This window comes from Haladaptatus rarus, assembly GCF_054177585.1.
The window spans coordinates 1-110,603 of sequence record NZ_JBPEHG010000019.1; the positions used below are offsets into that span (position 1 = coordinate 1).

At 53.6% G+C, this 110,603-nt stretch carries 91 protein-coding genes and 5 pseudogenes; 39 read left to right on the forward strand and 57 right to left on the reverse strand.

All coding sequences use genetic code 11. From position 1 onward, the window contains the following. The coding region (locus ACR3FE_RS23860) for a pentapeptide repeat-containing protein (RefSeq protein ID WP_458210345.1) at positions 1-1,682 on the reverse strand (1,682 nt) is incomplete at its 3' end. A gap of 141 nt (positions 1,683-1,823) precedes the next feature. On the opposite strand from ACR3FE_RS23860, the gene ACR3FE_RS23865 reads away from it, so the two are divergent. Beyond that, complete coding sequence (locus tag ACR3FE_RS23865; RefSeq protein ID WP_458210346.1) at positions 1,824-2,996, forward strand: hypothetical protein; 1,173 nt, start codon at positions 1,824-1,826, stop codon at positions 2,994-2,996. A 62-nt stretch (positions 2,997-3,058) separates the two neighbouring features. On the opposite strand, the gene ACR3FE_RS23870 is transcribed toward ACR3FE_RS23865, so the two are convergent. The 27 genes and pseudogenes from ACR3FE_RS23870 to ACR3FE_RS24000 all read right to left on the reverse strand — a co-directional run bounded on the left by ACR3FE_RS23870 (position 3,059) and on the right by ACR3FE_RS24000 (position 37,464). Continuing rightward, entirely contained in the window at positions 3,059-5,359 is a 2,301-nt protein-coding gene (locus ACR3FE_RS23870) for a phage tail protein (RefSeq protein ID WP_458210347.1), read from the reverse strand. Beyond that, on the reverse strand, positions 5,356-7,446 hold the full coding sequence (locus tag ACR3FE_RS23875) for a putative baseplate assembly protein (RefSeq protein ID WP_458210348.1): 2,091 nt from the start codon (positions 7,444-7,446) through the stop codon (positions 5,356-5,358). The genes ACR3FE_RS23870 and ACR3FE_RS23875 overlap by 4 nt, the downstream gene beginning before the upstream one ends. Next, positions 7,430-11,263: a putative baseplate assembly protein gene (locus tag ACR3FE_RS23880; RefSeq protein ID WP_458210349.1), complete on the reverse strand. Its 3,834-nt coding sequence runs from the start codon at positions 11,261-11,263 to the stop codon at positions 7,430-7,432. The genes ACR3FE_RS23875 and ACR3FE_RS23880 overlap by 17 nt, the downstream gene beginning before the upstream one ends. A gap of 3 nt (positions 11,264-11,266) precedes the next feature. Continuing rightward, on the reverse strand, positions 11,267-11,665 hold the full coding sequence (locus ACR3FE_RS23885; RefSeq protein WP_458210350.1) for a GPW/gp25 family protein: 399 nt from the start codon (positions 11,663-11,665) through the stop codon (positions 11,267-11,269). A 7-nt stretch (positions 11,666-11,672) separates the two neighbouring features. Continuing rightward, positions 11,673-11,966, reverse strand: a complete 294-nt coding sequence (locus ACR3FE_RS23890; protein ID WP_458210351.1) for a PAAR domain-containing protein — start codon at positions 11,964-11,966, stop codon at positions 11,673-11,675. 16 nt (positions 11,967-11,982) lie between these two features. Next, a complete protein-coding gene (locus ACR3FE_RS23895; RefSeq protein WP_458210352.1) occupies positions 11,983-12,627 on the reverse strand; it encodes a phage baseplate assembly protein V in 645 nt (214 codons plus the stop codon). Beyond that, entirely contained in the window at positions 12,624-13,682 is a 1,059-nt protein-coding gene (locus ACR3FE_RS23900) for a phage late control D family protein (RefSeq protein ID WP_458210353.1), read from the reverse strand. Before ACR3FE_RS23900 ends, ACR3FE_RS23895 begins: the two co-directional genes overlap by 4 nt. Beyond that, positions 13,683-14,327 (reverse strand): CIS tube protein, encoded by a 645-nt coding sequence (locus tag ACR3FE_RS23905; RefSeq protein ID WP_458210354.1) that lies wholly within the window; start codon positions 14,325-14,327, stop codon positions 13,683-13,685. It lies immediately after the preceding gene. Positions 14,328-14,334: 7 nt separating this feature from the next. After that, positions 14,335-15,654: a hypothetical protein gene (locus tag ACR3FE_RS23910; protein ID WP_458210355.1), complete on the reverse strand. Its 1,320-nt coding sequence runs from the start codon at positions 15,652-15,654 to the stop codon at positions 14,335-14,337. Between the two features lie 2 nt (positions 15,655-15,656). Then, positions 15,657-16,895, reverse strand: a complete 1,239-nt coding sequence (locus ACR3FE_RS23915) for an eCIS core domain-containing protein (protein ID WP_458210356.1) — start codon at positions 16,893-16,895, stop codon at positions 15,657-15,659. Then, entirely contained in the window at positions 16,892-19,381 is a 2,490-nt protein-coding gene (locus ACR3FE_RS23920) for an ATP-binding protein (protein WP_458210357.1), read from the reverse strand. The genes ACR3FE_RS23915 and ACR3FE_RS23920 overlap by 4 nt, the downstream gene beginning before the upstream one ends. A gap of 692 nt (positions 19,382-20,073) precedes the next feature. After that, the gene (locus ACR3FE_RS23925; protein ID WP_458210358.1) at positions 20,074-20,460 is read right to left on the reverse strand and encodes a hypothetical protein; all 387 of its coding nucleotides are present in this window, start codon (positions 20,458-20,460) and stop codon (positions 20,074-20,076) included. 114 nt (positions 20,461-20,574) lie between these two features. After that, positions 20,575-21,054 (reverse strand): hypothetical protein, encoded by a 480-nt coding sequence (locus ACR3FE_RS23930; RefSeq protein ID WP_458210359.1) that lies wholly within the window; start codon positions 21,052-21,054, stop codon positions 20,575-20,577. Positions 21,055-21,069: 15 nt separating this feature from the next. Beyond that, complete coding sequence (locus ACR3FE_RS23935) at positions 21,070-21,255, reverse strand: hypothetical protein (RefSeq protein ID WP_458210360.1); 186 nt, start codon at positions 21,253-21,255, stop codon at positions 21,070-21,072. A gap of 307 nt (positions 21,256-21,562) precedes the next feature. After that, positions 21,563-25,771, reverse strand: a complete 4,209-nt coding sequence (locus tag ACR3FE_RS23940) for an eCIS core domain-containing protein (protein ID WP_458210361.1) — start codon at positions 25,769-25,771, stop codon at positions 21,563-21,565. 92 nt (positions 25,772-25,863) lie between these two features. After that, positions 25,864-27,126 (reverse strand): eCIS core domain-containing protein, encoded by a 1,263-nt coding sequence (locus tag ACR3FE_RS23945; RefSeq protein ID WP_458210362.1) that lies wholly within the window; start codon positions 27,124-27,126, stop codon positions 25,864-25,866. A gap of 122 nt (positions 27,127-27,248) precedes the next feature. After that, the gene (locus ACR3FE_RS23950) at positions 27,249-27,521 is read right to left on the reverse strand and encodes a hypothetical protein (RefSeq protein WP_458210363.1); all 273 of its coding nucleotides are present in this window, start codon (positions 27,519-27,521) and stop codon (positions 27,249-27,251) included. Positions 27,522-27,550: 29 nt separating this feature from the next. Further along, a complete protein-coding gene (locus ACR3FE_RS23955; protein ID WP_458210364.1) occupies positions 27,551-30,247 on the reverse strand; it encodes an eCIS core domain-containing protein in 2,697 nt (898 codons plus the stop codon). A gap of 4 nt (positions 30,248-30,251) precedes the next feature. After that, positions 30,252-30,833: a hypothetical protein gene (locus tag ACR3FE_RS23960; protein ID WP_458210365.1), complete on the reverse strand. Its 582-nt coding sequence runs from the start codon at positions 30,831-30,833 to the stop codon at positions 30,252-30,254. 24 nt (positions 30,834-30,857) lie between these two features. Further along, complete coding sequence (locus ACR3FE_RS23965) at positions 30,858-31,331, reverse strand: phage tail protein (protein WP_458210366.1); 474 nt, start codon at positions 31,329-31,331, stop codon at positions 30,858-30,860. An 11-nt stretch (positions 31,332-31,342) separates the two neighbouring features. Then, positions 31,343-31,504, reverse strand: a pseudogene (locus ACR3FE_RS23970) (DUF6760 family protein); the annotation flags it as partial. Beyond that, on the reverse strand, positions 31,501-31,932 hold the full coding sequence (locus tag ACR3FE_RS23975) for a hypothetical protein (protein WP_458210367.1): 432 nt from the start codon (positions 31,930-31,932) through the stop codon (positions 31,501-31,503). The pseudogene ACR3FE_RS23970 and the gene ACR3FE_RS23975, both read right to left, overlap by 4 nt. Continuing rightward, positions 31,929-32,369: a phage tail protein gene (locus tag ACR3FE_RS23980; RefSeq protein WP_458210368.1), complete on the reverse strand. Its 441-nt coding sequence runs from the start codon at positions 32,367-32,369 to the stop codon at positions 31,929-31,931. Before ACR3FE_RS23980 ends, ACR3FE_RS23975 begins: the two co-directional genes overlap by 4 nt. A 15-nt stretch (positions 32,370-32,384) precedes the next feature. Continuing rightward, positions 32,385-33,923 (reverse strand): phage tail sheath subtilisin-like domain-containing protein, encoded by a 1,539-nt coding sequence (locus ACR3FE_RS23985; RefSeq protein WP_458210369.1) that lies wholly within the window; start codon positions 33,921-33,923, stop codon positions 32,385-32,387. A 97-nt stretch (positions 33,924-34,020) separates the two neighbouring features. Continuing rightward, positions 34,021-34,809: a hypothetical protein gene (locus ACR3FE_RS23990; protein WP_458210370.1), complete on the reverse strand. Its 789-nt coding sequence runs from the start codon at positions 34,807-34,809 to the stop codon at positions 34,021-34,023. A 12-nt stretch (positions 34,810-34,821) separates the two neighbouring features. Next, positions 34,822-35,445 carry a Pvc16 family protein gene (locus ACR3FE_RS23995; protein ID WP_458210371.1) on the reverse strand — a complete coding sequence of 208 codons (624 nt, stop codon included), beginning with the start codon at positions 35,443-35,445 and terminating at the stop codon, positions 34,822-34,824. A gap of 1,254 nt (positions 35,446-36,699) precedes the next feature. After that, positions 36,700-37,464 (reverse strand): IclR family transcriptional regulator, encoded by a 765-nt coding sequence (locus tag ACR3FE_RS24000; RefSeq protein WP_458210372.1) that lies wholly within the window; start codon positions 37,462-37,464, stop codon positions 36,700-36,702. Between the two features lie 244 nt (positions 37,465-37,708). Between ACR3FE_RS24000 and ACR3FE_RS24005 the strand changes: the two genes are divergently transcribed. After that, entirely contained in the window at positions 37,709-39,205 is a 1,497-nt protein-coding gene (locus tag ACR3FE_RS24005; RefSeq protein ID WP_458210373.1) for a CoA-acylating methylmalonate-semialdehyde dehydrogenase, read from the forward strand. An 83-nt stretch (positions 39,206-39,288) separates the two neighbouring features. Here the strand turns inward: ACR3FE_RS24005 and ACR3FE_RS24010 are convergent, their stop codons facing one another. Next, positions 39,289-40,089, reverse strand: a complete 801-nt coding sequence (locus tag ACR3FE_RS24010) for an HpcH/HpaI aldolase family protein (RefSeq protein WP_458210433.1) — start codon at positions 40,087-40,089, stop codon at positions 39,289-39,291. 256 nt (positions 40,090-40,345) lie between these two features. On the opposite strand from ACR3FE_RS24010, the gene ACR3FE_RS24015 reads away from it, so the two are divergent. From ACR3FE_RS24015 to ACR3FE_RS24025, 3 genes are read left to right on the forward strand one after another with little or no spacing between them, the layout of a single operon-like run. Then, entirely contained in the window at positions 40,346-41,428 is a 1,083-nt protein-coding gene (locus tag ACR3FE_RS24015; protein WP_458210374.1) for a Gfo/Idh/MocA family protein, read from the forward strand. A 38-nt stretch (positions 41,429-41,466) separates the two neighbouring features. Then, positions 41,467-42,699 carry a mandelate racemase/muconate lactonizing enzyme family protein gene (locus ACR3FE_RS24020; RefSeq protein WP_458210375.1) on the forward strand — a complete coding sequence of 411 codons (1,233 nt, stop codon included), beginning with the start codon at positions 41,467-41,469 and terminating at the stop codon, positions 42,697-42,699. A 35-nt stretch (positions 42,700-42,734) separates the two neighbouring features. Beyond that, on the forward strand, positions 42,735-43,058 hold the full coding sequence (locus ACR3FE_RS24025) for an MDR/zinc-dependent alcohol dehydrogenase-like family protein (protein ID WP_458210376.1): 324 nt from the start codon (positions 42,735-42,737) through the stop codon (positions 43,056-43,058). A 77-nt stretch (positions 43,059-43,135) separates the two neighbouring features. Here the strand turns inward: ACR3FE_RS24025 and ACR3FE_RS24030 are convergent, their stop codons facing one another. Continuing rightward, a complete protein-coding gene (locus ACR3FE_RS24030) occupies positions 43,136-43,957 on the reverse strand; it encodes a sugar phosphate isomerase/epimerase family protein (RefSeq protein ID WP_458210377.1) in 822 nt (273 codons plus the stop codon). A gap of 127 nt (positions 43,958-44,084) precedes the next feature. On the opposite strand from ACR3FE_RS24030, the gene ACR3FE_RS24035 reads away from it, so the two are divergent. The 7 genes from ACR3FE_RS24035 (at position 44,085) to ACR3FE_RS24065 (ending at position 51,602) form a co-directional block, all read left to right on the forward strand. After that, positions 44,085-45,488 (forward strand): extracellular solute-binding protein, encoded by a 1,404-nt coding sequence (locus ACR3FE_RS24035; protein WP_458210378.1) that lies wholly within the window; start codon positions 44,085-44,087, stop codon positions 45,486-45,488. Positions 45,489-45,527: 39 nt separating this feature from the next. Further along, positions 45,528-46,472 carry a carbohydrate ABC transporter permease gene (locus ACR3FE_RS24040; protein WP_458210379.1) on the forward strand — a complete coding sequence of 315 codons (945 nt, stop codon included), beginning with the start codon at positions 45,528-45,530 and terminating at the stop codon, positions 46,470-46,472. Between the two features lie 3 nt (positions 46,473-46,475). Next, entirely contained in the window at positions 46,476-47,384 is a 909-nt protein-coding gene (locus ACR3FE_RS24045) for a carbohydrate ABC transporter permease (protein WP_458210380.1), read from the forward strand. 70 nt (positions 47,385-47,454) lie between these two features. Beyond that, on the forward strand, positions 47,455-47,661 hold the full coding sequence (locus ACR3FE_RS24050) for a DUF1450 domain-containing protein (RefSeq protein ID WP_458210381.1): 207 nt from the start codon (positions 47,455-47,457) through the stop codon (positions 47,659-47,661). Then, complete coding sequence (locus ACR3FE_RS24055) at positions 47,621-49,225, forward strand: sulfatase-like hydrolase/transferase (protein ID WP_458210382.1); 1,605 nt, start codon at positions 47,621-47,623, stop codon at positions 49,223-49,225. Before ACR3FE_RS24050 ends, ACR3FE_RS24055 begins: the two co-directional genes overlap by 41 nt. A 132-nt stretch (positions 49,226-49,357) precedes the next feature. Continuing rightward, entirely contained in the window at positions 49,358-50,515 is a 1,158-nt protein-coding gene (locus ACR3FE_RS24060) for an ABC transporter ATP-binding protein (protein WP_458210383.1), read from the forward strand. 109 nt (positions 50,516-50,624) lie between these two features. Further along, entirely contained in the window at positions 50,625-51,602 is a 978-nt protein-coding gene (locus ACR3FE_RS24065; protein WP_458210384.1) for a TIGR03557 family F420-dependent LLM class oxidoreductase, read from the forward strand. A 17-nt stretch (positions 51,603-51,619) separates the two neighbouring features. On the opposite strand, the gene ACR3FE_RS24070 is transcribed toward ACR3FE_RS24065, so the two are convergent. Both ACR3FE_RS24070 and ACR3FE_RS24075 read right to left on the reverse strand, forming a co-directional pair. After that, positions 51,620-52,630: a Gfo/Idh/MocA family protein gene (locus ACR3FE_RS24070; RefSeq protein WP_458210385.1), complete on the reverse strand. Its 1,011-nt coding sequence runs from the start codon at positions 52,628-52,630 to the stop codon at positions 51,620-51,622. Positions 52,631-52,754: 124 nt separating this feature from the next. After that, positions 52,755-53,480, reverse strand: a complete 726-nt coding sequence (locus tag ACR3FE_RS24075; RefSeq protein ID WP_458210386.1) for a ThuA domain-containing protein — start codon at positions 53,478-53,480, stop codon at positions 52,755-52,757. Between the two features lie 273 nt (positions 53,481-53,753). Between ACR3FE_RS24075 and ACR3FE_RS24080 the strand changes: the two genes are divergently transcribed. Continuing rightward, entirely contained in the window at positions 53,754-55,493 is a 1,740-nt protein-coding gene (locus ACR3FE_RS24080; protein ID WP_458210387.1) for a thiamine pyrophosphate-binding protein, read from the forward strand. Positions 55,494-56,139: 646 nt separating this feature from the next. Here ACR3FE_RS24080 and ACR3FE_RS24085 read toward each other — a convergent pair. From ACR3FE_RS24085 to ACR3FE_RS24100, 4 genes are all read right to left on the reverse strand, one after another. Further along, positions 56,140-57,285, reverse strand: a complete 1,146-nt coding sequence (locus ACR3FE_RS24085) for an ABC transporter ATP-binding protein (protein WP_458210388.1) — start codon at positions 57,283-57,285, stop codon at positions 56,140-56,142. A gap of 5 nt (positions 57,286-57,290) precedes the next feature. Continuing rightward, complete coding sequence (locus ACR3FE_RS24090; protein WP_458210389.1) at positions 57,291-58,163, reverse strand: carbohydrate ABC transporter permease; 873 nt, start codon at positions 58,161-58,163, stop codon at positions 57,291-57,293. Continuing rightward, on the reverse strand, positions 58,160-59,119 hold the full coding sequence (locus ACR3FE_RS24095) for a carbohydrate ABC transporter permease (RefSeq protein WP_458210390.1): 960 nt from the start codon (positions 59,117-59,119) through the stop codon (positions 58,160-58,162). Before ACR3FE_RS24095 ends, ACR3FE_RS24090 begins: the two co-directional genes overlap by 4 nt. 119 nt (positions 59,120-59,238) lie before the next feature. Then, on the reverse strand, positions 59,239-60,651 hold the full coding sequence (locus ACR3FE_RS24100) for an ABC transporter substrate-binding protein (RefSeq protein ID WP_458210391.1): 1,413 nt from the start codon (positions 60,649-60,651) through the stop codon (positions 59,239-59,241). Positions 60,652-60,814: 163 nt separating this feature from the next. Here ACR3FE_RS24100 and ACR3FE_RS24105 point away from each other — a divergent pair, with 163 nt between their 5' ends. From ACR3FE_RS24105 to ACR3FE_RS24115, 3 genes are all read left to right on the forward strand, one after another. Continuing rightward, positions 60,815-62,062 carry a Gfo/Idh/MocA family protein gene (locus tag ACR3FE_RS24105; protein WP_458210392.1) on the forward strand — a complete coding sequence of 416 codons (1,248 nt, stop codon included), beginning with the start codon at positions 60,815-60,817 and terminating at the stop codon, positions 62,060-62,062. Between the two features lie 33 nt (positions 62,063-62,095). After that, positions 62,096-63,145, forward strand: coding sequence for a Gfo/Idh/MocA family protein (locus ACR3FE_RS24110; RefSeq protein ID WP_458210393.1), 1,050 nt, complete (start codon positions 62,096-62,098; stop codon positions 63,143-63,145). A gap of 90 nt (positions 63,146-63,235) precedes the next feature. Next, positions 63,236-64,036, forward strand: coding sequence for an aldo/keto reductase (locus ACR3FE_RS24115; RefSeq protein WP_458210394.1), 801 nt, complete (start codon positions 63,236-63,238; stop codon positions 64,034-64,036). Between the two features lie 26 nt (positions 64,037-64,062). Here ACR3FE_RS24115 and ACR3FE_RS24120 read toward each other — a convergent pair whose 3' ends face one another. Then, a complete protein-coding gene (locus tag ACR3FE_RS24120) occupies positions 64,063-65,067 on the reverse strand; it encodes a C-terminal binding protein (RefSeq protein WP_458210395.1) in 1,005 nt (334 codons plus the stop codon). Positions 65,068-65,213: 146 nt separating this feature from the next. On the opposite strand from ACR3FE_RS24120, the gene ACR3FE_RS24125 reads away from it, so the two are divergent. Then, positions 65,214-66,359, forward strand: coding sequence for an MFS transporter (locus tag ACR3FE_RS24125; protein WP_458210396.1), 1,146 nt, complete (start codon positions 65,214-65,216; stop codon positions 66,357-66,359). Between the two features lie 4 nt (positions 66,360-66,363). Here ACR3FE_RS24125 and iolM read toward each other — a convergent pair whose 3' ends face one another. From iolM to ACR3FE_RS24140, 3 genes are all read right to left on the reverse strand, one after another. Beyond that, positions 66,364-67,518: a scyllo-inosose 3-dehydrogenase gene (gene iolM, locus ACR3FE_RS24130; protein ID WP_458210397.1), complete on the reverse strand. Its 1,155-nt coding sequence runs from the start codon at positions 67,516-67,518 to the stop codon at positions 66,364-66,366. Positions 67,519-67,560: 42 nt separating this feature from the next. Beyond that, positions 67,561-68,346, reverse strand: a complete 786-nt coding sequence (locus ACR3FE_RS24135; protein WP_458210398.1) for an SDR family NAD(P)-dependent oxidoreductase — start codon at positions 68,344-68,346, stop codon at positions 67,561-67,563. A 210-nt stretch (positions 68,347-68,556) separates the two neighbouring features. After that, positions 68,557-69,582 (reverse strand): aldo/keto reductase, encoded by a 1,026-nt coding sequence (locus tag ACR3FE_RS24140; RefSeq protein WP_458210399.1) that lies wholly within the window; start codon positions 69,580-69,582, stop codon positions 68,557-68,559. A gap of 826 nt (positions 69,583-70,408) precedes the next feature. Here ACR3FE_RS24140 and ACR3FE_RS24145 point away from each other — a divergent pair. Then, entirely contained in the window at positions 70,409-71,941 is a 1,533-nt protein-coding gene (locus ACR3FE_RS24145) for a lyase family protein (protein WP_458210400.1), read from the forward strand. A gap of 473 nt (positions 71,942-72,414) precedes the next feature. Here ACR3FE_RS24145 and ACR3FE_RS24150 read toward each other — a convergent pair whose 3' ends face one another. Then, positions 72,415-73,245 (reverse strand): VOC family protein, encoded by an 831-nt coding sequence (locus ACR3FE_RS24150; protein WP_458210401.1) that lies wholly within the window; start codon positions 73,243-73,245, stop codon positions 72,415-72,417. A 150-nt stretch (positions 73,246-73,395) separates the two neighbouring features. Between ACR3FE_RS24150 and ACR3FE_RS24155 the strand changes: the two genes are divergently transcribed. The 5 genes from ACR3FE_RS24155 (at position 73,396) to ACR3FE_RS24175 (ending at position 78,278) form a co-directional block, all read left to right on the forward strand. Next, a complete protein-coding gene (locus tag ACR3FE_RS24155; protein ID WP_458210402.1) occupies positions 73,396-74,211 on the forward strand; it encodes a PIG-L deacetylase family protein in 816 nt (271 codons plus the stop codon). 50 nt (positions 74,212-74,261) lie between these two features. Continuing rightward, complete coding sequence (locus ACR3FE_RS24160) at positions 74,262-74,867, forward strand: carboxymuconolactone decarboxylase family protein (protein WP_458210403.1); 606 nt, start codon at positions 74,262-74,264, stop codon at positions 74,865-74,867. Positions 74,868-75,041: 174 nt separating this feature from the next. Next, positions 75,042-76,037 carry a Gfo/Idh/MocA family protein gene (locus ACR3FE_RS24165; RefSeq protein ID WP_458210404.1) on the forward strand — a complete coding sequence of 332 codons (996 nt, stop codon included), beginning with the start codon at positions 75,042-75,044 and terminating at the stop codon, positions 76,035-76,037. Continuing rightward, a complete protein-coding gene (locus ACR3FE_RS24170; RefSeq protein ID WP_458210405.1) occupies positions 76,034-77,017 on the forward strand; it encodes a Gfo/Idh/MocA family protein in 984 nt (327 codons plus the stop codon). The genes ACR3FE_RS24165 and ACR3FE_RS24170 overlap by 4 nt, the downstream gene beginning before the upstream one ends. Positions 77,018-77,135: 118 nt before the next feature. Further along, entirely contained in the window at positions 77,136-78,278 is a 1,143-nt protein-coding gene (locus ACR3FE_RS24175) for an MFS transporter (protein ID WP_458210406.1), read from the forward strand. Between the two features lie 3 nt (positions 78,279-78,281). On the opposite strand, the gene ACR3FE_RS24180 is transcribed toward ACR3FE_RS24175, so the two are convergent. The 5 genes from ACR3FE_RS24180 to ACR3FE_RS24200 all read right to left on the reverse strand — a co-directional run bounded on the left by ACR3FE_RS24180 (position 78,282) and on the right by ACR3FE_RS24200 (position 83,568). Then, entirely contained in the window at positions 78,282-79,265 is a 984-nt protein-coding gene (locus ACR3FE_RS24180; protein WP_458210407.1) for a Gfo/Idh/MocA family protein, read from the reverse strand. A gap of 116 nt (positions 79,266-79,381) precedes the next feature. Further along, positions 79,382-80,173, reverse strand: coding sequence for a sugar phosphate isomerase/epimerase family protein (locus ACR3FE_RS24185; RefSeq protein WP_458210408.1), 792 nt, complete (start codon positions 80,171-80,173; stop codon positions 79,382-79,384). A gap of 272 nt (positions 80,174-80,445) precedes the next feature. Next, the gene (locus tag ACR3FE_RS24190; RefSeq protein ID WP_458210409.1) at positions 80,446-81,333 is read right to left on the reverse strand and encodes a carbohydrate ABC transporter permease; all 888 of its coding nucleotides are present in this window, start codon (positions 81,331-81,333) and stop codon (positions 80,446-80,448) included. Further along, complete coding sequence (locus ACR3FE_RS24195) at positions 81,317-82,237, reverse strand: carbohydrate ABC transporter permease (RefSeq protein WP_458210410.1); 921 nt, start codon at positions 82,235-82,237, stop codon at positions 81,317-81,319. The genes ACR3FE_RS24190 and ACR3FE_RS24195 overlap by 17 nt, the downstream gene beginning before the upstream one ends. A 26-nt stretch (positions 82,238-82,263) precedes the next feature. Beyond that, positions 82,264-83,568, reverse strand: coding sequence for an extracellular solute-binding protein (locus ACR3FE_RS24200; RefSeq protein ID WP_458210411.1), 1,305 nt, complete (start codon positions 83,566-83,568; stop codon positions 82,264-82,266). A gap of 385 nt (positions 83,569-83,953) precedes the next feature. Here ACR3FE_RS24200 and ACR3FE_RS24205 point away from each other — a divergent pair, with 385 nt between their 5' ends. Beyond that, entirely contained in the window at positions 83,954-85,081 is a 1,128-nt protein-coding gene (locus tag ACR3FE_RS24205; RefSeq protein WP_458210412.1) for an ABC transporter ATP-binding protein, read from the forward strand. Positions 85,082-85,545: 464 nt separating this feature from the next. Continuing rightward, on the forward strand, positions 85,546-86,226 hold the full coding sequence (locus ACR3FE_RS24210) for a PIG-L deacetylase family protein (protein WP_458210413.1): 681 nt from the start codon (positions 85,546-85,548) through the stop codon (positions 86,224-86,226). Between the two features lie 18 nt (positions 86,227-86,244). Here ACR3FE_RS24210 and ACR3FE_RS24215 read toward each other — a convergent pair whose 3' ends face one another. The 4 genes from ACR3FE_RS24215 to ACR3FE_RS24230 all read right to left on the reverse strand — a co-directional run bounded on the left by ACR3FE_RS24215 (position 86,245) and on the right by ACR3FE_RS24230 (position 89,935). Further along, positions 86,245-86,973, reverse strand: coding sequence for a glutamine amidotransferase (locus ACR3FE_RS24215; protein ID WP_458210414.1), 729 nt, complete (start codon positions 86,971-86,973; stop codon positions 86,245-86,247). Positions 86,974-87,070: 97 nt separating this feature from the next. Further along, positions 87,071-88,132 carry a glucose 1-dehydrogenase gene (locus ACR3FE_RS24220; protein WP_458210415.1) on the reverse strand — a complete coding sequence of 354 codons (1,062 nt, stop codon included), beginning with the start codon at positions 88,130-88,132 and terminating at the stop codon, positions 87,071-87,073. A 16-nt stretch (positions 88,133-88,148) separates the two neighbouring features. After that, a complete protein-coding gene (locus tag ACR3FE_RS24225; RefSeq protein WP_458210434.1) occupies positions 88,149-88,523 on the reverse strand; it encodes a Rid family detoxifying hydrolase in 375 nt (124 codons plus the stop codon). Between the two features lie 185 nt (positions 88,524-88,708). Then, positions 88,709-89,935 (reverse strand): aminotransferase class V-fold PLP-dependent enzyme, encoded by a 1,227-nt coding sequence (locus ACR3FE_RS24230; protein WP_458210416.1) that lies wholly within the window; start codon positions 89,933-89,935, stop codon positions 88,709-88,711. Between the two features lie 114 nt (positions 89,936-90,049). Here ACR3FE_RS24230 and ACR3FE_RS24235 point away from each other — a divergent pair, with 114 nt between their 5' ends. Further along, on the forward strand, positions 90,050-90,799 hold the full coding sequence (locus tag ACR3FE_RS24235) for an IclR family transcriptional regulator (RefSeq protein WP_458210417.1): 750 nt from the start codon (positions 90,050-90,052) through the stop codon (positions 90,797-90,799). Positions 90,800-91,158: 359 nt separating this feature from the next. Here the strand turns inward: ACR3FE_RS24235 and dgoD are convergent, their stop codons facing one another. Both dgoD and ACR3FE_RS24245 read right to left on the reverse strand, forming a co-directional pair. Then, the gene (gene dgoD, locus ACR3FE_RS24240) at positions 91,159-92,310 is read right to left on the reverse strand and encodes a galactonate dehydratase (protein WP_458210418.1); all 1,152 of its coding nucleotides are present in this window, start codon (positions 92,308-92,310) and stop codon (positions 91,159-91,161) included. Positions 92,311-92,364: 54 nt separating this feature from the next. Then, positions 92,365-92,772 (reverse strand): annotated as a pseudogene (locus ACR3FE_RS24245) (DDE-type integrase/transposase/recombinase); the annotation flags it as partial. A 3-nt stretch (positions 92,773-92,775) separates the two neighbouring features. On the opposite strand from ACR3FE_RS24245, the pseudogene ACR3FE_RS24250 reads away from it, so the two are divergent. Beyond that, a pseudogene (locus ACR3FE_RS24250) lies at positions 92,776-93,472 on the forward strand (archaea-specific SMC-related protein); the annotation flags it as partial. Between the two features lie 428 nt (positions 93,473-93,900). On the opposite strand, the gene ACR3FE_RS24255 reads toward ACR3FE_RS24250, so the two are convergent. The 3 genes from ACR3FE_RS24255 to ACR3FE_RS24265 all read right to left on the reverse strand — a co-directional run bounded on the left by ACR3FE_RS24255 (position 93,901) and on the right by ACR3FE_RS24265 (position 96,020). Then, positions 93,901-94,686 carry an IclR family transcriptional regulator gene (locus ACR3FE_RS24255; protein WP_458210419.1) on the reverse strand — a complete coding sequence of 262 codons (786 nt, stop codon included), beginning with the start codon at positions 94,684-94,686 and terminating at the stop codon, positions 93,901-93,903. A 492-nt stretch (positions 94,687-95,178) separates the two neighbouring features. Continuing rightward, complete coding sequence (locus ACR3FE_RS24260; protein WP_458210420.1) at positions 95,179-95,403, reverse strand: P-loop NTPase family protein; 225 nt, start codon at positions 95,401-95,403, stop codon at positions 95,179-95,181. A gap of 188 nt (positions 95,404-95,591) precedes the next feature. Continuing rightward, positions 95,592-96,020 carry a cobalamin B12-binding domain-containing protein gene (locus tag ACR3FE_RS24265; protein WP_458210421.1) on the reverse strand — a complete coding sequence of 143 codons (429 nt, stop codon included), beginning with the start codon at positions 96,018-96,020 and terminating at the stop codon, positions 95,592-95,594. 115 nt (positions 96,021-96,135) lie between these two features. Between ACR3FE_RS24265 and ACR3FE_RS24270 the strand changes: the two genes are divergently transcribed. The 9 genes from ACR3FE_RS24270 to ACR3FE_RS24310 all read left to right on the forward strand — a co-directional run bounded on the left by ACR3FE_RS24270 (position 96,136) and on the right by ACR3FE_RS24310 (position 107,551). Then, the gene (locus ACR3FE_RS24270) at positions 96,136-97,824 is read left to right on the forward strand and encodes an acyl-CoA mutase large subunit family protein (RefSeq protein WP_458210422.1); all 1,689 of its coding nucleotides are present in this window, start codon (positions 96,136-96,138) and stop codon (positions 97,822-97,824) included. A 5-nt stretch (positions 97,825-97,829) separates the two neighbouring features. Beyond that, positions 97,830-98,738 (forward strand): CoA transferase subunit A, encoded by a 909-nt coding sequence (locus ACR3FE_RS24275; RefSeq protein WP_458210423.1) that lies wholly within the window; start codon positions 97,830-97,832, stop codon positions 98,736-98,738. Continuing rightward, positions 98,735-99,505, forward strand: coding sequence for a hypothetical protein (locus ACR3FE_RS24280; protein WP_458210424.1), 771 nt, complete (start codon positions 98,735-98,737; stop codon positions 99,503-99,505). The genes ACR3FE_RS24275 and ACR3FE_RS24280 overlap by 4 nt, the downstream gene beginning before the upstream one ends. Then, positions 99,498-100,649, forward strand: a complete 1,152-nt coding sequence (locus ACR3FE_RS24285) for a CaiB/BaiF CoA transferase family protein (protein WP_458210425.1) — start codon at positions 99,498-99,500, stop codon at positions 100,647-100,649. Before ACR3FE_RS24280 ends, ACR3FE_RS24285 begins: the two co-directional genes overlap by 8 nt. Positions 100,650-101,073: 424 nt before the next feature. Beyond that, positions 101,074-102,159 carry a zinc-binding dehydrogenase gene (locus ACR3FE_RS24290; RefSeq protein ID WP_458210426.1) on the forward strand — a complete coding sequence of 362 codons (1,086 nt, stop codon included), beginning with the start codon at positions 101,074-101,076 and terminating at the stop codon, positions 102,157-102,159. Between the two features lie 112 nt (positions 102,160-102,271). Then, positions 102,272-103,075 carry a hypothetical protein gene (locus tag ACR3FE_RS24295; protein WP_458210427.1) on the forward strand — a complete coding sequence of 268 codons (804 nt, stop codon included), beginning with the start codon at positions 102,272-102,274 and terminating at the stop codon, positions 103,073-103,075. A gap of 10 nt (positions 103,076-103,085) precedes the next feature. Then, the gene (locus tag ACR3FE_RS24300; protein ID WP_458210428.1) at positions 103,086-103,766 is read left to right on the forward strand and encodes a (2Fe-2S) ferredoxin domain-containing protein; all 681 of its coding nucleotides are present in this window, start codon (positions 103,086-103,088) and stop codon (positions 103,764-103,766) included. After that, entirely contained in the window at positions 103,763-105,289 is a 1,527-nt protein-coding gene (locus tag ACR3FE_RS24305) for an aldehyde dehydrogenase family protein (protein ID WP_458210429.1), read from the forward strand. Before ACR3FE_RS24300 ends, ACR3FE_RS24305 begins: the two co-directional genes overlap by 4 nt. A gap of 684 nt (positions 105,290-105,973) precedes the next feature. Next, complete coding sequence (locus tag ACR3FE_RS24310) at positions 105,974-107,551, forward strand: class I adenylate-forming enzyme family protein (RefSeq protein WP_458210430.1); 1,578 nt, start codon at positions 105,974-105,976, stop codon at positions 107,549-107,551. A gap of 236 nt (positions 107,552-107,787) precedes the next feature. Here ACR3FE_RS24310 and ACR3FE_RS24315 read toward each other — a convergent pair whose 3' ends face one another. After that, positions 107,788-108,606, reverse strand: a complete 819-nt coding sequence (locus ACR3FE_RS24315; protein ID WP_458210431.1) for a transposase — start codon at positions 108,604-108,606, stop codon at positions 107,788-107,790. A gap of 50 nt (positions 108,607-108,656) precedes the next feature. On the opposite strand from ACR3FE_RS24315, the pseudogene ACR3FE_RS24320 reads away from it, so the two are divergent. The 3 genes and pseudogenes from ACR3FE_RS24320 to ACR3FE_RS24330 all read left to right on the forward strand — a co-directional run. Continuing rightward, positions 108,657-109,111: pseudogene (locus tag ACR3FE_RS24320) on the forward strand (transposase); the annotation flags it as partial. Positions 109,112-109,680: 569 nt separating this feature from the next. Continuing rightward, positions 109,681-110,000 (forward strand): annotated as a pseudogene (locus tag ACR3FE_RS24325) (transposase); the annotation flags it as partial. Positions 110,001-110,256: 256 nt separating this feature from the next. Beyond that, positions 110,257-110,391 (forward strand): DUF7503 family protein, encoded by a 135-nt coding sequence (locus ACR3FE_RS24330; protein ID WP_458210432.1) that lies wholly within the window; start codon positions 110,257-110,259, stop codon positions 110,389-110,391. A gap of 103 nt (positions 110,392-110,494) precedes the next feature. Here the strand turns inward: ACR3FE_RS24330 and ACR3FE_RS24335 are convergent. Then, positions 110,495-110,603, reverse strand: a 109-nt coding sequence (locus ACR3FE_RS24335) for an integrase core domain-containing protein (RefSeq protein ID WP_458210435.1), incomplete at its 5' end; no start/stop codon positions are given.

Genomic DNA, 110,603 nt, shown 5'->3' on the forward strand with positions numbered 1-110,603 from the left:
GGTGGAGTTTGTTGATACTCCTCTTGGTCTTTTGGTGGAGTTTGTTGATACTCCTCTTGGTCTTTTGGTGGAGTTTGTTGATACTCCTCTTGGTCTTTTGGTGGAGTTTGTTGATACTCCTCTTGGTCTTTTGGTGGAGTTTGTTGATACTCCGATTGTGGCTCAGAGTCTTGACTCACCTCATCATCGGATTGTTGTTTTGGGTCTTTGTATCCGGTCGGTTGTTCGGGTGGTGGAGACTCTTGTTCGTATCCAGTTGGTTGCTCTTGTTCGTATCCAGTTGGTTGCTCTTGTTCGTATCCAGTTGGTTGCTCTTGTTCGTATCCAGGCGGTTGAGACTCTTGACTCATCCCATACTCCGACTGAGCTTCTTGGTTCACTTCCGAGAAGTTCACTCCAGCGAGGATCGCTTTGGAGAACCTTACATCCGTAACAAGAGTTGCTCCAGAGAAGTTCGCGTTGCTACAATCTGCATACTCGAGAACCGCATCATTGAGGATGGTTTCCGACAAATTAGCTTCAGAGAGATTCGCTTTCGAAAGGTTTGCCCCTGAAAAGTCAGATTTGTATAATATTGCCTTAGAGAAATCGGCCTCGGTAAGCGATCCCTCAGTGAAGTCCACCCTCGTGGAATCATCCAAGGGATCGGGGGCGAGGTTTGCTCCTGTGAAAACTGCCTTCGAAAGTTCTGCACCGTTGAAAGTGGTGTTCACCAGCCGTGACTCAGAGAAATCGGCGCTCTGTAGGTTCGCGTTCGATAAATCCGTATTCGAAAGATGCGCCTCTGAGAGGGTTGCCTCAGAGAGGTTAGCCCCGGTGAGCTTTGTTCCCCCTGTGAGATTCGATCCTGTGAAGTCGGCAAACCTGAGATCTGCATCTTCGAGGTTTGTTTGGGAGAGAACCGCATCGACTAATTTGGCGTTCGAGAGATCCGTAGTCTTTGAGTCCTTCTTATCCAACCTAGCCTCTTTTAAATTTGCACTTTCAAATGAGGCTTCCGAGAGATCTGCTCCCCTGAGGGTGCAGTCATAGAGGTTCGCTCCATTGAGGATCGCTTTTGCAAGAGTCGCCCCTGAGAGATCTGCCTTTGAGAGATCTGCGTCCGAGAGGTTTGCGTCCGAGAGATCTATCCCTGGCAGTACTGCACCTGCGAGCATTGTCCCTTTGAGAGATGCCGACCGAAGATCAAGATTGGGATCATTTTCATCCTCGGTTATTTTTATGTAAGAGAGATCTGCCCCATCTAATTTTGCTCCCGAGAGGGTTGCTCCACTAAAGCTGGCATAGGGTAAACTCGCGTTAGAGAGGTCTGATCCGTTTAGGTTCACTCGATCCAACTTCGCCTCAGTGGCTCGGACATTCGACAATTTGAGCTTGTCGGTAAGTTCTAGTCCTTGTAAGTCCATGCCATCAAGGAATACCGGGTCTGATTCTTTTTTCTCTTCTTCTAATCTATTTATGAGATTTTGAACCGACTTTTCGTTTTCTATCGCACTTGCGTGCCAGATACAATGATCTGTGCCACCCCACTTTGGGCGAACACAGTGTGCCGTGTTCTCATCAGAACCATGATCCCAGTATTTCAATTTAGCGGGTGGTAGCGTGTCCTTTTTCCCGCCTCCATTCACTGTCTTCTTTTCCACTTTGAAACCGCACCGCTGCTTGTCGCTGCTCGAACCCATACTTAACGAACATTCCCTGTACATTTATAATTATCTACATATTGACTTCCTACACTCTAAATGCATAAGACACATTTTAGATAGTGATTAGAGAAGTACATTTTTAATTTCTATTAATCATAGAACATAAGCTGGTTTCCGATGAAACAGTTCGATATAGAGGTTTCAAAATCGAAATTGGCTCAACTTTATGCACTATCAAGTAGAATGGTATCCAGGAAAGTCGATACGATGAGTTCACAAGAACAATACACAGAGTCACAAAGAACCGATCTCCGGTCTCCTGAGCGAAATCACTACTTCCACGGGAAGCTGATGACTGCTCGGGACATGGAGACAGAGCAACTCTACCACAGAAACCGATTGCACGATGTCTCCAAATCCATTCTGGGAGAGGGCCTGGTCTGCGGATTAGCAACGAACATCAAATCGAAAAGCAATCGGCTGGAGGCGACCATCAAGCCAGGACTTGCGCTTGATGATCATGGTCGATTAATCACTGTGACTGGAAAGGAGTCAGTCGTTGTCAAGAACCGCAGCACCAACGAACCGACTCTTCCTGAAGATGACCCAATTTATCTGTTTCTTGAATACGAAGAATGCCATACCGAATTGGTTCCTGTTCCTGGTTCGGAAAACGCCTGTCAGGAGGACTGTTGCCACAATCGGATTGTAGAGAAGTTCAAGGTAACATACACAGAGGATGAGCCACAAGAAGACAAGGACGTACCCGAAGTTGAATTCCCCTCTAAAGAAGAGTGTGAGAGATCAGATTACTCTGCGTTAGAGACCATGGCACGAGCCTACTACGATGAATACTCCGCTGAGTGCAAACGGAGCGATGATTCGTCTCTCTTTCTCGGTCGATATGAAAAACGAGGAAAGGACGGCCTCTGGGAGTTAGTCGACGATCCATACTACGGATCCCCGCTCGTCTATACTAATGACATGCTATACGCTATTATCGCACAGCATGTCACAGACTTCGATAATCCACATGAAGTAGAGGCGTTGAAAACGGTCAACAACGTAGGGACTGAGAAGGGTAATGTCGATATCGTTTCACCGAGAGGAACGATCTCAGTAGACGCGAAGACCGATCCGGACAGAGTGGTTCTTGAAGCATCGGACAAAATCGCTCGTCAGGAAAAATTAGAGGAATTAGAGGAATTAGAGGATAAGGTGGATCAGCAAAACGACCGAATTAAAGAACTCGAGGAGAAGCTGGATGACCTCTGCGACCGTTTCGACGAAGGGGAAATAGAGGAGAAGGGTGGAGAGTACGAGCAATCTGATGAGTCAAGTGACCAATAACTACACAGCAAAACAGGCCAAGTAGATTGGGAAATTGCTACAAGGGGGCTTCATCTCAGGCCTCAAGACAAATCTACATCTTCATCAAGTCTTGATTTCACTCCGAGTTGTCCACCACGCTCCCGCTCAGTCAATTTCGAGTCTTTGCCGAGGTTTGACTCATCTACAACGAAGTCTTGCGATTCTAACCGACTATTGACTCCAAGATACATGTGGTCACCCACTCGACCATATTTCTGCAGCGAGACTACTCGACTGGTGGTGTGAACCGGCTTCTCGGAGTCGATGATTCGCTCAACCGTCGCGCGTGTGTCGTTGCTGATGGTTGGGCCGAGCAATACGGCGAATTCCTGTGGACAACTAAGCAGTCTCCTGAAGGGTGCAACAGCTTCGTTCGTTGTCTCTTCGCTGATGTCGCTATATTCGAGAAGTGAAACAAAATGGCCGTGGTTACTCTCGGAGGTGCAATCTCGGTCTTTGGCTTCCATCTGTCCTCGGCAGTCGAATCCCGACGTCCCGACCATCGAGCGTTGATTGTCAGTATTTGAATCACTCTCTTCAAGGCCAGGGTCATTGATCGTCGGAGTTAGAGTCACTGGCACGCCACGGAGATAGATATCGAGCAACTTCAGCAGTCCTCTCCTCGTTCCACGACGTTTGAACAAATAGGGCGCTTCTTTGATAAGCTCTCGTTTGGCCTTCTCGGGCCACGAATCGTCTTCTGCAACCGCGAGCCAACTCCCTAACCATGACACAGAGTCTCCCGGAACGGAACGTGGATCGAAATAGCGAGTTAGTGCTGCGATTTCGTCATCTATCTCCGCAAAGGAACTCTCGAAAATCATTAAGAAACGCTGCAAGAACTCTGCACTTGCTTTGTCTTCTACGAAAATCGACGGCAAGTACCGCAGGTACGAATCGTGCGAATAGGAGACCCGAAGCGACTCAACAATGGGTGATGCGTATTGACTGCCGGCTATGTCGACCCTGACCCAGAGAAAACGGTTCCCCTCCGATGGGACGAGCGCTTCGCTCTGGTTTGATTCGTGAACTTCGTTCCATGAAATGTCGTCTCCAGCAGACCACTCTTCGGTCGAGGTCGCATAGAAAAGTCTGACTTGTGTTTCAGGGGGTTCGTTTTTCAGTTTAAGGCTAATTTGGTACCACTCCGGCACGATCGTACCCGTATCGAATTGCTTAGTCAATCGGCCTGCATAGGTATCTTTCCAGCGTTGAATTGCATACGCTGCATTGAGAAGCCAGACTTCATTTGAGTCACCGCTGATGGCGTACAGTTCTTTAGAATCTGCCCCTCTTTTATGTCCGCGGCGAAGTCGGATACAACTCTTTTTAAACCCGGTGAGCCGCTCAAACCTGCCGCGATTCACATCATACCTTAGGAGCGTCTTTTCGGACGTTGCTTTCGGGGCGAGTCCGATAACAAGCACTCCTTCCTGAATCGCTTCGAGACTAGCGGCATCATCGAGAAGACAAAGTTGACCGGAAGTTTCCGGCATCTCCGAGCTTTCATCGTCCTCGTCTTTTGTAGCCCTATCGTCCGAAGAAGTGGTATGTGCAGCTGTGGCGTACCGCTTGAGAACGGAATATCCTTGTTCGTTTATATCGAGGATGTAGAGATCGCCACGATCATCTACGGTCAGATCTACCGGGCGGTGAAGCTTTGAGGCCACGAGTCGTGTTGTTTTGTCCTCTCCTACACCGACAACGAATCCCTGTCCGTCACCATGTCCGCTGTCAAGGACAAAGACCTCGCGACTCGACTGCCCAGTGACAACACGAAGTGGATTCTCGAACGGCTTTTCTTCGTCGAATGTGTCGATTATCCACCGTGTCTGCCACAGGTGAGCAGAGATGACCTCCACGTATCCCCTATTGTATTCGTCGTTATCGGCTTCACAGTTGTCCATCTCATCGGTTTGTGAGGTCTGTTGACTATCTTGTCCGGCAGTAGTTTCCTTTTGTGCCTTCTCCCTGGTGTCACCCTCATCGTCGGATTTGGAGTACGAACCGATGACGTAGATTGTTTCCTTCGTGATACAGAATCCTGTTGGTGAGTGACGGTCATCTTCCTCCCAGCAAGGAAGACGATTGAAGCTTGTCTGGCTCGGATCTGAACGATAGAGTTCACCGTCTCCTCCGAGGAGATAGAGCAAGTTACATCGGTCGGTGTCGACGTCGATTGCGCAGATGTCGTCGGTCTCGATATACTTGGGAGACACGTACGTCGGACTGTCTTCCCGTGAGAGCTCGACTCCACTATCGGAAATCTTGACGTTCTGTTGGTACCAGCTTTGCCAACCTTCGGGAGTTCGTGTATCGATAACGGTGTATTCAGTGCTCATTTACATTCTCCGGGACGCGATGTACTCCGTGTATCGTATTGGGCGACGATGTTGTGATCATCAGGTGAGAGTAGTGCTGTCTCGTCGATGATCACGTTTCCTTCCGAATCAAACCCTCGTTCATTCTGAGCCTCAACTCTGAGTTCGGTCACACATTCGACCCCAGGAACATTTTCGATTTCTTCGTAGAGCTCCGAGCGGAAGAGCGACCGCCCAAACGGCCAGCCATCGCCTTCGAACCCTTCGAGCGGGTGAAGGAACGTATCTAACCCTTGCTCGATAGCACGTATCCGGTCGTCGATCGAATAGTTCGGATCGAGGCGCACTTCAGCGTTCACACTGATAGTAACATAGGAGGGGCCGTGAACTGAAACGCGATCTGTCAAGAGGCGGTGTCTCTCTATGTGTTCCGCGACTGTCTCGAGAAACTTCGAACTCGGTGCGGGTTCGTCGACCGTGCTGAATGGGACGACAATCACTTGCACTTCATAATGCGGTTCACAGGGTTCGGGCACGTCTCGTTTCACGATGCGTGCAGTTGTCCGACCGAATCGAAGTCCTGGTGTATGTAGGGCGATATATTCGTAATCTTCCGGTGAAACTGCCCGGTACGGGACGTGCTGATCATCCGAGAGCCGATCGAAGGCTTCATCGAGAGTCTCGGCATCTTTTCCTCCCACCGCCGGTTCTACAGGTTCCACTGATACCTCTGATAGCGTTCCTGATATAGATCGATTCAACAATCCATCTACTAGCTGGGACGTAGCGTCCTCGAATTCCCACGTGGCTTCTTGGGAGACGTTTCCTTCGGATCCACCCCCCACGACGTAGCTTGTCGCAGAGATCGTGGCTCCTGTTGGGGGTATCTTCCCACGGACTCCGTCTCCAAATCGAATCTCACCCTGTGTGTGGTTCAGTACGTAGTGTTTGCTCTCAGGAGTCGAAATGTCGAAGTGATTTACCCTATCCCACCGTTCACCTCCGACACGGATTGTGAGTCCCTCATCAAGTATCGGACTGCGCTCGAAAGCGAAGATCTGACCGGGTTGGCCTGTTGACTCCGACTTACCGTCGGGGTTACGGAGAGGTTCCCCTAGTTTGTCTTCATCGTCCGCTTCGTATTCAACTGTCCACCTCTGGTCTGCTCTCACGATATTTACCGCAATCGAATCGACCGGTGGTGGCACTTCATATCCATCTTCTTTGACGACACATCGGATCCAACGATACGCGCGATTCTCTCCGAAGAGGGCACCTCCACTTTCTTGCCACGTGTCATTCTCAGGCCGTCGGAATGTCACGTCGCCACTACGATAGAACCGATAAGTTTCATCGGACTCGACTATCAGTGGAACCCATGCTTCGTCGAGATGCCAGTTATCATGGTCGTCGCAATATTCCCAGACCAGCTCAACCGATGGCTCAAACTCGCTCTCCTCATTACACGAATCCGTGAATTCGCCATGTGTCGCAGGCTCAGGGAGATCCTCCTCGTGGAGCGTCACTGTAAGCGAGAGCGTGTCGGCAGCGGTGAAGGGGTCACCTTCGAAGCCGAGATAGAGTTCGTTGCCCTGTGCTGCAGACTCTCCGAACGCGAGAAAGTACATCCCTGCTGTCTTATTTGTGTCTGAGTTGTCGAATCGACCGTGGCGTCCATCAGTGAGTACTCGTTCGAGCTGAGCCTCGGTTAGAACGACATCTTCCGTCGTCTCGAATCCTTGGATCACATCAGTCATATCCGTCGCTACAAGCTTCGTTGACTCTTCAAGCCTCACACTTCCCGAGCCATCCGGGGGGGTCATCGAGAGCTTGACAGTGGCCGGTTCTGGTGGTCTCGGCTTCTCACCCATTAGTTCGAGGTACTTCAGCTGATGAGCGTCGGTAATCTGATCGAGTTGGTACGAATACGTCTCAGCAATCCATGACAGCAGCTCGAGAATCGTGATCCCTGGGTCGGAGGCATTGTGATCGGTCCATGACTTGGAGTAAACCGGAATCCGCTTCTGTGCTTCTTCAATGATCTCGGCATACTCCCGGTCGTCTAGTTCTGGTATATTGAGGCTCATGATGTTAGACTGTATCCCCATCAGTTGTGTCGTCGTTCCCTTCTTCTCCTTTGGCTCGTATATTATGTGTTCCGCTGAATACGAGCGTATCCTGAGCAACCTCTGGGAGGTGGTCGCCTTCTGTGACCGAGACACTGGTCTGGCCACCATGGAATATGATTTTCAAGGTTTGGACGTGATCGACACCATCCACGCGTTCGAGGAGCCCGAAGAAGTCCGAGAGACAGGGCAACTCACCGAATCTCCATCCTTCCTCATTTGAACCGCCGGTGAGTGGATGAAGGAATGCCTTAATCCGACTGTTCGCCGCTTCCTCAACCGCGGATACGCTCGATACACTTCTCCTGTCGATTACGAGGTCAGTGTCGACAACTACCTTGATGTAGCTTGGCCCGCGAACAACGATACGTTCGGGAGTGGGTCGCGTGAGACTCGCAGGTGCCTGTTCATGCAACGCGGCCTCCACACGGTCGGTGACCTCCGGCGACGGCACTGGTTTTGGTTCATAGGTTCGTGGGACAAGCAACACCGTCACCCATCCAGAACGAGACTTCCCGCGCTGATCCATACCAGGGATGCATCGCACGCGGGCGAGATTTCTCGACGCAGTTGAGGCGATCCGTTCGACGTCTTCTCTTGTGACCGCCCGATTTCGATCTTTGAGTACCCGAGGCGCTCGATCGAGTGTTTCGGCTGTCGTCTCCGCGTCAGCACCACCGCTTGCCGGTTCTGGATTGATCACCGATTCAACGAAAGGAAGTGCGCTAGTCAGAGCGGTCACAGAGCCTGTCCGAACATTCCCGTCGACACCACCTCCCGTTCGATAGTTCGCTCTGATGTTATCGTCTCCTAGTGGCGGAATCATTCCACGATCACCATCGCCAAAGGTGAGCATTCCCGCGGTTCGGTCGATAAGGTAGTGTCGTGCATCCGCTGTTGAGTCGACGAAGTTGTCGACCGCAGTCCAGCGAACCCAAAATTCAGTAACAGTGCCACTCTCGTCCGTTAGCTCTTCCACGTGATCTGGGTGTTCACGCTTCAGTTCTTCCCTCGTGTCTTCGGAGAGGGCAGCCAGTTCTTCGATCCAGACTGCCTCTTCAATTGCTGGCGTGTTCGCGAACGCAACCGTCTGGTTCGGTGTCCCATCGCTTGATCTGAGGAGTTCGTCCGTTATGGTGCGGACGTTATCTGCCCAACCCGCGTTCGGATAGAGCCCGCGGAGTAGTGGTGGCGACCTCGTCGGTGTCGGATCCGTCGCGAGCACGAGGGGTTCCATTGCACCGGATGAACGTGGGGGTTCATCCGCTGCTGGGCCTGAGCTATTAGCTTCGACATCTTCATCATCGTTTTCGTCTTCTCCAGTTGATTGGGCATCGGTTTCACTATTCGGAAGATCACCCGTCGGTAATGCACCAGATTCATCATTTCGGTAGTACGTTATGGTCTTTCCCTCTGACGTCTGTAATGCGATTATATCGGTTGCTTCATCAGTGTCATATGAATCTCCGAAATCGAGTATGAGATCTATAGAGTCATCTGCGTCTTTTGTAATCCCCACGGTGAGGGTTCCACCAGGAGGAATCGCTGAACCACTTCGGAACCGACCAATCTGATCGCCGTCCTCAAACGCAAGCTGGTAATCATCAAGGCAAACGGTCTGTACGCCTATATTCCGAATGACTGCTTTTTCTTTTTCTATATCAACGTCAGAAATTACTATTTTCTGCCCACTCGGTACTCTGACCTTCTCGTCTACTGAGTCGAATTGACTTCCTGCCAGTCGGGCGCGAATCCAATGGAGTCTGCGTCCGAATCTCTCGAACGCAGTCGTCGGGTTTGAAAAGACAAGACTGACGATACCGCGACGCGTGAAGCTCTCTGTTCCATCCTCGACGTTTAATTGTTCCCATGATTCCGTCGCAGGGTTCTCGCAGTACTCCCAGCGAGCCCGCGGGAAGAAGTCGTCCGGAAATGCTTTCTCCGCTGCTGAGAACAGCAGCTGGATCGGCCCATTATCGAGTACACCGTCAAATCCCATGTAGATCGTCTGTGTCTCATCGGGGAGCCGTCTGAACGGACTAAACGGCGGTTCAGTCTGATGTACAAGACGGTTGGCTTCGTCTTCGCCGTAGGTGAGATTGTTATACGCAACAACGTGCTGAGGGTCGGACAGTACGATCTGTTGTGCCTCATCGCTAGAACTCCCTCCCGACGTAAATCGCGTTATCTGCCGGTCGGATTGGCTAGATGAGTTCGCTGAAGACCCATTCATGTGAAACAGCCGCAGTTCACTGAAGCGTGGGACAACCTCTGCGATCATCTTCCAGATATTATTTGGTGTTTCCTCGTAACAGACGTAACCATCCTCCAGTACACGAACTCGAATCCAGTGTCCATCATGCCCAGCAACGGTTGTTCCCTCAGCATCTTCTGGGAGATCAAAGGCTACCCAGCCTTCGGAAACAAAGGAGTCGTCAAGGTTCGGCAGATAGTCCCAGCCGGTACCATTCCAATATTCCCAAGACCGATTAAGTGGCGGATCTTTGTCTTCACATTCTTGGGCTCCTAGAACAGAACCATCTTCCATCTCCTTGAAAGTCATCAGGATTCTATCCCCCTTCTTTGTGAACACCTCATCGGAACCTATGTAGAACGCGTCGAGTGGACGGGGAACCTCTCCGAATGGAAAGATCTTTTCCGATGAATTTTTCTTGGATTCTTCATTCGGCGGTAAGGGGACGTCGTTCGCGAGGAGCATATCCGGTGTAGTGCCTTCAAGAGATCCTAGCTGTTGAGTTTCCCCATCGACAAATTCTTCCAGTTTTTCTTTTAGTGGATTATTATCCTGCGTAAAGTCTCCGGACAGCCCTGTCAGCGAGAGTGAGATGTCGGTGACCTGTACGCCAAAGAGTCCTTCGGGTCTGCCTTCCGGTGGTTGCTCGCATCTGATCCATCTTGACTCAATTACAGTAGCGTCCGGTTTTCCCTCTGAGGATTCAGTAGCGGTTGTCGTTTCATCGTCGGCTGCCGCTGGATCGGCCTTCGGTATCGTCGTCTCCACGAACTCACCACCTTCTGGAAGAGTAAAACTGAGCACCGTCTGACCTTCAGTTGACAATTCGTCTTCGTCCTCATCCAGATCTCGTGGTTTAAGACAGAGTTGATGCCATTTTTCGACTGGTTCTCCATCGATTTCTTTTGTCCCGTAGTACGTCCACTGGAGTTCATCAAACACGTTCTCCTGGGTTTGAGCGTTGATTCGCACCTCGAACTCCGTTCCGGGTTTCAAATTAAAAAAGTCCCCGTGCCCGAAATATAGCATGTGTGATTGTTTGTTCTCCCCCTTGAACAACCGAGGAGTGGAACCAGACTGTGCCCCCGGCTGGTGTTCGAAGATTGCATCGCCATCCCGATAGACGCTATATGCCCTCTGGAGACGTGCAGGTGTAGCTTCGAATCCTTCTCCGTCGGCGATCTCAAAGGTCTGCTCAGGTTCGTCTCCCTCGGGCTCGGAGATTGTCTGTGTCCCCGATGGGATTGTGACGTTCTCGGGAACGCCCTCAGCAGTCTGAAAGACGAGTGGGAGGCGCGCAGGCTGTGGCGGTTCTCTACTGAAGCCGAGGGCGTCGAAGAATGCAATTCGATGTTTCTCCGGTGTCCGATCCAGGCGTTCGGTGACGTCTTCTGTGATTTCTGCGAAGAGAGCGAGTAGTGCCGAGCCGACGTCGCCTGACTCGGGATTCCACTCGGGCGTGTAACTCTTCGCTCGCTCGATTGCTTCCTCACGGAGGGCATCCCGTCGACGTCCATCGACTTGCGGTGGTGGAAACTGTTTCATTGGTCACTCGTTGAGGTAGAACGGATAGACAAGATTGTCCTCCGTGTTGGTTTGACGGATTCGGTACTCAATATGGATGAGGAGCTTTCCTGAGTTGATTTCTTCAGTGGTGATATCGACGTTTCGAACCTCGATTCGGGGTTCCCACTCGATGAGTGCCTCCTCGACACTCGTCACGATCATGGTCACCGTCGCTGTGTTGAGCGCAGCAAAGACGAAGTCATGGATTCCGCAACCGAACTCTGGTCGCATGAGACGTTCACCTTTCGAGGTTCCGAGGATGATTCGGATTGATTCTTTGATATCTCTCTCTGCGGTTGCAATCTCCATCTCGCCTGCACTGTCGGGCTCGACTGGAAACTGCCATCCTGTTCCGAGGAAATCTTGGTCTGAATCCATCATGAGTCCCTCATCCGATTTGCACCGTCGGGCATCCCATGGTGATCGTGTTCGGTGGTCCTGCCTCGACAACCATGTCTCCCTGTCTGGCGGCCGGCATGTTGTTGATGAACACTGTCGGGCTCCCTATCGTTACGACCCCTCCCACATGGGGTGGAAGTGTCGGTGGTGTGAGTGGACAGGTATGGAAATCGGCGAGCGCTCTCCAAGCAGGTAATCCACCGATGAGTACGTTGAAACTTCCTGATCCTGCAAGTGGTGTTCCGTGACTTGTTAGGTCTGTTACTCGTGCAGCTGGTGGCATAGATGTCTCGTGTTGTTTAGTTTATTTTGACTATCGATCCTTTAAGCGTCAGGATACCTCCGGCCTCGACGCTCACGTTTCCTTTTCCCTTGATGTTGATCATCGTCGACTCGACATTCACGGTGGCGGCACTCGACACGTCGATTGACCCTGTGTTGGAGTCAAGGTCAACCGTGTTCTTCCCCGTCCGATCCGCAATGTGAATCTTTTCACTCCCTGTGGAGTCATCAAGGACAATGGTGTGTCCGCTGTTCGTTGTAATTTCGATATTACCGGCGGTATCGGAATCGTTCAATGTTATCTCGTGACCACTCCGTGACCGGATCGTCCGGACGTCGTTCTTCCCATCGGCGTTGTCCTCGGGTGGTCTCTCTTCGCTGCTCCACAGTGCTCCGAGCACGTATGGATAGTGGATGTTACCGTCTTCAAAGGCGACGAGTACCTCGTCACCCACCTCGGGGAGGAAGTAGGTTCCCCGCTCTGTGCCCGCCATCGTCGTCGCCATGCGAGCCCAGTAGCTCTCGCCGTCTTCAGCCCGCCACGGGAACGTCAGCTTGACCCGCCCCATCCCGTCTGGATCTTTGTTATCGGTCACGATTCCATTGGCCACGCCGCGAATCGCATCGTTACCCATCTCGTCCGGAGGCTCTGCGAAGCTCATGACGCCACCTCTTGAACCAAGCGAGCCTGGAATGACGTAGTGTACCCGCCTGTTGAAATCGAATGGTCTGCGCTCTCGATGTAGTACGTACCGCTAAATCGATCCGTCAGGCCGTCTAGCTGCACTGTCGTCCCGGCGACAAGCTCCGGCAACCCGATCGTCTCGCCACTCCCTCGAACCCGATTCTGACGGATCCGAGCGTCCTCGGATTCGGCCCTCCGTTTAGCTTCGGCTGTTGATTCCACCGGTGTGCGTATAACCTTCGTCTCTCCGTTCGGGTCGTTCCCCTTGACGGAGGCTTCGATCTTCTTTCTGCCTCGCCGATTACTCCATTCGACTCTGATTTCTTTGACGTCTTTGGTCTTATTGAGTTGGGGTGAGAATGACAGCAGCGATTCACCATACGCGAGCTGTACCTTCGGCGGTTCGCCGTCTCGGGGTGCTCTGAACCCAAAACTGTCGCGTTGAACGAACACTTCGTAGTTATACCGTTTAGCGCGCTCCGTGAGGAAGTCGTAATCTGTCTTGTTGTCCTGGACGATCCGCGGAAGTTCAAGATCCGTTTTGTCGATGGTCACTTCGTCGAAACCGTACTCGCCTCTTTCGAGTACCTTTTCGACGACGGCAGCGTCCGTCACCCGATCTGGATTCGGGTCTTTGTCCCATGTTTCGCTTTTCGTTCCACTCATCAGTTCATGCAACCGTCCATACCCACTCACACCGATGGTTGGAACACCGTTCGCTGGGAACTCCGGCTCTGCCGATTCAACCTTTCCAACAAGCATCGGCTCAAGTGCGTCTCCATACCCCATCGAAATCTTTGTAACGCCTTCTGTCTCGAGGAATTCCCAGTCGATGTCCTCGAATTGGCTTTCTTCTGGATTGAACAGATTGTTGAGCGTGAATGAGAAGTGGTTTGCCTTGGAGTGGCTGGTGCTGACTGAGAGATCTGAAATGATACCACTGGCCTCGGTGAGTTCCGTCCCCGCCAAATCGATCTTGAATCGAGGGACATAGAAATCGTTGTACTTCTCTCGAAATGCTGCGAGACTCATTTATGCCTCCAGTGTTGGTATCATGAGTTCGTCTCCTGGACGGAGTGTTCGAGGGTTGGTGATTCCATTTGCCTTAGCGATTGGCCGCCATCGTCGAGGGTCACCGTACTCTGCGGCTGCAATTAGCCAGAGCGTCTCGTCTTCGGTCACTCGGTGCAGTTTCGTTTTGTCTGCGGATCCCCGTGGGTTCTTCTTTTTTTGCCACTCCGGAGGGTTGTACTCCTTGAATGTCACGTTCACGCGAGCACGAACTGGAATTCCCTCCGGGAGGAACATCGTGAACTGCTTCTGGGCGCTCTGCAGGACGCATCTGAAGTTTAACTTGCCCCAGATGAAGCGACAGATTGGCGGTGCGTGGCGTTTGCCCTCGACCTGGAGGAGTTCGTCAATTTTGTCCGTGTAGTTCACTCGAACGTCCTTCTCATCTTCCTCGTAGGTGTCGAAAAACAACTCCATCGTGAGCGTCTCGGCTTCCCCGCCCGCGAATTGTGTCACGGGGGACGTGAACCCCGGTAAACTCTGGTCTGCAAACGTTGTCGACTTATCCAAGTTGTACTCCGTCGGGTTGAATTTGACGGGGATCTTTTTCCCACCCTCAACTTGGATGATCGCTTTCTTTAGCTCCGAGTCAGTCGCATCAGGCATCTTTCATTCAGTGCCCCCGTCGCTCCTGTTCGATTCGGATTTTTCGTTCAAACTTTGTGTATAACCGGTCGACTAGGCGGTCGATGCTTCTACTCGATTCCATTGGCTGATTGTCAATCGATGCCAGTGATAATATATCTAACCCTTCTATATTGTCATGTTTGTCGTTACCCTGGCTCTTTTGGGAAGTGGTAGAATTTAATTGTCTGTTGGTATGTGCAGTCTCGCTTCCTGAACGCTCACTCGATTCAAGACGCGCTCGGTCATTTCTAACAGTCATTTGAGGATGGCGTTGAAAATCACCGGTTGTTCGACTGAAACGAGGGGTGATTTCCATCTTCGGAGCGTGCTCTCGTTGATTGTCTGGTTCACTGTTGTGAACAGGTTCGTCGCCGTCCGCCCCGAGAACCGTCATCGTCGTATGTGAGGTCAGTGGCTGAATCTGTTCGTGATGTGTTACGGTCTTCTCGACTGAGGGCTGAAGTCGCGAGTTCGTAAATTGCGTCCTGAGTGGTACATGAAGGTCACGCTGCTCCGATGGTTCCACCACTTTCTCTCTGATTTTGCTTTCCGTTCGATTGTCCGCTCTCGTGGGATTCGGCTTATATTCCTCTCCGAAACTGACCACTTGCGTATTGACATCATCGCTTTCTCTTGCTCTGATGACCTCACCTGTAACGTCCACCGGAGGTGAATTCCTCCAACGATTATCGGTGCTCTCGGTCGGTTTGTCCTGCCTCGGTTTAGTGAAATCCAAGAGTGGCGCATACCGACGCCCCGTTTTCTCTATTTGTGACTTTTTGGAAGATGCCTGGTGGTCTGCTCGTTGAGCGAAATTCTCTGTCTTTCGTTCACCGATGAGTCGTCGAGATGCGGGGAGTGCGGTCGATGGGGTTCGCCCTGTTCGTTTGATGGTTTTCGTGACCATCGTTGGCGATTGCCGACGTGTTGGTAACCTATCTGTCCATTTCCCGCCTATCCGTTCCTCAGCAGGCCGTTTCACTATACGAGCGGCCGTGAGGTGCGTGATTGACGGAATGTTGTTTGTAATCGTTTGCTCCGTAATTATGTCTGGTTGATAGCTCTTAGAAGTATGCTGGCTGGAGGGGTTGGTTGCTTTCCTTACCGTTTCGGTGAGTTCATTAACGATAAGCGGCTGAAGAGCAAGATACGAGAGTTTCGAGAACCTCTCGTGTTTGGGAATTAGAAAGAGGTTCAGTACCCCTGTGAACGGAGTGAGGACGATGGGCGTGGCGTTGGTAGTTTCGGTCGATTCGTCCCAGCATTGTCCTTGGACGAAGGTTATCTGTCGTGCGGTTTTTCGCATTGCTATATCTTGATGATTACCGGTGGAAGAACCTTCACACCATCCCTAAAGTAGGAGATGTGAGGTAGACCACATTGATCCACTGTCTCCTCAATCTCATTCTGATCTTCGACACCACAATTGTGCATTAGCTCATGAAGATACGTTGCAGCAAGAGTCCAATGTCCAATCCGCCAGGCGAGTTCAGTAGCCGCAATGTTGTTTCCATCAACATCACCATGGCCGTAATTTCCTGTACCTGTGTCTTTCCAAACAATTGCGCTATTTAACCGTGTTCGAAGCTCGTTCGAACTGGGAGCGCTACAGAGCGTTTGAAATCGCTCATGACAGCGTCGATAGCCATCGGGATTGTTTGCAATCCGTTCAAGGATTCTCCATGCACGCTCAATACGTTGGCGCTCGTCCTCTGGGACTATGCCATAGATGGGATTAGGAGGAGATCCAGTTCCGAATTTTTGGCGTTGAACATTCACCTTCCCGTTTTGAGACTGCTGAAAGACGTGTACTAACTCGTGTGCAAGCAATTGCATCCCTTGGCTTGTATGAGGCGAATATTCTCCCCCAGCAAATACCACATCCTGTCCAACCGTAAATGCTCTAGCATTCATCATGTTAGCAGTGTAATTGGCTTCGCTGTCTGTGTGTATCCGTACATCACCGAAACGGTATCCGAATCGTGGCTCGATAAACGATCGAATCGAAGACGGTAGTGGTCGCCCCGTTCCTAACGACCGAAGTCTGTTTTTTGAACTTCCTATTCGGGAGGGATTCGTTGAATGGATTCCGGCGTGGCGGTTCGATTCCTCGCAGTCCGTGCACCGTCGCAACTTTCTTTGCCGAAATCGCCCCCGACCGCCTGAAATCATCTGCAGAATGTGAGTATCCTGTCCGTCTTTTTTCGACCTTTCGGCAGTCGTCATTCCGGACATCCGCACAACTTGTTCGGCTACTTTGTCTGCCTCGCGCTCATACTTGTCATCTGGCTTTCCCACCTCTAGCTTCAGTTGAATTTGCTTATTCACCACGCGTCGAACCGCCTGGTTGCCGTTTTTCTGTTGTAGGACAAACAATGGATGGCGGTTTGTCCTTAATCTCGGATCGGACTCCGTACGCGCCCCTATCCCTTCACTTCGACCATCCATTTGGCGTCGGTAAGCGTTTCGACGTTCTGTGGAGGGGCTATCACTCTTGTTCTTGTTTGAGTACCTATGTGTTACTTTGCATTGTGATTGAGTTGTCATGGGTTGTACTTTACAAGATCGTGATATTCACCGAACATTTCGGGTTTAATCAACTTCCCCGTCTTTTGGAACTCCCGTCGCGTCGCCCAGATGATGTGCTCCATCTCCACCCGGTCAAGGAAGTCGAAGGTCAGTTCACCCTTTGTCGTGGCCTGTTCTGGAATTAGCTCTCGAATCGTCCTCCGTTCAGCAGAGTACATGGCCTCTGTCTCGTCAGTTCGTCGCCCCGACACAGCCAGAAATGCCGCGGTCAGGGCGATGTTCTTGATGTTCCCCCCAGTAAGTTCGAATGTCGAGAGGAACTCGTAGTCCAACTGTCCAAGTAACGTGTCCGGCTTAGGGAAGATTCCCCGCCATATTTTCTCGCGTGCCGTTCGATCGGGCAATGGAAAATCCACTCGCAGATGAATCCGCCGCATGAACGCCTCGTCAATATTCTGCTTGAAATTTGTGGTAAGAATCACCGCGCCGTCGTGCTCCTCGACGCGCTGGAGGAGGTAGTTCACCTCGATGTTTGCGTAGCGGTCGTGGGCATCCGACACCTCAGAACGTTTCCCGAATAGAGCATCTGCCTCATCGAAGAAGAGGATTGCATTGCTGTTCTCGGCTTCGTCGAAGACCTCACTCAGATTTTTCTCCGTCTCACCGATGTACTTGCTGACGACATTCGAGAGGTCGATTTTGTATAGATCCAACCCTGCATCGTTCGCAATGATCTCGGCTGCCATGGTCTTGCCGGTTCCCGACGCTCCCGTAAAGAGCGCGATGACGCCATTGCCGAGGCTGAATTTCTGTTTGAATCCCCAATCGGAATACACCCGTCCTTGATACTTAATGTGGGCAGCGACCTCCCGCAGGTGCGATTCCGTGTCCTCCGGAAGCACAATATCATCCCACTCGTAGGTCGGATCCACTATGCGACCGAGCGTGCTGAGTTTCTCTCGCGATTGGGCGCGACATCCGGCGTAAATATCGTCTGCAGTGAGTTCACTCCCATACGACCGCGACTTGGCCGTCTCGACGGCATCCGCGATTTGGCCGCCGGTCAACCGGAATTTACCGGCCAGGTCGGGGATGCTCACGTCGGCAGGTAATCCATCGACCACGCTCCAGAGTTCCAGCCGACGGTCGTACGATGGAATTGGGAAATGAGTTCCAATGAAAGTGTGGGTGTCCACGCCGAGCCGTTGTCTTGTCTTCATCGGCTCCTTACCTAACAGGTACACTCGTCCATTGAATTCGTCGAATGCTCCCAAGAGGGTCGCAACGTCAGCGTCTGATTCTTCATCGAGTGATTCGAGATTCGAGATGCAAATATCTGCATCTCGTAGTCGGGCTTCTCTAATGAGGACTTCGACGATTGCTCGAATTCCGTTGGTGAGAAGTCCTCGTACGTCTGCGATCAACAGCTCCCGGCCTCTCTTGGAGTTCAACGCGGCGACCGCAACCAACCTCCCTGCACCGTAGGGGCCATAGAAGTGGGCCATCAGAGGAGCAGACGTCGTCTCGCCGCCGTAAGAGGGTTCCTCTTGATGAGATAGATTCTTGAGTTGTACCTTGACGTCTGTATCGAGTATCAACTCCTCAAGTCGCTTATCCGGACTAGAATACGCTAATTTTGTGGTTCGATTCAGTAACGTCTCTGGCTGCCATCCGTGGTCTTTCACCTCGATGAACTCGCTGAGTGAATCGTCGATGGCGTCGGTACCGAGGAGGTAGTCAACGATCCGTTCGTCGACTACTATCGACTGCGTCGGAAGCGCTGTCTCCTCCCCACCCGACAGTCGGATGAGTCCGTTTCTTCGTAACGTGGCTGTTGGTGCGAATAATTCACGGTCGACGAGACGCTCGACTGCCACGGGAGAGAACGTCCGGAGAACGAGGTCGACCGACGGTCGTTTCCGGTTGAGATCGTCGTGGAGGTATGCATAGACCGTCTCGTACTTCGAGTCGAACTCCGGGGCGACAGCTACCAAGAGGACGTCAAGAGCGGGACGATCGAGATCGAAACGATCGGCGAGCGTTGCAAGTCGCAATTCGGTTCCCTGCTCGAGCGTCAGGCGCTTTCGTTTCTCAATCTGTTCGGTCAGGCGAGTAATGTACTCGAATTGCTCTTCGTACAGCACGCCGCTTGAAACTGGGTCGCTGCCGCCCCATCCATTCGCTCCAGGCCATAACAATCGATCGACCTTCTCGTCCGGAATGTAATAGCCAGCGAATTCCTGCGCGGATTCACCCATTTCTGCCCGCCACTGCTCGACGCGGAGCCAGAGGAGGTAATCGATTCGACTGAGCTCATCGAGTAGGTGTTCATAACTGTCGCGATATGGCTGATCACTTCTCGTTAGAGCCGGGGGAACTGTCCACTCTACTTGATCTTGTTTCTGGTCTTCTCGTATCTCTCCTTTGTGTTCTTCATTCTCCCGTGGCTCTCGTTCTTCTAATTCTCGTTCTTCTCTCCTGCTTTCCCATGGCCAGCGTATCATCGTTCCATCATCCTTTTTAGCGAGTGTATTGGTTAGCTCCGCGGTGTTCTTCCACCTTGACCTCTCATTATGACATCTTTCCCGTTTCGCCCGAGGAGAGTGGGATAAACGATTGGTACGAGAAGGTTTGATTGGACCAGGGGATCATTGAGCGCGAGGATCCCGTCGGCCGCTCTGGCTAGACGAATTACCATGTCTTGAGATATAGTTCTCTTTGCATCAGCGTATCCCTGTGGGTGGGTGAATTCAAACTCAGCTTGCAGCGTCAACTCGTTCATGCAACCCGCTCCAATCCCTCAGCGGTGATTTCGACTTCTTCCATGTTCATCACTGGCGAGATATACTCTGGTAATTACTCTCCCCTTCTTGGCAGTTCCACACAAACCCATTCGGGTGTTGTGTGACTCAGGCGAACAGACAACACGGATAATATTAATAACTAGTTAAGAAATCGAGACAAGTTTGGCTCATCTTGACGGTTATTTCGGGAATGCGTCGAAAATAATGGATCAGATCACTAAGATGCAAAGAAGTCCCATCTCGGATTCGTTTGCCGCCATCTCGTTGGTATGGATCGGCCGTGAGCTCGGAATGTCGTACGTTCGAGCGCATAGCCTGCCATCGTGATTGATGTCGTTGTTTCAGACTGTTTCAAGCACGGCCAATATCGAGTGGGAGATTGGTGTTCGAATTCATCCGCGACGTCTCGTAGACGGTTCACTCGGTGGTTGGACCACTGACCGTGTCGTGAGTGCGACCCAAAGGTCTGCTTGTTCCGACGGTTCGGCCAATCTCCTTCCCACTCGGCGCTCGGTCTCGGCGTCCGGTCCCGCCGAATCCGACGTTCCGTCCGGTTCGGAACTGGTCACCGGCCTATCGATGGTGGCGGTATCTCTCTGCCCGAGCACCTCGCTCGTAACTTCTGAACGACGCGGTGTGCTCCAGGCAGTGTCGATGCCCTCGGGCTGGAGTTCCTCGGATGGAGTCGGTAGGTCGATCGACCTGTCGAGATCGATTATCGTGTGCTCGTTCGTGCCGCATCCCGGCGTGATAGGCCGGGAGACGGAGAGGTTCGGCACGTCGTCACTACGATGGAGGAACGTTCTACGGGCGGGTGCACTGCCTGGATCGACAGCTACGCTTGTGTCGGTCTGGGAAAGTCGACCGACGCGAAGCTCGGGGAGTATGGTCGATTAGGGAGGGCGGCCCCGGTCGACGTCGCCGATCGATTCGGCGAGTTCCCGGCCTCTCGTCGTCGGTAGTCGACGTGTTTGTAGCTCATCCGCCCGTTCTACTGATGTCCGCTCCTCGAGGGCTCGCTCCTCGATTATGCGTGTTACGGGGCGGAAAATCGATGGCGATGGGACCAAGACAGTTCGTATCTGGGCGGCGTCCGTTCGATGGCTCGTCGGAGTGTACCTGTTTGCGTGGTGGACGTCCCGGGCGTTCTCGGTGGGTTTCGTAACGACGAGCGATTGGAGTACGAGATACGAGAGGTTCGAGGAGATCCAGTGCCCGTGGGTCGGAAAGCGGTTCAACACACCCCCAAACGGAGCGAGGATGCCAGTCGTGAAACTGGTGGCGTCACTATGTGTGTCCGGGTATCGTCCTCGGATGAAGATGATTTGTCGCGCGAAGCGTGGCAGTTCGATTTCGTCGTCTGTCTCCGGCATACTGTTTGGCTCCGGCTACTCCAGCGGTCGGTTGACGGTTACGGGTCGTTCCCGGATTTCATATTCGTTCACCAGCACCAACGCCCTGCCGCAGGGCGTACCGAATCCCTCACTGGCGGCCGTCGCGGTTCCGACCCCGGAGATGTCGTACTGTGGGACTCGCTTGTAGGGATCAAATCCGGGGGCTCCGTCGCCAGGCACATGGTCTCCCGTACCCGCCGTCGGCGTTCCTCTACCTATAATTTATCTTATATTAGTTCCGTGAGAGCTGCGACTCGACGCCTCCCCATTCGCGTCGTGAGCGGCCGTCTGGAGTCGACCGAGGGCCGAACATTCCGGGAAGGGAAGTATTCGTTCGGACGGATGGACGTCTGCCAGGCACGCAGGCGAACCGATCTCCGTCGTGGTATCGCGATACTCGGCGTCACGATATCGGCCGTACGCTCGCGCCCCGATACCGTCGTTTCAGTCCCGTGCTTTCCGGGTCCTCCGGAGCGAGTGAGCGACCTCACGCTCCCTCCAGCACCCGCCGGACTAGGTAGTCGAGTTCGTCGGCGGTCCGCTCAAGCGGTTGGCGCTCTACCGGGGCGGCTACCCCGTGTGCCCCCGTCTCGCCGAGGCGCTCGGCCTCTCTCGGGGCGACGATGTGGCGCGGAGCGCGGGCCAAGTTGACTACCTGGCCGGCCTCGCTGCTGCTGGGATCATAGCGGAAGCTCCGCCCATCCGGCAGCTCCAGAACGAAGCCCTCGTCCAGGTGCCGTTCGACCCAGCGGTGAACCTGCTCGGTCGCCTCCTGGCCACCCCGGGGTCCGGACTTCACTTCGAAGACCGCACGGACGTACAGGTTTCCGCGAGCGGTGATGGCGATGATGTTGTCGGTGAACTGGACCGGTTCGCCGAGGGTGCCGTCAGGACGCACCAGCCGGGCGCGGACGCCGGAGATCAGTTCGGCCCCGGGATGGCGCTGACGCACGCTGCTCAGCACGCGCCGCTGGTACGTCAGCGAGAGTATCTCGGCCACGTTGCCCTTGAGGATGTTGAAGTGGGCCTGGCTGACCTCCCTCCCGGCCGGCGGTTCCCCCCGGAGCTGGTCGAGGCGGGCGAACAGAGCCTCCCGGTCGGCGCGGAGGCGGTTCAAGTCGGCCTGGAGTTGCTCGTCGGTGTACCCCTCTGGCCGTCGGATCTCCGCGAACCGGACCGTGCGCTCGGCGGCCCCCCGGGTGACCGGCGTGCCGTCCCGTCGGTACCACCGGCGGGAGTAGACGTCGAAACGGAGGCCCTCCTGGTAGCGCCGAACGAACTCCCCGCGGCTGAAGTCGCCCCCGTAGGGGACCTCGGCGGTCTGGAGCCGCTCGTAGTCGCGGATCGCCTCCGCACGGACCGCCTCGGCGCTCGGTGCCGGTTCGGCCTCCTCGGGACGCCGCGTCGTGGGGTCCGGACGCAGGGGGCGGTCCGGGGCGGAGACGTCACCGCGGAGGTGCAGGTCGATGGTTTCCAGCAGGTCGAGACGGTCGTCGGAGCGCTCGGTGCCGGCCCCTTCCGCGCGCAGCTGATCGATCTCCGTCCGGACTGTTTCCTGAAACAGCCGTCGCGCTTCCGGATCGCTCTGCAGCACCGGATCGAGGTCGCGCATCACCTCGCCGACCGTCTCCGGCGGGGATCCCCGGCGCGGGATCTGCCCAAAGGCACGGAGCCCGGCCTCGACGACGAGCCCCTGGATCAGCTCGCCGAGGTCGCTGAGAACCTCGCGGCCGAAGTAGGCCCAGACGCGCGCCTCCCCGAACGACGACGCCTCGCCCGCGCCCAGAATCCAGACTGCGATCGTGACGATGCTGGCGACGTCCGTTCCCAGGCCGTAGCGCTCGATCAGTTTCCCGACGGCCCGAGAGAGGATCTGGCCGGCGTAGGGGACGACGCGAAGCGCCTGCACGAGGGCCTGTATGCCGAGGCTGACGCCGATGGCTTTCAGGAGGTTCGACGGCGTGAAGTGTTGTAACAGCGACTGGTCCGCTCCGTGCTCGTAGACGGAGATGCGCAGAACGGCGGCTGCCCGCCACTCTGGCGTCTGTCGCTCCTGGAAGAACGCCGAGAGGTACTCCTCCATGTCGCCGAGCAGCCGCTCCGCGGTACGTCGCATGTGTTCCTCGTGGCTCTCCCCCAGCTGTGCCTCCTCCGACGCCGCCCGGAACTGCTGGCGCATTGCCGTCGCCTGCTCTATGCTCTCGGTCGACTCGCCCTCGGGGGCTCCCAGCAGGTACCGGTAGGTGCTCGCCGCCTCTCCGTACTCGATACCCCGTTCGCGGGTCGGGCGGTCGCCGATGCCCGGGGTGTGCGGCGTGGCGAGGGTGGCGTACTGCTGGGCCGCAGCCAGTAGGTAGCGGCTGACCTCAGGGGGCATCGCCTTCTCCTCGTGTCCCGCCACACGTCCCGTGATCGGATCCGTGTAGGTGATCAGGTAGCTCCAGGCCTGCCGCGCCCGGGGATCGGGGAGGAGATGGATCGGCACCCCCACATCGGAGCGGCTCACCAGACCGAGTTCCGCCGCTTCGGGACCTACCGGGCGGCCCTGTGCGCGCTGTGTGGCCAGCGCTCCGAACGCTTCCTGGGTCGACCGTTCGCGCCCGCGCAGGTGTCTCTCGCGTGACGCCCGTTCTCCCCGCTCGGAGCGCCCGCCCCCGGGACGACTGAAGAGCTCCGCGAACTCGTACTCCGGTCGGCCTGCCGTACCGCCGACCTCCTCCTGGCGCGGCGCGAGGGCGCGTTCCGGAATCTCCCCGGCGAACTCCGTCCGCGTGCCGCTCAGAATCGACCCCAGGTACGGTTTCAGCACCTCCATGAGGAACCAGCGACCGATCCCTCCTTCGGCCACGTGGCCGAAGACCGCGTATAGCCCGCGGAACAGCTCGTCGATCTGCTGGTACAGGGGATCGGCCTCCCGCTCGCGCACGCTGAAGAACGCGAACCAGCGCCGGTAGACGTCGTCGAACTTCTCCAGCGAGTATGCCCGCTGGTCCGGGGGCGGAACGACCTTCCCTCGCAGACGCTCTAGCTCGCTGGTCTGGGCGCTGATCCGGCCGAGCAGCTGCCGCTGGAGCCCCAGCGTTGCCTCGTCGGTGGCCATGGGGAACGCCTGCTCGGGCAGAACGCGCACGCCCGGTTCGTACGCCACGGCGATCGCCTCCGGCTGCTCGATCGCCCGCTCTTCCAGCAGTTCCACCGGGTCGCCGAGGGCGGTGCGGGTCGCTTCCTCGGTCTCAGCGCTCCGGCGCAGGGTCTCGATCCGGTCGACCTGCTCCAGTACCAGCTTCTGGAACACGGTGGGTCCGGCCGCCCGGCGTTCCTCGTCGGCCTCGATCTGCTGGCGGAGCGGTTCCAGCTCGTTGCTGATCAGCAGAATCAGGCGGGACACGCGACCGATCTCTCTCCCCAGTGCGGCCCTGTGCTCGGTGGTTTCGGCGGCCTCGAACGCTCCGCGCAGGCGGACGAGTTCCCCGAGCGACCCCTCCAGCTCCAGCTCGAGCAGCGCGTAGGGCATCCGGAGTCGCTCCAGCAGCTGGCGGAAGTTGCTCTGGAGGAACTCGCGGGAAACGAAGAACAGCTCCGGGTAGTAGATGGAGAACGGCTCGATCAGGTAGTTGGTGATGTCGTTCGCGATCGTCCGGACGAAGTGGCCGACGCCGAACGAAACCGCGCCCCCGTACACCTCGCTCAGCTCCGTGGGGAGCCCCATCAGGTCGGAGAGGTAGGTGCCGGCCCCGACGTAGCCCACCTCGCTCTCGGTCAGCGTTCCGGTCACCTGGGGGAGGGAATCCGCGAGGACGGTCACCGATTCCACGACGTTCTGGTCGTCAACGCTCCGGAGACGGGTGCGCAGCCGTCCGGCGAGATCGTCCGCGAAGACTTCCGCACTGCTTCGCTGCTCTATGCTGGCGATCAACGCCGCGCGCACGGTCTCCTGCAGCGCCTGGCGGACCTGCGTCCGGGAGAACACGTCGATCGGCTCCGGATCGCCGTTCCGCGCGACGAAGCGGGTGTGCGATGCCCGCTGTTGCAGCACGTGCGCGAGTTCGTGGGCCAGCAACCGTTGTCCGGCCCGGCTCCCCGGCTGATACTGCCCCTCGCCGAACACGATGTCGTCACCTACCGCGTAGGCCCGGGCCCGGAGCGAACGGGCCAGGTCGGACGCCTCCCGTCCCGTGTGGGCGCGCACGTCACCGAGACCGCACCCGAACCGTGGCTCGAAGAAGGAGCGCGTGGCCGGATCTAGCGGGCGCCCCCCGGAGGGGACGACGTCACCGGACGGGGGAGGGGTTCCTGCGACCGCCGTTGCGTCGCGTCGCACCGGAGCTGTCTCTCCGGTGTCTCCCGAACGGGTGTCACCGCTCGCGGAGGGCCGGGGCTGGCCCACCGACGGCTCCGGCATTCGAACGACCTCCGCTGCCATCCGGTCGGCCTCGCGCTCGTACTCGTCGTGCGGCTCCACTGCCTCGACGTTCTGGTGGCGCTGCTCGTTCGCCAGCCGCTGGACGGCCCGGTTACCGCGCGCCCGCTGGAGGCGAAGCAGAGGGTGAGAGGGAGAGTCGGGCCCCTCGCGCTCTGCCGAGGCTTCGTCCTGCTCTTGTGAGTCACGCCGGTCGCCGTTCCGGCGCGCCGGAGACGCGTCTTCGCTCTTGCTCGCGTCCGAGGACCTGTTCGAGTTCTTCTGGGATCGGGTCATCGTGTGGGATGGTCAACGGGCCAGTCGAGGTCCGTCACCGGATCAGCGTGACGGTCATACGTCGACGGGGGAGGGAATAGGTGTTTTTCAGTCTATCTGTTACGTCCCTCGCCAGGGCGGTTTCGGGGAGTTCGACAGGGAGGGCCGTCCCGCGAACGATCGCCACTGGCGCGTCGCCGTCCCCCGGAAACGTCTGCCATCGTCCGGCCGCGGCGAACCGGACGCCGGCCAAGTTCAATCGGTGACGGCGGGACGCGGGGTTGCCTGCGCCGGGGGAGGTCGATCCCCTGGTTACAGACCTCCAGGAATCCGCTGTGGGACATGCGGCTGTAGAACGGAACAGGGGGGTTCAGCGGCCGGTCTTTCCCCTTCCGTTCCACCCCGACCTCCACCTTGGGCCAGCCGGGTGAGGGGGTTTCCTCGAAGTAGTACTGCAGGATGCGGTCGTTCGGTACGGGCGGTCGTCCGAAGTAGCCCCAGCGGCGATTGAGGGACTCCATCTGCGTGCGATCGCGCTCCCGTTGGGCGTCCGGCAGTCGCTGCCACCGCTGCAGGGTCCTGACGCCTGACTGGAGGGTGGGGGTCGTGGTCAGGGGCTTGCAGCTAGTCCCCAGGCCCTGGGCCTGTTGGACGCGGCTGGTCGCCCCGACCGGAACGCGGGTGAGGTTCCGGATGAGCACCCGCTTGAAGCTGGCAATCACCTGACACTCGTTCAGCACGAGGCGGGAAGGGCCCCACCGGTCGCGCCAGTGGACGAAAGCCCGGTCGTTCCCGAAGATGCGATCGATATCCGCCGGGCCGTAGAACTTGGCGTTGCGCTGCCAATCCGGCGGTGATTGTGCCCCCAGCCGGTTCTCGGAGCCGTGGACGGAGAGGACCAGCGTCCAGCGCTTCGAGGTACGAAACGTCTGAATCTTCCGTTTCAACGCCTCCAGATCGGGAACGTAGGTCCCTCCGTCCGCGTTCAACCCGCGGTCACGCACCACGTAATAGCCGATCCGCGCCGTACTGTTCGCCCGGGTGGCCGGTTTCTTCGACACCTCGTCTTCCTTTCGCTGAACGATCTTCTCGCCGGAGCGCTGCTGCAGGGTGTGGGCGAGTTCGTATGCGATGAGTCGGCTCCCGGTGGTCGTGTTCAGTTCGTATGCACCCCGGGGGAAGTAGACGTCCGATCCGTGGGTGAAAGCCCGGGCGTTCAGCAGCGAGGCGGCGGTGTTCGCGTGACCGTCGGTGTATATCCGGACCCCGGAGAAGTCCACGCCGAACCGGGATTCGAAGAAAGAACGCGCGTCCCGATCCAGCGAACGACCTCGCGACGGGACGACGCCGCTCCGCGACGACGTCGATCGGTCCACCGTGCGGGCGTCGATGTCGTGCTGGACGGGAGAGGGATCGCTGTTGCGCCATCCGGACCCGGACGTGGAGCGATCGCCGACAGGGGTACGGGTGCGCTCCACGTCGGGGGCTGAAGTCCGCACTATCCGCTCGGCGATTTCGTCGGCACGGCGCTCGGACGTCTCGTCTCCCGTCTGCACGCCCAATCGGATTCGCTCGTCCACCAGCCGCTGAACCGCCCGATTACCGTGAACCCGCTGTATCTCCAGTAGTGGGTGATCCTTCTCACTGCCGTCGTGTCCATCTCGTACTCGCTCGCTTCGATCCGGCTCGTGAGCCTTCTCCGTTCCGGCGGAGCGTTTCCCGGTACCCGGGCTCGTTCGTCTCCCCGCCGTGTTCGGATCTGTTTCGTCATTTGATCGGGAGTCTCCGGTCGACCGTCGCTTAATCTACTACCTCGTGTTCTCTCAGGATGGCCGAATCGAGTCGAACCCAGGCGCCGCTCTTGTTCACGAACTCGGAGACGGCGGTGACCTTGATGATCTCCACCACGTTTCCCTTCCTCCTCACCGTTCGAATGTCGCCCTCGAAGAACGCCGCCACCCGGACCTCGGTCCCCTTGGACGGCACGTATCTGATGTAGACGGTCCCCGCTATCGAACCGGAGCCTCCCTTCGGCATGGTAAAGCGGAACTGTACGTCGTTCTTGGGGACCTTGCTCCAGTCGAACTTCTTGACCAGGTTGGCGAGACGCTCCCGTCGCTCCCGGGCGGCCTCTTCCGATTCTCGTTTGGACTTCTGAGTCGGTGGCTTCGTTCCGGGGGCTTTTCTCGCGCTCTTTTTTCCGGGTTTCTCCTTGGACGTCGGTTTCTCCCTGGATGGCTTTCGTTCGGGGGCTCGGGCTCCCTCGTCCGTCTCTGCGGCCGCTTTCCCGCCCGATTCCAGCGCAGCGAGCACTTTCCTCCGGAGATCCTCCTTGCTAACCGAGCCGGGACGCCAGTTCAGGTTCTTGAGCGAACGGATCTGTTCGCCACTGAGTCCCGCGGTGGCGTAGAGAACCTTCTCGATCCACGCTGCCCGGGCGATCGCGAACTTTTCGTCGCCGGGTAAGCTAGCGAGGTGATCGAGCAGTTCCTGCTGGGCCGGAGACGCCTCCGTAGCGGACGACGCGATCCGTGCGGCCTCTTCGAGTTTGTCCTTGACGGCTTTCGTCGCCGCCGGGTCACCTGCAGCTTTGGCCGCTCCACCCCCCGCAGTTCCCACTTCTCCGACAGTCGTTCCCTCCGCCCCTTTTTGCCTGCCAGCCCCCGCCACGCCAGCTCCCGTGACGTCGCTTTCCTCGGTCACACCCGCCCCCGCAGCACCAGCCCCGGTCGCCGAACTCTTTCGTGCCAGCCCTGCGCTCGCGACGAGGGCTGCTGCAGTCTCGTTGCTGATGCCGCCGCCTGCCGAAACTGTCCCCACGGCCATCCCGTCGGAGTCGTACACGACCCCGGCCGAGACGGTCCCGATCGCCTCGCCGTGTGAAAATATCGCAACGCCGAACGACACGTTACCGGCTCCACCGCCCGTACTGAACAGCCCGAGCGAGAGCCCGTAGCTACCGCCCCTGGCGCTTGGCTTCCTGGGCTTTTTGGGTTTCTTGGGTTTCTTGGGCTTTTTCTTGCTCTTTCTCTTCTTCTTCTTTTTCTTCTCGGGCGACTCGGGGAGACCCACGCAGTTGTAGAAGATCAATCCGGGAGTGGTCGTCACCGTGTGGAGAATCTGCTTCGGGTTGAAGAGGAACGGTCGCGGCGTTGTGGGTTTCCACGACGTGAGGGGACGGTGGCTGGTGATCCTGAATCCGAGTTTCCTGCCCAGTCTGTCGATCAGTTTCTGTCCCACCTCGATGTAGCTCTCGTGTTGAGCCCGTGTCTCCCTTCGCTTGGCGCCCGCGACGTGGGATCGGGGCTTTATCTCCGCGTACTCCATCTCGTAGACGGAGGCCTCCGGGGCGATCTTGTGGAACAGGAGGATGTCCGGCCCGATCCCCGTCCCGCCCTTCTTACGGGTTCGCTTGCGCCCGGCACCGGGGAGCCGGAACGGGTTGGGGATGCAGATGGTGTCCGCGTCCGTCTGAGCCTTACATTCGGCCAGTAACTGGAGCTCCACGGCCCGTCCCGCCCCGGAGGGGGTTCCGGCGGCCTTTCCGACACCCTTGATCGCTACGCAACCGGACGCGCCCCGACCTCGCCTCCTCCTCCGCTTCCTCCGTTGTCTACTGAGGACCGCCGACGACCCTGTTGATACGGACGGGGGTTCTCCCGTCGCTACCGTCGTGGCCACGTCGTCCACTTCGCGCTCCAGTGGGGACGTCGCCGATTCGACGGGAAGGGGGCCGGAGGACCGGGCGACACTCGACTGCTGGATCACGTGTACGAGTTCGTGCACTATCGTCCCTCGTCCCGGGGCGGTCCGTGGTGAATACTGGCCGGCCCCGAATACGATGTGGTTGCCGACGGTGTAGGCGTCGGCGTTCACGGCCGCTGCAGAATCGGCCGCGCGTGCATCCGAATGGATTCGAACGTCTTCGAAATCGTGACCGAACCGACGCTCCATCTCGTCGCGTATCTCCGGCTCGAGGGGGCGGCCTGCCGTCGAAAGGACCTCGTGGACGCTCTGAGGGGCGACTTCGGGGTCCCCGGAACTGTCGGCCGATCGCTGGAGTTCCTCCTCGCAGCTCTGACAGTCGAGAGGTTTCCCCTCGACGTACCGTTCCCGGCAACGCGCACACATCCGCTGAACGTACTTTCGAGAGGCTGTCTCGGCCGGAGAGACACGCCCGTCGTTCGGTCCCGACGTAGCCGTGACGGTTCGGGCGATTCGGTCGGCCTCCCGTTCGTAGCTGCTGTTTCGGTTCCCGACGGGTAGTTCGGGCTGGCTCCCCTCTCTGACGAGTCTCTGGACCGCCTGATTGCCACGCGTCCGCTGCAGGTCGAGAACCAGCGAGCGACCGGTTCCGCCCCCGGATTCGGACGCCCGAGGTGCTTCAGCTTCGCTCGTCACCGTACGACCTGCACCACGGTCGGAACGCCGTCGTGAATCCTCCGTCATCGCTGGTGTTGCCCTCCGGATTCGCTGGCGTTCCCGGTTCTGTCTCATGATATCACTCGATCGTGCCCCGATACTCCCCGAACGTCTCGGGCCGAACCAGCTTCCCGTTCTTCTGGAACTCCCGCCGCGTCGCCCGGACGACGTGCTCCATCTCCACGCGGTCGAGGAACTCGAGAGTCGGGTCGCCGTTCCACCTGTCTCTTGTGGGCTGTAACAAGCGGTCGACCTTCTCGTCTGGAATGTACACACTCGCCAGGTCTTTCACAGGTCCTCCACCCTCCGAGCGCCACCGCTGGACGCGAAGCCAGAGGAGACAGTGGATCCGACGAAATTCGCCGAAGAGGTGTTCGTTGCTGTGGCTGTTCAGTTGGCCGGGTTTCGACAGTACCGACTCGTAGAAAGTACGACCCGTCTCGGAACCGAATCGCCGTTCGTCCAGTCCCCTCGTCAACTCCTCGTACTCGACTTGAACTCTTGAGTCGTCCCCCTGCAGGTTCCTCCTCTTGAGTTTAGCTCCCTCGAGTAGTTCCTGTAGATCTACTTTCTCAAGTTCTGCTTCTGCGAGTTTTTCTTTCAGCTCCTGGTTCTTCTGCTTCAGCCCTTCTATCAGGTTCTTGTACAGCCAGCGTGTCATCGATCGATCACCCTATATGTACGTTTAGCTCCGTGGTGGGCCCCCGCTCTGTACGTCTATCTCGTTGATTTCCTCGTAGGCGAATTCGAGGGTTTCGATCGCGACCGCCCCTTGATCGGCCTGGAACTCTGGGCCCGCCCACCGAACTGGATAGGAATAGGTGAACTCCCAGCCTCTCGATCGGTCACCGACTGCGTTTACAAGGTACACCCCGACTGTCTTCCGAGAGTCCCGATCCCAGACCGTCCCTTCTCGAAGCTCTCCGATCCACTTCCAGAGGAAGCGCGAATCGGTCACGCCGCGCTGGAGTTCAACATTTGTTTGCGTGAACCGCGTCGGGAGCTTGTGGGTGTAGCGGTTGTTTCCTCCCTCCTCGTATTCTTCGGGCTCCATCCGCTGTTCGAGGCCAGTTACCGACGAGAATCCACCCACGGTGAGCGAATCGAACTCGACATGGAACCTGAATCCCAGGTAAGGATTCCCGCTGGCGGCCGACATCAGCTACGCTCCTCGTTCATTCGCTCGTTGATCGCGCTAATCTCCTCACACCAGCGCCGTCGCTCCCAGTGAGGCATGTTAAGAACAGTGTCGTGATCCCAGTTGAAATGGTACGCGACGAAGGCAACCTCCTCGTACAGCCGGTCGAGTGGATAGCCCCCATCAGATCTCACTGGTTTCCCACCTCCACTCCCATCTTCTCCGCTTCGTCCGACGTGGGCGAGGAGAGACTTGCACCTGTTCCGACTTCTACCTCGAACGCTTCCCCGCACTCTGGACAGGCAGTATCCACCGCGTCGATACCGCGTTCGTTCACCCGTTCGTAGAGATCCTGAAGGTACGCTAGGTCTGAGACGAAGAGATTCTCGATGACAGGTGGGGTTACATCGTCGAGCGTTCCCAGTTTTGTCACGACTCGAGAAAGCAAGATGACTGTAAGGTATGCGGAGTTCGATTGAACGCGTGGATCCTTGAGTGGGAGAATTTCGTCCGCAGCTGTCGCTAACCGCATCGTACCTTTCTGGTGGCAGGTACCATCGTCTGCTACATACCCCTGAGGGAGTTCGAACTCAAACTCGGTCTGGAGTACGTCTCCGCTCATGCAACTCGCTCCATACCTTCATGCACGATTTCGACTGATTCGATCGCAACTTCGTTCGCCGTTGCATTGAGGTCTGGCGCGTCGTAGTTAATCGGCCACGCATTTCTGAACTCCCACCGGGGGCCAGCTACACCTTCCTCGTCCTGAACGACGACAGCAATGTTCCGCCGTGCTTCATCGACGTTACCTTGTTCAACTTGTTTCCGCCACTCGAAAAACTCCATCGAGCTTTCTGTTGTCCCCCACTGCAAGGTGAGGTTTTCATATGAATTGAGACTCCATAGTTTCCTGACTGTGGGGTCTTCGTTACCTTCACGGTACTCCGTTGCCTCGGTCGTGTTGCTTGGGATGGTGCACTCGCTAAACCCAGCTTGGACGATACCGTCGATCTCAAGTAGGTACCGGGAGTTCCGGTACGGTCCATGTCTATCTGGCATATGTGATTCACTCCGTTAGGCGCCCTCCGCGCCACCAGTCCACTGTGTGATTCTGAAGATGACGAACTCCGCCGGTTTCACCGGCGCAACGCCGACTTCGATGATGAGTCGACCCTTATCAATGTCGTCCTGTGTCATCGTCGTACGGTCGCATTTGACGTAGAACGCCTCTTCGGGGGTGGTTCCCTGGAGCGCGCCGTCTCGCCAGACACCGGTCAAGAAGTCGCCAACTGATTGGCGTATTCGCGCCCAGAGCGGTTCGTCATTCGGCTCGAACACCGCCCACTGGGTTCCCTCGTCGAGAGACTCTTCCAGGAAAAGGAAGAGCCGTCGGACGTTCACATAACGCCAGATCGTCCTCGATGAGGTCGTTCGAGCCCCCCAGACGCGGATTCCGCGTCCGCGGAACGTCCGGATACAATTGATTCCTTTTGGATTGAGTCCGTCCTGGTCTTCCTTCCGGATGTCATGTTCGAGCCCCTGTACGCCTCGCAATTGCTCGTTCGCGGGTGCTTTATGCACCCCCCGCTCATTGTCCGTGCGTGCATACAGACCAGCAACGTGGCCTCCCGGTGGAACAAGCGTCTCGACGTTCGTCACCGGATCGAGCACCTTGAGCCAGGGGTAGTAGAGTGCGCCAAGACCCCTATCAGATGACGCGTCTGAGGGAAGTCCATCTTCGTTAAGTTGATCCGGCATGGTTCCTTGCTCGGTTTGAAAAATGGCGAATCGATCTTCGGTCTCCTGGCAGTGCTCAAGTAGCGTACCTGTCGATCCTTGGAATTTCGCTTCATCTGGTATGCATACGACCGCAATCTCGTCGACTTCGGTGAAGCCCAGTAACCCGGTTCGTTGCAGCTTGGTCTCCCCTGCGGGCGTTACGTCGGTCTCCTCTCTTCCAACGAAGTCGTCATTGCCAAGTTCACCGCCATTGGCTCCACCTTCCAGCACTGTTTCACCGGCGGGAAGGGCAGCAGTTGCCCCTTCACTAACTTCGATCAGGTACGACGCGTTGTTTATACTATCTGCGTAGTAGTTATTCGACCCCTCGGATGATCGGAGATCATCGTATCTTTCCTCGACTGTTGGCTCTTCTTCTGGATCTTCTGGGATTCCGTCCTTCCAATATTCCACTACGACATTGAACCCGTCTTCGAGGGTATCTGACTCACTGACCGTTATCTGAACATTATTCCCCCACTCTCCAGGACCGTTTGCATTGATCGTGACATCACCGACTGTGGCGGTTGCAGGCTCAGCGTCTTGTGCCGTCGTCCGTGCGACGAAACACCGTGACCCACCATTTGTGAAGAACCCGTGGACGGCATAGAGGAGGTAAGATGTTTGTGGCTCATCTACTCCTTCGAATACAGCTGCCGTCGTCCCACCGAATGTACGCTGAAAGTCGGGGAAGCTGGTAATGAGCTCTGGCTCGATCGAACCTCGTTCTGTCGGTCCGACGAACCCCGCCGTACTCGTACCAACTCCCTCGATGGGCATGGCTCCAGTCTCTATCTCTTCTATGTATACTCCTGGCGAAAGATACTCTGGCATGCTTGTCTCACCGCGTCGTTGGATGACGCGTTATCACTGATTATTCTACATGATTTTATATATAAGTATCTGATTTTCCGAGTGACATGTCCCGTTTCTAAATTGAATCTGATGCAAGTATCCATGTTTCCTCACCACACGCTCGGTAGTGTAGGTTCAAATCTTCGTCGTACCTGAGTTCATAGCACATAATCCGCCCCTCGTGGGCTTCTAATCGAACCGAGGCTGTTCCAAAGAAGTCATGCTGTATTCGGATCCTGGGACTCATCCCCTCTACTAGCACTATCGTATTCCCGTTCTCGTTTTCACTGACGTCACTCTCAGTGATATCCTTGAAATAGAGGACGAATTCTCCGTCACTGGTTGTTTCGGTGGTTCGGCCAAGCTCATGGATACCGAGGGTCGCTCCCTCCACATCTTCTTCCAGACCTTGTTCTTCCTCGGAATCTAGTTCTCTAAAAAGACGACCGCGCAGGAGCGTCGCACCTGATGGGAATTGATAAGCGGGCGAGGGACGCAGTTTGATCGTTTCGACCGTCGGCTCATCAGGCTCGGGCGAGGCGATTGTCCTCTCCGTATCAAGGTATCGCCAGCCACCGGTAACTTCGATGGTGATAGTCTCATCCGGGAATCTTATATCAAGAAAAAGAAAGTACCCGCTTAGATTTATTATGGGATCCACCTCGGTTCCGCGGAGGAAAACTTGTGGTGCATCTCCGGTATATTGCTCCCCTCTATTTGTTCTGCGGTACTTCTGCTTTTCCAATGTTGACGATTGCACTTGTACTGGAAGTGGCTCTCCAGTGTACTCATCAATAATTCTCACGGCTAACGACAGCTTCGTCCGGTGTGTCACATTCGGTATGCGGGGTCGTTCGCTACTCATGGGTATTTGCCCTCACGTGTCTCCAAGGTCGTCATAATACCGCTCTTCTTTTTCAATCACCCTCGGCGCGTCATCAACTTTGGTCGATTCGATAAGGATTGGACTGACGAGATATGAGAGCGAGGGTTGGAACGGCTGATCCGGAAACGTGCTCCAGAGGTTCATCATCCCATCTAGCGATTGTTGATCGGTGGAGGTAATCGTGATCCGAACCTCCTGTTCAGGATCACCAGCAAGGTCACCACTGAGCTCGGATCCACGGAGAACCGTATTATCGTGCAGTACTTGCATTGCACGCCCGAGCACAGCATGTTGTTCGCTTGTCCGCTCGGTTTCATTCGTGCCACCAGTCGTGGGATGAGCTGTCAGTAGATAGTATAGATCCAGTGCAAGTGGAGGATTTCTTGATTGAGCTACATTGACGTTCGTTGGGTCAACACTCAGTTTGCGAGCGTTTTTCAGATCTGCAGTTTCCGTAATTCGGTACAGGTAGAGCGTCAGTCGCAAATCGTTGCCATCGCCACTCGTTGCAGGCGATGCAAGGGCAATTTCCTCACCACTCAGATTGCCCATTTGGCTCTGTAGCAATTCTACCAGAGTCAAACCCACGTCTGCGATTGCTGAATCTGTCCTCATAGCTCACTTTGCCCTCGATAGAAACCCAAATCAGGTCTTGGTCGAACCTGATGTGGCCTGTGATTTCCCTCGGTCTGGGGTAGACGACTCTTCGAACTCTGCCACTCAACCATTCCTATTCCTCCTTCGATAATTGATGCGATTCACGAAAACTCTTTCTGCTGAATACTTTCTACCGAATGCGCCATGCTGATTTCGTTGAAGAAGTTATTCCACGAGCGAGGGAACACGGCGGACATGAGTTGATACAGTTGTCTCTACTTCTATCGTCAGATCGGCACCAATGGCACAATATTCGAGATTCTTCGAGATTGTATTTCAATCGAACTGCCGGAGGTTCTTCGGAATTTTCTAATTACTTTCCGTCCTCGGAGTGAATCTAACCGAATATTTACGAGTACAGCTGATTCTGAGCTCCCTATTCTTTGATAGTATTTTCTCATGATGACAATCTTGAATCTGCACCATGATTAGGTAATGATTATTATTATAGGAGATACTATACCGAACCTGTTCATTACATCCCTATATCTGTAATGAAGATGAGAGTGCCTAACCCTCGCAGGTCTATCACCATATAATAGAAGCTTGGAGGCCGATAGAATCAACGGTACGGTTAATTCTAGTTCTCTAACTATTTCTACGGGCTGTGTAGAAAACGGCTCTGTCTCACACGCGACAGTGAAGGGCTGCTGGTGAAAACCCATCAACCAGCGACAAATACAGGAACGGTAATATCGCTTACCAGCTCCACGTCGCACAGTGGGCTACGATACTCGACAATATCTCTGACGGTTGGCTTACACTTGACGTCGATCTCGGTGACGTCGAAGAGGAATCCGAGGTATTTGGCATCCCGATGGACGAACGGGCCGGTCGTAGAATCGAGGATTTGAAACTCTCGTTCAAATACCTGTTTTCAATTAGTGATACAGAAGTCCCTGAGATCCCACCAAAATTCAACCCATGCTTATTTTAGCTCCGTCTAAATGCCATAAAACGAATTGGCGTCGTTATAGCGAGCACAATCGGTAGGTGGAAGCCATTGTCCCCACTTAGCGCGTCAATTGGTTTTCTAACTGTCAGTCGAGTTGTTTCGTATGGGAATTACAAAGATATACCTGTAATGGGCCGTGGAGAGTTACCAACAGACCTACCTTGTTCGTTACAATACCATTTCTGTAACGCCAAGGTGCTACTAAGATTCAGACCAATAGATGAATGTTCGGCGACTGCGAACAAGGTAGGATCCAGTTAGGAGAACTTTGCGTTGATTTCAATGACGTTCGCCGAGCGCTTCACCTTGTTAGGGAGTTCCTCCTCAAACCGCTCACCAACCATTCGACTCGACGGCCCGGAGAGACTTACTGCTCCGAGCACACCGCCGTCGATGCCCTTTACCGGTGCAGCTACGCAACGAAGTCCCTCTATCTTCTCCTCATTGTCGGTTGCATACCCTTGCTCTCGAATCCTCTCAAGCTCGGCGAATAGTTCTTCGCGGTCAGTGAGGGTCGCGTCCGTGTACCCCGAGAGGCCATGGCGGTCGATAATCTCTTCAACGCGAGATCGAGGCATGTAAGCAAGCATCGACTTGCCGAGAGAGATGCAGTGGAGGTATTCGCGTTTACCAACAGTTGATGCCGTCTGAACTGCCTTATCACCATGGGCCTTGTAGAGGTATACTGCGCGCCCGTGTTCTTCGGTCGCGAATTGAGCGAGTTCATCGGTTTCAGCCGCGAGATCGTCAAGCTCCTCCCGAACCACGTCATAAATACCGAGGCGCTTCTGAACGAACTGCCCGAGATCGATATATCGAAGACTCAACCGATACGTTCCGTCGTCTTTCACGACAAACTCGTTTTTGAGCAACGTAGTGAGGTGGCTGTGAACCGTCCCTTTCGACCGATGGAGGTCATTCGCGATGTCAGTTACTGTTCCACCTTCGTTTTCCCGGAGGTACTCAAGAACATCGAGGGTCGTCTGAACCGCCTTGACCGTTCGGCCGGTTTCGCGCGACATGACAGAGTATGCCTTCCCTTAGCACATAATTGTTTGCAATCGCCGAACGAGGGAGATTCGACTACTCTCAACAATCACTTCGACTGAGTGCCAACGGTTGTCATTGATGGTAACGATCGAGTTTCCTCAGCTCTAGTCAAAATGTATATAGTTTGGCGTTCGCGTTCGCCGAACAACTGGGGTTAACGTCGAACTTTCGTTCGAGCGTAACACCTTTGTCCACCTAGACAGAGGTACTACGTGTATGGCAAGTAAGCAGGAGCAGTCAGCAGAAGCTGTCTTCCTCCCCGACGCAATCAGGAACTATGTCGGCGGCGAGTGGGTCGAGTCGAGGGGAGACGAATCGCACTCTGTGGTGAACCCGGCTACAGACGATGAATTGGGCCAGGTGCCGTTCTCGACTGCCGAGGACGTTGATTTGGCCGTACAGTCCGCAACCGAAGCGTTCGATGATTGGCGTCGAACGCCGCCGGTTGACCGTGTCCAGTATCTTTTCGACTTGAAAGACGAGCTGGAGGACAGGCAAGAAGATATTGCGCAAGCACTTACTCGTGAGCACGGTAAAACGCTCGCTGAGGCACGAGGCGAAATCAGACGCGGTATCGAGAATGTCGAGGTGGCGGCGGGCATCCCGAATATGCTCCGTGAGCAGTCCGGTCTCGTGGAAGACGTTGCACGGGATGTGGATGAGTACGCTGTCCGACAGCCGCTAGGGGTGTTCGGCGCCATCACACCGTTCAATTTCCCGGCGATGATTCCACTATGGTTCCTCCCGTACGCTGTTGCTACTGGTAACACCTTCGTCCTCAAACCGAGTGAGAAAGTTCCACTTAGTTCGCAAATCATCTACGAGGCTATCGATGCTGTCGACTTCCCAGACGGCGTTGTCAACCTCGTCAACGGCTCGGCCGAGACAGTCAACGCACTCCTCGAACATCCAGATGTCGAGGGTGTCTCATTCGTCGGAAGTTCCCACGTCGCTAAGTACGTCTACGAGACTGCTTCCCAGCACGGCAAGCGCGTCCAAGCCCAAGGCGGGGCGAAGAACTATGCCGTCGTCACCGAAAGCGCAGAGCTGGACAGAGCCGTCCCCAATGTGGTTGGTTCAGTGTACGGTAACGCCGGACAACGGTGTCTTGCAAATGACGTGGTCATTGGTGTCGATGATGTCTACGACGACTTGAAGTCGGATTTGATCGCGGCTACTGAGGATCTCACGGTTGGCACGGGCCTCGACGAGGAAACGGATGTTGGGCCAATCATTACGCCGGATTCCCGCGAGCGCATCCTCGATATTATCGACGAGGCGGTTGACGATGGTGCCGAGCTGGTCGTTGACGGTCGAGACTACGAGCACCCGGATCTCGACGGTCACTTTGTTGGCCCCACGCTCCTTGAAGGGGTGACGATCGATATGGCCATCGCACAAAATGAGATATTCGGCCCGGTTCTCTGCCTCGCAAAAGCCACCGACCTTGACGAGGCCATCGAGATGGTCAACTCGACGCAGTATGGCAACGCCTCCTCCATTTACACGGAGCGAGGATCCGAGGCCCGTAAGTATCGCTACGAGGTAGATGCAGGCAATATTGGCGTCAACGTCGGTGTCTGTGCACCAATGGGCTTTTTCCACTTCGGCGGTCGAAAGGAGTCATTCTTCGGCGACCTCCACGCGCAGGGCGAGGATGCTGTGAACTTCTACACCGACAAGACGATTCAAATAGAACGCTGGTACAGCTGAACTCTACCCAACTCTTATTCGGAGTCGCCGAACGCCGGGTTCCACTGGTCACTCGGCTGAAATCGGTCGAAGCGTAACCGTACTCATTCGTTTCCTACGGGCTGGTCGACAGACTCAGTACGCGCCTTGTCGTACGACACCATTGCGTCACGCGTTGCGGCCGCGAGCGATGCAGTGTCCTTGCCAACAATGAGGTAGTCGAACCCTTGATCAACACGCATTTCTACGTCATCGGGGTTGACGACGAGTGTCCCAGCGGGTGTGTCAGTCGTCTCCCCGGCCGAAATCACCCGGTCAATTGCTGAGGAAAGCCGCTCGGATTCCCACTCTGCGAATACGCCAAGTGACCCTGAGAGATCAGCGGGACCGACGAAGAGGGCGTCAACGCCGTCAACTGACGCGATGTCCTCGACGTTCTCAAGGCCTCTCTTCGTCTCTATCTGGACGATGGTCAGGATGGAGTCATTTGCATTCTTGACGTACTCTTCGAAGTTCAATCCATAGCTCGCGGCCCGGCCGCCGGCGATACCGCGACTTCCCTGCGGCGGGTATTGCGTCGCATCGATTAAAGTACGCGCTTCTTCAGCTGTTTCTATCATCGGAACCATGACGCCCTGAACGCCGAGGTCAAGGACACGCTTTAACCGTACTGGGTCATTCCATGGGACTCTCACAACAGTCTCAGTATTCCCGTCGGACGCGTCGACCGCACGTACCATGTTCTCGACCGTCTCCAAGTGCATCGATGTATGTTCTGTGTCGATGAGAACGAACTCGAGGTCGAGAGATGCACATACTTCGGCCACGGCAGGGTGGCCGATCGAGAGCCAAGTTCCGGTCGGGTCGGTTCGTTCTTCGAGCGAGCGTTTCAAGTTGTTATTCATATTTGATACAGTGGAAGTGCTAGGTGGAAGGTTGACTCTGTCGCCCTGTTGGGTGTGGTCGAACACCGTCCACCTATGTCTCTTGTCGCAGTTACTCCTGCAGACATTGTGTGAACGTTCGTGGTGATGAGGTACCGGTATAAAAATTTGGGGGGTCGCCGCTCTCGGAGACGAATGTCACTGCGTCGGCCACATCCGCGTTGCACCCACGAAGCACCGGAAACTATAACAATCACGGCGAAGGTTGGTTCTCTTGATGCGATTCGCTATCGTGGGATGTGGCACCATCGCCCAGGTGATGCACATCCCATACGTGGTAGAACTCCCCGAGGCAGAACTCTATGCGCTGAGTGACCCTGCTAAGGATCGAGTCGAGGTGCTCGCCGACCGGTATAATGTCGAACACAGGTTCTCGTCCGTCGAAGAACTCCTTGACGGCGTAGGTAGAGAGCTCGATGCCGTCATTGTGTTGACGCCGCCACATACCCATGCGGACGTCGTTGAGCAGACGCTCGGGGCGGGAATAAACACACTCGTTGAAAAACCGCTCGCTGTCTCCCCGGAAGACGCAGATCGGATGGTAGAAGCTGCTAAGGCGTCGGACGCAACGTCGATGGTCGCGTACATGAAGCGGTACGACCCCTCCTATGAACGGGCACAGGAGGAACTTATGGGAATGGACGACATCGATCTTGTGACGGCGTACGACGTAGATCCCGACCATGGACGCATACTTGAGGAAGTGTACGATATCGTCGGCGGGACGCTTCCAGAAACGTTCATTGAGGAAAGTGCGGCCGAGCGTCACGCGGATGCTCTCGCCGCAATCGACACAGACGAGGACGCCCTCGCCGACGACTATGACTGGCACCTTGAACACGTCTGCCATGACGTGAACGCCCTTCGAGGTCTGTTCGGTGATGTCGAGCGAATCGAACATGTCGACGTGTTCGCGGACGGCCGCTACGCTACCGCTCACCTCGTCTACGAGGGCGAGGTTCGTTGTGTCCTCGACTCTGGACTTTCGGAACGAAAATGGTTCGAACAGTTTATTCGCGTCGACGCGCCTGACCGCATGGTGAACATTGAATTCACGAACCCGTTTATTAAGAATACCCCCACGAAGTTGACAGTCAAACAGGGAACCGACGAAATGGACGAGCGGACGCATGTGCCTTCGTACGACGAGTCGTTCAAGCGTGAGGTGAAACACTTCGTCCGTTGCGTACAAGGGGAAGCCGAAGTTCGCACACCGTTCGCGGAAGCACGAGACGACGTCCACCTCGTCGCCGACCTGTTCCGAACCTACCAGGACGCTCCCACATTGAAAACCTACTGACCCTGAAACTCAAGACCATACAACAAGAGAGACCACATATGTACGAAGACTTCGCATCCAACCTCGCAGTAACGATGTGGGCGGACTTCGATGAGACGCCCGCCCGCGACGGTACAACTCCGGAAATTACGGACATCGATACCCTCGTAATCGACGGCAACTTCCCATGGACTATCGTCACTATTGAGGCCGCTGACGGTACCATTGGCGTCGGCGAGGCATACCCATCGCCGGGCGTCCATGAAATCATCACTGATTACCTACGCCCCGTCCTCGTCGGTGAGACGCCGACGGATGTCGAGCGACTGTACTACCTGATGCGCGAGAGCCTCTCTGGCCGTGGGTCACAATGGGGTGTCGGCACTATCGCAATCAGTGGCGTCGAAATCGCGCTCTGGGATCTCGCCGGAAAGCTACTCGACCAACCGATATGGCAGTTATTGGGGGGGAAGATGCGTGATTCGGTACAAGTATATGCTGACTGTCATGCCGGTGAAGCAATGGTTTCTTCTGCCGAGGAAGGACAAGAAGAGTCGACATACGAACCCGAGGCATACGCACAGGCGGCTCGCATGGCCGTTGATGATGGCTTTGATGCGGTAAAATTCGACCTTGATGTCCCATCGGGACGGGATCTGAATCGCAAGTCACGCCACTTCGACCAACCCGAAATCGAGCACAAGCGACGAATCGTCGAGGCGGTCACCGACGAAGTGGGTGATGACGCGGAAGTTGCAGTAGATTTGCACTGGAACTTTAGCCCCGAGACGGCCGAGCGACTCTGTCGTGCCATTGCACCATACGATCTGGCGTGGGTCGAGGATCCGCTCCCACCGGAGAACACAGACGCGATGGCCGAACTCAAGCGGAGGGTTGACGTGACGCTGCTGACCGGCGAGAACCGCTACGGTCGCCATGGATTCCGTGATCTCGTCGAGGAACAGGCCGTCGACTTCCTCGCACCCGACATTCCCAAGGTCGGCGGCATCGCCGAGACGAAAAAGATTGCCGACATGGCCGAGACATATTATCAGGCACTCGTCCCCCACAACATCGGCAGTCCGGTCGCAACCGTCGCCACGGCCCATCTCGGCGCGACGGTGCCGAACTTCGTCGCCCTAGAGTACCACGCACGCGAGGTACCGTGGTGGGAGGATCTCGTGAAGGGAGACGACTTGATCGTCGACGGTCGCATTGAGGTACCCGACGGCCCCGGCCTTGGCATTGAACTCGACTGGGACGCGGTCGAAGAACACGAGAAGACCGACTGACGCTATTTCCCGTTTCTATAGGTGGAGCAGGCTGAATGCCTCGGGGTCAAACCCTGCATGCCGTCGAAACAGTCGGAGCGCTTGCCCCCAATGGCGTCGGAGCACTACAGGGAATTCCAAGTTCACAGTCGTTCTTGGTGGACGGAGGAAGATTCCACCGCGACATGGTCATGCACAACAAGGCGCTGGTCGGTAACGTAAATTCGTGGGCGATTGAGGCTGCAGCGGAGACGCTTGAGTCACTTCCGGAGTGGGTGTTCGAGGATCTCATTACGGACGTCTACAGTCCGAACGACGTAGAGGGCGCGCTCGCAGATGACGCTGACCAGGTCAAGACGGTGGTCGAATTCGACCACTGAGTGCACTGATTTCAGTTTGTCGTCGCACCGGTAACGTCAAAAAAGCCAGTTTGACAAGGGTTGGCTGAGGCGAATGGTCACGCTTTGCCTGTAACGTCACGCCAGAAGTCGATATTCTCCTTTGCATGCACCAGTGGCTTCTCGGTTCTGTTTTCAATCTCGATGGTGTAATGGCCGTCATACCCTATGGCTTCAAGCGCGTCGTACACCCCTTCAAAGTCAAGAATGCCCCGACCGAGATCGGTAAATGAGCGGAAGTAGTTGATGACGTCGTCGAGGTGGAAAGTTCCGCTGGAGAGCGCCTCCCGGTGTTCGGTGAACGCCGTGGGCGGGGCCACATCCTTGAGGTGGACGTAAGCGATATCGTCGGCAAATCGTTCGACGCCGTCGGTCACGTCACCATCAGGGTAGTATTCGCCGTATGGATAGTGATGGGCAGTGTCCCATACTAGTTGAACATTCTCTGGGGTGCGATCTAACCAAGTCTCAATTTCGTTCGGTTGCTCGACGTGAGTTGCCCCATGGTGGTGGATGAGCGGTGTTACACCAGCGTCTGCAGAGGCATCCGCGATGGTCGTGAACCATTCTTCGACTGTTTCGTCATCTTGCCGTCCGCGTTGGGGCGGCAACATACCAAGATACTCAGCACCAAGGTTCGCCACCATCTGTGCGTCGGCAGCGACTCGTTCGATGGCGTCCTCGGTTTCCAGCCATTCGCTCATCACGAGGTACAGGTCAAGATTGTACTCATCAAGCCACGTCGCAAGCCGATCCTCGCCAACATATCTGACCTTTTCAAGACCGATTTCGATACCGTCGTACTGGCAGGCAGCGATGTCGCTGACACCGGTTTCGAGCGATTCTGCGTCGTACATGATTGTCGTGTAACCGACTCCCATGGTACGAGTGAGCGTCACCCGGGATAAAATACGTTCTGGAATGACCTACGATTCAGGCTGATTGGAGAAATTCGTCCTCATGAGTTCGACCCAATGATTTATTATTCCGTAGAGATAGCATTCGACCATGCCAATAGGTGGCAAGACCAATCACTCGGAGCAGCGTACCGACTCAGTTGGGAGCAGCGGCAGCGAAAGTCGCTCTCGGAGACGCTTCCTCGCAGGCGCCGCGAGTGGAGCTGCCACCCTCACCCTCGCCGGCTGTACCGGCTTTGGTGGTGGTGGTGGCAGCAAACCGAAGAACGTCAAACCCGCGAAGAGTATCAAGGTCGCCGCCGTGTCAGGTGAAGGTGACCTGTTCCAGCGTCTCGTGAAAGACCACGTGGAGGAGGATACCGGTGTCACGGTGAACATATCCAAGTTCCCGTACGCGAACCTCTTCGAGAAGATCAATAGCGTTCTTGGCACGAAAGGCAAAGCATACGACATCCTCTTCATGGACGATCCGTGGTTCCCGCAGTTCGCTGGTCATTGCGAACCACTTGAACAGTGGATGCCCCAGTCCCTTCCGAAGGATCAAATCATCCAAACTTGCATCGACATCGGAACGTGGCCCGCACCTAAAGGGCCAAAGGTTCCGTCCGCTCAGGGAATGGATCAGGCGATACGCGGGCAGGTCGTTGTCGGGAACACGCAACTGTTCGTCTACAACAAGAAGTATTACGAACAGGTTGGTGCGAAGACGCCACCCGAGACATGGGACGACGTCCTCGCTGCAGGGAAGAAAATCTCACAACAGGTTGACGGCGCTGACGGGTACATCATCCGCGGCAAGCGCGGAAATCCCATCAACTCGAACTTCTTCAGCCTCGGCATGTCGAAAGCGGGTGATATGTTCGACAAGAATTGGAAGTACAAGTGGGACGAGCAGAAGGGCGTTGATGCATTGAACTATTACGTTAACGACCTGAAGTCCATCAGTCCGGACGGTGTCACCGCGTTCGACTCCGATCAGGTTCTGAACAGCGTTGGCGACGGCTCCGCCGCCCAATCACCGGCGTGGCCGGCGGCTTCGTCACTCCTACTAGACCCAAAGAAGGCGAAGGCAGCGAAGGATTTGGAGTTCACAATGATACCCAAGGGTACCCGCCGCGCACCACAGCAGGGTAACTGGATCACTGGCATCAACAAGTATGTAAGTGACGAGAAAAAGAAAGCAGCGGGCAAGGTCATCAATTCATTCATCTCGAAGAAGGCACAGGACAAGTACGTTAAACTGGGCGGTGTCCCGTTCCGTCACGATACCTTCAAGGACAATATGGACGCCCAGCCGTGGTTTGACGCGCTGTACAAGAGCCTTCAAGAGGCGGTGTGGCGCCCACGCACACCGTTGTGGACCGAGATTGAAATTACGCAGGGGAAACATCTCAACAGTGCGCTGACCGGGAGCACCATGCCGAAAAAGGCGCTCACCAATACCAACAACGAGGTCGAGAAAATACTTGAAGAATCTGGCTACTACGAGGGATGAACCGACTTACAATTATCAAATCCAAATTCAAAACCCACAATGGGAACTGAGACTACCGAAGAAATATCGCACGGGGAACGCCCCGACTACGTCACTGGCACCGAAGAAACCACGGAGCGCGTTTTGCTCTGGGTCGACGACCATCTTAAGTGGCTGTTGACACTCCCAGCTGTTATCATCCTGTTCGCGCTCACGTTTTACCCACTGCTGCGTGCTGTCGAGATGTCGATGTACACCTACCTCCCGACGGGGTTGGGACGGAACTACGTCGGAATCGGGAACTTCACCGACCTATTGAGCAATCAGGCGTTCCATCACTCTCTGTGGGTGACGGCGAAGTTTGTCACCACCGCTGTCATCGCTGAATTCCTTTTGGGATTTGGCATCGCGCTCCTGCTCAACAAGAAGATAAAACTTCGAGGGCTCTGGCAGACGATCATCCTGATTCCAATGATTCTTTCGCCGACAGTAATCGGACTCATCTGGCGCTTGCTGTACGCGCCAAACGGACTGCTCGACTTCTTAGCGCAACCGATAATCGGGCACAATGTTGGCTGGATTTCAGAGCCTAACATCGCGCTCTACTCCGTCATCATCGCCGACGTCTGGCAGTGGACGCCGCTCGTCGTGCTTGTGATGTTCGCTGGTCTGCAGTCTATCCCCAACCATGTCAAGGAGGCGGCGGTCATGGACGGCGCGTCGCGCCGGCAGCGCTTCGTGGACATCACACTTCCATATCTGAAGTCGCTCATCGTACTGGTACTTATCATTCGGTTGGTGGACGCTCTGCGCGTCTTCGCAAAGGTGTACATCCTCACGCGCGGCGGCCCCGCTGACTCGACCAACGTCATCAGCATGGAATTGTACCGCGTCGCGTTTCGGTTCAGCAATTACGGTGAGGCGTCGGCGATGGCGCTGACGCTCCTTGTGTTCGTGCTGATACTAGCAATGACGTTCGTCAAAGTAGCGAAGGTGGAGTTCTGAACAATGGCAACCGAGACCCATTCACGACAACCGTACGAGGAACAGTCCAAGTTAGAGCAAATTTACAATCGCATCCAAGACACCGGGCTGGCAACCGCGTTCGTCTACCTTGGCATTGGCCTCTTCCTCGCATGGTCGCTGTTCCCGGTATATTGGCTGGTGACCGCGTCACTAAAGACGAGAAAAACACTGCTGTCGTTTCCACCCCACTGGATCCCATGGGATATGCAGTTGGCTAACTACGCTCAGTTATTTGCTCAGCGGCCAGAGTTCGTGACGTTCATTACGAACAGCGTCATCATCACCATCACTACGACAATCATCGCGACATTTATCGGCGCCTGTGCGGCATACGGGTTCACAAAATTCGATTTCCCGTATAACCTCGACTTCCACTTGCCGTTCTACATTCTCTCGACGAGGTTTATGCCGCCCATCGTCACTATCATCCCTCTGTTTGTCATCTTCCGGGGACTCGGCCTGGTAAACACGTTGCAGGGGCTCATCCTTGTGTACGTGATGTTCAACATCCCATTCACCGTATGGATGATGAAGGGGTTCTTTGAGGAAATACCCGACAGTCTCATTGAGTCCGCGATGATTGACGGACACACACATCTCGGTGCGTTCTTCAAGATTGCGCTCCCGCTGGTGAAACCTGGCATCATCGCGGCGGCCATCTTCACGATGATCGTCACTTGGAACGAGTTGCTGTTCGCTATCATCCTTGCTCAGAGCACGAATGCGATGACTGTCCCAGTCGGACTTGCGTCATTCATTACAAAGTACTCGGTTCAATGGGTGAACATGAGTGTCGCAGGTACCATCGCGCTGCTGCCGGTGCTCGTGTTCGCGTTCGTCGCCCGCGATCAGCTCGTCCGCGGGTTCAGTATGGGAGGGGTCGAGAAGTGACCCTGACCCGGTAGCGAGACCGCGGACGGCTCCGGTATTTTTATTTTTGCGTCGTGTGTGGCCATACGACATGGTGGACACAATAGAGTATTGTCTTTCCAACATATCGGCTGAAACTAGAACGCGTCTGGCCGACTGCGAATTTGAGACAGTGGAAGAGCGGTGCCTCCAACGGTGTGGAGACTGCTTTAGCTCGTCGTTTCTCGTCGTCGATGGAATTCTCGTCCGTGGAGACCATGAGCGGACAATGCACCGCCTTGCGGAGACGGATCCGTGATTCGATGAACGTTCTATTCGTCTCCATCGACAGTTTACGACGGGATGTCCTCTCGACGTACGATCAGTCGATGGACTTGGATGTGGAAACGCCGAACATTGACCGATTCGCTGAACGGTCACTAGTGTTCGACACCCACTACGCGGGCAGTCTCCCCTGTATGCCGGCACGGCGTGAATGGATGACTGGCGTCCAAGAATTCCTCTGGCGCCCATGGGGACCTATCGAACCCTTCGACACGACACTCCCACTGGCGGCACGAGAGAACGGCGTGCTCAGCCAATTAATCACGGATCATTTTCACTACTTTCAGCACGGGAGCAACGGGTATTACGAGGACTACAACGGGTTCGAGTACGTTCGCGGTCACGAGGTGGACGCATGGCGAACTGACCCTCCGGAACCGGAGGGATGGCTCCTCTCTCAGGTGCTTGACGGAGAGCCGAAAGAGGCGGACGATGTCGCCATTAACGAGCTGTCGGCGGGGAACACGCCAACCGACCTCCGGTTCCAGAATCGCGCGCAATATGCCAGGAATGCTGCGGAGTTCGAGGAGGAGGAGGACTTCTTCGCGCCGCGGGTGTTCTCGCAAGTCGAGTCATGGCTACGGAAGAATATCGCGTGGGACGACTGGTTCCTGTATGTCGATAGCTTCGACGTCCACGAACCGTTTCACAATCCAGAACCGTACGCATCGATGTACACGGATCAAGACCCTCGAAATCCCTCACAGACCGTCTGGCCATACTACGGCCGCATCGACGCCGGTCAGAGCCAACTGAGCGACGACGAACTCGCGTTTGTCCGGTCGCAGTTCGCAGGGAAGGTGACGATGGTCGACCGGTGGTTCGGGAAGGTGCTTGACACGCTCGATGAAAAAGGACTTTGGGATGAGACAATGGTAATTGTCACCTCAGATCACGGGTTCTTCCTCGGTGAACACGGGTGGATTGGCAAGCCCGGCCGGTCACCCATGTATGATACGCTCGTTCATACACCGCTGATGGTGTGGCACCCCAACTCTCCGCGGATGGGCGATCGGACGTCTGCGCTCACGTCGGCAGTCGATCTCCACGCGACCGTTCTCGACGCGTTCGAGGTCAACGACCCGAACCGGGTTCACAGCCGAAGTTTGCTCCCTCTCGTCCGCAACGAGACGAATCATGTCAGAGACTGGGCGCTCTATGGCTACTGGGGGTCGTCGGTCAATATTACTGACGGCGAACGAACATATATGCGGCCATGTCGACCGGACGTTCCATCCACGGTGTATTCGACGACCATGATGAACGCGTACGGGTGGTTTACGCCAAGGACGCCAGAGGAAGATGCAGAGGCTGGACACTATCTTCCATACACGGACGCGCCCGTGTGGCGGTACGAAGCGCCCTCGGTTGAACGAAACGAAGACCCATTATTGTTCGACGTTCGTGATGACCCTGAACAGACGACTGACATCGTGGCGGACGCTCCTGAAGTTCACAACGAGATGCGCAGCCTGCTCGTACACGCACTAGATGACCTTCAGGCGCCAGACGAGCAGTACGAACGCCTTGGCTTGTAGTGGATGCCGTGATTTCTGCTTGCCGAGATTTCGTGGCGACCACCGACGAACGTTAAAGGAAATCGAAATCAGTCCTGTGGATATAAGTAGCTGCGTGACGGTGGTTATGCCAACCACACCAGAGTGTTACAAATGGCTCGCGTAGATTACGACTCCATCATGAAGAAGTATGGTGACACGCTCGCCGTCGAAGATGTCGACATCACCGTTGAGGACGGTGAGTTCGCAGTTCTGCTGGGGCCGTCTGGGTGCGGCAAAACGACGACGCTTCGGTGCCTAGCAGGGCTGACTGAACCGACGTCTGGAACCATCACGCTCGACGGATACGATGTGACCGATGTCCATCCGAAAAATCGGAACATTGCGATGGTGTTTCAGCAGTTCGCGCTTTACCCGCACATGAACGTGCGCGAGAACATCGGCTATCCGTTGAAAGTGGCCGGAGAGGATAAGCAGACGCGCAACGAGCGGGTCGAAGAGACAGCCAAGATGCTCGAAATCGAGGAGTTGCTTGACCGCGACATTGGTCATCTCTCCGGTGGCCAGCGCCAGCGGGTCGCACTTGGTCGTGCTATCATCCGCCGACCGTCGGTGTTCCTGATGGACGAACCATTGGCAAGCCTTGATGCGAAGCTGAAGATTAGCATGCGCAGTCGCATCAAGGTACTCCAAAAAGATCTCGGCATTACAACACTATATGTCACCCACGATCAGGAGGAGGCGATGACACTAGGCGACAAGCTTATTGTCATGAACAATGCGAACGTCCAACAGGTTGGTTCGCCCGATGAGGTGTATCATGAACCGGCCAATCGCTTTGTCGCCGGCTTTATTGGGTCGCCCAGTATGAACTTCGTCACCGTCACCATCGACAATAACGGCCATATCAGTGAGGCATCCGGCATTGAGGGGTTCGACGTCCAATTGGCTGAGCATGTCGCTCGACGATATCGTGGGCACGATCGATTAGAACTCGGTGTGCGACCCTCGTATTTCGAAGCTCATACCTCGCACACCGAAAACGCCATCGAGGGCACGGTTCAGGTGACCGAACCCCTCGGCGATGAGCAGATTCTCGACGTAGTCGTCGGTGACGAGGATGGCGACCATGTTGAACTGACAGTCCAGGCGCCAAACACGATGGACTTCGAGCGCAAGGATGACATCTGGCTGACGTTACAGGACGAACTCGTCCATGGGTTCGACATCCAGACGGACGACCGCATTGGCGACGCTGACCGCGTCCAACGTATGCAAGGATCCCCCGAGACGGAGCGGACGCCACAGTAATCAAATCAGAGGTTGGTCGCGTCGTCCACTATAGTTCCTTCTGTCGAATCAACGAATTCGTGTGGTAGGGAAATATGTATGAGGTTGCCCTGATACTGTATTTGTACATATGGTGAGCGTCGACTACATGGCCCACCAAGAGCAGTACAGCCCCAGTGAACTACTCGATTACGCCGAGCTAGCCGCCGACGCGGGCTTCGGCCTCGTATGGACGTCGGATCACTTCCACCCCTGGTTCCACACGGATGCCGAAGCCGGATTTGCGTGGTCATGGATGGGTGCCGCCGGCGAGCGGGTGGACGTTCCGGTCGGCACGTGCGTGACGCCCGCGACGGGGCACTACCATCCAGGCGTCATCGCGCAAGCATTCGCTACGTTGCAGGAGATGAACGACGAAAAAGTGATTCTCGGTCTCAGCACTGGCGAGGCGATGAACGAAACCCCCCTTGGGTTCGATTGGCCGGAGTACACCGAACGTCGCGATAGACTGGAAGAGTCGCTAAAGATAATCACAAACCTATGGGAAGAAGATGATTTCGTCGACTATGACGGTAACCGCTTCCAACTCAACGATGCACGCCTCTATACGAAACCTGAGGCACGTCCTGAGATCCACATCGCCGCGAATGGCCCTAGCACGGCCCGTCTCGCCGCCCGGTATGCTGACGGATTCATTACCGTTATCAAGGACGAAGAGTTCACCGACCGACTCTACCCCGCGATACGCCGGTATGCGGAGGAAGAGGGTAACGACCCCGACGATATCGAAACGACGCTCCTCGTCATCGCCTCTTATGCCGACGACTACGAGGATGCCTACAAGGCAACCCGACCGTGGTGGGCGACCACTCAGAACGTCTTCGATCGGGCGATGGCCAACCCCCGTGACATCGAGCGCGAGGGTGAGAAAGCGACACGTGAGCAAGTTGAGTCGAAGTTCCTCATCGCAGACTCCCCGGAGGACATTGCCGCAAAAATTGAGGAATGGTCTGAGATGGGATTCGACCGAGTTGCTCTGGCCAACACAAGTCCCGATCCAAAGCAATTCTTCGAGGTGATGGGTGACGAAGTCATACCATCACTGTGAGGTGCAAGTGACGATTCCTACTCCTCTGACAGGGCTACCGCCACACGCTCTCCGGTTTGGGCAGACTCATATGCTGCCTCCGTGACGGCTGTCGCACGCAGGGCATCACGCACCGTGGCTGGCACAGGTGCGTCGCCTTCGACGGCTGCGACGAATGCCTCGGCCTTTGTCGGGGGACGTTCGTAGTATGAGTCGAACGCCTTGATGGATGGTGAGTATTCGCCGCCATCACCGTGAATAAGTCTCAGTGAGCGATCGCGCCATTCCCTTCCTTCGACAAGTACTCCGCCGTCGTCGTCCCAGACTGCGAGCCGTTCGCGCACTCTCGGCACGTCGCCGTGCATAGAGACGTGAGCAGTCGCGCCGTTCTCGAAGTCGACGGTGAGGTTCGCCCTGATGTCCGTCCGTTCAGTATGGAAGTCCATGTCTGCGTCCACCGTTGTTGGTGTTAGCCCGGTCGTCCAGAGTACCACGTCTATGAGGTGGTTGCCTGTGTCGTACAGGAAGCCGCCGCCGCTTAGAGACGGATCTACACGCCACGTCCCAAGGTTCGGCTGGAGCCACTCTTCAGTTATCTCTGCCCCAATGAATGTTGGATCGTCGGTCTCACGGATGCGCTCTCTTGCGCGAACAAATGCCGGATCGAAGTGGCGCTGGTAGCCAACCATCAGTACCTCGTCGCGCTCGGCATCTCGGTGGACGAGATCGCGGGCTTGGTCGAGGTCGACGACGAGGGGCTTCTCGCAGAGGACGTGCAGGTCGTGGTCAAGTGCTGCGATGACGTGCTCAAAGTGGAGTGCATGGGGGGTGACGATGGCGACAGCATCAAGTCGCTCCCCCTTGAGCATCGCTTCGGGTGTAGCGTAGCGTGACTGTTCGGAAACGTCTAGTGTCTCGCCAGCCCGGTTTCTGCCCTCCTCTGAGATGTCCGCGAGAGCGATGAGGGTAGCGTTTGGGGTGTGGCGGAACTGGGTTCCGATGTGGGTTCCAAGGCCTCCTGTACCGATGATTCCGACTCTAAGGGTCATAGTCTCGCTCACTGTCAGCATTTTCAGCAACAATAATGGGTTTTCGGGTTCTCGTTCTCGCATCCACTAGCATTCCTGACAACAGTTCGAGGAACATGCCCACGACTCTAGCTGTGGGAGGAACTCAATCGAGGGGTTCTAGTGGATCGTCTATCAGTTCGGTCTCCGATCGAGCGGGCGGGGTGTTGGTGGGGTTGGCCCACTTGACGGCATTGTGCAAGAATTGCTGAACTTCTTCTTGGTGATATACGGGGTATGTCTCGTGGCCAGGACGGAAGTAGAACACTTTCCCATTGCCTCGCCGGTAACAGCACCCGCTACGGAATACCTCGCCGCCCTCGAACCAGCTGATGGTTACGAGCGTATCAGGGGCGGGAACGTCGAAGCGCTCTCCATACATCTCTGCCTTGGGAATGTCAACGTATTCGTCTATCCCGTCCGCGACGGGATGGCTGGGTTCGACAACCCAGATTCGCTCTCGTTCGCCAGCCTCGCGCCAACGGAGCGACCCACTCGTTCCCACGAGTGACGTGAACACTTTCGACTCATGGCTTGAATGGAGTGCGACAAGCCCCATTCCATCGAGAACGCGGCGTTTCACCCTTGCTACGATGTCGTCTTCCACTTCGTCATGAGCAAGATGGCCCCACCACAATAGCACGTCCGTCTCTGCTAACACCTTGTCAGTGAGACCGTGTTCTGGTTCATCGAGCGTCGCGGTTCGCACGTCGTGCCCGTATTCTTCGAGTGCCGCCGCCAGCGTCGCGTGAATGCCGTCCGGGTACACCGCCCGAACCTCATCATCGTCGCGCTCGTGTCGATACTCGTTCCACACAGTAACCTGTGCCATGCGTGGTTCGTGATTCGTCGGTCGAACACAAATAGCTAGGTCAGTTCAACCTGCCCCGAAGTCATGGACAGAGAAACCGAATCGGGGATTCGTCTCGTACCCCGCTACGGAGCCCACCGACAAGCCCCACCTTCAACGAAGCGATCGGGCGTCAGCTTAGAGCGAGATGGATGAGGTAGGTGACTGTCCCCGTCAGTCGGCGTCGTCATTGATCAGTGCCGCAGTCCGATGCCGAATATTTATGCCACACCGTGACAATGCTCGTAACGAGATATGCCGAGACTCAACGGTGGCGAGATCATCGCCAAATACCTCGAGAGGGAAGGCGTCGAGTATCTGGTCGGAATTCCTGGCCATGGGAGTACGAACCTGCTCGACGCGTTCAACGACTCGGACGTCGAAGTAATCCAGCCCCGACACGAACAGGGCGCGGCCCACCTCGCTGACGGCTACGCACGCGCCTGTGGAAAACCGCTCGCAGTGTTCACGTCCATCGGGCCGGGCGCGACGAACACGGTCACGGGCGTGGCAACGGCATACGTCGACTCCATTCCAATGGTTGTCTTCACGGGCGCACCCCAAACCCACGAGTACGGTCAGGGCATTTTACAGGAAATCGACCGCCAGAAACCTGGGGACTTCCCGAGCGTGATGGAACCGGTGACGAAGCAGTCGTTCGTCGTCGACGATGTCGAGCGCCTGCCGCGGATTCTCCGTCGAGCGTTCCAGATAGCGATGGAGGGCCGCCCCGGCCCCGTCCATGTCGATGTTCCGATGGATGTCCAAGGTGCGGCGGCTGACGTCGAGATTCCCGACCCAGCGTCGTGGCGCTCACATAGTCGCCCCGGAGGCGATCCCGAGAAGGTTGCGGATGCCGCGGATTTGCTCGCCGAGGCCGACCGACCGGTACTCGTCCCCGGAGGAGGTACGATGCTCGCAGAGGCGTGGGACGAGGTACAGGCGCTCGCTGAGCATTTGCAGGCACCCATCATCCCAACATTTCAGGCGAAGGGCATCGTTCCCGAGGATCATGACCTATTCGTCGGCTACGCAGGCTGGATTGGTTCCACCGCAGGCAATGAACTTGCGAGTAACGCTGACGTGGTGCTTGCGGTCGGTTGTCGGTTCTCTGACCTCCACACCTCCTCATTTGAATCGGGAGTGAGCTTCGAGATTCCCCCATCGAAGCTGATTCACGTCGACATTGACCCCCAGGAAATTGGGAAGAACTACCCAGTTGAGGTGGGAATCCAAGGTGACGCCAAGGTAACTACGCGCCAGCTGTACGAGGCCGTCGAAGACCGCATCGCCCCCGTTTCCCCTGAGGACAACGAGTACTACGCCGAGATTCGATCGCTCTGGGAAGACTGGCAGGAGATGGTTGAGGAGCGTCACACAGACGACGTGCCGATGAGTATTTCGCGCGTGATCGCAGGTTTACGCGAAGTGCTCCCACGCGAAGGTATCGTTGTCTCCAGTGCCGGCCAGCCCCAAGAGACAACGAATCCTGAGTTCCCTGTGTATGAACCGCGCAGCAATATCTCCTGTGGCGGCTTTTCGACGATGGGATTCGGCGTCTCGGCAGCCATTGGCGCAAAACTAGCACAACCCGACCGGCCAGTCGTTGACATTGAGGGGGACGGTTCGTTCCTCATGAATAACCAAGAAGTTGCCTGCGCTGTCCAGCATGATGTGGACGTGACCTACCTCATTCTCAATAATCACGGCTGGAAATCCATCCGAAACTTGCAGGTTAACAAGTACGGCTGGGATCGAGTACTAGACACGCCATTCGACGAGGAGACGGACGTCGACTACATGACATTCGCAGATGCGTTCAACGTCGGCTACGCAGAGCGTGTGATCAAACCCGAGAACCTCCTAGAGACGCTGGAAGACGCCATTGAATACGACGGACCTGCCATTGTTGAGGCTATCGTTGAACCGGACAACCCAGACTCCGGTGCCATCATCACCGGCGAGTGGGATCTTGCCGACCTCGAGGAGACATAAATCCTGGCGCGGCTTAGAGCATCCCTTCCTCGATGCGTTCTTTGTAGCTGATGATACCAAGAATTCTCTCATCGAACGAATGCCAGCAAACTACTCGGTAGAACTAATTATGTAAATTGCGCCAAGGATATTTCCCTTATTCGTTATCGAGATTGTGACCGCTTGGACTCCCAAACATTGCTCTTCATCATTAAACTAGATTTTATATTAATATATAAATTAATTTGTTGTCAAGAACGTCATTCTGAATAATGGTGTTCTTCCTCTCCCGGGAGATCCCCATTTGATGACGACTCCCTGTCGTGCATTGGGGGAGTTTACCGGAGCTGCGTACTCCGAATTGTCCCGAGGAAGTCGTTGTTCGTCCCACTGTCGATGATGAGTGAATTACCGGCGGGAGAGCATGGTCACAGCCCATTCGGTGGGTTCTCGGCATGATGATTTAGTCGGCGTCACCCTCCGTCTCTCGAAACCCGTCCATTCTGCTTGAGTGGCTTCCGTGATACAAGCCCCAATCTCCTTCGTCAGTACCATGTCGCGTTACTGATCACTCCCGTAGCGATGACGGCTGACCGAACCAAGTACATCGTACATTTGCTGATGTGATCGGCTTTGGTTCGAAAGGCGGGTGTTTCGTTCGGAAACGTTAGTGGGGCGTGTTTGCGTCGACGTTCACTCCGGCCTCTTTCAGTAACGAGTCGCCAGTCTGGCCGTCAAAGATGTGTATTTGTTCTCTGTCAAGAACAATATCGACTGTCTCCTTTTCCTGAACGCTTGTGTGCGGGCCGACCGACGCGCGTAGAGGCTCTTCCCTGCCGACGTCGAGGTACAGCAGCGTGTATTCACCGACCGGTTCAATGATGTCAACGGTTGCTTGGAATGGCTCACTTGGATTGTCGACGTCCGTCCGGTCGCCGCGGGTGTGTATGTCCATCGGACGTACTCCGAGTGTAACGTGCCGAGAGGAAGCTCGAGAGTCGACGACGCTCCCGTATTCCTCATCCAGAGTAATCGTGATCGACTCTGATGTGAGTGCCTGAGATTCGGCGTCGAACTCGCACTGGACGAAGTTCATATTTGGATTCCCGATAAAGCCACCTACGAAGCGGTTTTCGGGCTCCATATACGACTCCATCGGTGGATCTGCCTGCTGTATCTCGCCGTTATTCATTACGACAACTCTATCGCTGATGGTCATCGCCTCCTCCTGATCGTGGGTAACATATACCATCGTAGTGCCCAGTTCCCGCTGTAGGCGCTGGATCTCAGTTCGCATATGGGTTCGAAGTTTCGCGTCGAGGTTCGACAGCGGTTCGTCAAGCAGGAATACTTCAGGGTCTCGCACAATGGCGCGCCCCAGTGCAACTCGTTGTTGTTGTCCGCCCGAGAGTTCCTTCGGCTTTGATTCGAGCAAATCCGTGATATCCATAGTCTCTGCAACTCTCTGAACCTTCGCCTCGCGTTCGTCCGGGGAGAGATCAGTGGACATCCGGAGACCGAACTCCATGTTCTCCGCAGCGGTTTTGTGCGGATAGAGCGCGTAGCTCTGGAACATCATCGCGATATTGCGTGCCATCGGTGGCTTACCGTTTACCACTTCGTCGTTGATTCGCAGTTCACCGCCGGTCGGCTGCTGGAGACCAGCAATAAGTTCCAACGTTGTCGTCTTCCCGCACCCCGATGGTCCGACGAGCGTGACCAGTTCACCGTCTTCTATCTCAAGATCGATGCTGTCGACCGCGACTGTATCACCGTACTTCTTGACAATGTTGTTAAGTATTACATTTCCCATGGAATTCACCCTTTCACGCTGCCGGCCGTCAGGCCGGTCACTATCTTTTCCTGTGCAACTAGGATGAGCGCCATAATGGGAACGACGCTCAGGACGCTAGCCGCAGAGATGAGATGCCACGGCACTGAGTACTTCTCTTGGAAGTTGTACAGCCCGATGCTCATCGTCTGCGTCGTGATGTCCGACGTCATGATGAACGCCCAGAAGAACTCATTATAGCTCATGATGAACACGAGAATGGCAACGCTCGCAAGTCCAGGTGCTGATAACGGCATCACAACACGAATGAGAGCGCCGATTCGCGAGCAACCGTCGACCCTCGCTGCCTTCTCCAGATCCTTCGGAATTTGCTCGTAGAATCCTTTTAAGATCCAGAGAGCCATTGGCGCGAACAGCCCAGTGTAAGGAACGATGAGCCCCTGGTACGTGTTAATCCAGCCGAGCTGGGAGAAGATGCGGAACATCGATACCACAAACACGACCGGCGGGAACATCGAAATGAGCAACACGCTCATGATGAGCGCACGCTTGCCACGGAAGTCGAATCGAGCGAGCGCGTAAGCCGCAAGGCTGCACGTAACAAGGATGAGCAGGGTTGTCGCGACGGCGATGACGATACTATTGAACATGTACCGGAGGAAATTCACTCCCAGTACAACCGTCTTAAAATGCTGGAGTGTCGGTTCGAGCGGAAGCATCGTTGGATTCGAGGAGTAAATCTCCTTCGGGAGCTTGAACGCAGTGACAAGTATCCAGTATACTGGAAATACGGAGTACACGAAAAAGAACGCCACACCCGTCCATAGAGCGGCGCGGTACATCCGTTGCTGGTCGGTGAGCAGTTCGGCAAACGTTTGATTGTCAGTAGTTGTACTCATTCTTCTCTGTAGTTGATGGTGTAGACGAACACGAAGGGGAGGATGAGAAGGACGACGAGGACACCCATCGCAGCTCCCTTCCCAAAGTAAAGCTGTTCGAACGTCTTTTCTACGGTGAGGATGCTGACCGACTTCGTGGCGTTCGCAGGGCCACCAGCAGTCATAATGTAGATAACGCCGAACACCTTCATCGCCCGGATGGTTCGGAACAGCAACGAAATGAGGATTGCGTTTTTCACGTGTGGAAGCGTGATATGGCGGAACCGGGAAAGCATCCCCGCCCCGTCCACCTTGGCACTTTTATATAGATCACGGTCAATGGTCTGAAGACTTGCCAGGATGAGGAGAGCCATGAACGGGAAGCTCTTCCAGATGTCGGAGAAGATAACCGCGAACATGGCGGTGTCGGCGTGGCCGAGCCAATTGATATAGCCATTGATGAGGCCCACCTGAGTGAGCAGGTAATTGACGATACCGTAATCGGCGTTGAACATGAACTTGAACGACAGGCCTTGCACGACAAGCGGGATCGCCCACGGGAGTAGTACAGCGGTTCGAAGCCATCCGCGCCCCTTGAAGGTCTCTGAGAGGATAAGCGCAGCCAAGAGACCGAACACAAGTTCGAAGAACACGCTGACGACCGTAAAGAACAGTGTATTCTTGACCGCCCTCTGGAATACTGGATTTTGAATAATCTGGACGTAGTTGTCAAGCCCGACGAAACGCTGTCCGAGCCACGGCTGGGCCATCGGCATCGAGTAGAAGCTCAGGTAGATAGTCTTGGCGAGCGGGTAGGCTGCTACAAGCATAAGAATCGCGAGCAGCGGTGACATTAGTAAAAGCGCGTAGTATCCGTCGTCAAGTCCATCAATGCGGTATAAGAGTCTGGTTCTCCAGCTCAAGGCGTCCGGAGAGTGTTTCTGGTCGCCCTGAGACCACACGCTTTCAAACACCATCGATGATATACCTCACAGTTGTCGGTCGTTGCGTAACCGTCGTACGTAACCGTTTTGTTTCGATCATGTGGATTTCGTTTTGATATCGTTCAGCTGCAGTGCTCGAAGTAGTTGTCCCCTCACTTTGGTGGCTGGTAGTTACTTTCGATATCCTTCAGTTTCTTCTTTGCATTGCTCAGAGCCTGTTGGGCAGTCGCGTTCTTATTGAGAACGTTCGAGACCGCCTTTTGGAACACATCCGACTCTTGTGAATAGATGGGTGTAGAGGGACGGGCGATACTGTTCGACAGCACTTTCCCGAATGATTCGAGGTACGGCCCCAGCGGCTTTATGCTCTTGAAATCGTCCCTGCTCCAATACTTCGAGATGGCTGGGACACTCCCATTGCCGAGATTGGCCTTAAGGATCTCCGGATCCGATGCCATCGTCTTAACGACCTTGACGGCTGCCTTGGGATTTTTCGAGTTCTTGTTGATACCGTAGTTTTCGTTCCCAAGACAGCCGTTGTTTCCGGGCATCGGGGCGTATCCCCAGTCGCCGGCAATCTTTGACTTCTCTTTATTGTCGAGAATTGGCGGAAGGTAGAACCAGTTGCGGTGGAACACAGCGTTGCCCTGCTGGAGTAGTTTGGCGCTCGGGCCCTCAGTCATCGAGACGACCGATTGTGGGCTGACCTTGTCGGTATAGATCAAGTCACGCATTCCTTTTGTCGCGTCGACGACCTTCTGGCTGTCGATGGTAATGGAACGCTTACCTGGCGTCTTGTGTAGGCCGTCACGATTGCCGAATATCCAGCCGTCCTCGGCGTGAACCCACTCAACCCAGTCACAGACGAGACCCTCATACTGTTTGCCCTGCCAAGTGAATCCTTTCACATCACCGTCTGCCTCCTGTTTCGCTTTTGTCGCCATTTCGACGAGCTCCTTTCGGGTAGTGGGGGGATTCGAGTACCCCGCGTTTTTGAGCAGTTTCTTGTTGTAATACAGGCCCCCTGCGTCTGCGAACTGCGGTGGTGCGTACAGCTTACCATTCCAGCTCCCAGCGCGAATTGCCGATTCAATGAACTGGTTCGTCCACTTTTTATCGACGTAGTCCTCAATGGGGAGAAGCCATCCGGCGGCGGCGAACTGCTGGGTGTAGATACCATCAAGGTTGAAAATATCCGGATCCGATCGCCCAGATGACAGCCATGTCTTCAACTTCTGGGTATCTTGATCGGTGGATCCCGGGATTTCGGTCATTTCGAACGTGATATTGTCGGGAATCTTCTTGTTCACCCGTTGTTCAAATTTCTTGACTGCGCTTTCGTCGTGGATTGTTCCAAGGGCGTATTTCACGGTGGTTTTGCCGCTCTTGCTGCTACCGGTCGTGCCACCGTTTTTCTTACTACCGCCTCCATCACCACTCGAACAGCCTGCGAGTAAAGCCATACTACCTGTTGCAGCCATCCCTGCCGTCTTTAGGAATTTGCGCCGCTTGTCTCCAGAAGTGTCACTACTCCCGCATTCGCGGCCATTGCTAGCCTGTGGCATACGTTAATGCATGTGTGAATGTGGTTCATATACTTTCCGAAACCCCTTGGACATTTTACCATATTCTCAACACCATTGCGATTAAGCTGATAAATAGTCCCACACATTGCCAGTCCCACAATGTTTTTGTAGCGACGGCATACAGATACCGGGACGTTGTCACATGCCAACCGACGATTCGCTTGGAATCGGCTTCGTAGGGGCCGGTTTCATCACCGAGACATTCCATTCAGAGACGTTACGGGGGATTCGCCACGCTCACGCAGCTGGCGTGATGAATCCAACACAGAGCAAGGCCGAAAGAGTCGCAGACAAACTTCGAAAGTACGAGTGCGGCGACCCAACGGTTCACGACTCGGTTGAGTCCCTCACCCAAGATCCGGATGTTGACGCCTTGTGGATAACCAGTCCGAACTTCACACGCGTCGAAACTGTTGAAGCCGTCGTCAATGCACTCGAATCTGACGGCGCCCACCTTGATGGCATCGCTATCGAGAAACCGCTCGCGCGCAATGTCGCCGAAGCTCGTAGGGTCGTTGACCTCGTCGAACGTATTGGCATTCCGCACGCCTATCTAGAGAATCAGGTCTACATGCCTGGTGTCTCGAAGATGAAAAATCTGCTTTGGGAGGGTGCAGACACGACCGGACGGCCTTATCTCGCTCGCTCGGCCGAGGAACACGCTGGCCCACATTCGGCGTGGTTTTGGGAGGGCGAAAAACAGGGTGGTGGTGTCCTGAACGACATGATGTGTCATTCGCACAAGGTCAACAAGCACCTGCTTGAATCAGACGAGGGGGATGATCTGAGACCCATCGCAGTTAGTTGCGACATCTCAACAGTTAAGTGGTCACGTGAAAAGTACGCAGAACAATTGGCCAGCGAGTACGAGGTCGATTACCAATCCACCCCTTCCGAGGATTACGCCCGTGCGTCTGTGTTCTACGAAACCGATGACGGCGACATAGTAGTCGCCGAGGCAACAAACTCCTGGTGTTATGTCGGATCGGGTCTACGCATAACCATCGAACTGTTGGGTCCGGAGTATTCCGGGAGTCTCAACACACTTGACTCCGGAGTTGATTTGTTCTTCTCGAGCGACGTTCAGGACGACGAAACAGGATACTTCGTCGAGAAACAGCAGGCACAGGAGGGCGAGATTCCTGTTATACCTGACGAAGTATCGACCTACGGATACCTCGATCAGAACCGCCACGTCGTCTCCGCGTTCCGCGATGGCGAAAACGCTCGCGAGGATTTGTACGATGGACTCGAGGTGGTCGAACTCTGCATGGCGTCGTACTTGGCCGCCGAGACGGGAGAGCGTATTGAGCTCGACGATGTTTCCCTCGAAGAGTATGTTCCAGAACCGGCTCGTGGCGAGTTTGAATCCGGTCGGGAGGGGCTCTAACCCCATGTTCTGTTCGATGCAAGGTGCCCAGTCATGACGGTTAAAATAGCGGTTATCGGCGGTGGCACCATGGGACGAACGCACGCGACAGCAATCGCTGGTAACCCCGATGCGGAACTAACGATGGTGTGTGACATCGACAGCGAGATTCTCGATGGATTTGCCCGCGCTGATTGGAGTCGTTCAGATGTGGTCTATGGTGAGTCGATGGACACAATGCCGGTACTTGGCTCGCCAGAGTCCGTATCAACCCCTGAGGAAGTGTTCGCGGCCGACGTCGATGCAGTGTCGATTTGCACGCCAAACGCGTTTCACGCCCCCCTCGCGCAGGACGGGCTAGACGCGGGCAAGCATGTTATCGTCGAGAAGCCGATGGCTACCTCTGTCGAAGAATGTCGAGCCATGCTTGACCGAGCGGAAGAAACAGAGCGCGTACTCCACGTCGGGCATATGTGGCGCTACCACCAGCACGTAAACTGGGCACAATCGCTCGTGGCGAACGGCGAGATTGGTGAGCCTGTAAAACTGAAAGCGTTCGGTATTCATGCCGACTGGGGCCCCGGCGGCTGGTTCACCGACCCAGATCTCGCCGGCGGCGGCGCACTCCTTGACATGGGAATTCACGCTATTGACACGGCTGGTCATATCCTCGGCGATCCGAACCCTGTTCGCGTGTACGCATCCATCGAAACCAACTTCGGCACATACGAAGTCGATGATGATGCATTACTTCATGTAACGTACGACGACGGGACGCGCGCTGTTGTCGAGAGCGGCTGGCGCCATCCGTACAGAGAAGGTGGTGAGAGTGCCGTGCGAATCTACGGATCTGATGGGTACCTCAGCGTATTCCCCACGAAGGCTCGCATCGACTGGGGTGAGAAAACTGGTTGGTTCGACCCCTCGTTTGACGCTCCCAAGGATACATTCACGATGTACCAGTCACTTATTGATGACTTCGTGGACTGTATCCGCAATGGAACCCCGGAAGCGTCAAATGCCCCCACTGCTGCGAACGCAGTTGCCGTTTGCGACGCGGCGTACGAGAGTGCCGAAACCGGTCAAGTGATAGACATTGAGTAACTCACTATAGCACCTAACACGCACACAAACTAACTTTTCATGCCACAGGAATCCCCTGACTCTTTGTCCCTTCGATACGTTCGCTCGGCCATGACGGAGACACCGGTACAAAGTCCTGGCTTTGGCACGTACAACTTACATGGTGAACCCGGCGTTGAGGCGGTTTCCACGGCACTCGATGTTGGTTACCGCCATGTGGACACAGCCCGGATGTATAAGAACGAGGCAGTTGTCGGCAAAGCCCTTACTCAATCGAACGTGCCACGAGAGGAGGTGTTCGTGGCTACCAAAGTCGGTCACTTCACCGAACCGAATCTTTCACCCGAGTATATCCGCAAGAGCGTCGCTGAGAGCCGCAAGCGTCTCGGTATCGAAACTGTCGACCTTCTGTACATCCATTGGCCGTACAGCTTCGACGCCGAGGCTCACCTTCCAACGCTGAACGAACTCGTCCATGACGGCTGGGTGCGTCATCTCGGCGTTTCGAACTTCACGCCGCTAATGCTCGACGATGCACGTACCGTCTCCGACGAACCGCTGTTCGCTCTCCAGGTAGAGATGCACCCTCTGCTTCAGCAGGAGGAACTGGTCGCCTACGCCGACGAACACGACTTGACGCTTGTCGCATACTCACCACTGGCTCAGGGGAAGGTGTTCGATGTCCCCGAGCTACGAAACATTGCGGAGAAGCACGCTGTCTCACCCGCACAGGTTAGCCTCGCATGGTTCTCGACGAAGGGTGCCATCCCCATCCCGAAAGCAAGTAGCAAAGCGCACGTCCGAGATAACTTTGCGGCGACCGACCTCAACCTCGACGACGAAGACATTGCGCGCATTGACGCCATTGACAGGGAGCTACGACTCGAGGACGAGGAATTCATGAACTGGTAATCGGATACGGAAGCTATATACCCGCTCTACTGTGGGTCATTTACCCCGTTTTCCGGCGTATCGCCGTTGAGCACCCGGAGCACGTCTGTTGCTGCCGTCCGTCTCCGTTGTTCGTCGGCCTCAACGGAGTACCACGCGACGTGGGGCGTCATTAGCACGTCATCTCGCTTACACAGGGGGTTGTCGATTGTTGCAGGGCCATCGTGGTCGGCCGGTTCATCAGCAAACACGTCCAGTCCTGCACCTGCTATCTCGCCTGAATCAAGCGCCGCGAGCAGATCTTCCTCGACGAGCAGTTCCCCACGTGCCACGTTCACGACGTAAGCCGTGGACTTCATCATTGCAAACGACTTTGCATCGAGCAATCCCTCTGTCTCGTCGGTCAATGGCGCATGAATCGAGATGATGTCTGCGGTGGTGAGTACCTCCTCGAACGTGCGCTTTTCGACGCCGATTTTAGCCATTTCGTCTGCGTCAACGTACGGATCCGACGAAACGATCTCCATGCCGAAGGCTTGTGCCTTTTCGGCGACGAGGCGGGCGATGGTACCAAAGCCGATCAAGCCGACCGTCTGCCCACGTAGACGGTGGATTTCGGCGCCGAGACGCCGATTCCACTCACCTGTGCGCATCGCATCATGGTAATCGAATAGATTACGCTGGAGAGCAAGCGTCAGCGCAAATGCATGTTCAGCTACCTCATACTCGCAGTAGGAGGGGACATTAGCGACGTAGACACCAGCCTGTGCGGCAGCCTCCAAATCGATTCCATCAACGCCGATTCCACAGCGTACGATTACACGACAGCCCCCGTCGGCGAGCGAATCGAGCACGTCGCTGGTGTACGGCGCGACGAACAGACGGTCGACGACGGCATCGACGCCCGAGAGCGCGGCAAGATCGTCGGAGGTCGACACGTCCACAGGATGAAACTCTATATTTGTCTCGGTGAATGCGTCACGCTCCACAGAGCAATCGAACTGACTAGCAGCCGTCAGAGCGACGGTAGGGACTCCTCGGTCTGGGCTCATTCTTCACGCGTTCCATACGTGGGGGTGATGGTTAACTCTACTCCTCTTAGCTTGATGTGAAAATTTTCTTAACGGTGGCCAGTGAATTGTGAGCCGTGTCGAACTTGGATGAGATAGGAAGACGAACTCGCCGTCGGTGGACGGTCGTGCTCTTCTGGTTCGTGTTTGTCGACGGGCTCAGTTTCCAAATGCGTGGCGCGCTGTTGCCAAGCCTGCAACGAAGCTTCCATGTCGAGCCTGCACTGCTTGGACTTGTTGCCACGGCTGGGACAATCGGATTCATCGGGTCGGTGTTCATTGTTGGAATGTACGCAGGACGGCTCCCGACGCGCATCTCATTGCTTGCAAGCATCGGCGTCGTCGTGATGAGTATGCTGTCGATGGCCGTCGCGCCCGTCTTTGGTACATATCTGGTCGGATTGTTTGTACGCGGCGTCGCAACCGGCCCAGTTCGCGCTCTCGACAGAAGTCTCCTGAGCCACCTCTACCCTGACGGTCGAACCCGGATGTTCACTCTTTATGCTCTCATGTGGGCCGTTGGGGCAACGCTCGGACCACTCGTTGTAACCGGGGCATTAGCACTCGGCAACTGGCGGTTCGCGTATGTCGCGTTTGCGTTCGCGATCATCCCTCTGCTCGCAGTGCTCTGGCAGGCGGACGTGCCGAGATTCATCTCGGATGAACAGGAACTCACGTTGTCCGATCTACGCACTGTCCTCCGCAAACCCGCCGTCTCGGGCATGACCGTCGCTCTTGTGCTCAGCGGCGGTGTTGAAGGGAGCCTGTTCACGTGGTTGCCATACTTCGCGACACGCCAATTTGATGAGTCGGTGGCGAACCTCATGCTCTCAACGTTCCTCGTTGCATACGTTCCGGCACGGTTCATCTACAGCGCTTTTGCTGACCGGCTTCGGGCTATTGACCTAGTCGTCATCGTCGCTGTGGGCACTCTGGCGACGCTTTCGCTGACCACGTTTATTCTGCGCGGCCCTCTCCTGTTCGTCGGCGTGTTCGCAATGGGTTGGTTCGTCTCTGGGATTTTTCCCACTTTATCCGCACTCGGTGTCGATGCTGCGCCGGGGTTCAGCGCGCCTATCAATTCTATCGCCACCAGCGCATCATACACTGGTATTGCAACCATGCCGGCCATCGTGGGATTACTCGCCAATACGTATAGCATCCAGGTTGGTCTCCAAACACTAGTTATTCCAATGTCAGTATGTCTTATTGTCGTATTGATGATACGGCGAGAGATCACGAGAGCATCTGAAATAGGTGTCCCAGCTGACTGACCGCTTAAATTTCAACGAGAACCTTTCCGTCGACGCGCTCCCGCGCTCGATCGAACGCTGTTTCCGCGTCAGAGAAGTCGAACGTCGATGTTATCAGCGGAAGGTTGTCGAGCTGGCCCGCAGCCATCAGACGAATAACCCGAGGGAACACCTGCTGGCCAGTGTGACCCTCCGAACCGTACACCTGGGCAGCGTTGCTCTGGTACTTTCGCAAAGCGACTGACGGATCCGACCCAGCATTGCTGATGTGGACGACGTTCGCTCGCTCGGCAAGAGTGTCCTCGATGACGGGATATGTCGCTTCGACAGCACCTGAGGTCTCGACGTGGACGTCCGCGCCCTCGCTGCCCGTAACGTCTTGGACGGTTTCAACGGGATTACAATCGAGTGGGTCGTATACATGGTCGAAGCCGAGGTCGCGGGCGATGTCTCGGCGTTCATCCGACGGTTCGAACGCGACAACCATCCCAGCTCCCGCTGCACGGGCGACGTTCATCCCTGTCAACCCGATTGGTCCGGCACCGTGAAAGACGTAGTAGTCGCCGGGGACGATACCTTCGGCGCGGCCGTACATACCATAATAGCAGATGGTACTTGGTTCGACCGTCGCTGCCGCGCGCAATACTTCGTCCTTTGTGTCGTATGAACGTGAGAGTGAGGAGACATCCCATAGTATCTTCTCGGGAACTGCAACGTACTCGGCGAAAGCCCCAGGAATCGTGAAGCCTATTTGTTCGAAGTTCTCGCAGTGACCATGAAATCCCTGTCGGCACATCTGACACCGGCAACAGTAGTCAGTTACCTCGGCGGTAACTAGATCACCCTCCTCGAACAGGCGGGTGTCTGGACCCGTCTCGACCACCTCACCGGAGAACTCGTGCCCAACGATGTTCGGGAGATTCACGTACGCCGAGTAGTGCATATAGCCGTCACCGTTCGTTGCAGTCATCGAAAGGTCGCTCCCGCAGATGCCAACGTAGCGGACGCGCACGAGCACTTCGTCAGCAGCCGGTTCCGGCCGGCCGCGTTCTTCAATGTGTAGTTCGGGGTGTTTCCAGACTGACGATCCGTCCATTGCCGTGCCGGTTTGACGTTCTCGCTCTGAGATGTCGTATTTATCGGACGGATTCCATGTTCCGTCTAGGACGAGGGCTTGCATCGTTTTGTTGTTGGCGGGGTCATGGTAAATTAGTATGGGAGGTCAGAAGGTTTGCCACCCCCCATCAACGTACAACAATTCGCCCGTCACATAGTCCGCATCGTCGCAGGCGAGGTACAACACAGCACCAGCGATATCTTTGGGATATCCCGGCCGGTCAAGCGGTATTGGCTTCGCTAACTCGTCCGCGGCGACGGACTCCTCTTTCTGCTCAGCCCCAGATCCAAATTCCGTTGCGATGTGCCCAGGCGCCACAGCGTTGACGCGGATGCCGTGATCCGCCAGTTCCAACGCTGCCCCTTGCGTCATCATCTTGATGGCGCCCTTCGTCGAGTCGTACGGAATCTGGTCTGTTTGCGCGTGGGTCGAACTGATGGAGGCCGTATTCACAATACAGCCCTTGACTCCCCGGTCTATCATATCCTGTGCTGCAGCTTTACAACCGAAGAAGACGCCGTTTGTGTTAATGTCGTGAATCTGGTCAAACGTTTCTTCGTTGACCGTGAGCATCGATCCTCGCGTAAACCACCCTGCATTGTTCACCATCACATCAACGCCGCCGAGCTCATGGGCGGCGTCGACGGTTGCTTCGATTGCTGACGGGTCAGAGACGTCCGTCTCCACGAACTCAGCTTCGCCACCTTGCTCTTGTATTAACTCATGTGTTGATGTCTCTTCACCGATATCCTTCGGGTTCTCTCGAATGTCGGCATTGACCACTGCCGCACCCGCTTCGCCGAACCTGAGGGCAATGGCGCGACCGATTCCCGAACTCCCGCCTGTCACGATGACAGTCTCGTCGTTGAAGTCGTAGCTAACGCTACCCATACTCACCTTGTAAAACGAAAGGATAGGTTATTAATTCTCCGACTGAACCAGTGCTGGCAATTGTATGAGATCGAATGTCTCCACTGTCACCAAACGCCGATTAACTGGCAAAGTCATCTAAGAGCCTTTCAACCACCTGGATCGGGGTAGTATCGAACGTGATGAGTCGAAGCGTGAACGCGTCGCTGACCTCCAAGGTGTGTCTGTTTGTCAGTGCCCCCAGAGTGAACCGTCTGGGCTGTATCGCGCATCCATAATCTGGTTCCACTGCTTGTCTGAGAGTTTGATGTCTGTCACTTTGACGTTTTCGGCCAATTGCTCTGTCGTCCGTGCCCCGACGATGGGAATGCACGTAAATTCGTCCCAGTCCATCAGCCACCGGAGTGATACCTGCGTAGGCGTTGCCTCAACTTCATCCGCCACCTCTCGAACAGTGTCGAGCACTTTCCACCCTCGTTCAGAGACATACCAGTCCCCGAAGAAATCGTCGAAGCTTCCTCGAGACCCATCTGGTGCTTCGACTGCTTGTGGATCCTCAGCATCTGTGCGCTCATATTTCCCGGTTAAGAAGCCGCCAGCAAGTGGTGAATACGGGCAGACAGCGAGGTTTTGATCGGCACAGACATCAAGGTAGTCACGCACGTCTTCGTAGTACCCCGCGTGGTGGAGTGGCTGCGTGACATCGAAACTTGCCAGTCCTTCGATGTCGGCCGTCCAGAGTGCCTTTGTAAGCTGCCACGAGGCCATCGTGGACGCACCAAGATAGTTCACTTTCCCTTCTTCGACAAGTTGGTTCAACGTCCTCATCGTCTCTTCGATTGGTGTGTCCTCGTCCCAGCGATGAATATAATAGAGATCGATGTAATCCGTTCCCAAACGGTCAAGCGTGCCCTCAATCTGAGTGCGGATGTGTTTTCGGCTGAGGCCAGAGTCATTTGGGCCTGGCTCACCCCACCCGTCGAAGGGGAAGTATACTTTCGAGGAAATAACGAAGTCTTCCCTATCGTGATCTTCTAGCCAGTCTCCGATGTACCGCTCGCTCCGTCCATGTGGGGTTCCGTAGACATTCGCGGTATCGATGAAGTTGATACCGTGATCCCAGGCTGCATCCAACAACCTGTGTGCTTCTTCAGAACCAGTTTCGACGACGCCGTTCGTTTCCTTCCCGAACCGCCATGTCCCGAGGCACAATTCGGATACGCGAGTCCCAGTTGTACCGAGCTGTCTATACTCCATCTTGGGTGGTAATCAAGAACAAACAAAAATAAGTTTTTCTCCACAATACTTGTTGAACGGTTTCTTAAGTCAGTTCGCCGTAATCAACTCCCCATCGTCAAACCTCATCTTCTCTTTTCGGTTCAAAAGTCGGTTGGAGCGCTCCCTGGTTCACCTGACTAGTGGTTGTCCGCATTTAATATCAACGTATTAATAACATCGATATCTTTTTCTTCGACTCTCTGTAGGCCATTTGTTTCAACATAAATTACCCGGTCTTTGGAAGAGATCTGTATGCCCTGGCGCACAAATTTGGACACGCACTGCACGTCCTAAGGTGTTGTAAAAGTGTCATCCATTATCCTGTAGCACCGTATTCGGCATTTGGAAGGAACTCAAACACTTGTTGGTGAACTATAGATTCTTCTCTACGATTAAGTTCCCCTGGGCGATTAGAGCGAACCCTATTGATGGCTGGGTCATGAATCTACTCTCCCTCGAATCAGTGAAGCTAATTGTACGCGGTCTTTCTAGAGTGTCCGCATTACTCGGTCACATCAATTTGTGAGATACATTGCTTGTCGGCAATCACGATAATAATGTATTTTCGTTGCTTCGACGTTATCCGCGTCACTGAGCACTTTTCGAAGTCCAGTCGCTGAAATATTCGCCACGTGTATCGTCACAGGGTGTGATCCGCATTTCGTGAAAATACTCATGGTACAAAATAGGAATGTATTTTTTGGATGTCATAGAAATCACAAATAGTAAGGCGGATCGAAGCTCCCAGTGGGTTTTATTAGTTGCTAACGAGATGAGTTAACTATCAACAAGGACATACACCAACATGACAGATAGAAACAACAGGGATGAAAAAACTTCCCCGATCTACGGTAGTCTGGCACAGGGTGGGCAGTTTTACAGGCGACCCGGTGCACGCCTCTCTGAACCACAAGACGAATCAGTAATTAACCTCTCTACCGGTGTATCTGACAGCCGCCACGAGGGATTTCATGCTTTTGACAAGGCACACGCGGTCATGCTTACGGAAGAAGGGCTCATCCCATCGGAGAAAGGCGCAGCGATTCTAAGAGGGATTAGACAGATGGAGGAAGAGGGGCATGTAGAAGTCCGACGGAAGAGTGGACGGTCGGCCCATGCTGGAGAAGCATACCTCATCTCCGAGTTTGGGGAAGGCATCGGCGGTTGGCTTCACCTCGCACGCTCATCACACGACCTTGCATCAGTAAGTCGACGACTTGTACTCCGCGAGCGATTGCTTGCTGCGATGGATGCTGCACTTGACCTGATGATGGCGTACACGGATCGAGCTGCCGAACAGACTCACGCTGTCATCCCGACGTATACTGGTCTCCAGCATGCCCAAGTTGCTACAATTGGATTCTGTCTGATGTCGTTCGAACGTCCGTTGGAACGGGACTTTGAGCGCCTCTTGTCGGCCTACGATCGTGTCAATACGAGTCCTGCAGGGGCAGCCGTCGGAACGACCTCCCATTTCCAAATCAACCGTAAGAGAGTTGCTGATTTGCTTGGATTCGAGGATCTCCATAACAACGCTGAAGACGTGGACAAGAGCTACGATGTTATACTCGAATGTGGTAGCGTTTTCGCCACTATGCTGGCGAATGTTGCCCTCGCGGCCGACCAGATTCTCGTCTGGTACTCAAAGGAGTTTAGTTTGCTGGACATTCCTGATCGATTCGCAGGCACTAGTAGTATCATGCCCCAGAAGAAGAATCCACACACCATTGAGAGTGTCCAGCGTGACACGAACGACGTTATTGGTGAGGTAATGCAGGCATTCGCTGCAACGAAGAATGTTGGTGGCGGCGTTCAAATATCCACAAGTGTACTTGATCAGTCCATCGATAATCTAAAGACATGGAATGAATTGATCAGTGAAATTGAATTCAATGCCGATCGTGGAGAGGAACTCGTCTATGCCGACTGGTCGCTGGCAACAGATATAGCAGGTATGGTGGTTCAGGAAGCCAATATACCGTGGCGAACGGCACATCAAATCACTGCGATACTTGTTCGCCACGCCCATGAAGAGGGATTTAGGGTAACCGACCTCACTACTGATCATCTCGACCGTGCGGCCGAAGAATATCTCGGTGGCTCGATTGACATCCCTCAGTCGGCGATTGACGAGGTCGTGGACGCGGAGCATGCTATCGAGTCGCGTTCGCTTGTGCCTGGCAGTCCTGCACCTTCGCAAGTCGAGAATCAGATTTCCGCGGCACGGGAGTTCATTGTAGAAGGCCGCAAAACTGTATCCGAGCGACGTGAAGCCGTTTCAGCAGCCAGCCGTCGCCTCGAAACTGCGATCGATGAAATCGTCTCACAAGACGATTAGGCCAAACTTTTTCTATTGGTAACTCACGTACTCATACGACAATGTGGCTATTTGACCGATTCCATTATCCTGACTACGCAGCCGCTATTTTTATAGGTCTTAGTATGATTGCGCTAAGCTTTCCATTATCTTATACACCTATCCATCCTATCGTGGGTTTCTTGATTCGGTATATTGGGCTTCTTGTGTCGTTTTTTGGTGTTGTTTGGTATGGTTTTAATTGGGTAATCGACTATGGTCCAGACTTTGTCCGTTCGCTACGGGAGTAGAGCCCATGTATATACTCGGCTCAAAGAACTATCTTGCTTGGACTTACGATACCTAGTCTAAGCGGTCGGCCATGAAATCAACAATATCGAACATCTTTGTCGATCTAGAAAAATTATGATCTCGAAGGCTATCACCGTCGATAACCACGAGTAAACGAGACACGTCCGAACATCTATTTCGGTTCAAGAGGAGAAATGGTGGTGCTACGATCGCTCCACAACGCCGAGATGGTAGTCGAGAAGTTCACTGTCGAAGAACGCGATGCGACCGTCAGGCCACGACTTCGGAGAGCGGAGTGGATATTCCTCACGCGCCTTATCGAGATTATCTGTTCCGAGCAAGCAAGTGCAAGGACATTGGGGAAGTTGCTTCAATCGATTTTGAATCCACCCTTTACTGTCTGGGGTCACAAGTGCCACGGGCTGTCCTGGGAACGAGGCGACTGTTCCAAGGCCGGAAACCGACTTTCGAATTGGCTGAGGGAAACGGTACAGATTTTGGAACTGTTGAATTACTGAGTCAATGTTTTCTACTGCAAGAACCACCTGCTCAACTCCCTTGAGCGATCCCCCTACGACGCTTTCACTAGGTGTCACGCGGTATGAGAGCGGGGTTCGATCTTGAATGGCAAATGGGAGGAGAAGTTGCGTATCTTCACTACCAAAAACAGCACGATCCCACTCAACAGATGTCCCATCCTCTCGCTCCCGAGAACCAGATATCGGGCCGTAAACTGTGATGCCTCTGTTGAGAACGTGCTTACATTCGGTGATGATTTCCGGGACGCGGATACACCATGCTGCAGGACCGGCGTCGGCCTGGATGTGATTTGGCCAGAAGTCATGTTCCCCTTTTGAATGCTCAGCGATGAGTTCTACGTACGTGTAATCCTCAAACCCGAGGATAGCCATATGGGTCGTGCCGTTATCGTGAGCACCACCGTATTCTGTCGATAGGCCGAGGCGGTCGAATTCTGCAGTTATCTCATCAAGATCGTGCCAAGCAAACGGAACATGGTCTAATGTAAGGTTCATGCGGAGATGAGACCGTGCTAAATGTATGAATCTTCCGACGACCCTGTACTGTTAGACAGTTGGTTTCATACAGTACCGGTAACTCCAATCCATGTGAAACGATGGCATCGACCAAACCTTTTTCTCACCCTGATAAGCATGTATACACGCATGTCCGCAAAAACTCTCAATATACTAGTGTTTGGTGCACATCCTGATGATTGTGACATCAAGGCTGGCGGAACAGCCGCGAAATACGCAGCAGATGGCCATAACGTGCGGTTCGTTTCGGTGACCAACGGCGATGCAGGCCACCACGAAATCGGTGGTGTGGAACTAGCACGACGACGTCGTGAGGAAGCTTCGGCGGCTGGAGAGGTTCTTGATATCGAATACGAGGTGATGGATCATCACGACGGTGAACTTGAACCGACACTAGAGCGGCGCAAGAAGTTTATCCGACATATCCGTAACTATGAACCAGATTTAATTCTCACCCATCGACCGAATGATTACCACCCGGATCATCGTTATACTTCAACATTGGTACAAGATTCGGCTTACATGGTGACTGTTCCGAACGTTTGTACGGACACGGAGGTACTTAGATACAATCCCGTCATTGCATATTTGAGTGATGACTTCCAAAAGCCCTACCCCTTTGAACCTGACATTGTCGTGAGTATCGACGATGTGGTTGACCAGAAACTCGATGCGCTTCACCAACACAAATCACAGTTCTATGAATGGTTACCATGGAACAAAGGAAACCTCAATGAGGTTCCAGACGACGAGGAGAGCCGAAGAGAGTGGCTCCGGGAAGAATGGCTCGACCACTCCAAAGCAGTTGCAGAGCGATTTCGTGACGCCCTCGTTGAGCGATACGGTGAGGCTGGTAAGGATGTCCAGTATGCAGAAGCCTTTGAGGGTTGTGAGTATGGGAGTCCCCTCACTGATGAAAACGAAACTGAACTGTTTCCGACATAACCCATAGTTGGAATAGGTTAAAGAACCGGGAGGCCCAGTTTTCTATACAGATGTCGCGAGAAAATACCATTTCACTCGTTACTCCCGAGAAAGCGACCGGACAAGTACGGAAACGGTACGAATACATTATCCAACAACGCGAAGACGACCTTGACGATGACCTCACGTTAAGCAAACTCTGGATGACATTCGGAAACGACCCCAATCTCTTAGACGTAGTCTGGGAACATACCGACTATATGTATAACGGCGGCGAACTCTCGTTCAAACTCAAGTCTATGATTTCGCTCGTTGTTGCAACCGTAATGGAGTGTGAGGGCTGCCGATTTTTCCATGAGTCTGCACTAAAACGCGAGGGGGCTGACGCCGATTCCATTGAGGATATGAAAAACCTCCAGATTGGCGAAGAGAAGTTCTCCCCATCTGAGTATGAAATATTGGTTTTTGCAGAGAAAGCTGCCCGTGACCCGTATGACGTGACAGACGAGGAGTTTGAGCGCCTCCGTGAGATCGGCCTTGATGATGGGGAAATCTTAGAAGTCATCGACTGTATCGCCTTCCACGTATACACGTCATATGTACAGGCTATCGCAGGTATCGTCTATCCTGGAATCTCTCATGACGAGTGGGTGAGCCTTCCCGAAACAGACGAGTAAGTAAAATATCACGGGGTCGAGTACTTTGCATCCTTATACATCTGTGAATCACCAATTCAGATTAGTTCCTTCTTCATATCGGGTCGAAAAATCTACATAGTTCTGACGTAAACTCGACTTACTTCGACAGTCCGTGAAAACGCTTATCATGGATAGGTGAGACCGTTTATTCGAATGTACAGGGTTGGACTGATAGGTAGCGGCTTTATTGCGAAAGCTCATGCCGCCGCCTACGCGAACCTAGACAACGCAAAGATAGTAGCGGTCTCCTCAAAGGAAAACACGAACGAGTTCATTGCTGAGCATGCGTCTGGTGCGGAACCATTCGACGACACGGAAACTTTGTTGGACGAAGTAGATCCAGATGTGGTCGATGTTTGCGTACCGACATTCGTTCATCCAGAGGTCGTCGAAACAGCCGTCACGCGCGGCTATGACACGCTCTGTGAAAAGCCAATGGCCAGAACTCTCGAAGAGGCAAAGCAAATGGCTGACTTGATTGCAGAGAACGATGTCCACTTCATGGTTGGACATGCGGTGCGATTCTCACCCGCTTACAGACGAGCGAAAGAGCTCGTGAGCAGTGATGAAGTTGGCAGTCCTGCAATTGTCCGCACTTCGCGGGTTGGACCGTTCCCCAGTTGGTCGTGGAATAATTGGTTCGCCGACACTGAGAAAAGCGGCGGTATTCTCCTTGACTTGGTTATTCACGACTTCGACTACCTTCGGTGGACGTTCGGAGAGGTGAAACATGTATTCACACGTGACGTTCAGTGGGAAGATGACGGTGCATTAATGGAACACTCGGTGACGACACTTCGATTCGAGAACAATGTAGTTGCGCACGTCGAAGGCTCATGGGCCCAACCTGAAACTCGAGAGTTCAGCTACTCGCTTGAGATTGCAGGGGATGACGGGCTCATCGAGTTCGATGGAACAATGGCCCCCTACTATCGGTACACAGAGGACGAAGCAATCACCGCTGCTCCAAACGGTTCGACTGCCATGCAGCAAGAAATTGAATCTTTCCTCGAGAGCTTAGAGACCGATAAAGCACCTCCAATCAGCGTTGACGATGCCATTGAGGCAATGCGAATCTCTCTGGCCGCTATTCAGTCGGCCGAACGCGGCAAACCGGTTCGTGTCGCGGACATGGAGGTGATAACATGACTCGCATTGGCATCCTCTCAACTGCCCATGTCCACACTGACGAATATGCCGAGAAACTGGCGTCGTTCGACGACGTCGATTTCGTTGGTGTCGCCAGCGAAAATGTGAACGACGGCCGTGAGACGGCATCACGCCATGGCACAGAGTACTTTGACACTACTGATTTACTCGAACAGGTCGAAGGTGTTGTCGTCTGCTCACCGAACGCGACCCACATAGATTGGATTCAGAAAGCAGCAAAGGCTGGGGTGGACGTTCTCTGCGAGAAACCACTTGCTCCCGATTACGGGACGGCAAAGGAAATCGTCGACATCTGTGAAAATGCTGGAATTAACGCTGGGCTCTGCATGCCGTTACGGTTCAATCCATTGGCGCGTGAGGCCAAGCAGGATTACCTCGAAGATTCTATCGGTGACCTTCGATATATCACGGGTACCAATCGTGGTAAGATGCCCGGTGACTGGTTTGTGAACCCAGAACTCGCAGGTGGTGGCGCGGTCATGGATCACACTGTTCACGTTCTGAACATTGTTCGATGGATCACCGGTCTTGAAGTGTCTGAAGTGTATGCGGAGACTGACACTCTCATCTTCGACATCCCTGTCGAGGATGTCAACATTCTTTCAATGGAACTCGAAGATGGTACACCATTTACATTAGATGGATCGTGGAGTCGCCCGGACGAGTGGGATACGTGGGGCGACGTAACCCTCGAAATGTTGGGCACGAATGGCACCGCCGGCTTCGATTCAACCGAACTTACGATGAAAGTGACTCGGGATAGTGGCGAAAACACAGGCATTCAATCCATTGGCTTTGGAGAGGACGCTAATGAGGGGCTTGTTCGTGACTTCGTAAACTCCGTAGAAAGCGATCGTGAACCGATGACCACTGTTCAGGACGGTGCGACCGAAGTAGCTGTCATCGATGCGGCCTACGAATCTGCAAAGCGCGAAGAACCCATTACGGTGAAATATTAAGCATCATATTGATTAATAGACACTATTTGTACAGATTGGCCGGTGTTCAAGATAATTAATTGGGTCTATTTTTCAGTAAACCAAACGTCTTTCAATCAGCTCTACGTTTACTAACATAATGCAAGATCGAACCTCCTTTAGATTGTTCTATTTTATTTACTTTGCTGCCGGTAGTGGCTTTACTGCCTTTCGTAACGCGTATTTCGAGGAGATTGGGCTTTCTGGTGTCGAGATTGGAACTATAGGATTCTTGATTCCAATCGTCGCTATCGCAGCCCAACCTATTTGGGGTCTTATGAGTGACTGGCGCAACCTTCAGAAGGAGGTACTATACGTTGGCGTCGTCGTTACTGGTGCCACCATGCTCGTTTATCCAATTGGGGCAACTGCCGGCCTAATTGTCCTTGCCGGGGTGAGCACGGTCTTCTCTGCATTTCGTGCACCAATTCGTCCTGTTGCGAATTCGTTAGTACTCTCGACAGGTCTAGAATACGGGAAGGTTCGAGCCTTCGGAAGCATCGCTTTCGGTGGTTCGATCATAGCAGTCGGCTTCCTTGTTGGCCAGTTTGGTACCGAGGTTGTGTTCTATCTCTATGCAGGCGGAATGGTAGTTGTTGCCTTGATACTGGCACAAGTTCCAATCACTAAAGCACCGCCCGCGAAAACCATTGGTCTCAGGGCCACCCAACTTTTCCATAACCGCAATTTTACCGCACTTCTTGTCTCCGCGTTTCTGATGGGAACTCTCCTCTCAACGGCAGGTGGTTACTTCTCCATCTATATGCGTGTGGTCGGTGCCAGCGACAGTCTCACCGGACTTGCATTGGCTCTCAAAACCGTCGCCGAAGCTCTCGTCTTCTTTTGGCCACTTGGCCGGAAAGTTTCCTATAAGTATCTCTTGGTCGGTGGATGCCTTGCCCATGTAGGTACCTTCCTCGTCTATGCTAGTCTCCCAATAACCACCGTCATCCTTGGTGTCCAGTTATTACTCGGACTCGGCTACGCCGCCTATTATCTCGCCGCTGTAAACCTCACGCACGCTATCGCACCGGACGCATTGAAATCCACAGCTCAGACTTTTCTTGCAGCCATCGGCTTCGGTACAGGGGCTGGTATGGGTCAACTCCTCGCAGGTCGACTCATGGATCTCGTCGGCGTTCAAGCAATGTATGGTTACATGGCGATACTAGGTCTCGTCGCCGCGGTTGTTAGCCTGACAGTCACTGGATCGACCACCAATGGTTATCAAAAAGCAGCTTAAATGTCAATGTTGGTTTTCACCGACAGCATCGGTGTCCACTACTACTGGAGTTCCGGTTTCGATTGATTCATTGACTGCAAGTGTGGTGGCAAGCGTTTCTATAGCGTCGCCATAGTCACATCGGACAGGTTCCTGCGACCCATTTTCGACAGCATCGACGAAAGCCGTCAGTTCATTAACAAAGGCGTCGGACTCGCCAACAAAATCAATAGTTTCCCCCTCTACGATCCCGGTTAATTCATCTTCAATTGGATCCAGCGTAAGATCTACGTCCGGCCCAGTAATCTTAATCTTGACATTCATCGACGGGGCTGCACATGTCGAGACGACGTGGCTAACGACACCAGTTTGGTGTTCCATGGTTGCCATTGTTGTATCCTCGAAATCAATAGCATCGACGTGACGTCGATTGCCGATCGCATATACTTGAGTCACGTCACCGACAAGATACCGAATGGTGTCATAGACATGCGTAGACTGTTCGACGACCTGTCCTCCAGAACATTCCTGCTCGCACCACCAATCGGCGGACGGTGTGCCTGGAAACGTATACCGACCCTCGACCATGGCCACGTCTCTGGGAAGAAGTAGGTCACGAGCGTGCTGAATCGATTCGGCATATCGTAGCGCATAGCCCACCTGATTGACGACACCTGCTTCGACGATACTCGCTCCGATACGCTGAGAGTTCTCAATCGAAAGTGCCACTGGCTTCTCGACGAACACCCCAAGACTGTTTTCCGCCGCGAGTGTCTCTTGGTTGGTGTGGGCGAACGGGGGAATCGCAATGAGAACAGCATCAAGATCTACATCGGTTATCATGCGTTCGTGATCATAGTATGGGGTTGCGTCTCGTGCTGCAGCCACTTTGTCGGCCGTCTCACGGTTGATGTCACAAACAGCCACGACGTTTGCTGCGTCGATATTTTCGAAGTTATCGAGATGTCGTTTTGCAATGCCGCCTACTCCAATGCATCCGACTTCCATAGGTACAAATCACACATTTCTTTGTAAAAAAGTCTTCTAAAGTAGTAAACCATGTCGCAATATATTCGCATATTGAGGATTCGCCGTAAGAGCAGCATAAAAGACCGGAATTGGAATTATTGAAAAACCGCTGTAAGAGACTCTAAAATGTGCTTTGGTGTTAGTTCAGGATGGAAACCATAAGGTGGAACCTCCGCAGTAATCCAATCGTCATAGCCAATATCATCGAGAGAATTCACGATGGATGGCCAATCGACGTTCCCTCGTAATGGATGCGTTGTTCCACCCTCATCAAATCCTTTGACGTGGACTTTTACCACTCGGTCACCTAAGATACGAAGCCAATGTTCTGGGTACTGGCCGTAATAGAGTGCGTTCCCTACGTCCACATATGCTCCCACTGGGCCAACTTCACTGGCGGCATCGATGAAGTCACGAAATTCCAACGGCGATAGCAGAAAGTCATTACCGACGTTCTCGATGGCTACTGTCACATCTGCTTGGGCGCCGTAAATCGCGAGTTCTCGCACTGATTCGAGCGCAATATCATATGCCTCGTCATACTGGGGTTCTGACTCTAAAACACCTGGAACAATCAACACCGTATCACAACCTAGATAGGCGGCAGCGTCTATCATCGTTTTTCCGAAGTCTACCCCCTTATTGCGCCGGTCGCGGTTCGCACTCGTCAATGGGTACTCCCAGTGAACTGTGGTCGAGATACTGGGAATGTCGAGATCATAGTCGGTTGTGAGTGAAGCAACTTGCTTCCGGCCTTCCGTGCTATGAAGTGGACCGTTTACCTGTAAGTTTGGTTCTGCTCCATCATACCCGGCGTCTGCAAGGATCCTATACGTTTCGTCAAGTGACTCGACCGGGAAGCCACTCTGATTGAGTGCGAATTGCATTGGTATCGCTTCTCGTTTTCTATTATAAAAGCTTACGTGCCCCAATCAATGGGGCCAAGGTCTCGACGGCCATACAATCGCGAGTAGTGCAAAGGCGAGAAGTGCAATACTCATGAATCTCAGTACCACACCCGCCTCGAACTCATCTGAGACGAATGAGAGATAGAACAGGGTAAGGCCTGTGAGAGCAAACACAAGAGCTCCCCCATATATTGGAGAATTGGGACCCGCCGATCCCAGCTTGAGAATGGCTTGTAGAATGATCTGGTTAATCATCCCTTCCCTCCTGAGAGCGCAATGCCCTCCATGAATGTCCGCTGTGCGAACATATATGCTGCCAACACTGGGAGCGCACCCATGAGTGCCGCCGCCAGAATTTGCCCCCACGCTGCTGTCCCGTACTGTCCTCGTAGGAGCCCGAGACCAACTTGAAGCGGAAACATTGCCGTATCATCCGAAATGATAAGCGGCCAGAGGAAGGCCCCCCACATGAACGTAAACTTGAATACGGCGAGCGATGAGAGTGCTGGTTTTCCCATTGGGAGCATTATGCGTAGATACGTCTGAAACGTATTACAACCGTCCATTCGAGCTGCTTCTATGAGTGAGTCTGGGATGCTAACGTAGAACTGCCGCATCATGAACGTCCCGAACGGGCCTGCAATGATGATGACCATCATTGCCCAGTAGGTGTTCTGCCAGTTCAGCCACTGCATCTCAAGGAACAAAGGTACAAGAATGGCTTGCGGTGGAATAACCAACGTACCCAATACAAGTGTGAATACGGTGCCCTTTCCGCGGAAGTCCCCCTTTGCAAGTGCGAACCCTGCCAGCGAATCTAGAAACAGCGACATGAAAACTGCGCCGGTGGTAATGATCAGGCTGTTCATTACCCACCTGTCGAACGGATGTTCGACCCAGATTGCCATGTAATTCTCCAGTGTTGGATTCTTTGGTACCAGTACGTTGATTGTCGTGAAGATAGTACCGGGTTCTTTCAGCGATGTAAGTAAGGCCCAGACGAATGGACCAATGGCGATAAGTGACGCGACAATGAGGATGAGATGTATCATTGCTCGGCTGAGGACGCTCCGAAGATCCATCTCTGAGAGATCGATTTTACTAGTATCCCTTGATATTGTATCAGTACTCAACATCATCACCCCACGTATACTGTTGTAGGATACTGAGTGCAAACACGATGACGAACAACACGACAGCGAGGGCACTCGCGTAGCCCATCTCGAACTGAGCAAATCCTTTCTGGTAGAAGTAGAATACGATTGAGTACGTCGAGTGAACAGGCCCTCCCTCGGTCATTACGAACACTTGTGTGAAGAGTCGAAAGGAGCTAATCATCGTGACGACGACGACGAAGAAGGTAGTTGATTTCAACAGTGGAAGCGTTATGTAGCGGAATTGTTCCCATGCGTTTGCCCCGTCAATGCGCGCTGCCTCGTAGTATGAATCTGGAATGGATCGCAATCCGGCTAAGAAGATTACCATGTTGAACCCGACATTCTTCCAAATACTCATTAGCGCAATTGACGCAAGCGCCGTTTTTGTACTCCGAAGCCACTCAAGGGTTGGAAGGCCAACGGAATCGAGCATCCGATTCATGAGGCCAAAGTCGGGATTGAAGATGAACATCCAAATGAGTGAAACCACGACCCATGAGGTTACTACAGGGAGGAAGATGGCACCTGAGTAAAATGAAGTCCCGCGCAGTTCCTTATCGAGCAAGACTGCAAGGAACAGTGAAATAGGGATTCCTACAAACACGAGCGCGGCTGCGTACCCCGCCGTGTTGATGATGGCATTGTGAAAGAGTGGGTCTCGAAGGAGAGTAACGTAGTGTTCCAACCCGACAAAAGGCTTGTTGGGGCTGATTGGATCCCACTCATGAAGGCTGATCCACACCGCCATGAAGAACGGTAGTATGAGGATAGCCCCAAAGAGGACAATTTTCGGAACAACCAAGCTAGCCCACGATATCTCGTTTTTCGACTCAACCGCCTGCTGGTCGAAAACACCGGAAAGCAGCTCTGTGTATCTTGTTGACATTATTTGAGCAATATTTATGTGCGATTTTACTTCTCGACGATCTGGTCAAACTCGGTAACCATCTGCTTGGCAGCCTGATCGAACGCTTTCTCAGGAGATGCTTGCCCTTGATAAACTCGCTGGATAGCGGGTCGTCCAATTTCATTAAGAAGTTTAACGGCACCGACGATGCGCGGAAGTGGCACGGCCTTCTGCATTTCTTGAGCAATGAGCTTCATAGTGGGGTCTCCACTGACAGTCTCTTTAAATGCGTCTGTTTCATACACATCTGCGCGACCAGGGAACCCTCCGACGGTCTTCACCACCTTCGTTTGTTGCTCTTTGGACATCACGAAGTCAAGCCATTTCAATGCCTGTTCGCTAGCCTTCGGAGGAGCACAGTAGTAAACTCCTGCCGACCAAGTTCGAGAGGTTTTACCATTTGGCCCCTTCGGTTGAGGCAAGTACATGTAGTTTATGTCCGCTTTTTTAAGCTGGTCAAGTTCCCACGAACCAGCGTACGTCATAGCAGCATTCCCACTTAGGAACTGCTCTAAGTCTTCGTCGGCACGAGCAATATTGTCCATCCCCAGATCGTCCATGACGTATTGAGCCGTCTCGATAGCTGAATCATCGTTGAATTTAACCTTGAATTTAGCATCACCAACTGATTCAAGGTAATTGCCACCATTCGAGAGCATTAAGCCTTCGAAGCCTTCGCCAGGATCCATGACGTAGCCAGCACGATCCTTCGTACTAAGCTCGTTCACCCACATTGCGAACTTATCCCAAGATGGAGCCTTGGTATTGTCAGACGGAACTTCGATTCCTGCCTCTTTAAACATATCTTTATTTATACAAAGTGCTCGGCAGTCTGCGTACCACGGAACCGAATAAAGGTCGCCCTTGTACGAGGAATTGCGAGTTGCTGCGTTGATGAGTTCTGGAACTTCAACACCACTAGATTTTGAGAGATTCTTCGCCGAATCCCGACTCGCCAGTTCTGGAACCCAGACTGTTGCCGACGCAAATGTTTCAGGAGCATCACCGGATGAGATTGACGTTAGCAATTTTGTAAGATAATTATCCCAGGGGTAGTACTGCCAATTCGCAGAAACACCCGTCTGATTTTTGAATGTCTTAAGTTGTTTTTTACGAATGGGGGCAAGTGCCTGATCGTTCCAAGCCCACATCGTCATTTTCTTTGAACCGTTGGATTTGTCTCCATTCCCTGACCCATCCCCCTTATTGTTGCCGTCACTGCTGGTACAACCCGCCAAACCTGCCAAGCCAGCCATACCCGCAAGTTCCAGATACTGACGTCGGTTCAGACCCTTAACTTTGCCTGTCATTGTCAACCGTGGTGTAAGATGGATAGTTAAACGATAATAAAGATTATGTCTACTTTGCTATGTTTAATGGTTTCCCATCTGTGTTTACTAATGTATAATACTTTGATCTATTACAGTTTTATATGTGGGTTATTTTAGAATATCCTGATAGAAAATTGTGGGTTCGATATGGTATATTTACCTATAATACAATATCATTGAATAAATATAGGATAGAAGACAATCACTCCTTCGAATTAAGAAACGAGCTGTTAGGCACCACATGGAAGCAATCAGTGGATAAAAACGATATTAAGGTGGATCTTTTGCTAGTGCTCCCTTCATTGGAATTAACACAGTAATGAAGGCCAAAGCTTTTTTACCGGGAATTGTGAACACTTCACATATGGGTAAGTTGGAAATTGATAGCCTTACGAAGGAATTCGGTGATGACAAGGGGAAAATCGTCGCCGTCGACAAATTAAATATTGATACTAACGATGGGGACTTCCTCGTAATGGTCGGCCCATCGGGTTGCGGGAAATCAACGACGCTTCGCTGCATTGCCGGTCTTGAAACTGTAACAAATGGAGATATCAAACTTGATGGGACTTCTATCAAGAATAAACGCCCTATTGAGCGTAATATCGCGATGGTTTTTCAAAACTATGCACTTTACCCCCATATGTCGGCCTATGAAAATATGGCATTTGGTCTGAAAATGACGACAGAAATGTCATCTGACGAAATTGAGCAGAAGGTAACAGAAACGGCCGAATTAATGGGTATTGAGGAATTACTTGAAAAGAAGCCGGGTGAACTCTCGGGTGGCCAACAACAACGAGTCGCGCTTGGCCGTGCTATCGTACGTGAACCCGAGGTGTTCCTGCTTGACGAACCACTCAGCAATCTTGATGCGAAACTCCGTACTCAGATGCGAACTGAGCTGCAGAATCTTCAACAGAACCTCAACGTCACAACAGTGTATGTTACCCACGATCAAACCGAGGCGATGACGATGGCCGATAAAATAGCTGTCTTAAACGACGGAGAACTACAACAACTTGGAACTCCATTAGAGTGTTATCATGAGCCGAAGAATCAATTCGTAGCAGGTTTCATTGGCTCTCCCTCTATGAACTTCCTCAATGTCAACCGCACCGGAAATATTCTTCGTCATGACCGATTTGAGTTTTCCATCACTGACGAAATGAAAAACCAGCTGGAAGTAGCAAGCGAAGAACTCATTCTTGGAATCCGCCCGGAAGATATTGAAATAAGCAAATCACCAGTTAAAAATAGTGTCGAGACCGAAGTAGAGGTTGTGGAGCCGATGGGAGATGTAACCATCATATACGTTTCCATCGGTGATAAAACGATTACAGTGAGTAATGATAGCGAATTTGTCTTCGAGCCCGGGCAGACAATACACATTCACTTTCCTGAGAATCTCATCCATGTTTTCGACAAAACCACTGGAGAAGCTGTTAAGAATCGAGAACGCCGCAATGACGCTGAAGTTCCAGAGCTGTAGAAGTATTGTGACTGCCGAGTTCCTTGCCAATTTCGACAATGTCTTTCAGATACAGTAAATCGCCAGGTGAGTCAATGAACTTTCTTTTAGCTAGACGAACACCGTACGGTACGATATGAGCTTATAGACAGTGTTGGGAGGGAACCCCCAGAAGCATGTGACTGGGTGTTAATATTTCAAAGCATATGTCTTCCTGGTGGTGGTTATACCATCGAATCGATCTCGGCCAAGTAACCACGGATTACTTGATGGCACACAAATTAATAATAACTGATAGTAGAATTACCATTTTATGGTCTATCGTTCAATATTGGCTGATCGAACGTCATTGCAGTCCAGTTCAGATCATATTCAACCGTGGATATCAATCTCCGAAGTGAATATCGAGAGTCAAACGGGAAGGTCTCTAATAGTTGTTTCTGTTCTAGAGAAAACATTATAGCCATGCAATATTTATCTATATTATGCGTATCCAGGTAGTTGTTGCCCACCCGGACGACGCCGCGTTCACTTGCGGAGGCACCCTCGCAAAACATGCTGATCGTGGCGATGATGTGACTGTAACCTACCTCACTCGCGGTGAGTGGGGTGGCGATGCGAACGAAGACGAGCGAGCCGCCACGAGAGAACAGGAAGCACGAAACTGCGTTGATGAACTTGGTGGAACCGCTACATTCCTCGATGGAAAAGATGGTAGACTTTCTGATACATTCGAGAATCGCGTCGCGGTGGTCGAGGCACTCCGAAGCAACCGCCCTGATATCGTCATCACGTGGTACCCTGACGACCCACACCCCGATCACCGAATAACATCACAACTCGTTCAAGACGCCGCCTTCCAAATTAGCACCGCAAACCTGGAAACGGAATCACCTCCTGCGACCCGTCCCAATATTTACTTCGTCGGCAAACCCCAAACGTCGTTCGATCCAACGATGTTCATAGATATCGGTGATTATCACGACCGAAAAATCAAAGCGCTGTACGAACACGAAACAGAAATCGAACGTATCGAACAGAAGAGAGGTATGAATGTTTCCGACGTTATAAGTTCACGCGCCAAAGCTTATGGCCATCGCTGCGGTGTTCATCTCGCTGAAGGATTCATTCCAGACGAACCTTCTGCGACCGATTACCTCAGATAAATTGAAAGGAAGCATCTACTAGGACATACGATTGAGTATCTTCCTCCAGAGATCTGGGAGATGCGTCCATTCGAGAAACGCTTGTGGAGCCCAATGTTCTGCACAGTCAGTCGTTAAGGCGAACGAACTGCCTTCACCGTAATCACCGACGACAAGAAGCGGATCATCACCGACGGTTGCCCAGACTTCGCTATCATCGGACGGTGAGACCCGATTATAGCCAAGAATTGCAGGCCATTCTCCAGGAAGACCCTCAATTTCCTGATTCTGTGGATGGATGCCTGCCGGTCGTTCAATACGGTCATCAGTCGGTGAAATCTCGACCGGAAGAACCTCGGCAAGTGCGGTTCGACTATAACCTGCTTGTCCCTGTTCACCGGCAAAACTCATGTACCCTCCAATCATCCCGAGTGAACCTCCGTCGGCCACGTATTCCGCGAGTACCTGACAGCGATTAGTTCCGACGTTTCCGGCCGCCACTTCCGGTGTGAGGAGTAGTGTTTGCGCACCGATATCGCTCAAGAGGACGAGGTCGTATTGGGCTAGTTTCTCTTTCGAGCGTGGAAATTTCTCGGCTGCGACGTGACATGGTTGATAGCTCACTGACGCACCAACGGCTTCAAGTGCGGCAATTAGGTATTCGCCTGCTTCTGTATAGGAACTACTAGCTGTCACGTCCTGAGCTTTGACGATGAGTGAAATCTCGTGCCACGATTCGCCTGCAAGTAAGACCTCCATTTCTGTCATCGCCTGTATCCGCGAACTCAACCTTTATAGCTTCTTCCCAGTGTACCAGTGAACGGATAGAACACCCTACAACTAGTTATTTCATAATCCAAGAAAACTATAGATTGTCAAACTCGATTACTGTCTTTATTTTCTCATCTCCGGTTTCGAATGCCATGTCGACTTTCTCTGGGGGGTAAACATTGGTAATGATCGATTTGAGGAACCACTCCGGAAATTCGGCGAGCGTTTCTTTGGCGGCATTGAAGTGTGGGATATGGGAATTAACGCTTCCAAGGATGGCCTTGTTTTCGAGTACCATCTCCCGGTGTAGCCGACCTCCGTTTATCTCGAATGTCCAGTCTCCTGGAATGCCAAGAAGCACCCCCACACCGTTTGGTGCGAGTGCGTCAAGTGTCTCATATGCATGTTTAGCGTATCCTGTTGCCTCATAGACGAAGTCCATTGCCTCGTAAGCTTCAGGGATCTCGTTTACAGGTATCTCTCGCGAGTCCACGTAGGTTGCACCGAAACGCTCAATGATATCGATCGTCGGATCAGGTCTGTCTCGTCTGCCGAGACAATATAATCGTTCGAACTTGGTTTCAAGCATTGCGAGGGTAAGCAGTCCAAGTGGGCCATTTCCGAGCACAATCGCTGATTCGGGAGTCCAATCGAATGCAGAGCGCGATGCGAAGGCGTGTTCGATGGCTTTTTCCGAATTACTGATTGGTTCTACAAGGAATCCTGTTTTGTGGAATTCACGGGGGATTCGAACTAGATACTCGGGTGGACTGGTAAAATATTCAGACATGTATCCGTGCGCTCCGGAAATACCCCTCTCAAGATACGATCCAGCTGGAGCCATATCTGGAATACCACGCTCGAAATACTCATTCTTTTTTCCGCACGGGCGGCGGACTGTCGGAACTACTAGGTCTCCCACTTCGAGTTCTGTATCGTTGGCGTTTTCAACAACGCCAATGGCTTCATGGCCGAGTATTTGGTAGTCAGTATTAGCAGGATATTCACCATGGGTTCCATTGATGACCTCATAATCTGTTCCATCAATGCCGACACGAAGTGTTCTGACGAGTATTTCACCTGCATTGACCGTTGGTTTTGGTATCTCTATGACTTGTGGTTGGTTGTCGCCTTGGCGGACTGCGATTGCTTTCATTTGGTGGATGCTCCGTTCACGTTTTTGCGACAACTTCAATTTCGACGCCAATTTCCACGGGAAGAGATTCAACCTGCACGGCACTCCGCGCTGGATATGGTTTCGTGAGGTATTCCTCGTAGACGTCGTTGATATCGTCGTAGTCGTCCATGTCCATCACGAACACCGTTGTCTTAACGACATCGTCGAGTGAGCAGCCCGCTGCTTCGAGAATAGCACCAATATTCTCCATTGTCCGAGCTGTTTGTTCTCGAATGTCTCCTTCGATTATCTCCCCGGTTTCAGCGTCAACAGAACCCTGTCCAGAGACGAAAACACGATTTCCGTCTATGATTCCCTGCGAGAACGGGCCGATGCTTGCTGGTGCGTTCTCGGTTTTTATTTCGTTCATATTTCTAATTTGCTGGCAGTCGGTCACTCCTTCCGAATCTACCGATTACTAATTTTCTCAACGATCCGTATAAACGTACCCCTCTTAGTACATTTAGAGCTTCCAAGTAACTAAGACATGGAAATCAGTCATCTGGATACTTCGATGACTGTAATTCAAACAGCTCTATAAGATAATTCCGGAACTTAGGAACCGGGAGATGGTTCGGTGACGTTTGTATGAATGCGGTCAATAACATACTGTACTTCGTCCTGATTCAGGCACATAGGGTTAATCACGAATTCATTTGCTTGCATTCGGTCAGCACCGACGTATACTCGTGGATTTTCCTTGCGAAGCCTCTGAACTATCGTTATCGCGGATGGACTTTCGTCGGTTGGGGTAATTTTAACTATGACTTCTGGAGCTACCGATTCATCCCCCCCACTCGTCACCGTTGTTTTTAAACCCTTTATATTGGAGAGTTCGTTGGCAATTCGATTGGCAGTTTTATGCCAAGTGTCCTGCAACTGCTCGTGGTCTTCCTCTAGAAACAGTTCAAGAGCAGTCATTAAACCGACCAGTTCCTCCTTTCCAACCTTGTTAGCACGACCGATTCCTTGTCGAGGGACACCATCGTACTTGTTTATATCGACGAGTGACTCAGGGGGCGACCACACCTCTTTTGCAGCATGCATGTCCAGTTGCTGAAGTGCGACTGATTCGATCAGATCCCTGCGCCCCGCGAGTATTCCTGTTGTTTGTGGGCCCCGGATTGCCTTCCCCCCACTGAAAGCGACGAGATCAGCACCAATATCAACAAACCGTTCGAGATTCTTAACAGGCGGAAGTTCTGCTGCCGCGTCTACAATGACGGGAACGTCGTGGTCGTGTGCCATCTCGACTACTTCTTCAAGGGGTGGCTGTGTATAGGGCTTTTGAACATATCCGATGGCAACTGTCTTCTCATTAATCGCATCCGCCATTTCCCACAATTCGACATTCGATGATCCTGTCCCGAGATGGAAGTCATTGGTTCCCACGTCTACGATTGTCGCCCCAGCCGCACGAAACGCATGATCATACCCGGTTCGATGGGTTCGAGGCATGATAATCTCGTTTGGGATGCCATTGGTTTGCGGGAGTCTTTCCATAATACCTAAATTGTCACCTGCAATTGCAGCCGCAGCTCCGAGGAGCATTCCAGCTTCTGCCCCACTCGTTACGTATCCGGCCTCTGCACCCGTAACGTCGGCAATTAACTCGCTCGCACGTGCCTGTAAATCTGATAATCGAACAAACGATTCGGCTGCGGCTTCCATCGCTTCAAGGGCCTCTTTGCGGATCAGACTCCCACCGATTCGTGTTTTCGTTCCTGTCGCATTTATGACTTGATTGACGCCTAATTCCTGATAAATAGACTGCTCGTTCATATGCTCTCCTCAATTATAATCTCGTGAGTATGAGTAAAAAACGCTTGGGTATGCAGACCATTTGCTGTGTCGCGATAAGAAACGATAATAATGACTCAGAAAAATCTTGTTCCCATGGTTGAGGACAATCAAATGGAAACAATCGGTTCAGTCGAGAAGACGTTTCAAATCATAGAGGAACTCATCGATCATCCTGAATCTATTGGCGTGACCGATCTTGCACGTCGAACCGGCTTCACGAAGAGTACGGTCTACAAGCATCTCAACACCCTTGAGAAACTAGGGTATGTAAATCGTGTAAAGGGTGGGTATGAACCGTCAGTTCTCTTCCTTGATTACGGTCAGCACGTAATTTTCCAAAATGATTTCGGAGGGCGGATTCGAAAACCACTCGACCAACTAGCCGAGATGACCAACGAAACAGCTGGCCTTGTCGTAGAAGAAGACGGGGTTGTCGTAGATATCTATTGTACACGGAACGAAAATGCAACCAACTATCCGATTGTCAATACCCGTCATCTCCATTGCAGTGCACCAGGTAAAGCCATTCTTGCAGAATGGCCTGATAATCGTGTCGAGACCTACCTTGAGACGCATTCTCTTCCGAAGTTTACACCAAATACACGAACGCAACGAGAAGACCTCATGGACGATATATCTCGTATTCGCAAACGGGGATTCGCTTTCGAACGTGAGGAGCAGTATGAAAATGTGAATAGTTTAGCGGTGAGTATTACGGCCGGATCACACACAGGCGCCGTATTTGTTTCTGGGAAAGCAAACGAATTCTCCGGAAAACGACTTGAGGAAAATATACCTGGAATGTTGTTCACCATCTCGCAGTCTATCGAATCTAAATTCTAATCGTGCCGTTTCGTAATAGTAGACAGCCATTATACGAACGGCTTGTCTTGATGCGCGATCCTGCTCTTTGTGGAAGTGGCGTTAGCAGGTCGAAATGTAGTTTTTCTTTATCACAAAAAACCACGAGAGTCATTAAAAAGCTCGACAAGGTATCATAATTTCGACAGAAATTCACAGTTGATTTCCCAATATATATTACATCCCTATAGTCGTCAAGGAAGGGCTTAAGCGATAGTACTTCAAACATATGGCTAATAATGCGTGTCGCAATATGAAACGCAGGGCAAATAGATATTATTTTCTCATATATTATCACAATATATAACGGAGGATGAAACTGCTGGTTCTAATGGTAAAGACTACCACTCGGCAATGCTACCATCGTCATGTCGCCATATGGGATTGTGCCAATTGATCCCTTCTTTCGAATGTTTCTGTACAGATGACTCATCAATCTCTATCCCAAGACCAGGTTTCTTCAAGAGGTCGATGTAACCGTCCTCGAATGAAAAAACAGATTTGTCCACTAAGTATGACTGTGCGGCACTTTTTGAAGTAGGCTGGATGTCAAATCCATGATCCTGAACTAATAAATTCGGAATATATGCACCGATTTGAAGTGATGCAGCAAGAGCGATAGGACCGAGTGGGCAGTTCGGAGCGATTGCGACGTCCCGAGCCTCCGCCATTGCGGCGATACGGACAACCTCTGAGATCCCACCTGCGTGTGAAACATCTGGTTGAACAACATCTACTCCACCGTGTTCGAATAAAGATTTGAAATCCCAACGTGTGTACATTCGTTCACCGGTTGCAAGGGGAGTGGTCGTGGCAGAGCTAACATTCGACAGATACTCGATATTCTCTGGGAGGATGGGTTCTTCGACGAAAAGAAGGTCATGTTCGTCGAGAGCACTTACCAATCGTTTTGCGAGCGATTGAGAAACCCGCCCACGAAAATCAACGGCAATGTCGACCGAGTTCCCGACGACATCCCGAACGTGACCAACTCGAGAAACGATTTCGTTGACTTTAGCAGGGGACTCAATGTGACGTGTTTGATTTGTTGCATCCATCTTGAGAGCTGTATAGCCAGCATCGACAAGATGTGTTGCTTCAGTTTCGATGTCTTCGTTTCGATCCCCACCGATCCATTGATACACTCGTATTTTATCCCGACTTGCTCCACCGAGGAGTTCATAGACCGGTGCTCGGAATTGTTTGCCTTTTAGATCCCATAGTGCTTGGTCAATGCCTGCAATAGCGCTCATTAGTACTGGCCCCCCTCGATAGAAACTTCCACGATACATCGCTTGCCAGTGGTGTTCAATCCGTGTTGCATCTTTACCGAGGAGGTAGCTCTCCATCAACTCCTCAACGGCAGTCTTTACGGTCTGCGCTCGTCCTTCAACAATAGGTTCTCCCCACCCTATTAAACCGGTGCTCGTCTCCAGCTTTAGGAATAGCCACCGTGGAGGCAATTCGTACAGTTCATAATCAGTAATTTCCATACCATTTTTACCTCATCCGCTCATATAAAATTGGTTTTCCCGGAATATTGGTAGTCAACAAGAGTAGACGATCCGTGCCGAGCCAAATTTATAGTAATGCATAAATTGTTCAAGCCACTGCTGGACGCTTGGCCGATTGCCGACCCATGTATTGTGGAAGCGGTCGATCCACATTTTGAGTGTGTGAAACCATTTTTTGATCAGGTGTCGCTCGGTATAGTCGAGCTGATCGCTCAATCCGATTTGAAAGAGTGCAGTCCGATAGCCGTAGCCATCGACGAGAGACACAGTATCCGAGAGATCGTGTTTCTCGGCCAATGCAGAGAGAAATTCTGCCGCTGAATTGGTGTTGTGTTGATCAAACACGGCGATGGCGAGAAGCAGTTTTGTTTCGGTGTCTATTGCGGCGTACACCCAAAACCATTCGCCGTTGATTTTGACAGCGGTTTCGTCCACCACGACACACGGACAGACCTCTCGAACGAGATCGAAGCCCTCGAACAGGAAGTTGAAGCGCTCGAAGAAGAGGAATACAGTGACATACTGGATCTCCATAAAGCGGCGAATCAGTTGGAGCTCGAGCTTGGCCGCCTCGAATTTGACCTTGAGGACATGGAAAACAAAATCACGTCCATCGAGTCGCAACTTGTCGAACGGAGCAGCTCGAACCGCAACGGGAAACAATTCAAGATGAGCTCGCGGATCTGCGGACGCGCATCGATCAGATCGAAGCGAATGCCGTCGAACAATTCAACGGCCATATGGAGACTTTCCTCGATATCCTTGATTATGAAATTCTCGACCGCATCTGAATTGACCGCGTCGAACGCGACGTCCGGGAGGGCCGACGAAAAGCGTGTTCAACTTGCACGTGATTCGCAGTACTAAATCGGGGACGACCTACGAGGATACCATCGACCATCTCAGTGAGAGCGAGTGAGAAGTCACCGGGCTCGTCTTCGCGCTTGCTGGCTATCTCGTCCACGATGTGTATGAGAAAGTGCCGTTCATCCTGCTTGACTCGCTTGAAGCGATCGATTCCACCCGAATTGCGACACTCGTTGATTACTTCAGCGAGTACGCGGGCTACCTCGTCGCTGCATTGCTGCCCGAGGACGCTGCGGCCCTTGAGGATAAGTACGAACGCGTGACCGAAATCTAACCTTTTCTTTCCTGTATCGTCGTTCCGATTTTGGATTAGAATCACACGACGAACTGTTCTGCTGATTCCCTTTGAGAGAAGATTCTATTACAACAATATCCCTGTAATGGAGGGTGAGAATTCATCGTCTAAGTTACATCAAGCCGTTAAAGATTTTGGAATACGGGGCATGATGAACTCGTGATCTCGCTACAGTGTTGAGCAGAGGTATTCCAGTCCCACGCCCAAGTCATCTGTATAATGTCTGGTGGCTCACAGACGCCTTGTTGAAAGGAAGTGTTGACGAGTAAATGGACTATGTGCCTTTTATGACCGTAAGAGGATGTGTCGAGCAGATATCGTCAGCCTTGTTTCCCTCGAAAACCCGACTGAAACGAGTGTTCATCCATAGTTCATTTTCGAGGGAAATAATTTAAAATATTTATGACTTAGGAATAGTTTAAGTTGAGTTCAATCTCGTTTGCGATCCCCAACAGTGTTCGTGGAATAGTTTCGTCCTCAACGCGATCTTTGATTCGATGAGCAGGTCCGGAGACGCTAAGACCTCCGAGAACTTCTCCTTCCGAATAAGTAATTGGTACGCCAACAGCGTACAGGCCATTTGCGTGCTCTTCCTGATTAAGGGCGTATCCTCGTTCTCTAATCTCTGCGAGTTCCTCATGAAGAGGGTTAGGATCAGTGATCGTCCGGTCGGTTCTCTCGGGAAGCCCGTGTGTGTTTACTATCTTATCAACGTGGTCACGCGGCTGCAGGGAAAGAATTGCCTTCCCCGCCGCCGTCGTGTGGAGATGGACCACTTTGCCGATTCGAGCGTCAGTTTGGACAGCGTTCTGACCGCGCTCACGGTGGAGGTAGATGCCCAACCCGTGCTCTTCGACGATGTACTGGGCTCGCTCCCCAGTCTGTTCGGCGAGTTGGATGACCTTCGGTTCGATGTATTCGTTATATGGGTAACCATTGCGGACGTGGGCACCAAAGTCGAGAAACCGTTTACCGAGTACGTACGTGCTATCCCGATTCACAGCGTATCCTTCGTTAACGAGGGTTCGCAGGTACCGGTGAATTGCCCCTTTCGACATGTTCATTTCCCTTGCAAGTTCAGTGACACCCATCCCATTATTGTCCTTGAGACGTTCGAGAATCGAGAACAGAGTGCTGACTGACTTGACCTGATCTTCCTTGGTGCTGCTTCCTTCCTCGGGAGAGTTTGTCATACACACAGGTGTACTTGGAACGGGCTTATGGTTTTCGAAATCGAGACGGTTGTTCCACAATCGAGAACAACCGTTTTTCTAGCTGAGGACGAAATCCTTTGAACGGTCGATTTGATCATTCAGAGCTAGCACATCTAGGGGAAATAGATGTGATTTTCTTACCATCTTCCGGGAACGCGGCCGTTATAAAATAGGACGCGTTCCCAATCCGTGAACTGACAAACCTCATATGGTTAGAGATTTTAAAGAGAGTATCGGCAGCAGCGGGGGCTCCGATGCCGAGGTCAATTTCGGTAAGTGCAGCGTTACTCCGGTCAACGAAATGTTCTTGGGCTTGGAGCGCACCTTCGAATTGGATATGGGCATTGGGGCAAAGGCTGAGTCCGTCATTCGTCCGAAGCATACCTTACCGGTCGTCGAAGACGGAAACCAATTCTAGGACACTCCCTCTTCGGTAGCGATGGTTTGCTGGATGGGCGGTGTTCAGCCTTCTTAGTCGCCGAGAACAATCATCTCTTGCAAGCGTGCGATTATATAGTTGGCATCGTTGTAATCTACCTTGTTGTGGGCGAAGACATCGGCAGTTTTGAGAATATCCGACTTGTTGATCTGAAGTTTAACACCAGCATCGAAGAACAGTACAACATTAACGGTGTCAGCGGTCTGTTCGACGTTGATCTCGTTCTGGCGCAAGTCTATCGTCTTGTTGAGAATCACATTCTTGTTGTAGGCGTCGAGTCTCCTGATAGAATCGGACGTCGCGGTGGTGATGTGCTTTGCAAGTACCTACATGAAACGGGACTCAACTTCGCGGTTTTTGACATGCACTGAAAAACACCAGTTTCACCTCGGTCAGAAGCCCGTCGTCGAGCTTCTATTGGTCAGTAAATAGTCCGTGAGCGCGTTCAACCATCCTCGTCTGCTTGCGAAAGTCCCCGGTCAATAATCTCCTCGGTAGTCGAGTCGGGGCCGAAGACGGCATCGACGCCGGCCTCGCAAAGTTCTTCGGCATCGTCGTCGGGGATGATTCCACCAACCAACACCATGACGTCGTCCATGTAGTACTTTTCCAAGAGGTCGAGAACTGCGGGAACGAGCGAGTTGTGAGCGCCACTCAGAATACTAAGGCCAACAATGTCGACATCCTCTTGAACCGCCGATTGAACGATCGCTTCGGGGCTTTGACGCAATCCGGTGTAGATCACTTCACAGCCAGCGTCACGGAACGCCCGTGCAATCACCTTCGCACCACGGTCATGCCCGTCGAGTCCCGGTTTTCCGATGAGGACACGAAGAGGTCTGGCGTCTGATGAAGTATTAGCCTTACTGCTCATACATTATCCAGTACTCACAACAATTCCGTTCTCGAACTTAAATCTAGCCCTGGGCTGAACCCGTAGATGTGTTACCACCAATAATTATAGATAGCAAGGGATGAATCTAGGAGATATGTCCGATAGTCAGCGGACAAAGGACTCATCAGAGTCCCCACTGTCCTACGATGAGTGGAAAGAACAGGAACTTGAACCAGTACTCGAGCGGTTTGGAGAGCGTGAGGAGACCTTCGAGATAGACTCCGGAGTGGAGATCGACAGGTTATACACACCTGAGGATGTCCAGGAATTGGACTACGAAGAGGGTCTCGGCTATCCGGGTGCCTACCCCTACACACGGGGTATCTACCCGACAATGTATCGTGGCCGCGTCTGGACGATGCGCCAATATAGCGGCATGGGAACCGCCGAGGAGACCAACGAACGCTACAAATACCTCCTAGAGCAGGGCCAGACCGGCCTGTCGGTGGCGATGGACTTGCCTTCACAAATCGGCTACGACTCCGACGATAAGCGCGCGAAGGGCGAGATAGGCAAGGTTGGTACGGCTATTGATTCGCTGCGGGATATGGAACGGGTATTCGAAGATATCCCGCTGGATGAAATTTCGACGAGTATGACAATCAACGGCACCGCTGCTGTGATGATTGCGATGTACAAGGCGGTCGGGGACAAACAGGGTGTTGATAGCGAAGAATTGCGCGGGACGATGCAAAATGACATACTCAAAGAGTTCGCCGCACGAGGTACGTGGACTCTTCCGGTCGATCCGAGTATGCGGCTGGTCGTCGATACAATTGAGTATTGCGCAGAGGAGATGCCCAACTACAACCCAATTTCGATCGCAGGGGCCCACTTCCGCGATGCCGGCGCCACGCCTGCCGAGGAGATGGCTTACACGCTGGCTGACGGCATCGCGTACGTCGAGGCATGTCTCGAACACGGACTGGATGTCGACGAGTTTGCTCCCCAACTGTCATGGTTCTTCTACACGTACACCAATTTCTTCGAAGAAATAGCTAAGTACCGTGCCGGCCGTCGGCTCTGGGCAGACATCATGCGTGGAGATTTCGACGCTGAAAACCCCAAGAGCTGGCAGTTTCGTGCGGGTTGTGTCTGTGGTGGCAAGAGTCTCACCAAGGAGGAACCAATGAACAACATCGCCCGCGTGGCCATCGAGATGATGGCTGCGTCCGCCGCTGGTCTGCAGTCGGTGTTCACTGCGGCCTACGACGAAGCCTACTCGATTCCCACTGAGGAAAGTGCCCGGATCGCTTTACGTACTCAGCAGATCGTCGCCCATGAGACCGACATGGCCAAGACGGTCGACCCACTGGGCGGTTCGTACTTCGTCGAAAAGCTTACCGACGACATGGAAGACAGGATCATTGAAATCATGGACGAGATCGATAAACGGGGCGGTATGGTAAAGTGTATCAAGGACGGCTATATTCAACGCCGTCTCTCCCAGCGTGCCTACGAGTATCAGAAGGAGGTTGAGCAGGGCGAACGAGTTATCGTCGGGAAGAACAAGTTCACGAGCGACAAACAAGAGGTGATCGAGACTTACGAGGTCGAAGATAAGGTCGAGCAGGCCCAAATTGAGCGCCTCGAAGATCTTCGCGAGGAGCGCGATGACGATGCCGTAGATGCTTCCCTCAAGGGGTTACACCAGGCCGCCGAGGGCGATGAGAACATGATGCCCTACATCGTCGAAGCAGTAAAAGCCTATGCGACGGTAGGCGAGATAATGGGGACACTGCGCGATGTTTTCGGGGAGTATCAACCACCTCAGTCGATCTAATAACCATGACACGAAACAACCTACTTACCGACGTGGACAGTGTCGTAGACGAAATTGACGACGGTGACGTCATCGCCATCGGCGGGTTCCTAACATCTCATAAGCCCATGGCGTTTATCCGTGAGATTGTTCGACGCGAACTATCAGGCCTAACTGTTGTCGCCCCACCTACAAGTCTAGAGACAGATCTGTTGATCGCAACCGAATGCGTCGACACGATTTGGGCCCCCTACGTTGGGGCAGAGGGTATCGCCTCAATCGCCCCATGGTACCGCCACCGTGCTGAGACCGGAGATATTACCGTCAAGGAAACCGATGGTGGCATGATAATTGCCGCACTGGAGGCTGCTGAGCGGAACCTTCCTTTCATGCCGTGGCGGGGCGGTGTTGGGACGGCCATCCCCGAGCGTAACGAAGACGTCGTGGTGTTTGAGGATCCGCTTGAGGACGAGCCACTAGTTGCCGTTCCGGCGATTCAACCAGATGTCGCACTACTGCACCTAGCTCGCGGCGACTCTCACGGCAACGTCCAGGCGATCGGCGATACCTTCGCCGACGGCCTAATTGCCCGGGCTGCCAGTCAAACCTTCGTGCAGGTCGAAGAAGTCGTCGCTACCGACGAGATCCGTCAGGCGCCCAAGCAGACAATTGCCTCATTCGGAAATGTCGACGGCGTCGTTGAGGCGCCGTGGGGAGCACACCCGTTCTCCTGCAAGGGCCACTACCTCGCCGATACCGATCAGTTGGAGGCGTACGTCGCGGCGGCCGCAGATGCCGTCGCCGGGGACAGTGCCGACTGGGAGATCCACCTCGAGAAGTATGTCTACCGGCCGACTGACCACGCCAGCTACGTCGATCACTTGGGAACGGCCCGTCGCACAAGCCTGCGGGAGTACGGAGGTGTTGAGGCGTGAACATCGAAGCATCGACCGACGAGACGGTCGCGGCCTGGATCGCAGATCAATTAAACGACGGAGAGAGCGTTTGGGCAGGCACCAATCTTCCGGTTCCCCGAGCAGGACTGATGCTCGCCCACTGGACGCGGTGTCCAAACCTGCGTGTCCTGCTTTCTTTCTACCAGCACAACTTCGCTGCCGGCCAGACTCCACCGTCCTCGGAGATGTTTGCAGACGGCCGTCTACGCTACGGTGGCGAGATGACGTTGATGAACCACTGTGGCGCGGCCTTCAGTCACATCCGCGACATAGACGTATTCTTCGTCGGTGGACTTCAGGTCGACCAACACGGCAACACGAACCTTGTCGGCATCCAAGACAAAGACGGCGGTTTTAAGATTCGTGGCGCTGGCCCCGCAGGGGCGACTTCGTTCTCGGCCGACTGCGGTCGATACTACGTGTACATGACCCGCCATACCCCAAAGGTGTTCGTTGAGGAGTGCGACTTCGTATCCACAGTCGGCCCAGCTCGTCGGCGCAAACTCGGGCTGCCCGGTGGCGGGCCGGAGAAAGTAATCAGCCCGCTGGGGATTTTCGGATTCGACGATGACGACCGGCTCCAGCTTGAGGCGTCGATGCCTGGAACTACCCCCGAGGATGTACGCGAGGCAACCGGGTTCGAACTTGGCGTCACCGCTGACGTGACGGAGCTCACGGGACCAAGCGAGGAGCAACTTGAGGTGCTCCGGACACAGGTCGACCAAGGAGGATACCTCAGTGAGTGAGTCCACCGATTTCTATGATCCATTGGCCGACCTCCGGGTGCTCGAACTTGGCCACGTCGTCGCTGCGCCGTACGCAACGTTGATGCTATCAGATCTAGGCGCCGAAGTCGTGAAGGTCGAACACCCCAAACACGGCGACCACATGCGTGTGGCTGGTGACACAGCGCGGTCCATCTTTGCCTCGTTGAACCGCGACAAACAAAGCATAGCTCTCGACCTGGAATCCGAGGACGACCGTCAGGCGTTCCTGACACTGGTTCGTGAGGCCGACATCGTCGTGGAGAATTTCTCCCCTGGTTCCCTCGAGAGACTTGGCATGGGGTACGACCGGCTACGAAAGTCGAACAAGTCGCTAATCTACGTCAGCATCAAGGGTTACGAAGGCTCGGGACCCTATTCCGACCGAACGGCCACCGACCCGATTATCCAGGCGGCGAGTGGTCTCATGTCTGTGACAGGTTACACCAACTCGCCTCCGGCCCGAACCGGGACGAGCGTCGTCGACGTCGCGACCGCTCAATACGCCGTCATGGCGACGCTGCTGGCGCTCAAACGACGCCGGGAGACTGGCAATGGCGATTATGTGACCGTCCCAATGTTCCAGACGGGCGTGACGCTGATGAGCTACTGGTTGGCCTACCAACAGCAATTTGACGAAAATCCCCAGCGGATGGGTGCCTCCCACTCGCTGTACGCCCCGTACAACGTCTACCCGACGGCCGACGGCGGTCACATCTTCATGGCGGCCACCAGCGATGACCACTGGAGGATAATCAAGGACGAACTTGGCCTGTCCCTACCGTTCGAGACGAGGGACGAACGCCTCGAGCACCGCAAGTCGATCGACGATGCAATCGCAGCCATCACCAGCGAGCACCCTCGTTCCGAGATTGTCGACCAACTGCTGACCAGCGGCGTCCCTGTGGCACCAGTAAACGAGGTGTCCGACCTCGTCGATAATCCTCATCTCAATGCCGTGGACGCGCTGACGAGAGTCGACACGCCAGAGGCCGAAAACGTAGCCGTTCCGTGGACGATTCCTTGGCAGCGGGCACCGACGAGGAGTCACGACCCACCCAGACTGGGTGCCGACACGCGGCCAATCCTCCAGTCACTCGGTGTCGACACTGTTGATAGATTTTGACCCAGAACCAGTATTTTGCAAGGTCTACTGCAATCATCGATATTAATTTTGTCTAGATTATTTATTCTCCACTGTTTAGCCGATGAGGGAGCTGAAGCAATACTAAGATGCCTTCGTGACTACGTTTTTCGTAGAAGGGGTCAATAGATGACCTCCTCGTGAATGCTATTTGAGCGGTTTGTCTCAACCACGTCGATTAGATTCTGATTGAAACGTAGTTCCGGACGCTCACGATTTAAGTCAAGTGTTTTTACAAGACGTTGAACGCTGAGCCAACTAGTGGGTAGCGCTGACTGGCCCCTTTCGTCTATTCTTATCATCACTATCAATCAAATCAGTTGCTCAGTGATTGCACGCCCATCGAGAAGTTTGTCAGTAGAGGGTGAAACTATATCAATCCCTCTCGTTAATTAGTAAACTAGCTATGTCGACTACCGGCAAAGTGGCGGTACTTAACGAACCACGCACAATCGAAATCAAGGAAGTTGAACTTCCAGCGGTCGAACCAGGTGCTGTTCTCACCGAAGTCCTCAGGACGAACCTTTGCGGATCGGAACTCCATTTTTGGAAAGGAAACTTTCCTTACGAGGGTCCGTTGGGACATGAAGCGGTTGTCCAAGTTGCAGAACTCGGCGACGGAGTCAAGACTGACTCCCGTGGCGAATCTATCGAACCTGGCGATTCGCTCGCACCGGTGTACTTTATTCCGTGCCAGGAGTGCTATGCCTGTCAAAATGGGGAGTTTGCTGCCTGTGTCAATCAAGGGCAAAATATGTCACGTCCCATTGATGAGCATCCTCACTTCCACGCTACGTTCAGTACGCATTATTATATCAAGCCGAACCAGTATGCATACAAGGTTCCCGACAACGTCCCTGACGATATCGCCGCAGGTGCGAATTGTGCGCTCTCACAGGTACTCTACGGTCTGGACAAGGTTGGGGTCTCGAGCGGCGACGACGTTGTCATCCAAGGGGCCGGAGGACTGGGCCTCCATGCGACTGCTGTCGCCCGTGAACGAGGCGCAAATGTCATTCTCGTTGAGGGGGCTGAGCACCGTATCAAGACCGCCAAGCAATTCGGCGCTGATAACGTTATTGATATGGGAGAGTTCGGGACTGTTAAGGAGCGAGTTGCGGAAGTCGACCGTCTCACCGGTGGGAAAGGTGCTGACGTCGCAGTCGAAGTTGCGGGGGTGCCCGAGGCATTCTCAGAGGGTATTCGGTTCTTAAAAAACAACGGTGAATATCTCGAGATTGGAAACATCTCGTTCGGAGCCTCGACAGAGTTCGAACCCTCACGATTGACGTGGCAGAGCCGTTCGGTCACAGCTATCGCCTACTACCCACCGTGGTACCTAGGGAAGGCGCTCGATTTCCTTTCCGACCACATCGATGACTATCCTTACGACGTATTCCTAGGGGCAGAGTTCTCTTTCGAGGATATTGAGGAGGCATTCACGAAATCCGAGAATAGAGACGTCACGCGTGCGTCGCTGGTTCCCCAGTGACGCACGTCGGTTAGACTCGTTATCAAGACTTACTGATTTGAGGCTGTCTGGTGAGTGCCCCCAAAATATAATATTTCCCCTCACTGTAGTTTCAATAGTAGGCTGATACAAAATGGTAGAACAACATCATGTCTCGGATGAATACCGTAATGTGGCAACTCCTTTTTTTCAGGAGTTACTTCTCAGAGAGCAGTGGGCTGCTGATGTGTACGGTTATTGGATGCATCAGATTAACCTTGATCAAGAGCTAAGACAGCTGAAATTCAAGCTTGGAAAGACGGTATACGACGAGGTTCGACACGCAAACATCTGCGAAAAGATGGTTCGTCACCTCGGAGGGCAGGACGCCGTCGACGAAATGTACGACCAGTGGTGCGAGCAGGGGCAGCAAACTTGGGTTCACCGGATGAATCGAGTATTCACAAAGGGGATTCCAAGCTATATCGAGTTCCTCTCAACCGTACCACTGTTCGCCGACTCAGTTGGCATCCAGTTTTTCGCCGACCTCGCAGAAAATACGAACGACCCCGTGATCGCTGATACCGTCGAAAGCATATCTGAGGACGAGCGCTTACACAGTAGCCTCAGCGCAGAGTTTCTTCCAGTACTCGTCGAGCGACACGGTAACGAGGCTCGCAAGAAGATCGAACAGGGGCTTGAACTCTGGCTTCCAGTGATGTACGGCATACAAGGCCACCCCGACTCGGAGGCACGTAATCGAATGATAGAGAGTGGCTTTTTGAGTCTGACTAATGAGGAGATTCACGAAATTATGCGTGATCACGCGAGTGATATACTGAATCCGCTTGGTATCGACATCCCCAAACTCGATAGAGATGAGTATCTAAAGGCGAACGAGGTCGCAGACTACAGCGAGCGAGTAATGAACGAGCGAATCGAGCGTGGGGAATTATAAACTAAGAACAATGACCACGGAAGACATGAACACATTTGGTGATACGGTGCTGTCCTATGGAACGTCGGGTGACCCTGAGTCGGCGGCCGGGAAAAACTACCGCAAGCATGTCCTCGTTTGTATGAACAGGATAGAAAACGGTTGCCTGAACAAGGGTGCCTTCGATGTGAAAACGCGCCTATACCGATACAAATCTGACCAGAAACTCGAAGATGTAAAAGTCTCTTCTGTGCAAAACCTCGAACACTGCGATGAGGGACCGACGCTTGTGGTTTACCCTGACAACGTGTGGTACAAAAGTGTCTCGCCAGAAGATGTACCACGTATCGTCGACGAACACCTCATTGACGGAGAGCCTGTAGAGGATTTGAAGTTCGACCCGAATCTGCCAGAGGATCATCAACACTTCATTGTCTGCACATTCTTAGCTAACTGCGGGCCAGAGGGCGGTGGCAAGGCATTTAGATACTTTATGAAGCAAGCGCAGAACCGCGAGGATGTCAGTGTAGTCCAGTCCCATGGCTGTCTAAAAGAATGTAGCATGGGACCTATTGGCTGTGTTTATCCGGAAGGTAACTGGTACGGAGGATTGGCAGAGTACAAGTACGATGACATCTGGACAGCCCATATTGAAAAGTGCGAAGATTCGAAGTATCAGACCGGCAAGCTTGGGGAAAGGGATAACTTATGACAAGTGACAAAATCTTGACCGAACACGAGGAAGCGCGCGACGAAGTGCTTTCGGAGACTGAGTATGGTTTGCTCATCAACGGAGAGTGGCGCATGGCCGATGCCTGCGAGACCATGGAGACCATCAACCCGATGACAGGGGAAACGCTAGCAACGTTCCAACTTGCCGGCGAGGGTGATGTAGACGCTGCCGTCAAGGCGGCGCGAGCAGCCTTCGAAAGCGAGTGGGATGGGCAGAAACCTGTCGCAAGAGCGCGACCGTTGGAACGCATCGCCGATGCACTCGAGAACCAACGTCGCAAGTTTGCGACCATGGAAGCACTGGATGTTGGTAAGCCAGTGCTGCAGGCGATGGCAGACGTAAATATAGCGGCGGAGAGCTTTCGATACTTCGCTAGTCTTGCCAGAACACATGAGGATCGGAACATCCCACTTGGGTCGAAGAAGCTCGACTACGTGGTACGCCAGCCGTATGGGGTCGTTGGGCAGGTTAATCCCTGGAATTTCCCATTGATGGAGATGGCCTGGAAGACTGCGCCAGCACTCGCCGCCGGTAACACAGTTGTTCTCAAACCCCCCGAACGGGCACCAGTTTCATCGCTTGAATTCGCAAAGATAATGGATGAGTATTTGCCGGAAGGTACCCTGAACCTAATCACAGGTATCGGTGAAGTGGCAGGGGACTATCTCTCACGACACCCCGACGTTGACAAGTTTGCACTAACCGGGTCAACCGAGACCGGTAAACAGGTGATGCGCAACGCCGCCGAGCAGGTGACCCCGATAACGCTTGAGCTTGGGGGGAAGAGTCCAAATATAGTCTTCCCCGACGCTAACCTTGACGAGGCAGTGACTGGCGCGATGATGGCCATCTTCCTTAACCAAGGAGAGATGTGTACCGCCGGATCGCGATTGTTTGTCCATGAGGACATAGCCGACGAGTTCCTCGACCAGTTTGCTCACCGTACCCAGAATGACATTGTTCTCAACGATCCACTCTCGAAGGAGACAAACATGGGTCCGCTTATCGACGAGTCCCACCGCGACAGAGTACTAGAGTACATTGAGACTGGTCGGGAGGAGGGAGCTGCGGTTCGTATTGGTGGTGGTGCACCGGAGGATTCCAGCCTCGCGGACGCGCCATTTGTTGAGCCAACTATCCTAACTAACGTGACCAACGACATGACCGTTGCCCGTGAAGAGATATTTGGGCCGGTGGTTGTGGTCATGACGTTTACCGAGTACGATGAGGTTATCAAGAAAGCCAACGACACACGATATGGACTCGCGGCAGGCATCTGGACCACTGACTTCGAAACCGCCCATCAAGCTGCACGTGACCTGGATGCGGGAACTGTCTGGGTTAACACCTATAGTGACATGACTGACATGGGTGCGCCCTTCGGCGGCTACAAAGAGAGCGGCATCGGCCGTGAACTCGGTGCTGAGACCTTCGACGAATATACTCAGTCGAAGAACATCAAGGCTAACTTCGGGCGTGTTCCCGACCCGTTCTCGCGGTAACTGCGCACATAGGTGTATCTTCCACTATTTTCAAATTTAAGACCGACGACAGACTTTGAAAAGAGAAAGCAGCCAGAATTAAAGTTATTAACAGGGCATCTGTTCCAAACCATAGAAGTCCGGGAGTTTGCTTTATTGATTAGGAATGATTTCGAATCGACGAACACACACCTACTGACGGTTTGAGATAACTCGGTACCGTTAGTCATTGGAGCGCTATCGCCAACTGATTTGGCAGACGGTACATGTACCTGATAAGGGGTAGCACACCTAGCGTGCTACTAAGACCCTAGCTTCCTGACTCACAGCTCAAATTCCATTGGCAGATTACCTATAATCACGGAGATAAATGCTACCTATATCGTATTCGGCCAGCAAACCAACTTCCTGTTTGATGTTGACCGAACCCATGCACAAACGGCTACCCAAAGATTCGAACATTACCGACCAACAAATGGAGAGCAAACCACTTCCTATCGAATATCTATATAGTCATGAGTAACTGGAGGAGATGATCGGCAATCTGCTCGTAACTAACGGGTTTGCTCTGACACCAATAGCACACTGGGCATTCTTTGTAACCGTGTATTAGCGCAGAATTTGCTCATGTGCTATAATTACACTAATTATTGGTAATATATCTTAGTATATTGTTATAAGTCATGATAGAGAATGTGTAACGCGATGCAGGGCGAGATGAAAATACAGAATCGGATGCACGTGTCCGACCAGCTTAAACGTACTTCAAAACTGTTCCCTGAGAAGGAAGCAATCGTCGACCTAAGTCGTGATAGCAATCCGATTCGGAATACATACCAAGAGTGGGACGAAAAATCTAACCAAGTTGCGCAGGCACTCATAGATACAGGCATGGAAAAGGGTGACGTGTTAGCCATTGTTGGTCACAACTCAGTAGATTGGCTGCATGTATTTTTCGGGGCCCCTCGTGCAGGCATCGTCGTTTCACCCCTCAATCCTGCAATCCATCAGGATACCCTAAACTATGAAATTGATCATTGTGAGGCAGATTACATAATCACTGACGCAGCCTTCCTCGAAAAAGCAAAAATAGCTGCGGAGGAGAACGAAGCAGAAATTCTAGCAGTGATACCGGTTGGCGGAGATGTAGATGACTTTCCTACGGTTCAAGAGTTCATCGACGGATATCCAGCTTTGCCCCCAGAGGTTCTCACTGGAGATCGTGATATCCTCGAAATCCTCTACACGAGTGGAACTACTTCCGCACCAAAGGGTGTACTGACATCCCACATTGGTGCGATGAGTTCCATGATGAATGGGGCACTCGAATTCGGATACGATGAGAACACACGCTTTGCCTGTATTTTACCACTATTCCACTGTGGACAGCAAGCACATACGCTTGCTGGTCTCGTGTTTGGTATGACGAACGTTATCAAGCGTGAATTTGATCCTACAGACTTCCTAGAAGAGATGGTTGAGAAGGAAGGAGTGACTGCAGCGTTCCTCCATGCGAGCCAGGCTCGGGCACTCGCCGAGATGGATGTGAGCGATCACGATACGTCCCCACTAAGGCGAGTATGGTACGCAATGGCTCCCCTTGAGCAGAACACTATCAGTAGTCTGAATGAAAAGTGGGGTTGCAAGTCCGGTCTATACACTGGGCAGACCGAAACTTTCCCACCATCGTCGTTAAACCATCCCGAGGATGAGTTCAAACTTGATTTAAATGTTTGGGGAACCCCGTGTCCTCTCCAAGAACACGCTATCATGGACTCCGAAGGTAATATCTTGGACGATGGTGAATCTGGCGAAATTTGCATTCGAGGGCCCACAGTGATGGAAGGATATCTTAAAGATCAGGAAAAAACAAAACAAGCATCATTGTATAATTGGCACCATATGGGTGATCTTGGCTACTTTGACCCTGAACACGATCTCCTCGTATTCGACGATCGAAAGAAAGACATGATCAAAACCGGTGGAGAGAACGTACCTAGCGTCCGCGTTGAAGGTACCTTGGATGAGTATCCTGACGTTGATCGATCAGCTGTTGTCGGCCTTCCTCACGACCGGTGGGGAGAGGCAATTACTGCGTTTGTCGTTGGCAACGACGTAGACGAAGATGGATTGATCAAGTACTGTGAACAGAACCTCTCCAGACACGAAGTTCCTAAACGAGTCATTGAAGTAAAAGATCTACCACATACTGCAACGAACAAGATCCAAAAGGCTGAGCTCAGAGAAGAGTACGCGAATCTCTATCGATCAGAGGCGGGATAACGTCCTGAAGTTTTGGACACGCACTTTTATTATTTATAATATTTTATATTATCTTGGCTTCGCTACACTTGGAATGCCAGTTTATGAATTCCTAATTGAAGTTCACTTAGAGATATAGCTGAGATTAGCTATTACCTTTTGTTAGCGAGAAGTGTTTACCGATATTTCGAAGCAATGAGATCGGCTTGCCCCTCGAATCCACAGGGACAGGTAAGCGTCTCGCGATGCCGGCGTGTTCAATCCCGTTCGCCACACTCTGGACACGTCTGGGACGTCCACGCCTCTGAGATTGCTTCTACGTCGATACCATACTCTTCGCAGACGGATTCGAGTCGATCGATGCACTGTTGGTGGGCCCAAAACGACCGTGCCTTGAAGTTGGCTTCCACCGACCAGTACTCACCGAGAACTCCGGTGAGATCGCCGTGATAGAGGGTCGTCACACCAGCCGCGTCTAACCGCTCGACCAAATCCCTGAGGAGGGCGTTCACTGCGTGGTCGCGCCGCCGAGAGCGCTTGCGGTAGAGGCGCTTGATTCGCTGACTCATGTGTTGTCCATCAGGGAGTTTCGCCTGAGCATCGGCGATACGGTTGGTTGTATCTCGAAACTGCTCGTACGGCGTCTGTCCGATGTACAGGTACTGCTCACTGGTCGTTGTCGTATAGGCAACGAGAACATTTGCACCGAGATCGAGGGCAGCGGCCTCAGAGCCATTTGACTCACTCTTTTCGGCTTCATCAACGGTTACCGACTGATGCACACGATACGCGTCTTCAACAGAGTCGTATGCGATGTCGAGTCGATCACTGCCTCCACGCCATTTTGGCTTCCCTCGATCCGGTAATCGAAGCCGTTCGAAGAGGCCGATCTGGAATCCTTGCTCGTCGTGATGCAACTCGACAGTTTTTCCAACGCCCTCGAACGACTCCGTCGGCTCGCCAACAACCGTGAATCCCTGCGACGTGAGCGTCTGGTTGACGTGGTCGAATTCGGATACCACACCCAACGCGAGGTCGATATCCTCGGTCTGGCCCTTCAACCCCTGAACCGTCATCGCAAAGCCGCCTAGGAGATACACTGTAACAGGTTCTGAGAGCCAATTGTCGAACCCACGGTGACGAGCGAGAGGCTATCGAGACGATGGGGAAAATGGGCAGGAAGTCGCCGTTGAATCGGCATCTGTCCACGTTGAGCAGGGCTCGCATGCGATGCAGTTTCTGTACGTCCCCTCGACGAAAGGAGAGGGAACAGCGGTCTTTGCGACGAATCTCTCAGTCGGGGTGGACGAGGCTGAGACGTTCACTCGTCGGTACAGCCGCCGCTGGCAGATCGAGAACGAGTATAAGAGTATCAAGAACGACTTTCTGGCGAAGACGTCTTCCAAGGATTACCGCGTCCGACTGTTCTACTTCGTGTTCGCGGTGCTGCTGCACAATATCTGGCGGCTCACTGATTTCCTGTTGAAGGCTGGTGTCGGTGGTGAAATGGATTACGCCCCAGTTCTGACCGCTGGCGAGTGTGTCGAGTTGGTTTGTTCAGCACTGATTCCGCCGGATTAACGCTTAACGCCGACTCGGGCCGCTCATCGCGAGTGGCGACACTCTGCGAGTGGTCGAATTTCAGCTATTTTCGTGCATTCGATGGCATCTCACCGAGAGAGATAGTTGATGGCCCACCAATGTGGGCCGTCCGAGCCACGATAAGTCCTGAAAACACGCGCAAACACTCCATCCTCCGAAACTGTGGGACCCCTCAATCTCGAAATTTGATATAGCGGAATGGGATTTATGAAGCTGCATTGGATGTTTTCAGACGCTCTGCCACCCGAATTCGACAATATTTCATTTGCCCCTTTCACTTCCGCATATAGGCGTAATAGGAAGTGAAATCGGCCGGGGCGGTGCCCTCGGCGAAGCACAATTCCTGGGGCTTAACGAGAGGGTGCTTCGCCAGGTCGAATGCCGTCAAGGCAGTACTCCAACAGTATCCTGAGAGGGTCTGCTCCCCGACGCCGACTTCAAAGCGGAGTCATAACTACCTCCACCCCGTGCCCCGACGTGGTATCTCACCGCGGGAGATTGACTGTCGGTCTTCGAGGGTGCAATCCGCACTTTCACAGTCAACACCTGCCAAACTCAACGCCCTGATACGGTACAAGGCTGTTGAGAAAGGGATTCCCGTCGAGACAGTGAATCTGCGAAATACATCGAAAGAGTGCCATGCGTGCGGTGAAGTAGGGTATCGTCCGAGACAGGCGACGTTCAAATGTTCAACCGACAACTGCTGATTGGACAAGTACCACGCGGACGTGAACGGGGCGATAAACATTGCAGGTCGCTACTGCAGTGGAAAGAGCCGACCAGAGAATACCCGAACGACGATAACTCGGCTGCGGATGGGGCGTATTTGACCGCGCCACAAGACAGCCACGCCGATGCTGAGACCTAGCAGGCGACGTGTGGAACGCATGCGTCTTGAAACCCGAGGGCTGATGCGCTCGGCCTGAAATCCCGTTGGGATTCCCGCGTCTTCAGGCGTGGGAGAAGTCAACCCGTCATCTAATTCTCTCCTCCCTTCAGCAAGAGATTAGTGAAACGATTATTGCCTACCATCTATTTAAAACAGATTATACATTATTCCACTAAATTCGTGTTTATAATATATGAAAATTTTCATGTTATGTGGCGATAAAGGAGATACTGTAATGGCAAACTCCACCCTCGCCACGTATCTTGAAGAGAATCCAAAAATGATCGGCGTTCTGTTCACGATGTTTCTGCTCCTAACGCAGGCAGGAAATTCCTCAGCAGCCGCTGTAGCCACCATGACCGGCCCTTAAGTCAGCGATCCTAACACATCAAAGCTCCATACCAATTCACCGTCTATTCGCACGGGAATATTTTCGAGTTCGAAAAAAGACATTAATTCTGCTTTGGCACTGTCTAGTTTAGCTCCTCCTCGATAGGCGTTCGGTTGGTGAGCGATTGATGCGGTCGTTGGTGGTTATAGTAATGTACAAATTGTTCAAGCCACCGCTGGACGCTCGGCCGA

Coding starts and splice junctions, on each gene's coding strand:
- ACR3FE_RS23865 (WP_458210346.1), top strand. CDS start 1,824: ATGAAACAGTTCGATATAGAGGTTTCAAAATCGAAATTGGCTCAACTT.
- ACR3FE_RS23870 (WP_458210347.1), bottom strand. CDS start 5,359: ATGAGCACTGAATACACCGTTATCGATACACGAACTCCCGAAGGTTGG.
- ACR3FE_RS23875 (WP_458210348.1), bottom strand. CDS start 7,446: ATGGGGATACAGTCTAACATCATGAGCCTCAATATACCAGAACTAGAC.
- ACR3FE_RS23880 (WP_458210349.1), bottom strand. CDS start 11,263: ATGAAACAGTTTCCACCACCGCAAGTCGATGGACGTCGACGGGATGCC.
- ACR3FE_RS23885 (WP_458210350.1), bottom strand. CDS start 11,665: ATGATGGATTCAGACCAAGATTTCCTCGGAACAGGATGGCAGTTTCCA.
- ACR3FE_RS23890 (WP_458210351.1), bottom strand. CDS start 11,966: ATGCCACCAGCTGCACGAGTAACAGACCTAACAAGTCACGGAACACCA.
- ACR3FE_RS23895 (WP_458210352.1), bottom strand. CDS start 12,627: ATGAGCTTCGCAGAGCCTCCGGACGAGATGGGTAACGATGCGATTCGC.
- ACR3FE_RS23900 (WP_458210353.1), bottom strand. CDS start 13,682: ATGAGTCTCGCAGCATTTCGAGAGAAGTACAACGATTTCTATGTCCCT.
- ACR3FE_RS23905 (WP_458210354.1), bottom strand. CDS start 14,327: ATGCCTGATGCGACTGACTCGGAGCTAAAGAAAGCGATCATCCAAGTT.
- ACR3FE_RS23910 (WP_458210355.1), bottom strand. CDS start 15,654: ATGCGAAAAACCGCACGACAGATAACCTTCGTCCAAGGACAATGCTGG.
- ACR3FE_RS23915 (WP_458210356.1), bottom strand. CDS start 16,895: ATGACAACTCAATCACAATGCAAAGTAACACATAGGTACTCAAACAAG.
- ACR3FE_RS23920 (WP_458210357.1), bottom strand. CDS start 19,381: ATGATACGCTGGCCATGGGAAAGCAGGAGAGAAGAACGAGAATTAGAA.
- ACR3FE_RS23930 (WP_458210359.1), bottom strand. CDS start 21,054: ATGCCGGAGACAGACGACGAAATCGAACTGCCACGCTTCGCGCGACAA.
- ACR3FE_RS23940 (WP_458210361.1), bottom strand. CDS start 25,771: ATGACCCGATCCCAGAAGAACTCGAACAGGTCCTCGGACGCGAGCAAG.
- ACR3FE_RS23950 (WP_458210363.1), bottom strand. CDS start 27,521: ATGACGAAACAGATCCGAACACGGCGGGGAGACGAACGAGCCCGGGTA.
- ACR3FE_RS23955 (WP_458210364.1), bottom strand. CDS start 30,247: ATGAGACAGAACCGGGAACGCCAGCGAATCCGGAGGGCAACACCAGCG.
- ACR3FE_RS23960 (WP_458210365.1), bottom strand. CDS start 30,833: ATGACACGCTGGCTGTACAAGAACCTGATAGAAGGGCTGAAGCAGAAG.
- ACR3FE_RS23965 (WP_458210366.1), bottom strand. CDS start 31,331: ATGTCGGCCGCCAGCGGGAATCCTTACCTGGGATTCAGGTTCCATGTC.
- ACR3FE_RS23975 (WP_458210367.1), bottom strand. CDS start 31,932: ATGAGCGGAGACGTACTCCAGACCGAGTTTGAGTTCGAACTCCCTCAG.
- ACR3FE_RS23980 (WP_458210368.1), bottom strand. CDS start 32,369: ATGCCAGATAGACATGGACCGTACCGGAACTCCCGGTACCTACTTGAG.
- ACR3FE_RS23985 (WP_458210369.1), bottom strand. CDS start 33,923: ATGCCAGAGTATCTTTCGCCAGGAGTATACATAGAAGAGATAGAGACT.
- ACR3FE_RS23990 (WP_458210370.1), bottom strand. CDS start 34,809: ATGAGTAGCGAACGACCCCGCATACCGAATGTGACACACCGGACGAAG.
- ACR3FE_RS23995 (WP_458210371.1), bottom strand. CDS start 35,445: ATGAGGACAGATTCAGCAATCGCAGACGTGGGTTTGACTCTGGTAGAA.
- ACR3FE_RS24000 (WP_458210372.1), bottom strand. CDS start 37,464: ATGTCGCGCGAAACCGGCCGAACGGTCAAGGCGGTTCAGACGACCCTC.
- ACR3FE_RS24005 (WP_458210373.1), top strand. CDS start 37,709: ATGGCAAGTAAGCAGGAGCAGTCAGCAGAAGCTGTCTTCCTCCCCGAC.
- ACR3FE_RS24010 (WP_458210433.1), bottom strand. CDS start 40,089: ATGAATAACAACTTGAAACGCTCGCTCGAAGAACGAACCGACCCGACC.
- ACR3FE_RS24015 (WP_458210374.1), top strand. CDS start 40,346: ATGCGATTCGCTATCGTGGGATGTGGCACCATCGCCCAGGTGATGCAC.
- ACR3FE_RS24020 (WP_458210375.1), top strand. CDS start 41,467: ATGTACGAAGACTTCGCATCCAACCTCGCAGTAACGATGTGGGCGGAC.
- ACR3FE_RS24025 (WP_458210376.1), top strand. CDS start 42,735: ATGCCTCGGGGTCAAACCCTGCATGCCGTCGAAACAGTCGGAGCGCTT.
- ACR3FE_RS24030 (WP_458210377.1), bottom strand. CDS start 43,957: ATGGGAGTCGGTTACACGACAATCATGTACGACGCAGAATCGCTCGAA.
- ACR3FE_RS24035 (WP_458210378.1), top strand. CDS start 44,085: ATGCCAATAGGTGGCAAGACCAATCACTCGGAGCAGCGTACCGACTCA.
- ACR3FE_RS24040 (WP_458210379.1), top strand. CDS start 45,528: ATGGGAACTGAGACTACCGAAGAAATATCGCACGGGGAACGCCCCGAC.
- ACR3FE_RS24045 (WP_458210380.1), top strand. CDS start 46,476: ATGGCAACCGAGACCCATTCACGACAACCGTACGAGGAACAGTCCAAG.
- ACR3FE_RS24050 (WP_458210381.1), top strand. CDS start 47,455: ATGGTGGACACAATAGAGTATTGTCTTTCCAACATATCGGCTGAAACT.
- ACR3FE_RS24055 (WP_458210382.1), top strand. CDS start 47,621: ATGAGCGGACAATGCACCGCCTTGCGGAGACGGATCCGTGATTCGATG.
- ACR3FE_RS24060 (WP_458210383.1), top strand. CDS start 49,358: ATGGCTCGCGTAGATTACGACTCCATCATGAAGAAGTATGGTGACACG.
- ACR3FE_RS24065 (WP_458210384.1), top strand. CDS start 50,625: ATGGTGAGCGTCGACTACATGGCCCACCAAGAGCAGTACAGCCCCAGT.
- ACR3FE_RS24070 (WP_458210385.1), bottom strand. CDS start 52,630: ATGACCCTTAGAGTCGGAATCATCGGTACAGGAGGCCTTGGAACCCAC.
- ACR3FE_RS24075 (WP_458210386.1), bottom strand. CDS start 53,480: ATGGCACAGGTTACTGTGTGGAACGAGTATCGACACGAGCGCGACGAT.
- ACR3FE_RS24080 (WP_458210387.1), top strand. CDS start 53,754: ATGCCGAGACTCAACGGTGGCGAGATCATCGCCAAATACCTCGAGAGG.
- ACR3FE_RS24085 (WP_458210388.1), bottom strand. CDS start 57,285: ATGGGAAATGTAATACTTAACAACATTGTCAAGAAGTACGGTGATACA.
- ACR3FE_RS24090 (WP_458210389.1), bottom strand. CDS start 58,163: ATGAGTACAACTACTGACAATCAAACGTTTGCCGAACTGCTCACCGAC.
- ACR3FE_RS24095 (WP_458210390.1), bottom strand. CDS start 59,119: ATGGTGTTTGAAAGCGTGTGGTCTCAGGGCGACCAGAAACACTCTCCG.
- ACR3FE_RS24100 (WP_458210391.1), bottom strand. CDS start 60,651: ATGCCACAGGCTAGCAATGGCCGCGAATGCGGGAGTAGTGACACTTCT.
- ACR3FE_RS24105 (WP_458210392.1), top strand. CDS start 60,815: ATGCCAACCGACGATTCGCTTGGAATCGGCTTCGTAGGGGCCGGTTTC.
- ACR3FE_RS24110 (WP_458210393.1), top strand. CDS start 62,096: ATGACGGTTAAAATAGCGGTTATCGGCGGTGGCACCATGGGACGAACG.
- ACR3FE_RS24115 (WP_458210394.1), top strand. CDS start 63,236: ATGACGGAGACACCGGTACAAAGTCCTGGCTTTGGCACGTACAACTTA.
- ACR3FE_RS24120 (WP_458210395.1), bottom strand. CDS start 65,067: ATGAGCCCAGACCGAGGAGTCCCTACCGTCGCTCTGACGGCTGCTAGT.
- iolM (WP_458210397.1), bottom strand. CDS start 67,518: ATGCAAGCCCTCGTCCTAGACGGAACATGGAATCCGTCCGATAAATAC.
- ACR3FE_RS24135 (WP_458210398.1), bottom strand. CDS start 68,346: ATGGGTAGCGTTAGCTACGACTTCAACGACGAGACTGTCATCGTGACA.
- ACR3FE_RS24140 (WP_458210399.1), bottom strand. CDS start 69,582: ATGGAGTATAGACAGCTCGGTACAACTGGGACTCGCGTATCCGAATTG.
- ACR3FE_RS24145 (WP_458210400.1), top strand. CDS start 70,409: ATGACAGATAGAAACAACAGGGATGAAAAAACTTCCCCGATCTACGGT.
- ACR3FE_RS24150 (WP_458210401.1), bottom strand. CDS start 73,245: ATGAACCTTACATTAGACCATGTTCCGTTTGCTTGGCACGATCTTGAT.
- ACR3FE_RS24155 (WP_458210402.1), top strand. CDS start 73,396: ATGTCCGCAAAAACTCTCAATATACTAGTGTTTGGTGCACATCCTGAT.
- ACR3FE_RS24160 (WP_458210403.1), top strand. CDS start 74,262: ATGTCGCGAGAAAATACCATTTCACTCGTTACTCCCGAGAAAGCGACC.
- ACR3FE_RS24165 (WP_458210404.1), top strand. CDS start 75,042: ATGTACAGGGTTGGACTGATAGGTAGCGGCTTTATTGCGAAAGCTCAT.
- ACR3FE_RS24170 (WP_458210405.1), top strand. CDS start 76,034: ATGACTCGCATTGGCATCCTCTCAACTGCCCATGTCCACACTGACGAA.
- ACR3FE_RS24175 (WP_458210406.1), top strand. CDS start 77,136: ATGCAAGATCGAACCTCCTTTAGATTGTTCTATTTTATTTACTTTGCT.
- ACR3FE_RS24180 (WP_458210407.1), bottom strand. CDS start 79,265: ATGGAAGTCGGATGCATTGGAGTAGGCGGCATTGCAAAACGACATCTC.
- ACR3FE_RS24185 (WP_458210408.1), bottom strand. CDS start 80,173: ATGCAATTCGCACTCAATCAGAGTGGCTTCCCGGTCGAGTCACTTGAC.
- ACR3FE_RS24190 (WP_458210409.1), bottom strand. CDS start 81,333: ATGATGTTGAGTACTGATACAATATCAAGGGATACTAGTAAAATCGAT.
- ACR3FE_RS24195 (WP_458210410.1), bottom strand. CDS start 82,237: ATGTCAACAAGATACACAGAGCTGCTTTCCGGTGTTTTCGACCAGCAG.
- ACR3FE_RS24200 (WP_458210411.1), bottom strand. CDS start 83,568: ATGACAGGCAAAGTTAAGGGTCTGAACCGACGTCAGTATCTGGAACTT.
- ACR3FE_RS24205 (WP_458210412.1), top strand. CDS start 83,954: ATGGGTAAGTTGGAAATTGATAGCCTTACGAAGGAATTCGGTGATGAC.
- ACR3FE_RS24210 (WP_458210413.1), top strand. CDS start 85,546: ATGCGTATCCAGGTAGTTGTTGCCCACCCGGACGACGCCGCGTTCACT.
- ACR3FE_RS24215 (WP_458210414.1), bottom strand. CDS start 86,973: ATGACAGAAATGGAGGTCTTACTTGCAGGCGAATCGTGGCACGAGATT.
- ACR3FE_RS24220 (WP_458210415.1), bottom strand. CDS start 88,132: ATGAAAGCAATCGCAGTCCGCCAAGGCGACAACCAACCACAAGTCATA.
- ACR3FE_RS24225 (WP_458210434.1), bottom strand. CDS start 88,523: ATGAACGAAATAAAAACCGAGAACGCACCAGCAAGCATCGGCCCGTTC.
- ACR3FE_RS24230 (WP_458210416.1), bottom strand. CDS start 89,935: ATGAACGAGCAGTCTATTTATCAGGAATTAGGCGTCAATCAAGTCATA.
- ACR3FE_RS24235 (WP_458210417.1), top strand. CDS start 90,050: ATGGTTGAGGACAATCAAATGGAAACAATCGGTTCAGTCGAGAAGACG.
- dgoD (WP_458210418.1), bottom strand. CDS start 92,310: ATGGAAATTACTGATTATGAACTGTACGAATTGCCTCCACGGTGGCTA.
- ACR3FE_RS24255 (WP_458210419.1), bottom strand. CDS start 94,686: ATGACAAACTCTCCCGAGGAAGGAAGCAGCACCAAGGAAGATCAGGTC.
- ACR3FE_RS24265 (WP_458210421.1), bottom strand. CDS start 96,020: ATGAGCAGTAAGGCTAATACTTCATCAGACGCCAGACCTCTTCGTGTC.
- ACR3FE_RS24270 (WP_458210422.1), top strand. CDS start 96,136: ATGTCCGATAGTCAGCGGACAAAGGACTCATCAGAGTCCCCACTGTCC.
- ACR3FE_RS24275 (WP_458210423.1), top strand. CDS start 97,830: ATGACACGAAACAACCTACTTACCGACGTGGACAGTGTCGTAGACGAA.
- ACR3FE_RS24290 (WP_458210426.1), top strand. CDS start 101,074: ATGTCGACTACCGGCAAAGTGGCGGTACTTAACGAACCACGCACAATC.
- ACR3FE_RS24295 (WP_458210427.1), top strand. CDS start 102,272: ATGGTAGAACAACATCATGTCTCGGATGAATACCGTAATGTGGCAACT.
- ACR3FE_RS24300 (WP_458210428.1), top strand. CDS start 103,086: ATGACCACGGAAGACATGAACACATTTGGTGATACGGTGCTGTCCTAT.
- ACR3FE_RS24305 (WP_458210429.1), top strand. CDS start 103,763: ATGACAAGTGACAAAATCTTGACCGAACACGAGGAAGCGCGCGACGAA.
- ACR3FE_RS24310 (WP_458210430.1), top strand. CDS start 105,974: ATGCAGGGCGAGATGAAAATACAGAATCGGATGCACGTGTCCGACCAG.
- ACR3FE_RS24315 (WP_458210431.1), bottom strand. CDS start 108,606: ATGACGGTTCAGGGGTTGAAGGGCCAGACCGAGGATATCGACCTCGCG.
- ACR3FE_RS24330 (WP_458210432.1), top strand. CDS start 110,257: ATGGCAAACTCCACCCTCGCCACGTATCTTGAAGAGAATCCAAAAATG.